At 66.8% G+C, this 81,334-nt stretch carries 61 protein-coding genes; 32 read left to right on the top strand and 29 right to left on the bottom strand.

Going from position 1 to position 81,334, the window contains the following annotated elements; translation table 11 throughout:
- The 5 genes from A5673_RS28285 to A5673_RS09065 all read left to right on the top strand — a co-directional run.
- A partial coding sequence (locus tag A5673_RS28285) for an SDR family NAD(P)-dependent oxidoreductase (protein WP_156748024.1) occupies positions 1-2,484 on the top strand: 2,484 nt, incomplete at its 5' end.
- A 43-nt stretch (positions 2,485-2,527) separates the two neighbouring features.
- On the top strand, positions 2,528-3,847 hold the full coding sequence (locus tag A5673_RS09080) for a hypothetical protein (protein ID WP_231970969.1): 1,320 nt from the start codon (positions 2,528-2,530) through the stop codon (positions 3,845-3,847).
- A gap of 83 nt (positions 3,848-3,930) precedes the next feature.
- Positions 3,931-6,123 carry an acyltransferase family protein gene (locus A5673_RS09075; RefSeq protein ID WP_068230142.1) on the top strand — a complete coding sequence of 731 codons (2,193 nt, stop codon included), beginning with the start codon at positions 3,931-3,933 and terminating at the stop codon, positions 6,121-6,123.
- An 80-nt stretch (positions 6,124-6,203) separates the two neighbouring features.
- The gene (locus A5673_RS09070; protein ID WP_068230139.1) at positions 6,204-8,390 is read left to right on the top strand and encodes an acyltransferase family protein; all 2,187 of its coding nucleotides are present in this window, start codon (positions 6,204-6,206) and stop codon (positions 8,388-8,390) included.
- 92 nt (positions 8,391-8,482) lie between these two features.
- Positions 8,483-9,583, top strand: a complete 1,101-nt coding sequence (locus A5673_RS09065) for an NAD(P)-dependent oxidoreductase (protein WP_068230137.1) — start codon at positions 8,483-8,485, stop codon at positions 9,581-9,583.
- Between the two features lie 12 nt (positions 9,584-9,595).
- Here the strand turns inward: A5673_RS09065 and A5673_RS09060 are convergent, their stop codons facing one another.
- Positions 9,596-10,876, bottom strand: coding sequence for a glycosyltransferase (locus A5673_RS09060; RefSeq protein ID WP_068230134.1), 1,281 nt, complete (start codon positions 10,874-10,876; stop codon positions 9,596-9,598).
- Positions 10,877-11,205: 329 nt separating this feature from the next.
- On the opposite strand from A5673_RS09060, the gene A5673_RS09055 reads away from it, so the two are divergent.
- Entirely contained in the window at positions 11,206-13,386 is a 2,181-nt protein-coding gene (locus tag A5673_RS09055) for an acyltransferase family protein (RefSeq protein ID WP_231970960.1), read from the top strand.
- Between the two features lie 55 nt (positions 13,387-13,441).
- On the opposite strand, the gene A5673_RS09050 is transcribed toward A5673_RS09055, so the two are convergent.
- Both A5673_RS09050 and A5673_RS09045 read right to left on the bottom strand, forming a co-directional pair.
- The gene (locus tag A5673_RS09050; RefSeq protein WP_068230132.1) at positions 13,442-14,437 is read right to left on the bottom strand and encodes an NAD(P)-dependent oxidoreductase; all 996 of its coding nucleotides are present in this window, start codon (positions 14,435-14,437) and stop codon (positions 13,442-13,444) included.
- Positions 14,438-14,471: 34 nt separating this feature from the next.
- Complete coding sequence (locus A5673_RS09045) at positions 14,472-15,854, bottom strand: nucleotide sugar dehydrogenase (protein WP_082958631.1); 1,383 nt, start codon at positions 15,852-15,854, stop codon at positions 14,472-14,474.
- A 216-nt stretch (positions 15,855-16,070) separates the two neighbouring features.
- On the opposite strand from A5673_RS09045, the gene A5673_RS09040 reads away from it, so the two are divergent.
- Positions 16,071-16,847 (top strand): alpha/beta fold hydrolase, encoded by a 777-nt coding sequence (locus A5673_RS09040; protein WP_068230129.1) that lies wholly within the window; start codon positions 16,071-16,073, stop codon positions 16,845-16,847.
- A 441-nt stretch (positions 16,848-17,288) separates the two neighbouring features.
- The gene (locus A5673_RS09035; protein WP_068230127.1) at positions 17,289-18,932 is read left to right on the top strand and encodes a GMC oxidoreductase; all 1,644 of its coding nucleotides are present in this window, start codon (positions 17,289-17,291) and stop codon (positions 18,930-18,932) included.
- On the opposite strand, the gene A5673_RS09030 is transcribed toward A5673_RS09035, so the two are convergent.
- Complete coding sequence (locus tag A5673_RS09030; RefSeq protein ID WP_068230125.1) at positions 18,929-19,921, bottom strand: Gfo/Idh/MocA family protein; 993 nt, start codon at positions 19,919-19,921, stop codon at positions 18,929-18,931. The genes A5673_RS09035 and A5673_RS09030 overlap by 4 nt on opposite strands.
- Before the next feature lie 65 nt (positions 19,922-19,986).
- Here A5673_RS09030 and A5673_RS09025 point away from each other — a divergent pair, with 65 nt between their 5' ends.
- Positions 19,987-21,234 carry a glycosyltransferase family 4 protein gene (locus A5673_RS09025; RefSeq protein WP_082958630.1) on the top strand — a complete coding sequence of 416 codons (1,248 nt, stop codon included), beginning with the start codon at positions 19,987-19,989 and terminating at the stop codon, positions 21,232-21,234.
- 89 nt (positions 21,235-21,323) lie between these two features.
- On the opposite strand, the gene A5673_RS09020 is transcribed toward A5673_RS09025, so the two are convergent.
- Positions 21,324-22,613, bottom strand: coding sequence for a glycosyltransferase (locus A5673_RS09020; RefSeq protein WP_068230118.1), 1,290 nt, complete (start codon positions 22,611-22,613; stop codon positions 21,324-21,326).
- 478 nt (positions 22,614-23,091) lie between these two features.
- On the opposite strand from A5673_RS09020, the gene A5673_RS09015 reads away from it, so the two are divergent.
- Together A5673_RS09015 and A5673_RS09010 are read left to right on the top strand one after the other, a co-directional pair.
- Positions 23,092-23,937 (top strand): putative capsular polysaccharide synthesis family protein, encoded by an 846-nt coding sequence (locus A5673_RS09015; RefSeq protein WP_068230115.1) that lies wholly within the window; start codon positions 23,092-23,094, stop codon positions 23,935-23,937.
- A 606-nt stretch (positions 23,938-24,543) separates the two neighbouring features.
- The gene (locus A5673_RS09010) at positions 24,544-25,299 is read left to right on the top strand and encodes a class I SAM-dependent methyltransferase (protein ID WP_068230167.1); all 756 of its coding nucleotides are present in this window, start codon (positions 24,544-24,546) and stop codon (positions 25,297-25,299) included.
- A 494-nt stretch (positions 25,300-25,793) separates the two neighbouring features.
- On the opposite strand, the gene A5673_RS29020 is transcribed toward A5673_RS09010, so the two are convergent.
- The 6 genes from A5673_RS29020 to A5673_RS30420 form a co-directional block, all read right to left on the bottom strand.
- Positions 25,794-26,537, bottom strand: a complete 744-nt coding sequence (locus A5673_RS29020) for a bifunctional 2-polyprenyl-6-hydroxyphenol methylase/3-demethylubiquinol 3-O-methyltransferase UbiG (protein ID WP_156748022.1) — start codon at positions 26,535-26,537, stop codon at positions 25,794-25,796.
- Positions 26,538-26,825: 288 nt separating this feature from the next.
- Positions 26,826-28,073 (bottom strand): glycosyltransferase, encoded by a 1,248-nt coding sequence (locus A5673_RS09005; protein WP_068230112.1) that lies wholly within the window; start codon positions 28,071-28,073, stop codon positions 26,826-26,828.
- 58 nt (positions 28,074-28,131) lie between these two features.
- Entirely contained in the window at positions 28,132-28,923 is a 792-nt protein-coding gene (locus tag A5673_RS29940; RefSeq protein WP_068230109.1) for an ABC transporter permease, read from the bottom strand.
- A complete protein-coding gene (locus A5673_RS29935) occupies positions 28,920-29,681 on the bottom strand; it encodes an ABC transporter permease (RefSeq protein WP_068230106.1) in 762 nt (253 codons plus the stop codon). Before A5673_RS29935 ends, A5673_RS29940 begins: the two co-directional genes overlap by 4 nt.
- On the bottom strand, positions 29,678-30,610 hold the full coding sequence (locus A5673_RS08990; protein ID WP_068230103.1) for a daunorubicin/doxorubicin resistance ABC transporter ATP-binding protein DrrA: 933 nt from the start codon (positions 30,608-30,610) through the stop codon (positions 29,678-29,680). The genes A5673_RS29935 and A5673_RS08990 overlap by 4 nt, the downstream gene beginning before the upstream one ends.
- 452 nt (positions 30,611-31,062) lie before the next feature.
- Complete coding sequence (locus A5673_RS30420; RefSeq protein WP_082958628.1) at positions 31,063-31,683, bottom strand: PE family protein; 621 nt, start codon at positions 31,681-31,683, stop codon at positions 31,063-31,065.
- A 290-nt stretch (positions 31,684-31,973) separates the two neighbouring features.
- Between A5673_RS30420 and A5673_RS08980 the strand changes: the two genes are divergently transcribed.
- Complete coding sequence (locus tag A5673_RS08980; RefSeq protein WP_068230097.1) at positions 31,974-33,623, top strand: GMC oxidoreductase; 1,650 nt, start codon at positions 31,974-31,976, stop codon at positions 33,621-33,623.
- Between the two features lie 35 nt (positions 33,624-33,658).
- Here A5673_RS08980 and A5673_RS08975 read toward each other — a convergent pair whose 3' ends face one another.
- Complete coding sequence (locus tag A5673_RS08975) at positions 33,659-34,939, bottom strand: glycosyltransferase (RefSeq protein ID WP_068230094.1); 1,281 nt, start codon at positions 34,937-34,939, stop codon at positions 33,659-33,661.
- A 476-nt stretch (positions 34,940-35,415) separates the two neighbouring features.
- Here A5673_RS08975 and A5673_RS08970 point away from each other — a divergent pair, with 476 nt between their 5' ends.
- From A5673_RS08970 to A5673_RS08960, 3 genes are all read left to right on the top strand, one after another.
- A complete protein-coding gene (locus tag A5673_RS08970; protein ID WP_068230164.1) occupies positions 35,416-35,832 on the top strand; it encodes an MmpS family transport accessory protein in 417 nt (138 codons plus the stop codon).
- A complete protein-coding gene (locus A5673_RS08965; protein ID WP_068230091.1) occupies positions 35,829-38,726 on the top strand; it encodes an RND family transporter in 2,898 nt (965 codons plus the stop codon). The genes A5673_RS08970 and A5673_RS08965 overlap by 4 nt, the downstream gene beginning before the upstream one ends.
- 143 nt (positions 38,727-38,869) lie before the next feature.
- The gene (locus A5673_RS08960) at positions 38,870-41,791 is read left to right on the top strand and encodes an RND family transporter (protein ID WP_068230085.1); all 2,922 of its coding nucleotides are present in this window, start codon (positions 38,870-38,872) and stop codon (positions 41,789-41,791) included.
- Positions 41,792-41,857: 66 nt separating this feature from the next.
- On the opposite strand, the gene A5673_RS08955 is transcribed toward A5673_RS08960, so the two are convergent.
- From A5673_RS08955 to A5673_RS08945, 3 genes are all read right to left on the bottom strand, one after another.
- Positions 41,858-42,382, bottom strand: coding sequence for a PE family protein (locus A5673_RS08955; RefSeq protein WP_197518335.1), 525 nt, complete (start codon positions 42,380-42,382; stop codon positions 41,858-41,860).
- Positions 42,383-42,757: 375 nt separating this feature from the next.
- Positions 42,758-43,228, bottom strand: a complete 471-nt coding sequence (locus tag A5673_RS08950; protein WP_068230161.1) for a hypothetical protein — start codon at positions 43,226-43,228, stop codon at positions 42,758-42,760.
- A 109-nt stretch (positions 43,229-43,337) separates the two neighbouring features.
- A complete protein-coding gene (locus A5673_RS08945; RefSeq protein ID WP_068230074.1) occupies positions 43,338-44,642 on the bottom strand; it encodes an adenosylmethionine--8-amino-7-oxononanoate transaminase in 1,305 nt (434 codons plus the stop codon).
- Positions 44,643-44,705: 63 nt separating this feature from the next.
- Between A5673_RS08945 and A5673_RS08940 the strand changes: the two genes are divergently transcribed.
- From A5673_RS08940 to A5673_RS08905, 8 genes are all read left to right on the top strand, one after another.
- Complete coding sequence (locus A5673_RS08940; RefSeq protein ID WP_068230071.1) at positions 44,706-45,128, top strand: hypothetical protein; 423 nt, start codon at positions 44,706-44,708, stop codon at positions 45,126-45,128.
- 297 nt (positions 45,129-45,425) lie between these two features.
- The gene (ripD, locus tag A5673_RS08935; RefSeq protein ID WP_068230068.1) at positions 45,426-46,205 is read left to right on the top strand and encodes an NlpC/P60 family peptidoglycan-binding protein RipD; all 780 of its coding nucleotides are present in this window, start codon (positions 45,426-45,428) and stop codon (positions 46,203-46,205) included.
- A gap of 91 nt (positions 46,206-46,296) precedes the next feature.
- Entirely contained in the window at positions 46,297-48,459 is a 2,163-nt protein-coding gene (locus A5673_RS08930; protein ID WP_068230065.1) for an acyltransferase family protein, read from the top strand.
- A 37-nt stretch (positions 48,460-48,496) separates the two neighbouring features.
- Positions 48,497-50,701, top strand: a complete 2,205-nt coding sequence (gene glgX / locus A5673_RS08925; protein WP_068230062.1) for a glycogen debranching protein GlgX — start codon at positions 48,497-48,499, stop codon at positions 50,699-50,701.
- A gap of 3 nt (positions 50,702-50,704) precedes the next feature.
- Positions 50,705-53,005: a malto-oligosyltrehalose synthase gene (treY, locus tag A5673_RS08920; protein ID WP_068230059.1), complete on the top strand. Its 2,301-nt coding sequence runs from the start codon at positions 50,705-50,707 to the stop codon at positions 53,003-53,005.
- On the top strand, positions 52,998-54,758 hold the full coding sequence (treZ, locus tag A5673_RS08915) for a malto-oligosyltrehalose trehalohydrolase (protein WP_068230056.1): 1,761 nt from the start codon (positions 52,998-53,000) through the stop codon (positions 54,756-54,758). The genes treY and treZ overlap by 8 nt, the downstream gene beginning before the upstream one ends.
- A 135-nt stretch (positions 54,759-54,893) precedes the next feature.
- Entirely contained in the window at positions 54,894-55,796 is a 903-nt protein-coding gene (locus A5673_RS08910) for an SAM-dependent methyltransferase (protein WP_068230053.1), read from the top strand.
- A gap of 16 nt (positions 55,797-55,812) precedes the next feature.
- Entirely contained in the window at positions 55,813-56,394 is a 582-nt protein-coding gene (locus tag A5673_RS08905) for a mismatch-specific DNA-glycosylase (protein ID WP_068230046.1), read from the top strand.
- On the opposite strand, the gene A5673_RS08900 is transcribed toward A5673_RS08905, so the two are convergent.
- Positions 56,372-57,679, bottom strand: coding sequence for an aminotransferase class I/II-fold pyridoxal phosphate-dependent enzyme (locus A5673_RS08900; protein WP_068230158.1), 1,308 nt, complete (start codon positions 57,677-57,679; stop codon positions 56,372-56,374). The two genes, A5673_RS08905 and A5673_RS08900, sit on opposite strands and share 23 nt — an antisense overlap.
- 40 nt (positions 57,680-57,719) lie before the next feature.
- Between A5673_RS08900 and A5673_RS08895 the strand changes: the two genes are divergently transcribed.
- The gene (locus A5673_RS08895; protein WP_197518334.1) at positions 57,720-58,364 is read left to right on the top strand and encodes a pyridoxamine 5'-phosphate oxidase family protein; all 645 of its coding nucleotides are present in this window, start codon (positions 57,720-57,722) and stop codon (positions 58,362-58,364) included.
- On the opposite strand, the gene A5673_RS08890 is transcribed toward A5673_RS08895, so the two are convergent.
- Genes A5673_RS08890 through A5673_RS08860 form a run of 7 tightly spaced genes read right to left on the bottom strand, consistent with a single transcriptional unit; the run spans position 58,356 to position 65,696 of the window.
- Entirely contained in the window at positions 58,356-59,255 is a 900-nt protein-coding gene (locus A5673_RS08890) for a phosphatase PAP2 family protein (protein ID WP_068230040.1), read from the bottom strand. The genes A5673_RS08895 and A5673_RS08890 overlap by 9 nt on opposite strands.
- 12 nt (positions 59,256-59,267) lie before the next feature.
- A complete protein-coding gene (ilvA, locus tag A5673_RS08885) occupies positions 59,268-60,548 on the bottom strand; it encodes a threonine ammonia-lyase (RefSeq protein ID WP_068230038.1) in 1,281 nt (426 codons plus the stop codon).
- 37 nt (positions 60,549-60,585) lie between these two features.
- Entirely contained in the window at positions 60,586-61,017 is a 432-nt protein-coding gene (locus A5673_RS08880) for a nitroreductase family deazaflavin-dependent oxidoreductase (RefSeq protein ID WP_068230035.1), read from the bottom strand.
- 10 nt (positions 61,018-61,027) lie between these two features.
- Positions 61,028-62,950, bottom strand: a complete 1,923-nt coding sequence (locus A5673_RS08875) for a lysophospholipid acyltransferase (RefSeq protein ID WP_068230032.1) — start codon at positions 62,948-62,950, stop codon at positions 61,028-61,030.
- On the bottom strand, positions 62,947-64,773 hold the full coding sequence (gene fadD11, locus A5673_RS08870) for a fatty acid--CoA ligase FadD11 (protein WP_068230029.1): 1,827 nt from the start codon (positions 64,771-64,773) through the stop codon (positions 62,947-62,949). Before fadD11 ends, A5673_RS08875 begins: the two co-directional genes overlap by 4 nt.
- A gap of 39 nt (positions 64,774-64,812) precedes the next feature.
- Positions 64,813-65,292: a VOC family protein gene (locus A5673_RS08865; RefSeq protein ID WP_068230027.1), complete on the bottom strand. Its 480-nt coding sequence runs from the start codon at positions 65,290-65,292 to the stop codon at positions 64,813-64,815.
- Between the two features lie 14 nt (positions 65,293-65,306).
- Positions 65,307-65,696 (bottom strand): MerR family transcriptional regulator, encoded by a 390-nt coding sequence (locus A5673_RS08860; protein WP_068230023.1) that lies wholly within the window; start codon positions 65,694-65,696, stop codon positions 65,307-65,309.
- Positions 65,697-65,756: 60 nt separating this feature from the next.
- Between A5673_RS08860 and A5673_RS08855 the strand changes: the two genes are divergently transcribed.
- Together A5673_RS08855 and A5673_RS08850 are read left to right on the top strand one after the other, a co-directional pair.
- Entirely contained in the window at positions 65,757-66,203 is a 447-nt protein-coding gene (locus tag A5673_RS08855) for a PPOX class F420-dependent oxidoreductase (RefSeq protein ID WP_068230156.1), read from the top strand.
- Positions 66,200-67,189 (top strand): MBL fold metallo-hydrolase, encoded by a 990-nt coding sequence (locus A5673_RS08850; protein WP_068230020.1) that lies wholly within the window; start codon positions 66,200-66,202, stop codon positions 67,187-67,189. Before A5673_RS08855 ends, A5673_RS08850 begins: the two co-directional genes overlap by 4 nt.
- A gap of 44 nt (positions 67,190-67,233) precedes the next feature.
- Here the strand turns inward: A5673_RS08850 and A5673_RS08845 are convergent, their stop codons facing one another.
- Both A5673_RS08845 and A5673_RS08840 read right to left on the bottom strand, forming a co-directional pair.
- Positions 67,234-68,250: a zinc-binding dehydrogenase gene (locus tag A5673_RS08845; protein WP_068230018.1), complete on the bottom strand. Its 1,017-nt coding sequence runs from the start codon at positions 68,248-68,250 to the stop codon at positions 67,234-67,236.
- Complete coding sequence (locus tag A5673_RS08840; RefSeq protein ID WP_068230153.1) at positions 68,247-69,149, bottom strand: amidohydrolase family protein; 903 nt, start codon at positions 69,147-69,149, stop codon at positions 68,247-68,249. The genes A5673_RS08845 and A5673_RS08840 overlap by 4 nt, the downstream gene beginning before the upstream one ends.
- 79 nt (positions 69,150-69,228) lie before the next feature.
- On the opposite strand from A5673_RS08840, the gene A5673_RS08835 reads away from it, so the two are divergent.
- Positions 69,229-69,807 (top strand): TetR/AcrR family transcriptional regulator, encoded by a 579-nt coding sequence (locus A5673_RS08835; protein WP_068230014.1) that lies wholly within the window; start codon positions 69,229-69,231, stop codon positions 69,805-69,807.
- 4 nt (positions 69,808-69,811) lie between these two features.
- Here the strand turns inward: A5673_RS08835 and dnaE are convergent, their stop codons facing one another.
- Positions 69,812-73,351: a DNA polymerase III subunit alpha gene (dnaE, locus tag A5673_RS08830; RefSeq protein ID WP_068230011.1), complete on the bottom strand. Its 3,540-nt coding sequence runs from the start codon at positions 73,349-73,351 to the stop codon at positions 69,812-69,814.
- A 99-nt stretch (positions 73,352-73,450) separates the two neighbouring features.
- Here dnaE and A5673_RS08825 point away from each other — a divergent pair, with 99 nt between their 5' ends.
- The 3 genes from A5673_RS08825 to A5673_RS08815 all read left to right on the top strand — a co-directional run bounded on the left by A5673_RS08825 (position 73,451) and on the right by A5673_RS08815 (position 77,565).
- Positions 73,451-74,059 carry a TetR/AcrR family transcriptional regulator gene (locus A5673_RS08825; protein ID WP_068230008.1) on the top strand — a complete coding sequence of 203 codons (609 nt, stop codon included), beginning with the start codon at positions 73,451-73,453 and terminating at the stop codon, positions 74,057-74,059.
- Between the two features lie 144 nt (positions 74,060-74,203).
- On the top strand, positions 74,204-74,632 hold the full coding sequence (locus A5673_RS08820) for an MmpS family transport accessory protein (protein WP_197518333.1): 429 nt from the start codon (positions 74,204-74,206) through the stop codon (positions 74,630-74,632).
- A complete protein-coding gene (locus A5673_RS08815) occupies positions 74,629-77,565 on the top strand; it encodes an RND family transporter (RefSeq protein WP_068230006.1) in 2,937 nt (978 codons plus the stop codon). The genes A5673_RS08820 and A5673_RS08815 overlap by 4 nt, the downstream gene beginning before the upstream one ends.
- Here the strand turns inward: A5673_RS08815 and A5673_RS08810 are convergent.
- The 3 genes from A5673_RS08810 to A5673_RS08800 all read right to left on the bottom strand — a co-directional run bounded on the left by A5673_RS08810 (position 77,513) and on the right by A5673_RS08800 (position 79,968).
- Positions 77,513-77,944 (bottom strand): SRPBCC family protein, encoded by a 432-nt coding sequence (locus A5673_RS08810; RefSeq protein WP_068230002.1) that lies wholly within the window; start codon positions 77,942-77,944, stop codon positions 77,513-77,515. The genes A5673_RS08815 and A5673_RS08810 overlap by 53 nt on opposite strands.
- Positions 77,945-78,140: 196 nt before the next feature.
- Positions 78,141-78,944, bottom strand: coding sequence for an SDR family oxidoreductase (locus A5673_RS08805; protein WP_068229999.1), 804 nt, complete (start codon positions 78,942-78,944; stop codon positions 78,141-78,143).
- Between the two features lie 4 nt (positions 78,945-78,948).
- Positions 78,949-79,968, bottom strand: coding sequence for an SDR family NAD(P)-dependent oxidoreductase (locus A5673_RS08800; protein WP_068230148.1), 1,020 nt, complete (start codon positions 79,966-79,968; stop codon positions 78,949-78,951).
- Between the two features lie 223 nt (positions 79,969-80,191).
- Between A5673_RS08800 and A5673_RS08795 the strand changes: the two genes are divergently transcribed.
- A complete protein-coding gene (locus A5673_RS08795) occupies positions 80,192-80,590 on the top strand; it encodes a group 1 truncated hemoglobin (protein ID WP_068229996.1) in 399 nt (132 codons plus the stop codon).
- Positions 80,591-80,645: 55 nt separating this feature from the next.
- The coding region (locus A5673_RS29925) for a class I SAM-dependent methyltransferase (protein WP_231970955.1) at positions 80,646-81,334 on the top strand (689 nt) is incomplete at its 3' end.

Raw genomic sequence — 81,334 nt, 5'->3', positions numbered from 1 at the left:
CCGCAACCGGTGCTGGAGCCCGAGGGCACCGCGCTGATCACCGGCGGCACCGGCATGCTGGGCGCGCTGTTCGCCGAGCACCTCGTGACCCGGTACGGCGTCAAGCATCTACTGCTGTTGTCGCGCCGCGGCCCGGCCGCGTCTGGTGCGGCGGAACTTCAGGAGCGCCTGACCCAGCTGGGCGCTCACGTCACCATCACCGCCTGCGACACCGCCAACTCCACCGACCTGAGCGCCGTGCTGGACAGCGTTGCTCCTCAGCATCCCTTGACCGCCGTCGTCCACGCCGCCGGCGTCCTGGACGACGCCGCGGTGAGCGACATGACCGCCGACCAACTCGATGCGGTGTTGATTGCGAAGGCCGACGCCGCCTGGCATCTGGATCGCCTCACCGCCGACCGCGAGCTGGCCGCGTTCGTGGTGTTCTCTTCGGCCGCGGGCACCCTGGGCAGCCCCGGGCAGGCCAATTACGCTGCGGCCAATGCCTTCCTGGACGCGCTGGCCGTCCGCCGCCACCACACCCAACGCGCGGCCACCAGCGTCGCCTGGGGCTACTGGCAGACCCCGTCCGGGATGACCGCCCACCTCACCACCGCCGACCTGACCCGCCTGGCCCGCACCGGCCTGACCCCCATCACCAACGAACACGGACTCGCCCTGTTCGACGCCGCACTCAGCAGTCAACGGCCCAACCTGCTGGCCAGCCCCTTCAACGTCGCCGCGTTGAGCCGCCAAGCACGCAACGGCGCCCTGCCCTCGATCTTGTCGACGCTGACCACCAGCCGCCCCCGCGCCAGCGCAGCCAGCGCCCGCAGCCTGCGGGCTCAGCTGGCCACGCAGACCCCCGAACAGCAACTCCGCGCTCTCACCGCGATGGTCACCACCACCACCGCCACCGTGTTGGCCCACCCGGATCCGGCGGCCCTCGATCCCGATCGCCCGTTCAAGGACCTCGGCATCGACTCGCTGACCGCGCTGGAGCTGCGCAACACCCTCAATCAACACACCGGCCTGGCCCTGCCGGCGACCGCGGCCCTCGACCACCCCACGCCCGCCGCGCTCGCCGCCCATCTGGCCGACCTACTCACCGACACCGCCGCGCCGGCCGTCCCGGCGGCTCAGGTCAGCACGAATGGCGTTGCGCCGGTGGACAACAGGCTCGCGTACGTGGATCAAGCGATATTTCTCGCGATGCGAGCGGTGCACGACACGCTGACCCAGTTCACTTGGCTCTATGACCATCCCGTCGATGTCGATGCGTTACGGCGGTTTCACCGCAACCTCGGATGCGGCTTGCTGGGGCGCAGGATCGAACGGTCTCCGTTGGGGTTCGCGCGGGATCGCTGGGTCCTTGCCCCGGAATCGGTGGACCTCGACATCGCCGTCAGGCCGCGGCCGCGCGCCGACGTGAGCGCCTGGCTCGACGAGCGGGCGCGGCTGCCCATTGATCCCGAGTGGGGCCCCGGCTGGCATCTCGGGGTGCTTCCGCTCGAGGACGGCGGCGCGGCGATCAGCCTGGTGGTTTCGCATACGCTCGTCGACGGGATCGGGCTCGGCCAGGCCATCGCCGATGCCGCGGAGGGCAGGAAGCGCGACTTCGGTTATCTGCCCGCGGGATCGCGTACCCGCAGGCGCGCGGTGCGTGAGGACCTCCGCCAAACCGCCAAGGAACTGCCCGCGATAGGCAGGGCCTTCGCCTCAGCGGCCGGGAAAATCTGGGCCGACCGCAAGCAATTCACGTCGTCGATCACGGCGGCACCACCTCCCCCCCGGACCGTCGACAGCGATGAGGTGGTCGCGGTGCCTGCCCTGACCGCGTTCGTCGACCTGACGGAATGGGACGCTCGCGCGAAAAGTCTTGGAGCGAGCAGCAACTCGCTCGTGGCAGCGGTCGCGGGCAGGCTCGCCGTGCGGGCGGGCCGCGTTCACCACGACGGAACGGTCACCCTACGATTCCCGGTGACCTTGCGGACCGAGAACGACACCCGCGGCAACGCGCTCACCGTGGTCGACGTCGCGGTCGACCCGACCCACGCGGCGACGGACCTCGGGGACACCCACGCCAAGATCACGCGAGCCATCCTCGCGGCGATGAAGAACCCCGACGAGGAGTATCTGTCGACATTCCCACTGGCGCCGCTGGTGCCGAGACGGTTGAACAGACGGCTGGCAGCGCTGGCGGCGGGCGGCGCCAGCCAACCGGTCACCGTCTCCAATGTCGGTGACCTGCCCCCGGCCGTGAACCGCCCCGACGGCACCGACGCCGACTACGCGTACATGAGATCCGTCGAACCCGACATCAAGAAGAGCACCCTCGAGCACATCGGTGGACAACTCTTCGTGGGTTCGGGACGCAGCCGCGGGAAGATCTTCTTCCGAATCTCCGCATATGTTCTCGGCCGGCAAAATACCCAAGATGAGCTGAGGGAAATGGTGTCGCGTACGTTCGCCGAATTCGATCTGATTGCAGAAATCGATTGCTAACCTTGACCTTTCGTGCGGCCAGTCCCTTGTCAAGGGCCGCGGCATGAGTCCTGAAGCAGAATTTGGTAGCGGTCGTCCGGTCGTAACCGAAGAACCACCAGCGGCTCCGCCGTCGGACGAGCCGAGTACCCGGCGCCGACTCGGCTACGCGACCGTCGGACTTCTCGTGCTGCTCTATTTGGCGTGTTGGGTCGTTTTCGCGAGCGTGTACGAACCCAATTTGCAGTTTTTCCCTTACTACGCCGTCGATTACAGCCAGGGCTTCGCCAGGCGGGGGCTCGGCGGCGAGATCCTGAACCTGTTTCCCGCTGACCTCTACTTCACGGGCCTAGTGGTGCTGCGCTGGCTGGTGCCGACGCTGTTCGGAGTCGGCATCGCGGCGGTGGCGTGGACGGTGGCGGTCAGATTCGGCCGCTCCGAACGCCGGCTGATGCTGGCGCTGCTCACCCCGGTGCTGCCGTTGGGCTTTGTGCACGCCCTGGTTTTACCGACGCCCGACCTTCTTGGTGAGGCGGCGCTGGCGGCGTTCGCGGTGGTGCTCGCCTCGGGGAGAAGGGACCGATCGCTGCCAGTCGCGAGCGGCATTTACGGCACGGTGATCGCGGTGCTGACGCTGATCCACGAGGCGGTTCCGTTTCTGCTGGCGCTCGGCGCGATCCTGGCGATCGTGGTGCTGGCGCGCAGTTCCGCCAAAATCCGGCGTATGAGCGCACTACTCGCCGTGGCGCCGGGGTTGGTCGTCGCATCGGCGATAGCGTTGCTGCGACAGCGAGACGTGTCGTCGCAATGCGCTCGGTTGCCGCACGGGGCCATTCGCTGGGCGCCCGGTCCGACCCCCACCGGCGAACACGCCTACGTGGACTACCACGACTGGACTTGTCGCTTTATCACGGTCACGACACGAAAGACTCCGTTCATCGGACCCAACCAGATTGGTTGGGCCCCTTTGATCATGTCGACAATGGCAGGGATCGTGATCCTCGCGGTGACGCTGCTTGCCATCAGGGGCATTTCGGGCGCGCCCCTCGGACGATTTCGCCAAGCCTTGCGGGGATGGCTTCCGTGGATAACCCTGGCGGCGCTGTTGTTGCTTCCGGTTTTCGCAACCTCGGCCGATTGGACCCGATGGTGGATAGCAATCTCGTTCGACGTGGGCGTGGTTTATCTGCTTTACGCGAGCCGCCAACCTGAATCCACCCGATCGGCCACCAGAGGGACCCGGGTCTGGTTCGCAGCCGCGATCGTCTTTTTCGCCCTGTCCCAAATCCTCGCTGCGATCAACACCGAGCAGTCGGTGCGGGGTCTGGTCACCCGCTGCTCGCAGCTGGTGGATGACCCGATGTGGGTGGGGATCTGCCCCTGATCGCCTCGGATTAATCGCTCCGGCCTGTTTGACAGGTGTGTGATAATTCCTCGACCCTACGAGTTCGTCTGCATCTCAGGTAGGTGACCTTGCACCCGGCCGACAGTGTTAGCCCTACCGAAGCAGTAACGGGTCGCCGCTCGGCAAAGACGGGCTTCCGCCCAGACATCGAGGGCCTGCGCGCCGTCGCGGTGCTGGCCGTTGTTCTGTTCCACGCGGACGTGCCGGGGGTCGGTGGCGGGTTCGTCGGAGTGGACGTGTTCTTCGTCATCTCGGGCTTTTTGATCACCGGACTGCTCTGGCGCGAGGCGAACGCCGCCGGCACTGTCCGGCTGCGCCGCTTCTACGGCGCGCGGGCCCGCCGACTGCTGCCGGCGTCCGCCGCGGTCGGCGTGATCACCATGATCGCCTCGGCTGCGCTGCTACCCCCGCTGCAGTCCCCACTGGTCATCGATGACGGCATCGCGTGCGCGCTCTACGTCGGCAACTACTGGTTCATTGCGCAACAGGTCGACTACTTCGCCGCGTCGAGGGCGGCATCGCCTTTCCAGCACTACTGGTCGTTGGGGGTCGAGGAGCAGTTCTACCTGGTGTGGCCGGCGCTGATCATCGGTACGGCCTGGCTCATCCGGCTGGTGCGGCGGCGCACCAGGACCGAGGCGACCTCCTCCAAGCGCCCGTATCTGGTGGTCCTGGCGCTCGTCGCGGCCACGTCGTTCGCGCTGTCGCTGGCGGTCACCTACGTGGCGCCTTTTGTGGCGTTCTTTTCGCTGCCCACCCGCGCCTGGCAGCTGGCCGCCGGCGGTCTGCTGGCCCTGACCGCCGGGCGGTGGCGCCGGCTGGCCCCACGGACCGCCGCGGTGAGCGGCTGGGCGGGGCTGGCCCTGATCTTGCTGGCCTGCACGTGGTTGGGCCCGGCCACGCCGTATCCGGGAGTCGCCGCGCTGTTGCCCGTGCTGGGTGCGGCGCTGGTGATCGCCGCCGGCTGCTCCGCGCCGGCGCAGGGATGCGGCCGCGCCCTGGCAGTGCGGCCGATGCAGGCGATCGGCCGGGTGTCCTACTCCTGGTACCTGTGGCACTGGCCGGTGATGGTGCTCGCGGCGCCGTTGCTGGGCCACCCCCTCGGTCTGACCGGCAGGTTGGCAGCGGTCCTCGTCTCCGGTGGGCTGGCGGTTCTCACCCTGCGGTTCCTCGAGAACCCCCTGCGGTTCGCCGCTCCCATCCGAGGCTCCGCCCTGGCCAGCCTCGCGGTCGGCGGCGCCGCCACCGCGATGGCGGTCGCCGTCGGCGTGGCGCTGCTGGGCTCGATCCCCGTGCCGGTAGGACACGGCCCGGCCGTCGCGGCGCTGTCCATCACCGCAACGCCGCCTGCCCCAGGTTCCCCTCGCAACGCCTACGACGCGGCGGTGCAGCAGACGTTCGCACAGGTGCAGGCCGCGGTCGTGGCGTCGGCCGACCTCCAAGCCGTCCCGTCGAACCTCAGCCCACCGCTCGCCGGCGCGGCCGCCGAATATAAGGCCGAGTTCCAGAACGGCTGCCTGCGCAATCTGACCGACGCTGGACAACCCGAGTGCGCGACGGGCGATACCGCATCGACGACGATGGTGGCCCTGCTCGGCGATTCCCATGCCACGATGTGGAGCCCGGCGTTCCAGCAGATCGCCGCGCAGCGGCACTGGCGGCTGGAGACCCTGGGAAAGGGAGCCTGCACACCGATGGACCTGCCGATCACCGACAGCATCCGTCGCGCGGTGTCCAACGCCATGTGCGAGCAGTGGCGCGCTCAGATCCTCGCGCGGCTGCAGGCCGAGCACCCGAAGCTGGTCGTGGTGAGCATGTACCGGGGCTATGGCTTCGGGCACGGCTACACGCCGGGCTTCAGATCCTTCGACCCGGTGTGGAACGAAGGCCTGGCCCGACTGGTGCAGCAACTTCGCCGCACCGGCGCGCAGGTGCTGGTGCTCGGGCCGACCCCGAACCCGCGCATGGCGGCGCCGATCTGCTTGTCCGCGCACCTCGACGACGCGGCGGCGTGCTCGTCGCCAATATCGACGGCGGTCAGCGCGTCCGGCATCGCAGCGGAATCCGCCGCCACCGAAGCCGCCGGCGGACGATACGCCGACGTCGTCCCGCTGTTCTGCACCGCCGACCGCTGCCCGGACATCGTCGGCAACACCTTGGTGTACTTCGACGGCAATCACATCACTGTCGAATACGCCCGAACGTTGGCCCCGGCAATCGGGGCGCTGGCCGACAGCGCGCTCGCCCACGGCTGACATCGTGCAATCCATCCAGCCCTGTTTGGCAGGTGTGTGATAATGCCTCGACTCGACGGACCCGTCCGCTTCCCAGGTAGGTGACCTTGCACCCGGCCGACAGCGTTAGCCCTACCCAGGCAGTACCGAATCGACGCTCGGAAAAATCGGGATTCCGCCCCGACATCGAGGGCCTGCGCGCCATTGCGGTGGTGGCGGTCGTCCTGTTTCACGCGGAAATTCCCGGCGTGGGTGGCGGCTTCGTCGGCGTGGACGTTTTCTTCGTCATCTCGGGCTTTTTGATCACCGGGCTGCTCTGGCGCGAAGCGAGTCGCACCGGCACCGTCCGGCTGGCGAGCTTCTATGGGGCGCGGGCCCGCCGACTGCTGCCCGCGTCTGCCACGGTCGGCGTGGTGATCATGGTCGGCGCGGCTGCCCTGGTCCCCGCGTTGCTGTCCCGGGGCATCATCGAAGACGGCATCGCCAGCGCGCTGTACGTCAGCAACTACCGGTTCATGCTGCAGGGCGTCGAATACCTCGCCACCAACATGCCGCCGTCGCCATTTCAGCACTACTGGTCGCTGGGCGTCGAGGAGCAGTTTTACCTGGTGTGGCCGGCGCTGATCATCGTGACGGCCTGGCTCATCCGCCGTGCGCGACGTCGCGGCGGGGACCGTGCCGCCTCCTCGGAGCGCCCGTATCTGGTGGTCCTGGCGGTGGTCGCGGTGGCGTCGTTTGCGGTGTCGCTGCTGGCCACTCGCCTGGCACCACCGGTGGCGTTCTTTTCCTTGCCAACCCGGGCCTGGGAGTTGGCGGTCGGCGGCCTGGTGGCCCTCACCGCCGTCCAGTGGCGCCGACTCCCGCCCCTGCCCGCCGCGATCGCCGGGTGGGGGGGTCTGGCCCTGATCCTGCTGGCATGTGTCCGGTTGGGCCGGAGCACGCCCTATCCGGGTACCGCCGCGCTGTTGCCCGTGTTGGGCGCGGCCCTGGTGATCGCCGCCGGCTGCGCCGCACCGTCGCGGGGATGCGGCCGCGCGCTGGCCGTGCGACCCATGCGGGCGATCGGCCGGGTGTCCTACTCGTGGTACCTGTGGCACTGGCCGGTGCTGCTGGTGGCGATGCCCGCCGCGGCGTGGCCGAGACACCCGCTCTGGCCGGGGATTGCCGCGATCCTGATCTCCCTCGGGCTGGCCGCGCTGACCCTGCGTTTCATCGAGAACCCGCTGCGATTCGCCGGTCCCGTGCGCCGGTCGGCCTCGCGCAGTCTCGGACTCGGCGCCGCCGCCACCGCGATAGCGGTGTGTGTGGGCGTGGCGCTGCTGGTCGTGGTGCCCACCCCGGTCGGCCGTGGCGCGGCGGCGCCCGCGCTGACCATCACCACAACGGCTCCCCCCGTGGGCTCCGACATCACCGCGTACGACGCGGCGGTGCGGCAGGCGTTCGCGCAGGTGCAGGCCGCGGTCGCGGCGTCCGTCGACCTCGAAGCCGTCCCCTCGAACCTGAATCCGCCGCTTGCCGACGCCAAGACAAGACCACTCGGCTCCCATGGCTGCCTGCGCGATATTCTCCTGGTCGATCAACCCCTGTGCGCGACGGGCGATACCGCCTCGTCGACGACGGTGGCCCTGGTCGGCGATTCGAATGCCGCGATGTGGGAGCCGGCATTCGAGAAGGTCGCCAACCAGCGGCACTGGCGGCTCGAGACCCTCGCGAAGGGGTACTGCCCGTCGATGGATCTGCCCATCGCGATCCCCCTGTTCGGCCGCGAGTACACGGAGTGTGAGCATTGGCGCGGTCAGCTTCTCGACCGGTTGCGGGCCGAGCACCCGCGACTGGTCGTGCTCAGCATGATGCGGCGATACGGTGCCCGCTACGGCTGGGCGTCAGGTTTCACCTCCTATGATCCGGCGTGGATCGCCAGCCTCACCCGCGAAGTGCAGCAGCTGCGCAGCTTTGGCGCCCAGGTGCTCGTGCTCGGGCCGATACCGGATCCGCAATCGGTGGTGCCCCTCTGCCTGTCCCTCCACCTCGATGACGCGAGCGCCTGCTCACCACCCACGTCGAAGGCCGTGAACGAACCCGGCATCGCGGCCGAGACCGCCGCCACCAAAGCCGGCGGCGGACAATACGCCGACCTCACCGAGCTGTTCTGCGCCGCCGAACGCTGCCCGGCCATCGTCGGCAACACCCTGGCATACCGTGATCAGGACCATGTGACCTTTGAATACAGCCAGCAATTGGCGCCGGTCGTCGGCGCCCTCGTTGACCGCGCACTCGCCAATGGTTGACATGCTGCCCGGAATCGGCGTACGCCAGCAGCACGTGCCGGTCACGTGCTTCCTGCACCAAGGAGCGAGAGGCAGCTAATTTGTCGACATCGGTGCTCATCACCGGCGGGGCAGGATTCATTGGGTCCGCGCTCGCGCGACGTCTTGTCACAGCCGGCTATGACGTCGCTGTGATGGACGTCCTGCACCCTCAGGTCCACGGCGAAAATCCAGTGATCAACCTGCCGCCGTCGGTGCGCTTGTTCACCGGTGACGTCACCCACGCCCCCGACTGCGATGCGGTGCTCCGGGTGTTCCAACCGGCCCAGATCGTGCATTTGGCGGCCGAGACGGGAACCGCGCAGTCGCTGTCGGAGGCGACGCGCCACGGTTCGGTGAACGTGGTGGGCACCACCCAACTGCTCGATGCCCTGAGCCGCTCGGCACAGGTGCCCGACCAGCTCGTGGTGGCATCGTCGCGAGCCGTCTACGGCGAGGGCGCTTGGCAGTGCGGATCCGAGGTCTTCTACCCGTCACCGCGCAGCCACGCCCAGCTGCTGGCCGGTGCCTGGGATCCGCGCGGGCCCATGGACGATCCCGCCGTGCCGCTGCCCAGCTGCGCCGGCCGAACCGAACCGCGGCCCACCAACATCTACGCCGCGACCAAGCTCGCCCAGGAGCACATCTTGGCCGCCTGGGCGGCCGCCCATGACACCCGTCTCAGCGTGCTGCGGCTGCAGAATGTCTACGGGCCGGGTCAGTCGTTGACGAATTCCTACACCGGAATAGTCGCGCTCTTCGCACGACTCGCAGGCGAGCAGCAGGCGCTCGAAGTCTACGAAGACGGACAAATCCTGCGCGACTTCGTCTATATCGACGATGTCGTGGAGGCGTTGTTCGCCGCGATACAAAAACCCGCGGCGCAGCCACGCTGCCTGGATATCGGTTCGGGTGTCCCCTGCACCATCCATCAGCTGGCGCGAACGATCGCCGCCATCTGCGATGCCCCCGAACCGAAGATCGTGGGGAAGTTCCGCGACGGTGACGTACGCGCCGCGAGGTGCGACATCGAGCCGGCGAAAAAGGAACTCGAGTGGCGTCCACGGTGGGCGCTCGACGAAGGTCTGCGCGCCCTACTTGACTGGATAGGCAGCCAGCCCGAATCGCCCTCCGAGGCAAGCAATCACACGCACGCGACAGCCCTCGCGAATTAGCGCGCGACCGGATCAGCCGACGCGCTGGACGCGCGCGAATTCTTCAACCACATCGGCGGTGGTCGCGACGCTCTCAGCGGGTTTTGTCATCCGGGCGGCGAGCTCGCGGGCCCGGGTGAGGCATTGCGGGTCCAGGACGGTGCGCAGGTCCGCGATCAAAGATTTCTCCGTGGTGGCCGAAAAGCGCCGCCCCATACCGACTTTCAATCGTTTGGCCCGCGCCCCCCAAAGTCCCTGATCGGGCAGCGTCCACAGGATCAACGTCGGCAGTCCTGCCCGCAGCCCCGCATTCGTCGTGCCGCAGCCGCCGTGGTGCACGAACGCGCGGCAGGAGGGAAGTGCCGCAGCGTAATTCATCACGCCCACCACCTTGACGTGCTCGGAGTGGCGGATGTTGCTGTAATCGGACCCGGCCGCACATACCAACGCCCGCTCGCCCAGCTGCTCGCACGCCGAGCTGATCATGGCGAGCGTGTCGGCCGCAGACTCGACGCCGACGCTGCCGAACCCGAAGCAGATCGGCGGCGTTCCGGCGGCGATCCACGACGCCACTTCCTCGTCGGCGTCCGTGGGCAACTCCATCGTCAGCGCGCCGACGAACGGCCTTCTGGGTGGCTGCTGCTCGTTCCATTTCGCCCATTCGGCAGCCAGCCCTGGGTAGCACACCTCGTCGTAGGCCTGGATTTCCAGCGATCCGCGTTCGGTGATCCGACGCGGCCATGGGCTTGTCGCCTCCGGTAAACCGAGTTCACGGCGCTGCGCATCCTCGACCTTCTTCCCCCCGCGCCACGCCGCCCAGTCGAGCAGCCGCGTCGCGGAGCGGGCCAACGGCGCCGGCAGGAACGGCAGGAGCTGGCCGTTGGCTCGCAGCGGGAAGATGTGCAGGGTGGCGAACGGTATGCCGCAATACTCCGCGGCGTTGAACGCGTCGTCCTCGAAATTCATGCCGGTGAGCAGCAGGTCGGCCCCGTCGGCCAGCGACGTCAGCGTCTTGCTCACCTCCGCCCGGCACTGGGTGAGGGGCGCCGAATACTCGGCCGACAGCCTGCCCAGCTCCCGGACCCTCCAGGGCGTCGAGAACAAGCCCGCCCAGAAATCGCGGTGCGGATCCAGGATGGCCTTCAGCTCCGGTCCGTAGGCCACCGCCTTGGGACCGGCCGCCTCGACGAAGCTCACCATCTCAGGCGCGACGGCCATGTGCACCTCGTGCCCCCGGCGCACCAGCTCGCGGCCGACGGTGACGTAAGGCTCGACTTCCCCGCGAGTTCCCCAGTTTGCCAGCACGAATTTCATCGGCGAGATCCTAGCCTTTCACTTCCCGTGCGCATCCTGGGAATGGAAGCGGCAGCCCACGTATCCGGCTCAGCCGCCCAGCAGCATAACCCGGTAACGGGCGCGACCGGACTGAAACCCCGAGCGTCGGGCAAACGGCCGACGACACCGACAGTCGACGAAAACCCTCGCCTGTCGTCCAGCCAATGCCGACACCCGTCTTCGTCACTTGCACGCGTCTTCCGTGGGTGGAACAGGCCGCTGGTCAGTAGTGCGGATATCGCCGAGTGGTGTTGAACGTGTGTGTGATAATGCCACGATTCGTACAACGCATCCTCTTATTTAGGTAGGTGACCGTGCCTCAGGCCGACAGCGTCAGCCCTACCGACGAGGTCAAGCACCGGCGCCCGCCGCACAAGGAATTCCGTCCGGACATTGAGGGCTTGCGCGCCATCGCGGTGGTGGCCGTTGTCTTGTTCCACGCCCGCGTGCCCGGCGTGAGTGGCGGACTCGTCGGTGTGGACGTGTTCTTCATCATCTCCGGCTTTTTGATTACGGGCCTGCTTTGGCGCGAGGTGGGCAGCACCGGCACCGTCGGGCTGCGCCGGTTCTATGGGGCACGGGCGCGCCGACTCCTTCCGGCGTCGGCAACGGTCGGCGTCGTCATCATGATTGGCGCTGCCCTCCTGTCACCCGTATTACGGTTGCGAAACGTCTTCGTTGACGGCATTGCCAGCGCGTTGTACGTCAGCAACTACCGGTTCATGCTCCAGGGCGTCGACTATCTCGCCGACGCGCTGCCCTCGCCGTTCCTGCACTACTGGTCGTTGGGCGTCGAGGAGCAGTTCTACCTGGTGTGGCCGGCCCTGATTATCGGGACGGCGTGGCTCGTCCGGCGTGCACGGTGGCGCACCAAAGACCTGGCCGCCCACTCGGAGCGCCCGTATCTGATCGTCCTGGCGCTGGTCGCGGCAATATCGTTTGTGCTCTCGCTAGTGTTCACTCGCACGGTTCCTCCCGTCGCGTTTTTTTCGCTGCCCACCCGGGCCTGGGAGTTAGCCGTCGGGGGCCTGGTGGCCCTCACCGCTGGCCAGTGGCGCCGGCTCCCTGCACTGGTCGCTGCGATCGCAGGATGCGTGGGGTTGGGAATGATTCTCGTCGCATGCGTCCGATTTGGATCGTCCACGCCCTATCCGGGAACCGCCGCGCTATTGCCGGTGCTGGGTGCGGCGCTGGTGATCGGCGCGGGCTGTGCCGTGCCGGCTCAGGGAGTCGGACGTGTCCTGGCGGTGCGACCGATGCGCGCGATTGGCCGGGTGTCGTACTCGTGGTATCTGTGGCACTGGCCATTGCTCCTGGTGGTACCCGCGTCGGCTACCGCCAATTCCCTGGGGCAGAGGCTGACAGCGGTCTTCGTCTCCCTCGGGCTGGCCTTCTTGACTCTCCGTTTCATCGAGAATCCGCTGCGGTTCGCCGGTCCCCTGCGCCGGTCGCCCAACCGCAGTCTCGCCGTTGGCGGCACGGCCACCGCGATCGCGGCTGGTGTCGGCGTGGCACTAATGGTAGGGATGCCCGCCCCGGTCGGTCACGGCCCTGCGGCTTCGGCACTGACCATTACCTCAACGCGTCCGCCCATCGGTTCCAGCATCTACGCCTACGACGCGGCGGTGCAGGACGCGTTCGCGCAGGTCCACTCGGCGGTCGCGGCATCCGTCGCACTAAAAGCCGTCCCTTCTAACCTGACCCCGCCGCTCGCCGGCGTCACCACCGAAGTCAATGCCCTTTACTTGCACGGCTGTCTCCGGAATTTTCTCGAAGTTGGACAGCCGGAGTGCGCGAGCGGCGACACCGCGTCGACCACAACGGTTGCCCTGGTCGGTGACTCCGATGCTGCGATGTGGAATCCCGCGTTCGTAGAGGTCGCCGCACAGCGGCACTGGCGACTGGAGACGCTGACCAAGGCCGCCTGCCCAATGCTCGACCTGCCCACCATCAACCGCTCCGCCGACCGGCCCTACACCGAGTGCGACCAGTGGCGCGGTCAGGTCACGGCACGGCTAAACGCCGAGCGCCCGCGACTCATAGTGCTCGGCATGACGCGTGGGTATGGCAGCGGCAATGTGCAGTCGAGCTTCAAGTCATACGACCCGCAGTGGATCAACAGCCTGAACCGCCTGGTAAAACAGCTACGCGACACCGGTGCACAACTGCTTGTCCTCGGGCCGATCCCGATTCCGCTGTCAGTAGTGCCCGACTGCCTGGCCAGCCACCTCGACGACGCGCCGGCCTGCTCCACGCCGACCTCGAAGGCGGTGAACCAAGTCGGTATTACGACGGAAGCCGCCGCAACCACAGCGGGCGGAGGACAATACGCAGACCTCACCCAACTGTTCTGCACCGCCGATCGCTGCCCGGCCATCGTGGGCAACACCCTGGTCTACCTGGACGAGGCCCACCTCACGCGCGAATACTCCCGGCTGTTGGCACCCGTGATGGGGGCGCTGGCCGACCGCGCGCTCGCCACTGGTTGACACGCCGCGGCGTGCCGGACGCCTGGAGGGGTTGCACACTCGGCAGTCTTATGCCCTATCCTCCCGCGGGCTCTTCGAGGTACCACGGGTTGGCCCGCGCCCACTCGATGGTGCGGCGGATGCCTTCCTCGACGTCGACCTCAAGGCGCCAGCCCAACTCCCGCTGCGCCTTGGTCGAGTCCGGGATACGACGGGGGATGTCCTCGTAGCGACCCCCGTAGCGCGCCGCGGTGTCCACGGTTTCAGCGCTCGACACCGCATCGACGTTCGCGATCTTGATCGCCAGCGCGACGGCGTCACGCATGGTGGTCTCGGTCATGCTGCCGATGTTGAAGGCCTCGCCGATCGCCGCGTCGCTGTCGGCCGCGAGCAGGGTGCCGGCGATCGCGTCGTCGACATAGGTGAAACAGCGCGTCTGGTCGCCCGAGTCGTAGAGCAACGGCTCGCGGCCGTTGAGGATCCGGTGAATGCTCTGGGAAACGACGAAAATCGGATTCTGCCGCGGGCCATACACATTGAAGTAGCGCACCACCGTCACCGGAAGTCCGTAGGCGGAATGCATCGCGAACACCAGGTGCTCGGCCATGGCTTTGCTGGTGCTGTAGCTCCACCGCGCGGTCCTCGTCGAACCGAGGACGCGATCGTCGTCCTCGGCGAAGGGCGGGTTGGGGTTTTTCCCGAACACCTCGGAGGTGCTGGCGAACACCACCCGTGTTCCGTGCCGCTGGCTCAGCTCGAGGACGTTGCGCGTGCCGATCACGTTGACGTCGAGAACACCGAGCGGATCGTCGAGATAGTTTTTGACACCGACGACCGCGGCCAGATGAAAGACGGTGTTGACGCCGGGAGTCAGGGCCTGTTCGAGCGCACTCAGGTCTCTGACATCGCCTTGGACGAACCGAAAGTTGGCATGGCGGTCGAAGTCGATGCTGGTGTCGCGGGTGTTCTTGGCGAAGTCGAACACCGTGACCGAATCTCCGCGGTCCAGCAGTGCCGAGACCAAATGCGACCCGATGAAACCGTAGCCGCCCGTCACGACGACATTCGACATATTTACTCTTTCGCTTCCGTGTAGCGGTCTTCGCCTATCGGCCGATCCCCTTGTAGACGAAGCCTGCCGCGCGCACCGCCGCCGGGTCAAAGCTATTCCGTCCGTCCAGGAACACACACCCGGCCGCCGTCAGTTCCGCAAGGCGCACCAGCGGAATCTGGTGGAACTCCCGGTGCCCCGCCAGCACCACCAAGGCGTCGGCGTCCTTGACCGCCGACTCGATGTCCGGGGTCAACGGGATCGTCGTGACCGTATGGGCCTCCTCGTCCGGCACCCACGGGTCGTGGACCGACAGCTGGCAGCCGGACTCCTCGAGCAGGGCCACGACGTACTTGGTGGGCGTGAGCCGACAGTCGCCGGTGTTGTTCTTGAACGCGATGCCCAGCACCGCGATCTTGCTGGTCTCGATCAGCTTGCCCTGATCGGCGAGCAGCTGGGTGAGCAACCCGTAGGTGTAGGCCGGCATCGTGTCGTTGACCGTCCTCGACGTGCGTGGGATGGCCAGCTCCAACCCGACGGACTCGCCCAAGTGGTTGACGAACCACGGATCCTTGGTCAGGCAGTAGCCGCCGACGCCCATGCTCGGCCGCAAGATGTTCGCGTCGCGGCCTCCTTTGGGCATCGTGTTGGCCGCCTCGATCACCTGTAGGGCGTCCATTCCGAGCCGGTCGCACACCTTGGCCAGCTCGTTCGCCAACGCGACGTTGAGGTCGACCCATAGGTTGTCGGCGAGCTTGACCATCTCGGCGGTGCGCGGATCGTCGACGACGACCGACTCGACTCCCAGGGCGTGTCGCCACAGTGTGGAGCAGGCGCGGGCGCTGCGCTCGTCGACGGCGCCGACCACGACGGGTATCGAGGTCAGCTCGAAAATGGCTTGCCCTTCGGCGAGCCGCTCGGGGCAGAACGCCAACCCGAAGTCGACGCCGGCCCGCAGCCCCGAGGTCTCTTCGAGGATCGGGCGAACGATGTTTTCGGTGGTGTCGGGCGGCACCGTGCTCTTGAGGATGACGAGGTGGCCGGCACGCAGGTGCTCCCCCACGGCCTTCGCCGCCGCCTTGATGTCGTCGACGATGGGCTCGAAGTCGGGGCCCAGCGGCGTTCCCACGGTCACGATGACGAAGTCGTTGTCGGCGAGCGCACCGAAGTCGGTCGTGGCCCGCAGCCGACCAACTCGCGCGCTGTTTGCGACGAGTTCGCCAAGGCCGGGCTCGGGCACCGTCGTCTTGCCCAGATTGATCTCGTCGACAACGGCCTCGCGCACGTCGATCCCTGTCACCGGCCAGCCGCGGTCGGCCAGCACCGCACCGATCACGGTGCCGATGTAACCGAAGCCCACCACCGCGATCCCCGACCGCATGCCACGCACCAGGAGGTCGATCTCAGCGTCGCTGCGTCCGAACACGCCTTCAGCCATCGCGGAACCCAGCCCCTTCGGTCCCCCGTACGCGTTCGTGTGTTGACAGCGGCGACCTCCCGCCCCGCTAACCCGTCCGGCAGTCTAATCCAACACCCGTGCAATAGGACCTCGAACCCGGAATTTTCGGCCGGCACCCGGATTGAGCTGCGGCTCCTTCGACGTGACCGGGCTGATAGGGTCCACCCAGGCTGGGGCTCGACATGGGAGAAGCGCATGGATCTTTTCGTGCGCGAATCTGGTTCGATCCAAGCGCCTGCCGTCGTCTTCCTACACGGCGCGTATACCAGCGGCTGGTGCTGGGAGCCGGTGGTCGAACGCATGCAGCAATATCGCTGCCTTGTCCCCGATCTGCCGCACTTCGGCAAGAGCTTCGAGCTGGGACCGTTCGAGATGGGCCGCGCCGCCGGTGCGGTGGCAGAACTCATCCGCTCGCGCGTGGGGACCGGCCGGGCCCACGTGGTGGGCTGGTCGCTCGGGGCCCAAGTGGGGGTGCAGTTGCTGGCGACCGAACCGGCATTCGTCGACCGGGCGGTGCTGTGCGGGACCTTCCTCAACACGCTGCCGTTTGCCCAGTTGACGCGGCGCCTGCTGGCGCTGCCGGCCCGGAACTCGATGTATCGCTGGATGGTGCGCCGCTACCGCATCGCCTGGCAGCGGAAGGTTCCCCCGGCCCACGTCGACGAGTATCGCGAGGACGTACGCCTCATCACCAGCGGCCAACTCGCCGACGTCACCGTGGCGGCCGCTGGGTTCACGCTCCCCGAGGAACTCGACAAGTCGAATTCGCCGACGTTGTTCCTCACCGGCGGCAAGGAACTGCCCGTCGCACGCCGCTGGGCCGCGGCGCTGGCGCAGCAAATGCCGAACGGAGTCGCCAGGGTCGCGATCGGCATGCCACACGACTGGCCCACGCACTATCCGGAGTTGTTCGTGCGCGCCGTCGACGGATGGCTCACCGGCGGTGCGCTGCCGCCCGAGCTCGCCCGCTGAGCCGGGTTCGCCGACGATCGACGCAGCATATGGCTCGCGTTCAGGACGGCTGACGGCGAAGCACCCAGCATGCCGATCCGCACCGGGCCGCCGCGCCCGGGCATGGCGGCGATGCCAGCAGTAGGCCGGGTCATCCGGAGGACGCGGAAGAACTCAGGCGGAGCGGCTGCACAGTACGCCCCATCGAGTGCACGGGTGGCGAGGGACTGGAAGTGCGACGTCCGGCGAGGAGACCAGTGCGCTCTCAAATCGCTGACGGAAAGGCGGCGTGAAATTTGTTTTGTTCGAAACAGGGAACCTCAACATCGCCGATAACTTCCGCCAACGACTTCCCCGCAGCGTGGGCAATTCTTGCCCATTCCGCCCCTAACAACCGGTGGTACGATCCCGTTTCGCCCAGGCCAGTCGCGTTTTGGGCCCATCATCGGCTGAGGAGCTCGATTGGCTGACCGCGAATTGTCTGCGCGCGAGGCCGAACGCGTGCTCTGGGACGTGATCGTCGTGGGCACCGGCATGGGCGGCGGGATGCTGGGCTATTCGCTGGCGCGCTCGGGCCGGCGAGTGCTTTTCGTCGAAAAAGGACGCTCGACCCTGCCCGGCACGCCGGGCACAATTCGCGCGGCCATGCCCGAACTGGCCGAACCGATGGCAGCCCGTTCCGCAGAGGCGTACTACGACGCCCTGGCCCGCGCCGGGCGCACCACCGACGAGGTCGAAGACATCAGCGGGCGCTTCCCGAAGCGGTTCGTGCCGTTCATCGGCAGCGGCACCGGCGGCTCCTCGGCGCTGTACGGGATGGTCTGTGAACGGTTCTTCGCCCAAGATTTCACCCCCCGCCAAAACTTCCGCGACCCCGGCGAGTCCACCGTCCCCGACGCCTGGCCCATCACCTACGACCAGCTCAGCCCCTGGTACGCGCAAACTGAAAAACTGCTCGGCGTGCGCGGCGCACCGGATCCGCTGCGCCCGGAAGCCGCCGAAGTCGGCCTGCCCCCGGCACCACCGTTTTCGGCGGACAACCAGTCGCTGGTCGACTACCTGTCCGGGCGTGGACTGCACCCCTACCACCTGCCGATGGCCTGCGAATACACCGACGACTGCGCCACCTGCCAGACCTATCTGTGCCCCCGGTCGTGCAAGAACGACGCCGCCCGCAACGGCGTGCTGCCCGCGCTCACCGAGCACGGCGCGCACCTGCTGGCCGAATGCCGGGTGCTGCGCCTCGAAGCCGACCGCACCCAGGTCACCCAGGTGATCGCCCAGCACCACTCCGACATGCTGGCCCTCAAAGCCAAGGTGGTGGTGCTGGCCGCCGGCGCGCTGGCCACCCCGGTGCTGCTGCTCAACTCGCGCTCGGGTGACTGGCCGCGCGGACTGGCCAACGGCTCCGACTGGGTAGGACGCAACCTGATGCGCCACTTGCTGGATACGATCGAAATCTGGCCGCACCCCGGCCACAAGACCGACGCCGCGAACAAAGAGATCGGGCTCAACGACTTCTATTTCTGGGAGGGGCAGAAACACGGCACCGTGCAGTCGTTCGGCGCTATACCGCCCATGCAATGGCTAACCAACCGCCCCGACTGGCGGGGCAGGGCGCTGCGCCTGATGAGCCCGGCGGTGCGCCAGGTCTACACGCGGTTCTTCACCGGCGGACTGGTGTTGGCCGCGATGACAGAAGACCTGCCCTATCTGGACAACCGCGTCCTGCCCTACGACCGGCCCAGCCTGGACGGCCGACAGCGGCTGCGCATTCAATACCGCTTACACGCCAGTGAGGTCGCACGCCGCGCCGCTTTTTTGCGCCAACTGAAAGCGGTGTTGCAGCCGTTTCGCCGGATGACCGTGGGGAGCGGCGAAGCCAACGCGAACCTGGGTCACGTCTGCGGGACATGTCGGTTCGGCAACGATCCGAAGACCAGTGTGCTCGATCCACAAAACCGGGCGCACGAAGTCGACAACCTTTACGTCGTCGACACGTCCTTCTTCCCTTCCAGCGCCGCTTTGAACCCCAGTTTGACGGTCGCGGCCAACGCCCTGCGGGTGGCCGCGCACCTCAACCAGGTGCACTTTTCCACCGTTTAGGCGGGCATACGGATCGAAAGGCCGGCAGCGCGATACATCGCGTCGATGACGGTCATGTTCTCGATCGCTTCTTCCGGTGTCGTCTTCACCGGTTCACCGCGAAGCACGGCCGCGGCGAAAGCGTCAAGCTGATGCGCGTACGTGGTGGGCCGTGGCGGGAAATTCTCGACACGCTTTCCGGTGGAAGATCGGACCGAGAACCGCTGGAACGGTGCCAGCGGGTGGAGCCGCAACTCGCCGCGGTCGCCGACCACCTTTACGGTCAAACGCGGTACATCGATCGACCACATCGAGCAGTGGATCCGGCCGGTGTGCCCGCCGGCAAACCGCAGTTCGGCAGTCATGACCCGGTCGACCTCTGGACCATGCAACTTCGCTTGCGCCGAAACGACTTTCGGGGTCGAACCGCCATACCTGCGCACCATGTCAACCGCATAACATCCCAGGTCCATGAGCGCACCACCGGCCATGGAGTAGTCGTAGCGGTTGGTGGAGAACTTCGGCATCCAGAAACACCAGTGCCCCTCGACCCGCTCCAGCTTGCCCAGCTCCCCCGAGGCGATGACTTGCTCGATGCGCGCAGCACACGGGTGGTAGCGGTAATGGAATGCCTCCATCACCACCCGGTCTGACTTCGCGGCCAGTTCGGCGATCTCGCGGGCCTCGGCGGCATTGGCGGTGAACGGCTTTTCACACAGCACGTGCTTGCCCGCGTCCAGCGCAGCGCGAGTCCACCTGCCGTGCAGGGCGGTTGGCAGCGGGTTGTAGACCGCGTCAATCTCCGGATCGTCGAGCAGCGCCTCGTAACTGTCGTGCACCCGGGCAATGCCCTGTTTGGCGGCAAAGGCTTGAGCGCGCGAAACATCGCGCGCGGCCACCGCGGCCATTACCACTTCGCTGTTTCCCCGAGCCGGCTTGATAAGCGCCGCCGGCGTAATGCCCGCAGCCCCCAAGATGCCGATCCGCACCGGGGCGCCGCTGTCAGACACGGACGGGATGCTAGCACCTGGCCCCGGAGCTTACGGATGCCAGCACGCTTGGGCATACTGTCGCAATGATTGCCGCCGATATCTGGCGCCGCGTCGGGGGCAGGCGGCACGCGACCAAGGGATCACGCACCAGAAACGACCTCCCCCGAGTGTTGCTGATCTCCCATCGATGGGAGTTGGCCGGAGGAGCTGAATTCGGATTCCGTGACATGGCATTGGCGCTTCGGAAAAAGCGGCCAGACCTCGATCTCGTCGGCGTCTATCCGCGCATGGGAAGCCTCGCGACGGAGTGCGCTGAACACGGCATCCGGACCGAGATCAGCTGGGTGCCGTGGTGGGGTTACGTCGAGCAGTGGCGGGAAGGCCTCCGCTCGCGACTCGCGCAGGCGCTGTTGGGCGCGGTTCTGGTGCCACTTGCCGAGGCGATGACCGTCGCGCTGCTCCTGCCGGGCATCGCGCGAGCAGTACTGCTACTTATTCGACTGCGGCCGACGATGGTGCTGACCAACACGATGGGCATTCCTTCGCACGCCGTTGCCGCCAAACTGCTCGGAATCCCGCACTACTGGATGGTCTGCGAGTTCGGAAAGGAAGACCATCAGCTTCGGTTTTTCCTGGGCTACCGCAGGACCGTCCGGGTGATTGGCAGGCTCTCGGAGGCGGTGCTCTGCTGTTCTCAAGCAGTTGAGCAGTCGCTGCTCGCGGCAGATCCGACGATTGAGACGTGCGTGCTCTACCCGGCCATCGACGCCGCACCCGCGACGCCGCCGCAGCGGGATCCGGGCGAGCCCCTGCGCGTTGTGCTGGTCGGTCGTTTCTCCCAATCTAAGGGACAGCACCTCGCGGTCGAGGCTGTTGCCATAGCCCGGGACGCCGGCGTGGACATCGAGTTGGCGTTGGTCGGTGCCGGCGACCAAGAACCACTCCGCGAGCTTGCTCGGCGTCTTGGCGTCTCCGACCTGGTGAACATTCACGGGCCCACAGACGACGTCGACCGCTACTGGTCCGCCGCCCACGTCGGTCTCATGTGCAGCGAGTGCGAGGCGTTCGGCCGCGTTACCGTCGAGGCGATGAGGGCCGGCCTGCCGGTGTGCGGAACGAACGCGGGTGGCACCCCGGAGATCATCGATGCCGGAGTCAACGGGCTGCTGAGCGCCGCCGGGGATGCGAAAGCGCTCGCAGCCAATTTGATGGAGCTCGAGTCGGACGAGGAGCTGCGGCGCAGCCTCGCATTCCGTGCGGTGGAAACGGCGCGGCGCTTCGAACGCAACCGTCACGACAACGAACTCGCCACCATTCTCGGCCTGTGTTGAAGCGCGCGGCGATGGCATCGCGTCAGAGGTAACGATGACATTCAGCCCGGGCCGGTAGGCGTTGCGGCAGAACGGAAGTGGCCTTCAGCTCAACGGGCCGGCCGCACCGATTGCCCGACGCGCCGTACGGAGGCGAAATCTTCGAGGAGAGTGGCAGCGGCTGCGGCACTTTCGGCGGGTCTGGTCATCCGGGCGGCGATCTCACGGGCACGCGTGAGGTACTGCGGGTCCAGGATGGTGCGAAGTTCAGCGACCAACGATTTCCGGGTGACGGACGAAAAGCGCCGGGCGGAGCCAACCTTGAGCCGCTTGAGCTGAGCTCCCCAAAAAATCTGATCGGGCAGCGTCCAGAGGATCAGCGTCGGGACCCCGGCGCGCAAGCCCGCGGCCAAGGTGCCCGCGCCACCGTGGTGCACGACCGCGCGGCAGACGGGAAAGGTCGTCGCGTAATTGACGGTCTTCACCACCTTCACGTGCTCGAAATCGGGGGTATCGCTGAAGTCACTCGACCCGGCGCAGACCAACGCCCGCTCGCCCACCTCCGCGCAGGCCGCTCCGATCATGGCGAGCGTGTCGGCCGGTGATGCGATGGGTATGGTGCCAAAGCCGAAGAAGATCGGCGGGGTGCCCGCGGCGATCCACGACGCAACTTCTTCGTCGGCATCGGTCGGCCACTCCATCGTGAGGGTGCCGACGAAGGGCCGCTGGCCATCGAATTTCGCCCACTCCGCGGCCAGCCCGGGAAACCACACCTCGTCATAGGCCTGGATTTGCAGTGAACCGCGTTCGGTGATCCGTCGCGACGGGGGGCGGGTGGCCTTCGGCAGTCCCAGTTCCCGGCGCTGCGCGTCGTCGGTCTTCTTCATGGCTCGCCAATTCATCCATTCGCCCATCAGCCATGCGCGGCGAATCAACGGCGACGGGAGGAACGGCAGGAGCTGCCCGTTGGCCCGGATCGGGTAGTAATCCAATGTGGCCAACGGAATGTCGTAATACTCGGCGACGTTGGCGGCGGGCTGCTCGAAGGTCAGGCCGGTGAAAAGCAGGTCGGCCCCCTCCGCCAGCGAGACGAGGGTCGTGCCCATCTCCCGCCAGCATTGGTTGCTGATCTCCAGGTTCTCGCGCTGCAATCTGTTCTGCTCTTTGAGATTCCACGGAGTGTGGAAGCGGCACGTCCAATAGTTGCGCTGCGCGTCCAGGAGGGCCTGGGTGTCCAGCCCGTAGGCGACCGCCGTGAGCCCCGCCGCCTCGGTGAAGCTCACCAGGTTGGGTGAAACGGCCATCCGCACGTCGTGCCCTCGGCGCTGCAGCTCGCGCCCGACAGCGACGGAGGGTTCGACGTCACCGCGACTTCCATAACATGCGAGCACAACTTTCATCGCGAGCTCTAGCCTTTCAGTCGCCATAGGCACAGACTCGATCATTATTGATTACCGGTTCTCCGATTATCAGCGGGGGCGTTGAACCACTTCACTTCGCTGAGGTCGTTGTCGGTTCCGACCCCTCGGAATGCGCGGGACCCCCGACGCGCCCCGGCTACGTCACTGCGCCGCGCCCGAGGGGCGCGACATCCGGGATCCGGCCACCGTCCAAAATGGCGTCCCGACGGGTCATCGAGTTAGAGCAACGTAGCGCGGCGAACCTTGCACCACGGGTCGCGGCGGGCGCGTCGAAGTCTCTCGGATGGTCCGCGCAAGGAACCTCCATTACCCCGATGTCCTGCCCGACGGGACCAATAACGCGACTACCTGCACTTCGCCAGCGAGAACCAAATAATTGAGTCGGATATTGGCGTTCCGTTGCGGAAGCAGTGCGCCTGCAGCATACTCCCCAGAGATGTCTCGAACCGCCACCAGAATGAAGTGGACGCTGAATCCCGTGCTCGCTTGGCGGCGCACCCAAGGCCGCTTCCGGGACCCGCTGTTTGTGTTCCAGATGGGGAAGGTGGGGTCCACGACGCACGAGGAAACGCTGGAGGCCCGTTATCGTTACTACCATCTGCACGATCGCGAAGACTTCTATGCGAAATACGAGCCCTATCGTGTGGGTCGACGCGCCAAGCGGGTTGAATATTTCGACATCATCACTGCCACGCGAGATCCGTTAGCCCGGAAGGTCTCGTGCTTTTTCCAAAATCTTGCGGTAACTCGGACGACCCCCGATGCTGCGGTGTACCCGTTTTGCTTCGATTCGGAGGACGCCGCGCGGAACGCGGGTATGGACGAACTGACGGCACGCTTTCATGCATGGGACGAAGGAATAGCGGAAGCAACGGAATGGTTTGACCGCCATTTTGAGCCGGCCACAGGCATTCGCATCTACGACCATGGGTTTGACCCGGAAAAGGGCTGGCAGATTTTCCGGGAAGGGAAGTGGCGGGTCCTAGTGCTCAGGTTCGAAGACATCGAGAAAAACCATCTGGATGCAATAAACGAGTTCGTGGTGGGGCGCTATGGAGAGTCCTCCCGGGTGGAGCGCCTCTGGCCGGCTAACCTTTCTTCTCGGAAATGGTACTTCGATCTCATGAAAGACTTCCTACAAGAAATACAGTTTTCGGCGACCGATATCGAGGCGGCTTACGGTACGCCTTATGCACGCTATTTCTACACCGAGCAAGAGCTGGCGACCATGCGGTCAAGATGGCGGAAATCACCCGCTACCATTGCGGCTGAAGATCGGAATCCCCCAGGGCGGCATCGATAACGGGAAAGCATGCTGCATGACGGTGTCTTCTTCTTCGCCGTCCTGAATAGGGCCGGCAGACTCTGCGGTTTAGCGGTTGACCAGTAGTAGTGGTTCGAAGAGACGCCAGGAATCCGTCGCTGGCGAAACAGCGCGATTAGGACCAGCGCTCGACCGGATGCTCTTGTCGGCCTTTCTCGGCAGGTACCCCGCGCGATCTGCCGACAAAGCCTGAGGCAATAGCCCTTCCTGCGGGTGGGGACACGACGCGGCGCAGCTGGATATCGGTCTTGTTGAGCGCCCGGCGGAGGACGATCCGGGGTGCCGACCGAGATCTGACGCCGTGGCGCCAATAGCAGGCCCGAACATAACCAAGAGCGGTGAACTAGGTAACTAGGTCGCTACCGTATCCCAGTCGCAGGAGATGTAGGTTTCATGCCTTAACGCCCAACCGAGTCGCGGAGCCTGTGCCTGATCTTACCTCGACGGGCTGGGGCAGTAGGATATCCGGCTGTGCCCCCAGAGCAAAAAAATCGCATCCGTAAAAGCCTGTTTGCAACTGAGCTAGTCGTTTCTGCAAGGCGACCATTTGTGAGCCGTCGCTACCGCTACCGCGACCGCGACCGCATGCTCAAGGAACTAGGGCCTGAACTGAGCAAAGAAGTGCGTTGGATCGCCTCTGACGTAAGGCCCCCGAGCAGCGAGTTAGGTGCGATTTTCGCCGACACACCGAACATCCATAAGCTCCTTCATTATTTGCCGGTTTACGAATCGGCGCTGCGCGGGCATCGTTCCGAGCCGATAAGAATGCTCGAGGTCGGCGTGGCGCGCGGTGGATCCCTGCAGATGTGGCGTCGTTACCTCCACCCAGAATCGACGATCGTCGGCATCGATATCGATGTCACCACTCAAAAATTCGACAACCCTTCGAAGCGGGTGCACGTTCGTCTTGGCAGCCAGACCGATACCGCCTTCCTGCAGCGAGTGATAGATGAGTTCGGCCCTTTCGATGTGATCCTGGACGATGGCAGCCACATGAACTCTCACATCATTACGACGTTTCGCTATCTGTTTCCTCGCGGCCTGGCGCCCGGGGGCGTTTACATCGCCGAGGACCTTTGCGCCAATTATTGGACGCCATACCGCGACAGTCGGATGTCGTTCGCTGACTTCACAAAATGGCTGATCGATGCGATGCATGCACACTACCAGACCCCGTTGAAGAGCGAACTCAATTTCCGCGCGGGCGATTCCCACCGAGCGAGTGAACTCCGCGTGCCTCTTGCGACCACGCTTATCGAGAAAGTCGAATTTTACGACTCCATAGCGGCTATCCACCGCGCGCACGGGCCTCGCGAAGTTCCAATTAGTGTTTATCAGTAGATTGCAAATCCAATAACGTCGCTCACCCACTCGTCGCGCATATCAAGATTTGGACTGCAAATTTTGCCTCGAGAGGGTGCGCGTTTACGCGGACTCAAGGCTCGGGACGTCGGAACTTTTTCAATAGGTTGGTGCTGGGCCTTCTGGACCATCGCGGCGGGCAGGATTTGGTGGGCTAGACTCGGCTTAGGCCACTTTATTGATGATCAGCCGCCGCGCAGGCGGTGAGCTGAGGCTTTCGACAATTCTAGTTGACAATATGTGCAGTAAAGAACACTCCAAATACAATACTCGGCAACCAATGCACAACTCGCAGCGCCGACGACCCTAAAGCCGCAAGTCGTATCCCCAGTCAGGCCAGTTCTGCGCGAGGTGCCGAATCCGGTACCGATGGGCCATTGGACAATTAGATAACTCCGCGAGCCCATGGTGGCCACTCTGGTAGCCGCATTATCGCGTCGAAGCTGCGTCAGACCACCCGGATATTGAAGTCTTTACTGGCGCTGGTTTTCGGGATCCAAACTTAGGAGTTTGAGCCAGTATGGCAACACGATCGACTGATAACGAGGTTCCGGAACAAGCTTCGAAAGTACCCGAAGCGGCGCTCGAAATGCTTTGTCTGGAAACGGCATTAAAGACCTCAGGCACTTGACCGCGGCGTCGTCGGGAAGGCGCGCGCCTGCTCGCCCTTCCGCATCGCCAGCTTTAATGCCTGCGAAGTATAAATCGAAGTGGGTGGGCAAGTACCAGAACCGGTAATCGGCGAACATAGAGCGGAGAGGCAGCCTGTCCTCGAAATCGCTCTTCCTTAGATTCCGATAGTAATCCAGGCCCGCCGCCTGAGTACCCGGCGAAGACGCCGTGTCTGTGCGAGCTGTACCATGCTCAGGCCGACCCCGGGATGCGCAACTGAAAGCGACCAGCCCTCCCGGCCGGGTAAGGCGCACCATATTCAAGAATGTCTCGCACCAATGCGGGTCATGTTCGAAGCACTCCCCGGAGACCGTCAGGTCATAACTATTGTCGGGATCGTCAACCTCGTGGCCGAATCGCACAACGTCGACACCGGGGCCTGCAACGAGGTCGACTCCAACGTAGCGTCCCGCAGCCGCGAATACGTTGCGCACACTCCCGTTGACGTCGTACGATCCGATTTCCAGCACGCTCGCACCCTCGACAAACTCGTTATTTGCGTCGGCGACGGCTTTGAAGTATCCGACTTGCTCCGCGTGGCTCATGGCGCTTCACATGCTAACGTAAGAGCCGGCGCTTTTCATAAAATCGCTATCAAAAGCGGAACAGATTGAGTTCAAGGCCACATCTCGAACCGCAGCGTCAGATCCGCTTCCGTGCGACGGCGACCACACGCTGTAGCGCATATCCAACGCTCTCATGAAGGCCCTAGTCCAAGATCCTCCTCGCCGACTGCTGGATCGAAGAGACGATTTCGCGCGACACCCAATCGACATAGCTGTAGCGGACTGCGAGAATCATCCGCCGACCAACCGATGGCCTACCTTCGCCAATTAGCGCAAACAGTTCAAGGGGACGAATTTTTCCAACAGATCCGCAGAGTTGGCGACGCTTTCAGTCGGTTTAGTCAGCTGCCGGGATAACTTGCGGGCTTGTGCGGCGTATTCGGGGGCAAGAATCTGGCCCAGGTCCGCGACCAGCGATTCCTTGGTGGCGGTTGAAAAACGCCGAGCGGCACCCACCTTGAGTCTTGTGACCTGAGTTCCCCAGGCGGCTTGATCAAGCCAGGTCCAGAGAATCAACGTAGGGAGTCCGGCGCGCAGGCTCGCTGCCGTGGTGCCCGCGCCACCATGGTGCACGGCCGCGCGACAGGCCGGAAAAATCGTCGCGTAATTCATAGCTTCCACGACCTTCACATGCTCGAACTGCGGGACGTTGCCGAAATCGGACGTCGCGGCGCAAACCAGTGCCCGCTCACCTAACTGCTCGCACGCCGCGGCGATCATGGCGATCGTTTCGGCCGGAGATTCGACCGGTGTGCCGCCAAACCCGAAGAAAATTGGCGGTGCTCCCGCGGAGATCCATGATGTCACGGCGTCATCGGCCTCCGTCGCCAGTGCCAGCGTCAGCGCGCCGATAAAGGGGCGTTGCCTATCCCACTTCGCCCACTCTGTCGCTAGTCCCGGAAAACACGCCTCGTCGTAAGCCTGAATTTCGAGCGATCCGCGTTCAGCGATGCGTCGCGACGACGGAGTCGTTGCCTTCGGTAAGCCAAGTTCACGGCGCTGCGCGTTGTCGAGCTTCTTAAACATGCCCCAGTAGTGCCGCCACTCGTTTAGCGCTGTGGCGGAGCGGATCTGGTGGTTGGGCCGCCTCGGGGTGACATGCACGGTGGCCAACGGGATCCCGTAATACTCCGCGATGTTGAGCGCGGATTCCTCGAGAAGCTGATAGGTGACCAACAGGTCGGCCCCCTCCACCAGGGGCGTCAGCGTCGCGCTCGTCTGCCTCCAGGTCTGCTCAAGGAGCGCCTCTGCTTCGCGCGATAACCTGATGAGACGCGGGATGTTCAAGAGTATGCGGAAATTGGTCGCGGGCAACAGGTTTCGTTGCGTGTCATTGTAGTACTTGAAATCCGGCCCGAAAGCGACCGCCGCAAGCCCAGCCGCTTCGGCGAAGCCAACCTGGTCAGGAGTGACGGCTATGCGAATGTCGTGTCCCCTGCGCACCAATTCACGGCCGATGGCAACGCAGGGCTCGACATCGCCGCGAGTTCCATAACTTGCCAGCACAACTTTCATTGCGCAACAGCCTTTCCGTTGTCGTACGTGCGTTGGATGACGGCGCGTGGCAAAAGCATCAGCACGGGGATTCGGCTGCCGCGCGATAGCCGCGGACGGCCAGTGGTCCGATCACTGCGCCCAGACCCAGAACCCACACCACGGTCAGCAAGAGCGGCCACCACGCGGCATCGCCATGAGCAAGTGCCCGCATGGACTCAATCGTCGGCCACATCGGCTGGAGGTGCATTTGTAGCCGCACCGCCGAGGGCAGATTTTGAGCGGGAACAACGCCGGAACTGGAAAACACCGAGCCGATGGCTGGGACCGCCAGCCAGGAGAGCACAGCGCCGGTCTTGGACCGTATCGCGATCGCTATGACCGCCAGCGAGAAAACGATGGCTATCAACGCGGGCACGAAGAGGAACGGGATTACGGCAAGCCAGCCGCCTTTGAAACGGAGCCCGAGGCCAACGCCGACTGCGGTGATCAATGCGGTGCTCACCAGTGTGCGGACAACCTCTGCGAGCAACCTGCCAGTCAGTGCGCTGGCCCGGTGGACGGGCAGCACCCACAATCGGCCGATCATTCCGGTGTCGCGTTCAAAGGGAATGGTGCGTGCGGCGATGAGCGATCCGAACATCGCACCCGCCACGGCGCACATCGGCACCAAGCCGTAGAGACTGTCCGTGCCGGTGATCTTCATTATCGATTTACCGACCAGCAGCTTGTAGGTAATCAGTAGAAAGGTCGGAAACACCAGGGCCTGAATCAGCACCGCCGGCTGGCGCCGCCACTCGGTGAGGGCCCGGCCGGCAAACACCAGACTTTCGGTGGCCAGTGAGTTCCGCGACGGTGCGCCGACTGTCATTGCTTCCGCCTCTGTACCCGCATCGCGATCGCACCGAATACCAGGAGCAACGCGAGGCACCATGCCAAGCTGGCCATCAAATTGCCGACCACCACGTGGCCGCCGGCGAACCCACGCAGGGTTTGCGTCAGCTGCGAAACAGGCTGGTCACGCACGAATGAATGCAGCCAGTTGGGGAACGAGTCGACGGGCGCCATTCCGGTGGACAGCATGACCAGCAGCATTTGGGGCACCAGAAGCAACTGCGAGAGCCCTCCGCTACTCCCGGTCCTGCCCCGCTTCGTTTCGGAAAGGACCCCCGCGGCGTCGGCCGCCAGCGATAGTGCCAAGGTCAGCGTGAGGGTGAGGATGGCAAATCCCGCCGCGTAGCCGAATCCGCCGAACAGCCTGAAGCCGAACGCGTACCCGACTGCGATCGCGGCCAGCAGAGCGAGAGTCCCTCGGAAGAGGCAATACACCATGCGGGCCATCATCGGTGTCACCGTGGATATGGGAAGCGTGCGAAGCCGATCTCCGAAGTCGCCGCGCTCGTCGCGGGCGGCCCGGTCGACGGTCGTCAGCGCACCCAGGAATATCACCTGGACGATGACGACCGGCAGCACATACTGCGGGTAGCTCATCCCACCGGTGTCGATGACATTGTTCAGCATGAAGTTGAAGACCACCAAGCTAGCGGCGGGCGACAGAACCGCAAACGGCAAATCGTCGCGCATTGCGACGCGCACCACGCGCTCGGTCAACGCAGCCAGCGCGGTCACGTCGTGGTCACGTCCCCGGTGAGATGCAAAAACGCCTCGTCCAGCGACGGCTTACGAAGCGCTATGTCGGCGAGCTCAACACCAAGCCGGTCCACCCGGCGAAACACCTCACCGAGCGTCGCGACACCATCGGGCGAGCGCACCGAGACGGTGTTCGCGTCGTAATCGGCTTCGGCGCCGTCGAGATCGCCGACCGCGGCCAACACCTTGGGGAGATCGGCCGGATTTACCGGACTCACCGTGCAGTAGCCCAATCCCACGCGTCGCTTGAGATCTTCGGCGGTTCCGCTCGCGACAATTCGACCATTGTTCAGAACGACGATCGAATCGCTGAGCACGTCGGCTTCCTCTAGGTACTGCGTCGTGAGCAGGATTGTGACGCCCTGGCTCGACAACGACGACACCAAGTCCCACACCTCGCGGCGACTACGGGGGTCCAGCCCGGTTGTCGGTTCGTCAAGGAAAAGCACTTTGGGCAGAACGACCAGGCCGGCGGCGATATCGATGCGACGTCGCATGCCACCCGAATACGTTCGCACCGGCCGGTCGGCGGCGTGCGACATATCGAATTGATGGATCAAGGCGTCGGCTCGCAGCCGCGCATGTTTGCGCCGCAATCCCCGCAGCCGGCCAAACAACACCAGATTTTCCCGGCCGGTGAGCTCAAGATCGAGCGCGGCCCACTGGCCGATGCTGCCGATGCTTGCGCGTACCTGCGCCGGCTCGCGGACGACGTCGTGCCCAGCCACGATTGCTTGGCCGGCAGTGGGCTGCAGCAATGTTGACAGGATCTTGATCGCCGTCGTCTTACCGGCGCCGTTATGACCGAGCAAAGCGCAGATCGACCCCGTCGGAACGAAAAAGCTCACCTCGTGCAAGGCCTGTATCGTTCCGTCGAACGTCTTCGCCACGCCATCAAGCTCGATCACGAAACAGACGATACCTGTCAGTCGACACGTGTTGAACAGAAACGGGTTGCTCCGGTATTGCGGTGACCTCTCCGGCTCGAGCGCCCGTCGCCGCTGGCGGTGTAATCATGTCGGTGCTGCTACCCAACTCCTGCACGTATTTCCCGGTGAGGCGAAGTAGAGGGTAACTCCCATGCTGACGTGACAGGCGCAAGGATGGGCTGGAAACGTCAAGACATGCGGCCAACTCGCTGCGCGAGATCGCGGAAAGCTCTGGGACGCAGCAATTCATGAGTATCTGCCACCCGGCAGTACTGCAGGCGCGGTTGGGGCTCGGGTCACACGTATGGCGGTAACGGCGGTAACGGCGGTAACGGTGGGGCGGGCGGCACCGGCGGCAAGCAGGCTTACGGCGGCTTCGGGGGCGCGGGTGCGTCGGCCGGCGCCGGTGCCGGCGCCCGCGGTGTCGCGGGTCATGCGGGAAGCCCTGGCACGCCGGTGCCCCCGTCGCCGTCCCCTTGGCCGTTCCCGCCTGCGACAGTCGCGTTACCGCCGGACCCGCCGTTACCACCTTGGCCCCAGAGGCCGGCAAACCCGCCTCGCCCACCGGCACCGCCGTTGGGCCCATCAGCGCCGTTGCCACCGTTGCCACCGTTGCCGATAAGCCACCCGCCGTTGCCGCCGGCCTCGCCCGCGCCCCCCGGGGTCGTCGCGTTGGCGCCGTTGGCGCCGTTGCCGACCAGCGGACGCCCGGTCAACGCCTGGACTTCCCCATTAATCGTGTCCAACAGGCCCTGCAACGGGTTGGCGTTGGCTGCTTCCGCGGCCGCGTACTGCGCCGCGCCGCCACGCACGGCGTTGATGAATTGCTGATGAAACAGCGCCGCCTGCGCGCTGAGCGCCTGATGTTCCTGCGCGTAGGCGCCGAACAGTCTCGAAACCGCCTGCGAGATTTCATCCTGCGCCGCGGGCACCAGCCCCGTCGTCGCAGGTGCCGCCCCCGCGGCGGCGGCAATGATCGCCTCCCGAATACCGGCCAAGTCGGACGACGCCGCGGCCAAGACCTCCGGCGTTGCGATCACATAGGGAGACATATGCGGCTCCGATTACCAGCACGACCGTTGCCACGACGTAGCGCTTCAGGACTTCGTTTACAGTACACACGTCTAATTGGGATCGGGGAAAATTTTGGGAATTGAACAGGATCCGATACCAATCGGCGAAAACACGCCTTCGGAGCGGGCGATCGGTCTGGCCGGCGACGTGCGGCGGGCTACGCGACAGGTCGGTAATTTCAACCGGTCCGACCGCCATGTCGGATGGTACGATCCCGATTCGCCCAGGCCAGTCGCGTTTTGGGCCCATCATCGGCTGAGGAGCTCGATTGGCTGACCGCGAACTGAGTGCGCGCGAGGCCGAACGCGTGCTCTGGGACGTGATCGTCGTGGGCACCGGCATGGGCGGTGGCATGCTGGGCTACTCGCTGGCCCGCGCGGGCCGGCGGGTGTTGTTCGTCGAAAAAGGACGCTCGACGCTGCCCGGCACACCGGGCACGATCCGCGCGGCCATGCCCGAACTGGCTGAACCGATGGCAGCCCGCTCCGCGAAGACCTACTACGACGTCTTGGCCCGCGCCGGGCGCAGCACCGACGAGATCGAAGACATCAGCGGGCGCTTTCCCAAACGGTTCGTGCCGTACATCGGCGCCGGCACCGGCGGCTCCTCGGCCCTCTACGGCATGGTCTGCGAACGGTTCTTCGCCCAAGACTTCAACCCCCGGCAAAACTTCCGCGACCCCGGCGCCTCCACCGTCCCCGACGCCTGGCCCATCACCTACGACCAGCTCAGCCCCTGGTACGCCCGGGCCGAAAAACTGCTCGGGGTACGCGGCGCGCCCGACCCGCTGCGCCCCGAGGCAGCTCACGTCAACTTGCCCCCGGCACCGCCGTTCTCGGCCGACAACCAACCACTGGTCAACCACCTGGCCCAGCGCGGACTGCACCCCTACCACCTGCCGATGGCCTGCGAATACACCGACGACTGCGCCACCTGCCAGGCCCATCTTTGCCCGCAGTCATGCAAAAACGACGCCGCCCGCAACGGCGTGCAACCCGCCATCGCCGAGCACGGCGCCCACCTGCTGGCCGAATGCCGGGTGCTGCGCCTCGAAGCCGACCGCACCCAGGTCACCCAGGTGATCGCCCAGCACCACTCCGACATGCTGGCCCTCAAAGCCAAGGTGGTGGTGCTGGCCGCCGGCGCGCTGGCCACCCCGGTGCTGCTCCTCAACTCCCGTTCGGGCGACTGGCCACGCGGACTGGCCAACGGCTCGGACTACGTGGGCCGCAACCTGATGCGCCACCTGATGGATTGGGTCGAGGTCTGGACAGAACCCGGCTGCAAGATCACGGCCGAAAACAAGGAGATCGGGCTCAACGACTTCTATTTCTGGGAGGGCCAGAAATACGGCACGTTGCAGTCGGCCGGCGCGATGGCGAATTTGGCGTCCATGGACATGTTCACCAACCAGCCCGGTTGGCAGCCGAAGGTGCTGCGCATGATGAGCCCGGCGGTGCGACCGATCTACGATCGCTTCTTCAACGGTGGGCTGGTGCTGGCCCCGATGATGGAAGACCTGCCGTATCTGGATAACCGCGTCCTGCCCTACGACCGGCCCAGCCTCGACGGCCGCCAACGACTGCGGCTTCACTACCGGCTACGCCCCAACGAGATCGACCGCCGCGCGGTGTTCATCCGGCAGATAAAAGAGGTGTTGAAGCCGTTCCGCACGCTCACACTGCGGACCGGCGCCAACAACTCGACCCTGGGCCATGTGTGCGGGACGTGCCGCTTCGGAACCGATCCCGCAACCAGCGTGCTCGATCCCCAAAACCGGGCCCACGAAGTCGACAACCTCTACGTCGTCGACGCGTCGTTCTTTCCCTCCAGCGCCGGTTTGAACCCCAGCTTGACCGTGGCGGCCAACGCCCTGCGGGTAGCCGAGCACGTCAACCAAGTGCATTTCGCCGCCTGAGCAGCGGCTGGGGCGTTGACAAGTCCGAGCGCGGATCAGCCAACACGCTCGAGGCGCACGAAATCTTCCACAAGATCGGCGGCGGCCGCAACGCTCTCGGCGGGTCTGCCCATCCGAGTGGCGATTTCGCGGGCCCGGGCCGCATATTGCGGGGCCAGGATGCGACGCAGATCTGCGGCCAGCGATTTCTCGGTAGCGCTCGAAAAGCGCCGCGCGGTACCCACTTTCAGCCGTTTGATCGCGATTCCCCAAATCAGCTGAACGTCTGCCATCCACAGGATCAACGTGGGAACGCCGGCACGCAGGCCCGCGGCCGTGGTGCCCGCGCCTCCGTGGTGGACGACGGCCCGGCAGGCGGGAAAGATCGCCGCGTAATTCACCGCGCCCACCACTTTGACGTGGTCGGAGTGGGCGGCATTGCCGAAATCGGTCCAACCGGCGCAGACCAGTGCTCGCTCGCCCAGTTGCGCACAGGCGGCGCTGATCATGGAAAGCGTGTCGGCCGGAGATTCGACCGGTATGCTGCCGAACCCGAAGCAAATTGGCGGCGTGCCCGCGGCGATCCACGAAGCGACGTCGTCGTCGGCGCCCGTCGCCAACTCCATCGTCAGCGTGCCGACGAAGGGCCGCTGCGGCGGCTTCCGACGATTCCATTTCGCCCACTCGGACGCCAGCCCGGGGAAGCACACCTCGTCGTAGGCCTGGATCTCCAGCGCCCCTCGTTCCGCAATGCGGTGGGGGGCAGGACTTTTCACCTCCGGAAGGCCCAGTTGCCAGCGCTGTGCGTCCTGGACCTTCTTCACTCCCCGCCACACCAACCACTCGTAGGCCGCCATCGCCGAGCGGACCAATGGAGCCGGCAGGCCCGGAAACAGCTGGCCGTTCACCCTTATCGGAAACCACAGCAGCGTGGCCAAGGGAATGTCGCGATACTCCGCGACGTTGACCGCGAGCTCCTGGTAACTCATGCCGGTGAGTAATAGGTCGGCCCCCTCCGCCAGCTCGGTCAGCGTGATGCTCATCTGCGCCCAGCGCTGGGTACCGGGCTCCCGCGCTTCGCGCAGCAATTTCTTCGCCTGCTGGATATTCCAGAAGTTGCGGAAGAATCGCGCCCAGAAGTTGCGCGTCGATTCCAACCACGCCTGCATGTCCGGTCCGTAAGCGATCGCCGCGAGCCCAACCGACTCGGCGAAGCTGACCAGGTCGGGCGGGACGGCCATGCACACGTCGTGCCCGCGGCGCATCAACTCACGGCCGACGGCGATGCCAGGCTCCACATCGCCGCGAGTTCCATAGAACGCCAGCACAAATTTCATCAGCGTGGTCCTGGCCCTTCACTTCCGTGCGCGTTCCGCGAAATGAAAGCGGCAGACGGCATTCCCGGCTCAGCCGCCCAGCAGCATAGCCCCAACAGCGGCGACATCCGCAACCATCACCAAGTCAGCCGCTCCGAGGCTGCGCCGCACGGATCGCGAGGTAATGACCGAGCGCCCCTCCGCGCACCACCCTGAGAAGTTCCTTAAATCCTGGTCGGACGCTGTGGGCCACCAGTATGGTGTGGACCCGTAATTAAACTCGTGTCAGCTAGGGTGGTGCGGTGGTCTGGGGCAGTGTGCACGATGTTGAGCCGGCGTGGCCCGATGTCCCCGTCGACAGCGGCCGAGACGCTGAACAACGGCCCAGTCCCCGCCGTATTCGTCTGCGACGCCCCCGCCAACCCCCGACTTCGCCTCGGGCACAAGTTGGATCCGGGACGAACCGCCGAAACTCGGGATCCGTGATTCTTCGGCTTCTGAGGCGGCTGTGGATCCCGGTGGTCGTCCTCGTCGTGATCGCCGTCGGGGGATTGACGGTGTCACGACTGCATGGCCTGTTCGGCTCTGAGAAGACTCTGTCGTACGCCGACACCAGAGTCGACAACAAACCCTACAACCCCCAGCACCTGAGGTACGAGGTCTTCGGGCCGCCCGGAACCGTGGCCTTGATCAGCTATTTCGGCGCCAATGGCGATCCGCAGCATGTCGAGGACGCACGGCTGCCGTGGTCATACGAATTCGCGATCACCGCGGCGACGGGCATGAGAAGTGTCGCGGCGCAGGGCGACAGTGACAGCATCGGCTGCCGCATCATCCTGGACGGCGTGGTCAAAACCGAGAAGACCGCGCACGAAGTAAGCGCCTTTACCACCTGCACGTTCAACGCCGCATGACCGACCAACAGCCACCCGCCAGTCGACCATTGGTGGCGCGGACCATCCGCCGACTTTCGGTGCCCATCATCTTGGCGTGGCTGGGGATCATCGGCTTCCTTATTGTCGGCGTCCCTTCATTGGAACAGGTTGAGGCCGAGCATTCGGCATCCTTGAATCCCACCGATGCGCCGTCCGTCACGGCGGCACAGCGGATGAACGAGGACTTCAAGGGCGCTGACCCGTCCGGCCGGGCCGATGAATCAAATTCCGCCGGCGTGGCGGCGATCGTTTTGGAGGGTCAGCAGCCCCTCGGCGACGATGCCCACAAGTACTACGACCGATTGATTTCTCAATTAAAAGGCGATCAGAAGCACGTGGCATACGTCCAGGATTTCTGGGGCGACGAACTGACCAGACGCGCCGCGCAAAGCGTCGACGGTAAGGCCGCATACGTTCAGGTGCTTCTCGCCGGTAACAAGAGCCAGACCGCGGGCAACGAATCGATCGCGGCCGTTCAGCGCATCGTCGCGCGGACGCCGGCACCGCCGGGGCTCAAGGTGTATGTCACCGGGCCGGCGGCCATCAATGCGGATATGAGCCACAGCGGTGACAGGACGGTCGCGACGATCACCTTGGTGAGCATCGCCGTAATCTTCATTACGTTGCTTCTCGTCTACCGTTCGGCCATGACCGCAATTCTGCTGTTGTTGGTGGTCGGGATCGAATTGCAAGTGGCGCGGGGAATTGTGGCATTTATTGGCCATAACGGGGGCATCGGTCTCACCACCTTCGCCGTCAATCTGCTGGTATCCCTCGTGATCGCGGCCGGAACTGACTACGGGATATTTTTCGTGGGCCGGTATCAGGAGGCGCGTCAGGCCGGCGCGGACAGGGAAACGGCGTACTACACCACCTATCACGGGGTTGCCAAGGTCGTCGTGGCCTCCGGTTTGACTATCGCCGGAGCGCTTTTCTGCCTGATCTTTACGCGGCTGCCCTCTTTCTACGTGCTGGCCGTCCCCTGCGCGGTGGGCGTATTGGTCGCCGTCGCGGTAGCGATCACGCTGATTCCGGCGGTTCTTACCGTCGGGAGCCGTTTCGGCCTTTTCGAGCCCAAGCGGAAAATCAACCCCCGCGCGTGGCGGCGGGTGGGCACGGCGATCGTTCGATGGCCGGCGCCCATTCTCGTCGCCACCTTGGCGGTCACGCTTGTCGGGCTGTTGACGTTGCCTGGCTACAAACCCAGCTACAACGACCAGAAGTACATACCGAAAGATATCCCCGCCAATTTGGGCTATGAGGCCGCGGCGCGACATTTTCCCCCGTCGGCAATGATGACGCCCGAAATCCTCTTGGTCGAAACTGACCACGATCTGCGCAATCCGGCCGATTTTCTGGTGTTGGAGAAACTGGCCAAGGCCGTCCTCGCCGTGCCGGGCATTTCGTCGGTGCAGGCCGTAACCCGGCCCGAAGGGACTCCGATCAAGCACACGACGCTTCCGTACTTGCTCAGCATGCAAGCCGCCGGCCAGCAGCAATTCCTGTTTTTTCAGAAAGCACGTATGAAAGACATGCTCAAGCAGGCCGACATGTTGACCGAAGCGATCAATATCACCCGGCACCTCTATGGCCTGACGCAGCAGATGGTCGCCACGACACACGACATGGTCGTCACCACGCGTGACATACAGGCTCTCACGAACGAACTGCGAGTTCATATTTCGGATTTCGAGGATTTCCTCAGGCCGATCCGCAGTTACTTCTATTGGGAAAAGCATTGCTACGATATTCCCGTTTGCTTTTCGCTGAGAAGCGTATTCGACGCTCTTGACGGTGTTGACGCGGTCACCGATAAGTTGGGCGATGTCGTGACAGACCTCGGTCAGATCGACGTGCTCCTGCCGCAGGTAGTCGCCCAGTTCCCCGAGATGATCGCCATCATGGAGAGCTCGCGGACCATGCTGCTGACCATGCACAGCACCATGTCCGGGGTCCTCGGAAACATGGGCGACGATAACAGTAGTGCGAGCGGCATGGGTAGGGCGTTTGACGCCGCCCAAAACGATGATTCCTTCTACTTGCCGCCGGAAGCTCTGAAGAACAAAGACTTCCAGCGAATCATGAAGATTTTCTTGTCACCGGACGGTAAGGCCGTCCGCATGCTCATTTTGCAGAAAGGCGATCCGGCGTCGCCCGAGGGCATTTCCCGGGTCGATCCGATTAAAAGCGCGGCCGAGGAAGCGCTCAAGGGAACCCCTCTGGAGGCATCGAGGATCTACCTCTCCGGCACCGCGGCGGGTGTGCGGGACGTGGTGCAGGGGTCCACATACGATCTGATGATCGCCGGGGTCGCGGCGCTCTGCCTGATCTTCATCGTGATGCTGATCATGACCCGAAGTTTTGTCGCCGCTCTGGTCATCGTCGGTACGGTATTGCTGTCGCTGGGCGCGTCCTTCGGGCTCTCCGTTTTCGCGTGGCAGGATTTGCTCGGCGTACCAATTCACTGGTCGGTGCTCGTGATGTCAGTGATCGTCCTTTTGGCGGTCGGGTCTGACTACAACCTGCTGCTGGTCGCCCGGATCAAAGAGGAAATAGGCGCCGGCATCAACACCGGCATCATTCGCGCCATGGGCGGCACCGGCAAAGTCGTGACGAACGCGGGGCTGGTGTTCGCTTTCACCATGGCGTCCATGCTGGTCAGCGACCTCCGCGTCATCGGTCAGGTGGGCACGACGATCGGTTTGGGTTTGCTGTTCGACACGCTGGTCGTGCGCGCATTCATGACGCCGTCCATCGCCGCGCTGCTGGGGCGCTGGTTCTGGTGGCCGCAAAAGGTGCGTCCCCGGCCCGCAAGTTCCTTACTTCGGCCCACCGGGCCCCGCCCATTGGTACGCGCCTTGTTGCTGAGATAGCGGCGGCAGTGGCGGATTTCATGTTCAGAACAAAGATCGGCAACCGTGGAGAGCACCGTGGCACCAGGCGTTAGCGCAAGCAGTGGCTGCCGCTTCGAGGTGCACGGCATGGGCGCCGCTGCCGCCTGGCCGTTGAGGGCCCCATGAGCACCGAACCCCCCCGGCCGCCCTTCGTGGCGCGAACGATCCGCAGGCTGTCACCGTTCATCATTCTGGCGTGGGTGGCATTGACGCTCACCGTGACTTTTGCCGTTCCTCCGCTGGAGCAGGTCGGCGAGGAGCACTCCGTACCACTGGCCCCTCAAGACGCGCCGTCGGTGCGGGCCATGACGAGCATGGGCAAGGCGTTCAAGGAATCCGATTCCGACAGCTTTGCCATGATCGTCCTCGAGGGCCAGCAACCCCTCGGGGACGACGCCCACACGTATTACCGGAAATTGGTTCGCGCGTTACGGAATGACCCGCGGCATGTCCAAAACGTGCAGGATTTGTGGGGCGATCGCCTCACGGCGGCGGGCGTGGAAAGCCCCGACGGCAAGGCCGCATACGTCCAACTGAACCTGGCCGGCGACCAGGGCACCACCCTGGCGAAGGACTCCGTCACGGCGGTCCGGAACATCGTCAAGCAGACACCGCCTCCCCCAGGCGTCGAAGTGGATCTGACCGGCCCGGCGGCGCTCATTCCGGACATGCAGCGCAGCGGCGACGCATCACTGCTGAAGATGGCCTTGATAGGCGCCGTAATCATTTTCGTCGTGTTGCTGGTCGTCTACCGGTCGGTCACCACCGCGGTTCTGGTGTCGATCGGGGTCGGGATCGAAGTCGGCGCGGCCAGAGGAATCATCGCGTTTCTCGCCGACAACAACGTTGTCGTGCTCTCGACATTCGCCATTAATTTGCTGGTGACGCTCTCGATGGCGGCCGGAACCGACTACGGGATCTTCTTCTTCGGCCGCTATCAAGAGGCCCGGCAGGCCGGCGAAGACCCCGAAACGGCCTACTACACCACCTACCGCGGGGTCACTCCGGTCGTCTTGGGCTCCGGATTGACGATCGCCGGAGCGATGTTGTGCCTGAGCTTCACCCGAATGCCGATCTTCCAGACCATCGGGGTGCCGTGCGCCGTGGGCATGCTCGTCGCGGTCGCGATCGCCATCACGCTGGTCCCCGGCGTTCTGACCATCGGGAGTCGCTTCGGGCTGTGCGACCCCAAGCGCAGGCTCGCGCAACGCCGGTGGCGAGGGGTCGGCACGGCGATCGTCCGCTGGCCCGCCCCCATTTTCGCCGCGACATTGGCGATCGCACTGATCGGCCTGGTGACGTTGCCCGGCTACAAAACAAGCTACGACGACAAGTCCTATCTTCCCAAAGACCTGCCGGCCAATGTGGGGTATGCGGCTGCAAACCGCCATTTCTCCCAATCGCGCCTGATGCCCGATATCCTGATGATCCAGGCGGATCACGATATGCGCAATCCGGCCGATTTTCTCGTGTTGCACAAACTAGCCAAGGCGATCTTTCGGGTCCCGGGCATTTCTCGGGTTCAGGGCATAACCCGGCCCGAGGGGACACCGATTGAGCACACTTCCATACCCTTTTTGATCAGCATGCAAAATGCGGCCATGCAACAGAACGTAACATTCATCAAAAAAACTATGAACGACCTTCTCAAGCAGGCCGACATCCTGTCCCAACAGATTGCGGTGATGAAGCGCCTGTACAGCTTGCAGGAGCGGCTCACCACGATTGCCCAGCACACGGTGGGCGTCACAAAAGAAATGATTGCCATCATCGATGATACGGAAGTTCATTTTTCGGATTTCGAGGATTTCTTCAGGCCAATTCGAAGTTACTTCTACTGGGAAAAGCACTGCTACGATATTCCTGTTTGCTTTGCCCTGAGAAGCATATTCGATTCGCTCGACGGTCTCGATGCGCTTGCCGAAAAAAGCCACCATATCCTGCATGATGCGGAGAAAATCGTCGAGCTGCTGCCGCAAATACTTGCGGGGATTCCGCCGATGATCGCGATCCTGGAGGGTACGCGTACCGTCCTGCTGACGAACCACAGCACCACGTCGGGGTTCTTGGGCCAGATGGACGACACGAGCCAGAACGCCACCGCCATGGGGCAGGCCTTCGACGACGCCCACAACGATGATTCTTTCTATCTGCCTCAGGAAATCTTCCAGAACGCGGACTTCCAGCGCGCCATGACCTCCTTCGTCTCCCCCGACGGGAAGGCGGCCCGGTTCATCATTTTGCATCACGGCGATCCCGCGACGCCCGAGGGCATCGCGCGGATCGATCGGATCAGATCGGCGGCCGAGGAGGCGCTCAAGACGACCCCCCTGGAGGGCGCCAAGGTCTCTCTCGCCGGCACCGCATCGACCTACAAAGACTTCCGCGACGGCTCGAAATACGACCTATGGGTCGCGCTGGTTGGAGCGCTTTGCCTCATTTTCGTCATCATGCTCGTTCTCACACGAAGTTTTGTGGCCGCCCTCGTTATCGTCGGGACCGTGCTGCTCTCATTGGGCGCATCCTTCGGGCTGTCGGTGCTCATCTGGCAGTACATTCTCGGCATCAAGTTGCACTGGATGGTGCTGCCGATGTCGGTGATCGTCCTTTTGGCCGTCGGGTCCGACTACAACCTGCTTCTCGTATCACGGATGAAAGAGGAAATCGCGGGCGGCATTAACACCGGCATCATCCGCGCGATGGGCGGAACCGGCAAAGTGGTGACGAACGCGGGCCTGGTGTTCGCCTTCACCATGGCCTCGATGATGTTCAGCGATCTGCGCATCATCGGCCAGGTCGGCACCACCATCGGCCTGGGCCTGATGTTCGACACCCTGGTCGTGCGCTCGTTCATGACACCGTCCATCGCCGCCCTGCTCGGACGCTGGTTCTGGTGGCCACAGACGGTGCGCCCGCGCCCGGCCAGTTACATGCTTCGCGATGTGGGGCCGCGTCCGCTGGTGCGGTCCCTGCTGCTGCGGGAGGATCCGCCCGCCAACAACGACGACGCGGTCACGGTCGATTTCCCGAAGTTGTCCGTCTAGGTCGGCGTCCGATTCGACGGCGCCGCGTAGCCGGCGGCCTGGAGCAGGCCTAAATATCGAAACTAATTAGGGAACCGGAATCGATATGCCGAGGAAGCCCTCCAGCAGTTGTATCGCACCGATCAAGAGAGCCAGCGTCAGATACGTCAATACCAATGCCTCATAGGGCACCAGGAAGGCGAGCGTGATTGCGCTCTGAAGTTTTTGCATGAGGTACGTGACCGTACTGACCACGGTGTTGATCTGATTGATGTACGGCGCGGCCAGGCCGTTAACGATGTCGACGATTGATTCCGCACTCGGCATCACCGACGCGGCGTTGACGGCCTCGGCGGCCGAGTAGGAGCCGGCGCCCGCGTGCAGCTGCTGCGCGAACTGCGCACCGAAGGCCGTGGCCTTCCCGAGCAGCCCCTGAAACTCCTGGGCGGCTCCGGAGAACACCTGTGCGATAGCCGCCGATACCTGATCGGCGCCCGGGGGTATCACCCCGACGGTCGAGGCCGCTGCCGTCAGGTGGGCCGCGTTGACCGTCGAACCAATGGCAGCCACGTCAGCGGCCGCCGCGGCCATCATCTCCGGCACCGTGCTCACGTACGACATATCTATCCTCCAGCCGGTCACTGGCGACCCAGCGGCAAAGCGACAAGCACGACTGGGTCATGCCCGTCACGGAGATTACACACAAGTACAACGACGTGGGGCAGCTTCGGCTGAACGCATAAAACAAAAACTGGCGGCAGTGCAAACCGGCTGGAAGTGCCGCTGCCGACGTGCTCGAAAACCCCCCAAAACCGTGCGGTCCTCGGGTTCACTGCGCCCGGAGCGGGTCGCGCGGATGGAGCCGCTCCCGAAACCGTCCAGGTTGGCTTTGATCCGCCTCAACTTCATCATCGACGGTCCGGCTCCGCGGACCCCGCCGGCTGGGCGGGATTAGGCGCGGTCGGGCTCGGCCCTCCCGCCGAAATCTCAGCTCGCGTCGCGCAGCACCGGCTGGGCCGACGAGTCCAACTCGACAACCACGGCCGCCGCAGCAAACAGATCGACGGCCTCCGCGATGGTGCGGTCGACGAACGAAGCGAACCGCTCGAACGGGATGCCTTCCGGCATCCACTGGGATCGGCGGGCCACCAGGCCAATGCGCTCCGAATCCGCGGAACCGCGAACAATCGCCGTTACTCCGCGGTGCCGCCGGTTCCAAGTGTCGGCAAAGCGGGTCAGCCGGGCGCGATCGCGACCGGGGAAGAACCGCCCGGGGTTGACGCCAACGCTCAGCATGTCGCCGAACGACGGGGAAACCTCGAGGTGGACATGGAGCCGCCCGGAATCGGCGTTGACGACACAGAAGTATTCGCCGTCGTGTTCACCCTTCAGGAACTGCAGCCCGGAGGTGGACAGGTAGCGTTCGATCAGGTTCGCGCAGAGCGACTCAGCTGTCATGGGCATAAGTCTGGGGTTTACGGCTTTGTGGATCCTTTGAGCCGAGCTAGCCGCGGTCGAAGAATCTGCTGAGAATTCGCTGAGCCACCGGCGGCGGCGGACGGCCGGCTCAGCCGGCGAGCCGCGCGACCTCGACCATCGCGGAGGTGATCTGCGCGATCTCGTCGCCCGAGCAGATGTACGGCGGCATCGCGTATACGAGGCTGCGAAACGGGCGCAGCCAGACGCCATGGTCCAGCGCGGCGGGCGTGGCGACGGCCAGGTCCACCGGCCGGGCGCATTCGATCACACCGATGGCGCCGCACACCCGCACGTCGGTGACACCGGGCAGCGCGCGCGCCGGCTCGAGCCCGGCGGCCAGCCCCGCCGAAATCCCCGCCACCCGCGCCCGCCAGTCCTGGCCGAGCAGCAGCTCAACGCTGGCCACCGACACCGCGCAGGCCAGCGGGTTGGCCATGAACGTGGGCCCGTGCATCAACGCGCCGGCCTCCCCCGAGCTGATGGCCCTCGCGATGTCCGTCGTGCACAGCGTGGCGGCGAGGCTGAGGTAGCCGCCGGTCAGCGCCTTGCCGACGCACATGATGTCCGGGCTCACCCCGGCGTGGTCGGCGGCGAACAGCTCACCGGTGCGCCCGAAGCCGGTGGCGATCTCGTCGAACACGAGCAGCACGTCGTGCCGGCGGCACACTTCGCGAAGGTCGCGCAGGTACCGGGCGTCGTGAAAGCGCATCCCGCCGGCCCCCTGCACGACGGGCTCGACGATGACGGCCGCCAGCTCGGCGGCGTGTTTTGCCAGTTGCTCCTCGAACGCCGCGGTGTAGGCGGGGTCGTACTCGCGCGGCACCTGGGGGGCGAACACCTGTCGGGCCAGGATGTCGGTCCACAGCGAGTGCATGCCTCCCTCCGGGTCGCACACGCTCATCGGGGTGAAGGTGTCGCCGTGGTACCCGCCCCGCCAGGTCATCAGCCGGTGCTTGCCCGGTCGGTCCCGGGCGCGCCAGTACTGCAGGGCCATCTTCACCGCGACCTCCACCGACACCGATCCGGAGTCGCTGAAGAAAACGGTGTCCAGGCCCGCCGGCGTGATGTCCACCAGCAGCTGCGCCAGCCGGGCCGCGGGCTCGTGCGTCAGCCCGCCGAACATGACATGGTTCATGGTGGCCAGCTGGGCGGCCAGCGCCGCGTCCAGCTCCGGGTGGCCGTGCCCGTGGATCGCGGTCCACCAGGAGCTCATCGCGTCGAGCGCCTCGATCCGCCGGCCGTCACGGATCAGGGTCAGCCGGGTGCCGTGGGCCGCGACGGCCACCACGGGCGCCACCGCCTCGCCGCCGATGGTGCTGTACGGGTGCCACAGGTGTGCCGCGTCGATCGCGCTGATTTGCTCGGGCGTCAACCCGGCCCTCGCCGCAGGCATAGAGACCGAGCGTAAAGCAGACCGGCTCGCACAAATCGCGGCCATCGGGGACCATCTAAGGCCATGGACCCCAATCCAGGTGACCGCATCGTTGCCCCGCCGGCGCCCGACGAGCCCCACCAGGCACCCCGGGTGCTGCGCCTGCGGATCGTCCCCTGGGACGTCGTCTGCACCGTGACGCTGCTGGTGCTCCTGGTCGTCCTCGCGACGGCGACGACGTGGCCGGCGCGCCTTTTCGGCTTCCTCGCGCACGTGTGCGAGGGCGACGACTGCGGGCCGGTGCCCTTCGGGGTCGACTTCTACATCCGCCCGCTGGTGTGGGGCGGCATCGGCGCCGCCATCGCAGCGGCCGGGATCGGCCCGTTCGTGTCGCTCCTGAAGGGCTGGTACATGTCCTTCTGGCCGGTCCTGTCCCTCGCCCTGCTCATGGTCGCCTCGGTGGTCGGTTCGATCCTGACCGCGTTCAGCGCGCGCTACTGGCTCTGAGCGGACTGAGACCCAAATCACAACTGCGCGGGCCGGATTGGGCCGGCCAGTCACCGTCCGGTCACGTTACGACAAATAATCCTTCGTGGACCTCACCAGCTATTTTCCGGCCGCGCCTTCTGTTGTAAAAGTGTCTGTAGTGACTGGTGTGAATCAAGCCGGCTAGCGGCGGGATTCATTCCAAGCGTCATGCAGCGGCGTCGGGCCCCGACGGGGAGGCCCTCACCGCCTGCAATAGCGGCCGATGCGCGAAGTCACCGCGACGGAGGCCCAGGACCCAAGAAGGTGGGGATCCCAATGAAACGCATCTACGCTTTCGCGATCGGTATCGCGATGCTGGTGGCCCCGGTGGTCACCGCCGGCATCGCGACCGCCGACCCCGGCACCAGGTCGATGGACTACCAGCAGGCCACCGACATCGTCGTCATGCGCGGCCTTTCGCAGCGCGGGGTGCCGTTTTCCTGGGCCGGCGGCGGTATCACCGGCCCCTCGCGCGGCAAGGGCACCGGCGCCATGACCGTCGGTTTCGACGCCTCGGGCCTGATGCAGTACGCCTACGCGGGCGCCGGCATCAAGCTGCCACGGTCCTCCGGTGAGATCTACCGCACCGGCCAGAAGGTCCTGCCGCAGCAGGCGCGCCGCGGCGACCTGATCTTCTACGGCCCCGAAGGCACCCAGAGCGTGGCGATGTACCTCGGCAACAACCAGATGCTGGAGGTGGGCGACGTCGTCCAGGTGTCGCCCGTGCGCGCCAACGGCATGACGCCCTACCTGGTCCGGGTGCTCGGCGTCCAACAGGCGCCGTTCCAGCAGGCCCCGATTCAGCAGCTGCCCGCGCAGCAGGCCCCACTCCAGCAGGTGCCCACGCAACAGGCCCCGCTGCAGCAGGCCCCGGTCCAGCAGGTGCCCACGCAACAGGCCCCGGTCCAGCAGGCGCCCGTCCAGCAGGTCCCCGCGCAACAGGCCCCGGTCCAGCAAGTCCCGGCGCAACAGGCGCCCCTGCAGCAGCTGCCGCTCCTGCAGCCGCCGGTGCAGCAGGCCCAGGTGCAGCCGGCTCCGTACGGCATCACCCGGTAACCCCCCGCGCGGGATTCCCCGACCCGCCGAACGGCCGCCACTCGCTCCACTCGGGAGCGGGTGGCGGTTTTCGGTAAATTGGCGGTCGACCATGCAGAGTCTGTCACCGCCCCGCCCACCGGTTGCCCCTGCGGAACCGGTGGCTGCGCGCGCGGCGGGCTTCTATCGCTACGACCTCGACGGCCTGCGCGGCATCGCGATCGCGCTGGTCGCCATGTTCCACATCTGGTTCGGCCGCGTTTCCGGCGGGGTGGACGTCTTCCTGGCGCTGTCGGGCTTCTTTTTCGGCGGGAAAATCCTGCGCGCCGCGCTCAGCCCGGACCTCGCGTTGTCGCCGGTCGCCGAGGTGGTCCGGCTGGTCCGCCGCCTGCTCCCCGCCCTGGTCGTGGTCCTGGCCGGCTGCGGACTGCTGACGATCCTGGTGCAGCCGGAAACCCGCTGGGAAACCTTCGCCGATCAGAGCCTGGCCAGCCTGGGCTACTACCAGAACTGGGAGCTGGCCAACTCCGCATCCGACTATCTGCGGGCCGGTGAAGCCGTCACCCCGCTGCAGCACATCTGGTCCATGTCGGTGCAGGGCCAGTTCTACATCGCGTTCCTGTTGCTGATCGCCGGCTGCGCGTACGCGTTCCGCCGGCTCGGCGAGCGCCGCCGGACCGTGTTTTTGGTGCTGCTCAGCGCGCTCACGGTGGCCTCGTTCGGGTATGCGATCGTCGCCCACCAGGACAACCAGGCGATCGCCTACTACGACAGTTTCGCCCGGGCGTGGGAGTTGCTGCTGGGCGCGCTCGTCGGCGCCGCCGTGCCCTACGTGCGCTGGCCGACGTGGCTGCGCACCGTCGTCGCCACCGCGGCGCTGGCCGCGATCGTGTCGTGCGGGGCGCTGATCGACGGCGTCAAGGAATTCCCCGGACCGTGGGCGCTGGTCCCCGTCGGGGCCACCATGCTGATGATCCTCGCCGGGGCCAACCTGCCTGCCGGCGCAAAAAACCGGATGCCGCTGCCGAATCGGGTGCTGGCCGCCGGGCCCCTGGTGGCGCTGGGCGCGATGGCCTACTCGCTGTACCTGTGGCACTGGCCGCTGCTCATCTTCTGGCTGTCCTACAGCGGCCACAAGCACGCCGGCTTCGTCGACGGCACGGTGCTGCTGCTGGTCTCCGGGGTGCTGGCCTACCTGACCACGCGCCTCATCGAGGACCCGCTGCGCTACCGGGCGCCCACCGGCGCCGCGCCGGCCGGGTCGGTTGCGCAAGCCCCCGTGGTCCCCTGGTGGCTGCGCCTGCGCCGCCCGACGATGGCGCTGGGATCGATGGTGGTGCTGCTCGGTGTCACGCTGACCGCGACGTCGTTTACCTGGCGTCAGCACGTCACGGTGTTGCGCGCGGCGGGTAAGGAACTCAGCGTCCTCAACCCGCAGGACTACCCCGGCGCGCGTGCCCTGACCGAACACGCGCGGGTGCCGGCGCTGCCGATGCGGCCCACCGTCCTGGAGATCAAGGACGACCTTCCGGTCTCGACCCGGGACGGCTGCATCAGCGACTTCGTCAACCCGACCGTCGTCAACTGCTCCTACGGCGACGTGGCCGCGACGCGGACCATCGCCCTGGCCGGCGGGTCGCACGCCGAGCACTGGCTGCCCGCGCTGGACCTGCTCGGCCGCATGCATCACTTCAAGGTGGTCACGTACCTCAAGATGGGCTGCCCGCTGTCCACCGAGGAAGTGCCGCTGATCATGGGCAACAACGCCCCGTACATGCAGTGCCGCGAGTGGGTGCAGCGGACGATGAACAAGCTGGTCGACGACCGGCCGGACTACGTGTTCACCACGACGACCCGACCGTGGAACATCAAGGCCGGCGACGTGATGCCGGCGACCTACATCGGCATCTGGCAAACGTTGTCCGACAACAACATTCCGATCCTCGGCATGCGCGACACCCCGTGGCTGGTCAAGGACGGCAAACCGTTCGACCCCGCGGACTGCCTGGCCAAGAAGGGTGGCAGCCCGCAGTCCTGCGCCGTCAAGCGCTCCGACGTGCTCTCCGATCGCAATCAGACCCTCGACTTCGTCGCGCAGTTCCCGCTGCTCAAGGTCCTGGACATGTCGGACGCGATTTGCCGCGCCGACGTCTGCCGCCCGGTCGAGGGAAACGTGCTCATTTATCACGGCGCTCACCACCTGTCGCCCACCTACGTACGCACCATGACGACCGAGCTGGGCCGTCAGATCGGGTCCAGCACCGGTTGGTGGTAACCGGCGGGCGCACCGCGGGCGCCGATAAGGTCATGTGATGCCGACCGACAAACCCGCTTCAGAAACAGGCGCTGGTAACCAACGGCCCACGCTGGCCACCGTTTGGCCGGGCAACCCCTACCCACTCGGCGCCTCCTATGACGGCGCGGGAACCAACTTTTCGCTGTTCTCCGAGATCGCCGAGCGGGTCGACTTGTGCTTGATCGACGACAACGGCGACGAGTCGCGGATCGCCCTCGACGAGGTCGACGGATACGTCTGGCACGCCTACCTGCCGAACATCACGCCGGGGCAACGCTACGGCTTTCGTGTCCACGGGCCGTGGGATCCGGCCGCCGGCCACCGGTGTGACCCGAGCAAGCTGCTGCTGGACCCGTACGGCAAGGCGTTTCACGGTGACTTCACCTTCGGCCAGGCGCTGTATTCCTACGACCTCGCGGCCGTCACCCCCGACGGCCCCAACGCGGACGGTGCCGACCCCGGCACCCCGCCGATGATCGACTCGCTCGGACACACCATGACCAGCGTGGTGAGCAACCCGTTCTTCGACTGGGGGTCCGACCGCGCGCCGCTCACCCCGTACCACGAGACCGTCATCTACGAGGCCCACGTCAAGGGCATGACGCAAACCCATCCCGGCGTGCCCGAGGAGCTACGGGGCACCTACGCCGGGCTGGGCCACCCCGTGGTGATCGATCACCTCAAGTCGCTCGGCGTCACCGCCATCGAGCTCATGCCGGTCCACCAGTTCATGCACGACTCGCGGCTGCTCGACCTGGGGCTGCGAAACTACTGGGGCTACAACACTTTTGGCTTCTTCGCCCCGCACAACCAGTACGCGGCCAATCGCAAGGCGAGCGTCGCGGAGTTCAAATCCATGGTGCGCAGCTTTCATGAGGCCGGCATCGAGGTGATCCTCGACGTGGTCTACAACCACACCGCCGAAGGAAACCACCTCGGCCCGACGATCAACTTCCGCGGCATCGACAACGCCGCCTACTACCGGCTCGTCGACGAGGATCTGCGGCTGTACAAGGACTACACCGGCACCGGCAACAGCCTCAATCCCCGCCACCCGCACGTGCTGCAGCTGATCATGGACTCGCTGCGCTACTGGGTGACCGAGATGCACGTCGACGGGTTCCGCTTCGACCTGGCCGCGACGCTGGCCCGCGAGCTGCACGACGTCGACCGGCTGAGCGCGTTTTTCGACCTGGTGCAGCAGGATCCGGTGGTCAGCCAGGTCAAATTGATCGCCGAGCCGTGGGACGTCGGCGAGGGCGGCTACCAGGTCGGAAACTTCCCGGGTTTGTGGACCGAGTGGAACGGGAAGTATCGCGATACTGTGCGTGACTACTGGCGGGGCGAGCCCGCAACCCTGGGCGAGTTCGCTTCCCGGCTGACCGGGTCGTCGGACCTCTATGAGGTGACCGGTCGACGGCCCAGCGCCAGCATCAACTTCGTCACCGCTCACGACGGGTTCACGCTGGCCGACCTGGTGTCCTACAACGAGAAGCACAACCTGGCCAACGGCGAGGACAACCGGGACGGCGAAAGCCACAACCGATCGTGGAACTGCGGCGTCGAAGGCCCCACCGACGACCCCGACATCATCGAGCTGCGGAACCGCCAGATGCGCAACTTCTGGGCGACCCTGATGCTCAGCCAGGGCACGCCGATGATCGCGCACGGCGACGAGTTTGGGCGCACCCAGAACGGCAACAACAACGTCTACTGCCAGGACTCCGAATTGTCTTGGATGGACTGGTCATTGGTCGACAAGAACGCGGACCTGCTGGCGTTTGCGCGCAAGGTGACCACCCTGCGCAAGCACCACCCGGTGTTCCGCCGGCGCCGCTTCTTCGAGGGCGAGCCGATCCGCACCGGCGACGAGGTCCGCGATATTGCCTGGCTCAACCCGAGCAGCCGCGAGATGACGCATGAGGACTGGGGTGAAAGCATCCACAAGTGCGTCGCGGTGTTCCTCAACGGCGAGGCGATCACCGCGCCGAACGCCCGCGGTGAGCGGGTGGTCGACGACTCGTTTTTGTTGTGCTTCAACGCCGGCGACGAACCGATCGAGTTCGTCATGCCGCCCGACGACTACGCCCGGGAGTGGACCGTGGAGCTGGATACCAACGAGCCGGCCGGCTTCAAGGACGGGGCCGACCAGGTGATGACCGCCCAGGAGAAGGTGTCGCTTCCCTCGCGCTCGCTACTGGTCCTTCGTAAGACCTTGTGACGCATGGCCTTACCAGTTCTGTCCACCTACCGGCTCCAGCTGCGGGGTGATTCCAGCGGATTCGCGTTCACGTTCGCCGACGCCGAAAACCTGCTGGACTACCTCGCCGACCTCGGGGTGACCCACCTGTACCTGTCCCCGATATTGACCGCGGCGCGCGGGTCCAACCACGGGTATGACGTCACCGACCCGACCACCGTCTCCGAGGAGCTCGGCGGACCCGACGGCCTGGCGCGGTTGTCCGCCGCGGCCCGGGCGCGCGGCATGGGACTGATCATCGACGTCGTGCCCAACCACGTCGGCATCGACGACCCGCAGCAGAATGCGTGGTGGTGGGACGTGTTGCGGCACGGCCGGGACTCGCGGTACGCGGCGTTCTTCGACATCGACTGGGACCTCGACGAGGGCGGCCGAATCGTATTGCCGATCTTGGGTTCTGACGACGACGCCGCCGAGGCGAAGGTCGACGGGGACCTGCTGCGGCTGGGCGACCTGGCGCTGCCCATCGCGCCTGGCACCGGCGAGGGCAGCGGCCTTGAAGTTCATGACCGCCAGCACTACCGGATGGTGGGCTGGCGCAACGGGGTCTGCGGCTACCGGCGCTTCTTCTCGATCACCTCGCTGGCCGGCCTGCGGCAGGAGGATCGCGACGTGTTCGACGCCAGCCACGCCGAGGTCGCCCGCTGGTTCGGCGAGGGACTCGTCGACGGCGTCCGCATCGATCACCCCGACGGATTGTCCGACCCGGGCGGCTATCTGGCGCGGCTGCGGCAGCTGGTCGGCCCGGACGCCTGGATCGTCATCGAGAAGATCCTGGCCGTCGACGAGGCGCTCGAGCCCACCCTGCCGGTGGCGGGAACCACCGGCTACGACGTGCTGCGCCAGGTCGGTGGGGTCTTCGTCGACCCGGCCGGCGAGGAGGCGCTCACCGCGCTGGTCGCGTCGGCGGGAGTGGACTACCACGCGATGCCGAAGCTGCTCGCCGAGCTCAAGATCCGCGCGGCCACCGTGACGCTGGCCAGCGAGCTGGCCCGCCTGCGCCGGGCCATCGCGGCCGCGGCGGGCACCGACCACCCGCTGCTGCCCGAGGCGGTCGCCGCCCTGCTGACCCACATCGGCGTCTACCGCAGCGATTACCCCGGCCTGGTCGCGTTGCTGCCCACCGCGCTGGCCGAAACCCAGGCGGAAGCACCGCAATTGGGGCCCGCACTGGAGGTGCTCGCGGCGGCGCTGGCCCGCGCCGTCGAGCCGGCCACCCGGCTGCAGCAACTCTGCGGCGCGGTCACCGCCAAGGCCGTCGAGGACTGCCTGTTCTACCGCGACGCCCGGCTGGTGTCGCTCAACGAGGTGGGCGGCGAACCGCATCGGTTCGGCGTCGGGCTGGCCGAGTTTCACCACAGCGCCGCGACCCGCGCCCGGTTGTGGCCGCACACGATGACGACGCTGACCACCCACGACACCAAGCGCGGCGAGGACGTGCGCGCCCGGATCGGCGTGCTGTCCCAGGTGCCGTCGCTGTGGACCGAGTTCCTGGCCCGCTGGGAGGTCGCGGCCCCCTCCCCGGATCCGGCGACCGGACAGTTCCTGTGGCAGAACATCTTCGGCGTCTGGCCGGTGGACGGCCGGGTGACGCAGGGGCTGCGCGACCGGCTGCACGCGTACGCCGAGAAAGCCATCCGCGAGGCGGCCTGGCACACGTCGTGGAACGACCCGGACGCCGACTTCGAGGGAGCGGTGCACCGCTGGCTGGACACCGTCCTCGACGGCCCGGTGGCGGGTCAGCTGACCGAGCTGGTGACGCAACTCAATTCGCACGCGGCCAGCGACGCGCTGGGCCAGAAGATGCTCGCGCTGACGGTGCCGGGGATTCCGGACGTCTACCAGGGCACCGAGCTGTGGGACGACAGCCTGGTCGATCCCGACAACCGTCGCGCCGTCGACTACGCCGTCCGGCGCGGCGCCCTGAAAGACCTGCACCACCCCAAGATGCGCGTCGTCACCACGGCGCTTCGGGTGCGGCGCTCGCGCCCGGAAACGTTCCTGCACGGCTCCTACGTCCCGGTGCTCGCCGACGGCGAGGCCAGCGACCACGTCGTGGCGTTTCGCCGCGGCGACGACGTGCTGGTCGCGGTGACCCGCTGGACCGTGCGGCTGGCCGAAAACGGCTGGGGCAACACCGTGTTGCCGCTGCCCGAGGGCACCTGGACCGACGCTCTCAACGGCGCGGTGGCCAGCGGGGCGACGTCAGCCGCCCAGTTGTTCTCGGACCTGCCCGTGGTGCTGCTGGAACGCCGGCATGACTGAGTTCCGGGTGTGGGCACCCCGGCCGTCGCTGGTGCGCCTTGACGTCGACGGCGCGGCGCACCCGATGACCCGCTCCGACGACGGCTGGTGGCACGCCACCGTGGACGCGGCCCCCGACGCCCGGTACGGATACCTGCTCGACGACGACCCGACCGTGCTGCCCGACCCCCGCTCGGCCCGCCAGCCCGACGGCGTGCACGCCCGGTCGCAGCTGTGGGACCCGGCCGGCGCGCGCTGGACCGACGGCGACTGGACGGGCCGGTCCCTGGACGGCGGCGCGGTGATCTACGAGCTGCACGTCGGAACCTTCACGCCGGCGGGCACGTTCGACGCCGCCGTCGAAAAACTCGACCACCTGGTCGATCTCGGCATCGACTTCGTCGAGCTGATGCCGGTCAATTCCTTCGCCGGCACCCACGGCTGGGGATACGACGGCGTGCTGTGGTACAGCGTGCACGAACCCTACGGCGGCCCCGACGGCCTGGTCCGGCTCGTCGACGCCTGCCACGCGCGCGGCCTCGGCGTGCTGATCGACGCGGTGTTCAACCACCTCGGCCCGTCGGGGAACTACCTGCCGCGCTTCGGGCCCTACCTGTCGTCGGCCAGCAACCCGTGGGGCGAGGGCATCAACATCGCCGACGCCGACTCCGACGAGGTGCGGCGCTACATCATCGGCTGCGCGCTGCGCTGGATGCGCGACTTCCACGCCGACGGACTGCGCCTGGACGCCGTGCACGCGCTGGTGGACACCACGGCGATCCACATCCTCGAGGAGCTCGCCACCGAAACCGATTGGCTGGCAAGCCAGCTGGGCCGGCCGCTGTCGCTGGTCGCCGAAAGCGATCTCAACGACCCGCGGCTGATCACCCCGCGCAAGCGGGGCGGCTACGGGCTGACCGCCCAGTGGGCCGACGACATCCACCACGCCATTCACACCGCGGTGTCCGGCGAGCGCCAGGGCTACTACGCGGACTTCGGGTCGCTCGCCACCCTCGCGGAGACGCTGCGGCACGGCTACTTCCACGCCGGCACCTATTCGTCGTTCCGCCACCGCCGGCACGGGCGGCCGCTGGACACGGGTTCCGTCCCGGCCACCCGGCTGGTCGCCTACACCTGCACCCACGATCAGGTCGGCAACCGGGCGCTCGGTGATCGCCCGTCGCAGAACCTGACCGGCGGCCAGCTGGCGGTCAAGGCGGCGCTGGCGCTCGGGTCGCCCTACACCGCAATGCTTTTCATGGGCGAGGAATGGGCGGCATCGACGCCCTTCCAGTTTTTCAGCTCGCATCCCGAGCCGGAGCTGGCGCGGGCAACCGCCGAGGGGCGCAAGGCCGAATTCGCCGAACACGGCTGGGACGCCGACGAGATCCCCGATCCCCAGGATCCGCAGACGTTTTTGCGCTCCAAGCTCGACTGGGAGGAGGTCGACTCCGGCGAACACGCCCGCCTGCTGCGCGTGTACCGGGATCTGATCGCCCTGCGGCACCACGACGCCGACCTGGCCGACCCGTGGCTGGAGCACCTCACGGTCGACTACGACGAGGAGCGACGCTGGATCAGCATCGGTCGCGGCGGGTTGCGCATCGCGTGCAACCTGGGCACCGAGCCGGCGACGGTGCCCGTGGCGGGAGAGGTGGTCCTCGCGTGGGGCGAGCCGAAGGTCGGCACCGATTCCACCGTGCTGGAAGGCCATTCGTTCGCCATCCTGTCAGTGCGCGAGCTGGGGGCGTCTCCCGCTTGCGGGGGAACGTAAATCCTCCAAAAGCGCGCGGTTGCGTGCGATTTTGTGTCGGCTCGCCGTGGCCGGGGAGTGACCACCCCGTGCGCGTACAGTGGACCACGACACTTATATGACCTAAGTAACGCAGCGTGGACAAGGAGCTCGCGGATGACCCGCACCGAGAACGACACCTGGGACCTGGCGTCCAGCGTCGGCGCGACCGCCACGGCGGTCGCCGCGTCGCGCGCGATGGCGTCCCAGGGCCCCGATCCCCTGCTGGCCGACCCGTGGGCGGACCCGCTCGTGCGGGCGGTGGGCATCGACACCTTCGTCAAGCTGATCGACGGCGAGATCGGGCCCGCCGACGACGATCCGGTGGTGAACCGCCGGACCATGAAGGAGCAGATCGCCGTGCGCACCCGCTTCTTCGACGATTTCTTCACCCAGGCGACCGGCTCGGGCATCGGGCAGGCCGTCATCCTGGCGTCCGGCCTGGACACCCGGGCCTACCGGCTGGCGTGGCCGGCCGGCACGGTGGTGTACGAGATCGATCAGCCGGCGGTCATCGACTTCAAGACGCGCACGCTGGCGGACCTGGGCGCCGAGCCGAGCGCGCAGCGCCGCACGGTCGCGATCGACCTGCGCGACGACTGGCCGTCGGCGCTGGTGGCGGCCGGCTTCGACACCGCAGCGCCGACGGCCTGGAGTGCCGAAGGCCTCCTCCCGTATCTGCCGCCCGACGCCCAGGACCGCCTGTTCGACAACGTCGTCGCGCTCTCGGCGCCCGGCAGCCGGGTCGCGACCGAACACCTGGACATGCGCAACGTCCCCGCGGACTGGGCGCAGCGGCTCACCGAGCGGTCCCGGCGCATCGGCTCCAACATCAACCTGGCCGAGTTGTTCTACACCGGCGAGCGCAACACGGCCGCCGAGTACCTCACCGGCCACGGTTGGCGGGTGAGCATCCGAACGACCGAGCAGTGCTACGCCGCCAACGGCTTCGCGTTGCCCGACGACCAGCTGGCCCCCTTCGGCCGCGGCTCCGGCTACCTGACGGCGACCCTGGCCTAGGGAACCGGCGGATGCGGTGCGGTTCACACGCGAGCAGCTGAAGCGGTTCAGCGGTCAGACCCTGCCCGACCTGATCTCCGACGACGTTCGGCTGCTGTTCGTGGGCATCAACCCCGGGTTGAGAACCGTTGCGGTGCAGGCGCATTTCGCCCCCCGCGGCAATCGGTTCTGGCCGGCGCTCTACCGCGCCGGCATCACCGACCATCTCATCGACGCCTCGTCCGGTTTCGACCCGGCCGACCGGGATTACTTGTTACGCCGCGGAATCGGCATCACCAACCTGGTTGACAGGGCGAGTGCGGGTGCCGACGAACTCACGGTCGCCGAGCTGGTCGAGGGCCGACGGAAGCTGGACCGGACCGTTCGCAAGTACTCCCCCGAGGTGGTAGCCGTCCTGGGGATCACCGCCTTCCGAGACGCCTTCGGCGAGCGCCGCGCGAACGCGGGCAAACAGGTATCGCCTTATCCCGCAACAAAGCTGTGGGTGGTCCCCAATCCCAGTGGCCGCAACGCCCACGCGTCGCTGTCCGGCCTCGCCGCCGCCTACGCCGAAGTTGCCCGCGCCGCGGGCATCCCTACACGCTTGGCCGGCCGTTAGCCAGCACGGCGCCCGCGATCGCGTCGGCGAGCGGATCGATCTCGTCGGCGCTCAGATCGGCCACGGTGACGCGGATTCCGGGCGCCGTGCGGATGCGGAACCTCGTGCCCGGCGCCGCGGCCCAACCCGACGCGAGCAGCCGGGTGATCGCCACCGTCTCGTCCGGCACCGGCACCCACACGTTGAGCCCGGACCGGCCATGCGCGCGCACGCCGCGTCGAACCAGCGCCTCGCACAGCCCGGCGCGGTTGCGGGCGTATTGCTTTTCGGCCCGCGCGATCAGCCGCGACGCCCCGGCGTCGGCCCACAACCGGACCGCGAGGTCCTGCAGGAGGTGGCTCACCCACCCGGGCCCCAGCCGGAGCCGGCCATGCACCCGCTCGACGGTGCGCCGGTCCCCGGCGAGCACGGCGACGCGCAGGTCGGGGCCGTAGGCCTTGGACGCCGACCGCACGAAGGCCCACTGGCCAGTCGAACCGGCCAGGGTGTGCAGCGCCGCGCCCGAGATCCCCGCGCAATGATCGTCCTCGACGACCAGCAGATCAGTACCGGAAACGAGGCCACGAAGCTCGTCGGCGCGGGTCGCGGATAGCGTTGCGCCGGTGGGGTTTTGTGCCCGCCCGGTGATGACGAGCGCGCGCACGCCGCGGGCCAGGGCGCGCTGCACGTCGGGGACCAGCGGCCCGTCGTCGTCGACGCGCACCGGTTCGGCCGAGAGCCCCAGCGCCGCAACAAGATCCAGCAAATTCGCCCAGCCCGGGTCCTCGACGGCCACCCGGTCGCCGGGGCGCAGGTGCGCGGCCAGCGCCCTCTCGATGCCGTCGAGCGCCCCGCTGGTGACCGCCAGATGATCCGCCGGGACGCCGTCCGTGGCCAGCGCCGCGCGCGCCCGTTCCAGCAGTTCGGCCGACATGGCCGGCTCACCGTAGAGCAGCGGCCTGGCCGTCGGCGTCTCGACGGATCCGATGGGCAGCAGGGCGGGGTCCGGGTTGCCGGTCGACAGGTCGCGCACGCCGGCGGGGACGTCCAGCCCCAGCAGCGAGCGGGGCGTGGTCGCGGGGCGGTGCCGCACCCGGGTGCCGCGCCGCCCGGCCGCCTCGACGGCCCCGCGATCGCGCAGCAGGCGATAGGCCGCGGACACGGTGTTCGGGTTGACGCCGAGCCGCCCGGCGAGTTCGCGGATCGGTGGCAGCGCCGCCCCGGGGGCCAGCGCCCCGCGGGAGATGGCCTCCTCGACGCTGGCCGCTATGGACTGCGCTCCCGTCCCCGTATATTGTACTGGCACGAGAATCATTATGTACTAGGACATAAGCAAAGGCAATCGGTTGAGCTACCTCCCCACCCACCGCACCACGCCCACCCGCTACCGCGAACGCGCCGACTACGACCGCGCGGTCGTGCACCAGATCCTCGACGAGGCCCTGGTCTGTCACCTGGGCTACCTGACCGCCGGCGGGCCGGTGGTCCTCCCGACGACGCACGCCCGCCTCGGCGAGACGCTCTACCTGCACGGCTCGACCGGCAGCGGCCCGATGCTGGCGGCCAAGTCAGCGCCATCGGGCCTGCCGGTCTGCGTCACCGTCACCTTGGTGGACGGGCTGGTGCTGGCCCGCGCGGCCATGCACCACTCCGTGAACTTCCGCTCGGTCGTCGTGCTGGGCGACGCGCGCGTGGTCGAGGATCCCGCGGAGAAGCTGCGCGCGCTGCGCTGCCTGCTCGACCACATCCGGCCCGGGCGTGCGGACGACTGCCGGACGCCCAACGCGCGCGAACTCGCCGCGACCGGGGTGCTCGCCCTCGACCTCGTCGAGGTCTCGGCCAAGCTGCGCACCGGCGGCCCGGTCGACGATCCGGAAGACGCGGCGCTGCCGCACTGGGCCGGCGTCGTGCCGCTTCGCCTGACGGCCGGGGCACCGGTGCCGGCCGGCGACCTCGATTCCCGCACTCCGGTGCCGGCGTACCTACGGTGACGTGGCGCGGGGCCGGATCTCGGTCCACCACGATCCGACCAGCATGACGACGCCGGCCCAGGCCAGGCCCAGCAGCCAGCCGGCCAGCACGTCGCTCACGTAGTGAACCCCCAGATAAACACGTGAATAGCCGATCACGAGCGCCGAGCCGAGCGCCGTTGTCCACACGCTCACCCGCCCCACCCACGGGGTGATGAGCCAGCGGGTCACCATCCAGGCGGACAACACGAGGATGGCCGCGGTGCCGGTGGCGTGGCCGGAGGGAAATGAATAACCGTCGGCGGCGACCGCGGCGAACGGCAGGGGCGGGCGTTGCCTACCCACCAAGGCTTTGGTGGTGAACAGCATCAGGGCAATCCCGCCACCGGCGGCCAGGGCCAGCACGACGGGCCGCCATGACCTGCACCGCCAGCCGGCGACGAGAGAAACCGGAAAGGCCAGTGCGGCCAGGAACCTGGGATCGCCGCCGATCGTGACCGCCCGCAGCGCCGTGGTCAGCCACAGGTCGCGGTGGGCGGCAAGCCATCGGGCCACCGGTCGATCGATTCCGGAGATGCCGTCGCCCTCGAGCACATCGTCCAGCACTTCGGTGAAGCCGACCGCCAGGGCCACGACCACGGCCAGCCCGAGAAGCAGCGCGACGGCGGCGACCTCGTCCGCGGGCAACCGGCCGGCCCACGCCCATCCTTTTGCCTTGATCCGTTCGCGGGCCCAGGTCAGCACGCGACCGCCGATGACTGCGGCGTCCGACGCCAGTGCCCAGAGCCGTCCCAGCACGCGCCCGCGTCGAGCGACCCAGATTGCCGCCCACGCCAGCAGCGCCAGGAAGACCAGGGTGCCGGCGCTGACTAGGCCAAAGCCGGCGGTACCGGATCCATACGGCTCCCCCATGCCTCAAGGCGCCTAGAGCAGGTAGCGGTAGGCCGGCGAGCCGGGCTCGAGGGCCTCGACGTGGATCTCGGTCGCCCGCATGCGCGCCATCAGGCCGTCCAGGCCGGCCGCCGAGCCCAGCTCGACGCCGACCAGCGCCTCACCCGTTTCCCGGTTGTTGCGCTTGACGTACTCGAACAGGGTGATGTCGTCGTTGGGCCCGAGCACCTCGTCGAGGAACCGGCGCAGTGCGCCCGGCTCCTGCGGAAAGTCGACCAGGAAGTAGTGCTTGAGCCCGAGATGCACCAGCGAGCGCTCCAGGACCTCGCCGTAGCGCGACACGTCGTTGTTGCCGCCCGAGATCAGGCACACCACGGTGGACCCGGGCTCGACGTCGGCCTCCAGCAGGCCCGCGACGGACAACGCGCCCGCCGGCTCGGCGATGATGCCCTCGTTCTGATACAGGTCCAGCATGGCGGTGCACACCGCTCCCTCGTCGACCGTGGTGATCGACACCATGTCGCCGGCGGCGGCCAGCGCGGCGTAGGTCAGCGTTCCCGCCCTTTTCACCGCGGCGCCGTCGACGAACTGGTCGACGTGGTCCAGCGTGACGGGCTCGACGGCGGCCAGCGCGGCCATCATCGCCGCGGCGCCCGCCGGCTCGATGCCCAGCACCGCGGTGTTGGTCGTCCGTTCGGCCAGGTAGGTGGTGATGCCGGCGATGCAGCCGCCGCCGCCCACCGGGACCACGACCAGGTCGGGCTCGGCATCCAGTTCGTCGAGCAGCTCGACGGCGATGGTGCCCTGGCCGGCCATGGTGCGCGGGTCGTCGTACGGCGGGACCAGCGTGGCGCCGGTGCGTTCGACGTCGGCGAGCGCGGCCTCGGCGGCGAGGTCGTAGGTCGATCCGCCCACGATCAGCTCGATGAACTCGCCGCCGTGGTAGCGGATCCGGTCGCGCTTCTGTTTGGGCGTCTTGGCCGGCACATAGACCCGGCCATGCACCCCCAGCGCCCGGCAGGCGAAGGCGAAGCCCTGCGCGTGGTTGCCCGCCGACGAGCACACCACGCCCGCGGCAAGCTCCTCCCCGGACAGCTGCACCAGCAGGTTGTAGGCGCCCCGCAGCTTGTAGGAGCGCACGACCTGCAGGTCTTCGCGCTTGAGGTATACCTGCGCGCCGGTGATCGCCGACAGCCGATCGCTCAGCTGCAACGGGGTGGGCGCGACCACCGGGGCGATCCGCTGCGCCGCGGCATCGATGTCAGCCGCGCACAGCGGTGACCTGCTCGGGCTCTGGCTGAATTCAGCGGACACCGATCAATGGTGCCATGCCGCCCAGCTGGGAATTAGTTCACCGGGTCAGAACGAACACCGGAATCTGGCGGTCGGTCTTTTTCTGGTAGTCGGCGTAGTCGGGCCAGGCTTCGACGGCGCGCTCCCACCAGGTGGCCTTCTCGTCCCCGAACACCTCGCGCGCCTCGTAGTCGCGCGTGACGGGGCCGTCCTGCAGCTCGACGCGCGGGTTCTTCTTCACGTTGTGGTACCAGACCGGGTGCTTGGGCGCGCCGCCGAGCGACGCGACGATCGCGTACTGGCCGTCGTGCTCGACGCGCATCAGCGGGGTCTTGCGGAGCTTGCCCGTCTTGGCGCCGACGGTGGTCAGCAGGATGACCGGCTTCCCCTTGAGCTCGGTGCCCTCGGTTCCGCCGGATTCGGCGTACTTGTCGGCCTGCTCGCGCGACCAATCGAACGGGCTGGGTGCGTATTCACCTGAAAGCGGCATGCTCCCCACCTTAGGGCGCGCCGCGCGGCACCGAAGGGTGACAGCTGGACATCACCGCGCGCCGGGCCAGCTCCGCGATGGTGTTGACACGCCTGATGGCCGTGGCGATCTCGTCGGCGAAGTCGCGCCGTCGCTGCGCGATGTCGGGGCTCTCGAACGCGTCCACCAGCTCGCGGTGTCGCGCCAGCCGCAGCGCGGTCTTGAACAGTTCCATCGACCGCGACTCGGCGTTGGCGATCCGGCGCTGCAGCTCCCACTGCTTGCCCACCTCGAGGCACTCGGCGAGGAACTCGCTTTCGTCGAACGATTCGTCCTCGAGGGCGGCCAGCCGATCGGCGACGATGTGGTAGGCGTCGAGGAACGGCCGCAGCACCAGGTGCGCCAGCAGCAGGTCGGCCTTTTCCAGGAGCCCGCGCACGTCGGCCGCGGGCGCGGCCCGGCTGGTGTCCTCCACCCGGCCGATCAGGCGCACCTCGTCGGCGAGCTCCTTCTCGAACTGCGCGCGGGCCGAGAACAAGAACTCGAACTTCAGCAGCTCGCGCAGCCGCAGCGCCTCGTCGCGCACGGCCGTCGGCAACACCAGGCGGTCCACGGAATTCTCGGCGCCCTCGATGGCCGCCAGCAGCGCCGTCTCGGCGATGGCCCGGTCCACCAGGATGTGGATCGCGGTGTTGCGGTAGAACGCCGCAACGAGGTGGTGATCGGTCCCGATCCCCCACACCGGTTCGGTGCCGGCGTCGTACACGTCGACCACGCCTGAGGCGACGAGCTGGTGCAGCGTCCAGCGGATCGTCGAGCGGTTGGTCAGGTCCGCGGCGCCGGCCACCGTCCAGTTGCGCGCCGCGATGTAGCTCGCCAGCGGCCGCACGGTGGCCAGCACCTCGCTGACGGACAGCGAGCGGTCGGCGCCCAGCAACGCGAGGCTCACCACCGCGGTCGGGGTGACGGGCGTCGCGCGGTTGATCCGGTGCTCGACGTCCAGCGCGATGCGCTCGATTTCGGTGCCGACACCCGATTCTTCGGCGCGCAGCTCCTCGAGGCGCTTGCGCAGCGGCAGCGGTTCCCCGAAATCCAGGTAGGCGCGGCCCAGCCGCTCCCCCTGCTGTCGCGCCAGCCGGACCAGGAAGCGGAAGTCTTCGGGCCGCTTCGTCGCGCCGTAGGCCTCGGTGGTCATGGCCTCCACCTCGTGCAGCTGGTCGTACACGATGGAGGTCGGCACCAAATACACCTCCGGGCCGTCGATTTCGTCGACGGCGTCGCTGATGTAGCGCAGGATCCCGTACACCGGGGGCCGCAGCTTGCCGGTGCGGGTTCGGCCCCCCTCGATCGACCAGGTGAGGTTGGCGTGGTTTTGCACCAGCTGGGCGGCGTACGCCCGCAGCACGAAGCGGTAGACGGGAATGTCCTTGGTCTGGCGCCGGATGAAGATCGTGCCGGTGCGCCTGGCCCAGGCGCCCATCGGGAAGAAGTTGAGGTTGGCGCCGCCGAAGGTGAGCGCGGGCGAGAGCCGGTTGGCCTGGATCGACTCGGGCAGCAGCAGCCCGTCCAGATAGGAGCGGTGCGAAAACGCAAACGCCAGCGTCGCTTTGCGATCCAGCCTGCGCAGCTGGGCGATCTGATCTTCGTCGACCAGGATGTCGTAGGCCCGCATCAGCCAGTTGCTGAAGCTGCGCCAGGCCTTCACCGCCCGCTCGTCCAGCGACGGCGCCATCTCGCGCAGGTACGACGCGGCCTCGGCGCGCACGCCGTCGTGGTCGCGCCCGAGCTCCTCGGCCAGTTTGCCCAGCCGCTCGTCATACCACGGCGCCGCCAAGAGCTGGACGACCTCGTCGGGGTCGGTCGGCAGCGGCGCCGTGGACTCGTCGACGATCCCGGTGCGCTGCAGCAACTTCCGCACTCCGGCGCGCGCCGTCACCCCCGGGCCCCCGCTCATGCCGGCTGCACCGTGGCCGCTTCGGCGGGCTCGTGGACCTCGGGGTGCCGATCGGCGGCGTAGAGTTCCTCGATCTCGCTCGCGTACTTCGTCATGATCGGCTTGCGCTTGAGCTTCATCGTCAGCGTGATCTCGTCACCGCCCGGTTCCCAGACCGTCGGCAGTATCCGGAAGCGCTTGATCTGTTCCACCCGGGACAGTTTCGCGTTCCCCTCGGCCACGCCGGCGGCAATCCGCGCGATGACCTCCGGGTGGGACGCCAGCGCCGCGGGCGACTCGTCGGCGAGGCCGTGCTGGGCCGCGTACGGGCCGACCGATTCGGCGTCGAAGACCATCAGCGCCGCGTTGTAAGGCCGTCCGTCGCCGATCGCCATCAGCACGCCCACCATCGGGCAGGCCGCCAGGATGGTGTTCTCGATGTTGGCCGGCGACATGTTCTTTCCGGCCGCGTTGATGATCAGCTCCTTCTTGCGATCGACCACCTTCAGATAGCCCTCGTCGTCGACCTCGAGGATGTCGCCGGTGTGCAACCAGCCGTCGGCGTCGATCGCTTCCGCGGTCTTGGCCGGTTCCCTGCGGTAGCCCTTCATCACCAGCGGGCCGCGCACCAGAAACTCGCCGTCGTCGGCGATCCTGCCCTCCAGCCCGGGCAGCAGCTTGCCGACGGTGCCCAGGCGCGCGTCGCTCGGATGGCTCACGCTGGCAACGCAACTCAGCTCCGACATGCCCCACACCTCGGCGATGGGGATGCCGATGCCGAGGAAGAACGCCAACGTCTCCTTGGGGATCGGCGCCGCCCCCGACACGGCCCAGCGCAGCTCGCCGAACCCGAGCCGCTCCCGCAGCTTTGACAGCACCAGCTCGTCAGCCTGGGCCCACTCGGCGGCCAGTTGCTCCGGCATCCGCTCGCCGGCCACCAGGGCGTCGGCGCGCCGGGCGGCCACCGACATCGCCCACTGCAACGCCTGCCGCTTGGTCTCGTCCGCCTCGTGGCCGACGGCGAATTCGATTCCGGCCTTGAGCTTTTCCCACACCCGCGGCACCGCGCCCCACACCGTGGGGCGAACGTCGGGCAGGGCGGCCGCGATGGCGCGCGCCTCGGAGACGACGGTGACCTGGCTGCCGAACACCTCGAGGCCGTACAACCCCATCACCCGATCGGCGATGTGGGCCGTCGGCAAGAAGGACGTCACGCGGTCGCCGAACTTCATCGGCAGGACGGCGTCGAGCGCGAAACCCTCGAACAGCAGGTTGGCGTGGGTCATCTCCACGCCCTTGGGGTTGCCGGTGGTCCCGGAGGTGTAGATGAGCGTGACGATGTCGTCGGGTTGCACCGCGCGCCAGGTGGACTCGAAATCGAAATCCCGCCGTGCGGCGGCATGCAGGTCGTCCAGCGAGATGGTGCCGGGCGGCGAACCGTCAATGCAGACGATGTGCTCGATCGGCGCACCGCTGGCGCGGATCCGGTCCACGTACTGCTCCTCGCAGATCGCGACCTTGGTGCCGGCGTTGTCGAACAGGTAGGTCAGCTGCTCGGCGGGCAGCGTGTTGTAGACCGAAAACGAAGTGGCGCCCAGGTGTTGGGCGCCGATCTCCACCGGGTAGAACTCGATCCGGTTGGCCATCATCAGCGACACGGTGTCGCCCCGCCCGACGCCCAGGCCCGCCAGGCCGGCGGCGGCCTGGCGCACCCGCCCCGCAAGCTCCCGCCACGTCACCGTCTGGGTGTCGCCGGGCGTTCGGAGCGCGACGGCGTCCGGGGCGATCGCCGCGGTGCGCTGAAACGCCTCGCACAAGGTTGTCGGACGTTCGGGTGTCGTCATTGCCGTAGCGTACGTCCGCGCTCAGGGGCACGGAATACGTCACCCTCCATCGGGGCGCCAAAGCTGCACGGTGGTGGACGCGCCGCCGGGCAGCTCGAGAAGTTCGATCGGGGTGCCGTCGGGGTCGTGGATGAAGAACATTCGGACTCCGCCGATGTCGACCGGCGGCTCGGCGCGGACGCTGGGGTGGTCGCGGCAAACGGTGTCGTAGGCGGCGTCGAGATCGTCGACGCGGAACGACATGTTGGTGTAGCCCAGGTGCGGCCCGCTCGCGGTTTCGGGCACCGCGCCGAGCGACAGCAGCTCCACCATGACGCCGCCGATCAGCCCGCCGATCATCCGGCCCTGCTGCGCGGCGCCGCCGGTCACCGATTCCAGGCCGGCCCCCGCCAGCTCGACGTCGAACACGACGTCCATGCCCAGCACCGCGGTGTAGAACGTGCGCGACGCCTCGATGTCGGAGACGCCGACGCAGACGTGGGAGAAGTTCTGCACGGCAACGGAATGCGGTTGGCTCACTGCTGCTCCTTTGCTCAGGCGGGCACGGCGGTGTGAATTCCACAGGTGCAGGCGTCAATTGAGGGACACGTGCAGCGCATTCCCCACTCGATGACGGCGCGGGCCCGGGCCAGCGACTCGATCTGGGCGTCGATCTCGGCGAGTTTGGCCTCGGCCAGGGCGCGGCTGGCCGGCCTTCCCGGCGCGTCGTCGGCGAACAGCACCTGGATCTCCTCCAGCGCGAAGCCCGCGGATTTGCAGAGCCGGATCACCTCGAGCCGGGCAAGCACCGAATCGTCGTAGCGGCGCTGGCCGCCGAGGCGCGCCGGCGCCGAAACCAGCCCGATCTGCTCGTAGTAGCGCAGCGTGGTGGCCGCGACCCCGGCCTGGCGTGCCACCTCCCCGATCGTCAACCGTGCAGCCATCGGGCCTCCCGAACATTCGATGCTTGACTTAGAGCTAACTCTAAGTCGTTGACTGTGTCCATGCACAAACAATCACTCGACGAGCTGGGCCGCGCCCGATACGCGCGGCTTCGCTCCTTCCGCCGGGACGGCACCCCGGTCGACACCCCCATCTGGTTCGGTCTGGACGGTGACGCGTTGCTGTTCCGCACCAAGGTGGGCCCCAAGACCAGGCGGCTGGCGGCGCGGCGCGACGTCGAAGTCACCGCCTGCGACTACCGGGGCCGCGTCCCCGCCGGCGCCACGACGGTGGCCGGCCGCGCCACGATCCTGTCCGGCGCCGACGCCGAGCGGGCCAACCGCATGCTGCACCGGCGGTACGGCTGGCAGTGGAACGTCGTGCCGCTGATCAAGGTCCCGGGCGTGACGAACGTCCACCAGGACCTGTGCGTCCGCGAGAAGCTGCGGCGCGCCCGCGACCGCCGCGTCTGGCCGGACAGCGTGATCGTGCGGGTGGAGCTGCCATGACCCAGACCGCGCCCGCGCCCGATCCGGTCCGCTCCCCCACCATTCTCCAATGCTGCACCGCCGCGGCCGGATTCGTCCGCGGCCTGGTGCGGCCGAGACGGCCCGATCGGCGGTTCCTCCGCAGCATCGTCGACGCTGGACTGCCGGATCCGCGCCACACCGTCGCGGTGACCGCGCTGCCCCAGGTGCCGCGCCCGGTGCCGACCGCGGCGATCGTCGAGGGCACGTTCGCGCCCGCCCGCGTCGAGAATTCGCTGACGTCGTTCGTCGTCCGGCATCCGGAGGCCACGTTCATCGTCGACCCCGCGGTGTGCACGGACGTCGAGCGGCGGGCCATCGCGCAGCTGCCCGCGGTGCTGCGCGTCGTGGTGCGCCCGCCGGCCTCGACCATCCCGACGATCACGGCGCTGGCCGGGCTGCCCGAGGCCCCGCGGCTGGATTTCGCCCTGCCCACCCACGCGCACTGGGATCACGTGTCGGGCCTGCTGGACATGCCCGGTCTTCCGGTACACCTGCACCGCACGGAACACGAGTGGATCGGCACCGCAGGCGTGGCGCCCGTCGGCGGCGTCCGCGATTCGCTGCAGGGGCGGACCGTCGTCGACTACGAGCTGGACGGGCCGCCGGTGTTGACCTTCACTCGCAGCCACGACCTCTTCGGCGACGGCTCCGTCGTCCTGGTGGACCTGGCCGGGCACACGCCGGGCAGCGTCGGGGTGCTGCTCCACACGGCGCGGGGCTGGATCCTGATCGCCGGCGACGCGGCCTGGCACGCGCTGCAGATCGAGAAGATCCGGCAAAAGTCAAGCTACCCAGGCGCTTTGGTGGACGAGGACCGCGACGAAACCTTCCGAGCGCTGCACCGCCTGCATGCGGCGCGGCGAGCGGTCGCGATCGTCCCCACCCACGACCCCTCCCCCCTTTCCCGCGAGCTGGGGGCACCTCCCGCTTGCGGGGGAGCGTGTTTGTACGGCGACACGCCGTAAATCCTGTACATCTGCGCACGCTCGCGGCGGCGGCGGGCAACCCCCTAGTCCAAAACGAAAATGGGTTTGTGGCCGGGGATGCTCGAGGTCAGGACGGCGGGCAGGTCGTCCCAGCCGTAGATGCCGCTGGTGACCAGTTCGGGGTGCAGCGTCCCGGCGGCGACGGCCGCCAGCGTCGGGGTCATGCTGGGCCGGGCCTGGCCCTTGCCGTTGTGGAAGTGCACGCCGCGGATGTAGAGCTGCAGCATCGGCAGCGCCACGTCCTGAAAATAAATGCCCACGCTGTTGACGTGGCCCTCGGGGACGACGGAGAGCAGGGCTTTGCGCAGGCGCTCGGGCCCGGCGCTGGCGTCCACGGCGAGGTGAAAGTCCTTCTCGTGCTTGTCGTTCACGTCGTGTACCTCCGCCCCGAGTTTTTCGGCGACCGTCATGCGGGTCGGGTCGTCGTCGTAGTACACGGTGCGCGCGTGCGCGCAGTGGACGGCGACGTCGACGCAATACAAGCCGATCGACCCGGTTCCGCCGAACACCGCGACCTGGGGGTCGGCGATGCCGTCGATGGTCGGCATCACCGTTTCCCAGCCCAGCGCGAGGTTGTCACCGATCGAGGCCAGGTGGACCGGATCGATCCCGGCGGGCAGCGGGGCGAGGTTGTAGTCGGCGTAGGGCACGCGGATGAGCTCGGAAAACGTTCCGCCCCAGGCCCCGTTGACGGGAAGGCCGTATTGGGCGTCGCCGTGGCGCAGGCAGCGGGCGGGATGTCCGAGCCGGCATTGCGCGCAGGTGCCGCAGGCGATGTGCCAGGCCACGCCGACGACGTCCCCGACGCTGACGCTGGTGCATTCGGGGCCGACCTCGACGACGGTGCCGACGCATTCGTGCCCCAGTGGAAAGGGTCCCAGGCCGGAGAAGGGCGTCTTGTCGGCGACGACGTGATGATCGAGATCGCACGTCGTCGCCGCCAACGGGCGCACCAGCGCGTCGGAGGCCGCGACGATCGACGGGTCATCGGCGTCGTCGAACCGAAGTTGCCCCGGGGCGACGAACATCAGGCTTCTCATGGACTCTCCTCGCTGAACAGCGCTACGGCGTTGGAATGCAGGACCTTTCGGCACCACTCGTCGCCCAGGCCGAGGCGCGTGATCGACTCGATCGCGTGGCGATACGAATAGGGGATGTTCGGATAGTCGCTGCCGAACAGCACCTTGTCGGCCAGCCCGCGCAGCGCGCCGCGCAATTGCGGCGGGAAGGGATGGTCCTCTTCGGTGAACTCGGTGAAGACCATGGTGGTGTCCAGGTAGACCCCGGGATAGCGGTCGGCCAGGTCGAGAAAGTCGCGGTACTCGGGCATGCCCATGTGCGCGACGATGAGCTTGAGCGCCGGATGGCGGCGCAGGATTTCGGCCACCGGTGCCGGACCGGTAAACCTGCCCGGCGTGGGGCCGGATCCGGCGTGAATCACCGTAGGGATCCCCGCTTCCTCCAACACGGCCCAGACACGGTGCAATTGGGGATCCGTCGGCGAGTAATCGCCGACTTGGATGTGGGCCTTGAACAGTCGAGCTCCGTCGGCGATGGCGCGCCCCACGTAGTCCGGGGCCGTCGGCTCGGGAAAGAACGTCGCGGTGTGGATGCATTCCGGCGTGGCCGCGGCGAACTGCGCCGCCCAGGCGTTGAGCCACTCGGCCATGTCGCGCTTGTGCGGATAGACCAACGAGGTGAACGCGGCGACCCCGAAATCGCGCAGCTGCCGCACCCGCGCGCCCTCGTCGAGCCGATACGCGATCGGCCAGGTGCGCCCGATCAGCGGCCCGGCGCGATCGAAGTAGGCCCACACCTTGTCCATCACGCGTTTCGGCATGAAGTGGGTGTGCACGTCGACGATGGAATCGAGGCCGAGCTCCCGGATCGACCGCCGGACGGCCGGCGCCTCGGCGCCACCTCCCGCGGACTCGGTCATCGGCATCAACAACTCCCTATAGCGATCGTTATAACCGGCAGGGTATGTTATAACAGTCGTCATAGCAAGGGAGGTCGCCATGGCCGAGGACGCCGGGAACTCCCGCCAGCGCATGGTGGCCGGCGCGGCCGACATGATTCGCCGCCGCGGGCTCAACGCCACCAGCGTGCGCGAACTCGCCAAGCACACGCGGGCCCCGCTGGGCTCGACGTACCACTACTTCCCGGGCGGAAAGTCCGACCTGGCCGCCGAGGCGGTGCGGTGGGCCGACGACCTCACCGTCCGCATCCTGACCAAGGAGTTGCGCGCGGGGCCGATCGCCGGCCTGCAGGCGTTCCTGGCGATGTGGCGAAATGTGGTGCTGGACAGCGACTTCCACGCGGGGTGCCCCGTCCTGGCGGTGTCGGTGGAGGATCTGCCCGACGGACAGGGCGCACCGCGCGAGGCGGCGGCCGCCGCTTTCGGCAACTGGACCGCGCTCTTGGCGGAATCGCTGCGCGACCACGGCGCGGCCGCGCCCCAGGCCGAACGCGTCGCGACCCTGATCGTCGCCGCCGTCGAGGGCACCGTCGCCATGTGCCGCGCCCAGCGCAGCATCGCGCCCCTGGACCGGGTGGCCGCGGAGCTCACCCGGCTCGTCGGCCAGGTCCTGGGCTGACGGGCTAACCGCCCAGGCACCCGGGGCCGAGCAGCTCCTTGAGGTCGCCCATCAGCGCGGGCGAGGGTGTCACCCGCAGGGAGGCGTCCAGCTCGAGGGTGGTGATGCGGTCCCCGCTGATCAGCCGCAGGTGCACCTGCGAGGTGCCGGGATGGCGGGCCAGCACCTGCTTGAGCGCGCTGACCTTGTCGAGGGTGCACTGCCGCGTCGGCAGGCTGACGGCGATCGGCCGGTCCGCCTGGGCGCTGGAAAAGTCCGGCACCACAAGCTCGTTGGCGATCAGCGCGATCCGGTCGTCGCGGATCGCCACCTTGGCGTTGATCAGCACCACCGCGTCGTCGACGATGTCGGCACCGAACGTCGAGTACGCGTGCGGGAAGAACATCACCTCGATGCCACCGGTGAGGTCTTCCAATTGCGCGGACGCCCAAGGCATCCCGTTCTTATTGACCCGCCGGTTCACCGAGGCCAGGATGCCGCCCACCCGCACCTGCGTGTCGTTGGGGACGTCGCCGTCCAGGATCGCCGGGATCGCGGTGTCGACCTGGGCGGTCAGCAAGTGCGCCACCCGGTTGAGCGGATGCCCGGACACGTACAGTCCCAGCATCTCTCGCTCCAGGGCCAGCTTGTGCTTGTCCTCCCACTCGTCCTCGGGCACCTTGATGGTGAACACGGAGTCACCGGCCCCGTCCCCCTCGGAGCCGCCGAAGAGGTCGAACTGCCCCATCGCCTCGGCCTTCTTGGTGCCCAAGACCGAGTCGACGGCGTCGGTGTGGACCAGGAACAGGCCCTTGCGTGCGTGCCCGAGCGAATCGAAGGCACCCGCCTTGATCAGCGACTCGGTGACCTTCTTGTTGCAGGCCGAGATGTCGATCTTGTTCAGGTAGTCCGAGAAGTCGGTGAACTTGCCCTTCTCGCCGCGGGTCCCGATCAACGAGCTCACCACGTTGGCGCCGACGTTGCGCACCGCGCCCAGCCCGTAGCGGATGTCGGCCCCGACCGAGGCGAAGTTCAGTCCGGACTCGTTGACGTCCGGTGGCAGCACCGTGATGCCCAGCTTGCGGCAATCGGCGAGGTAGACGGCGGCCTTGTCCTTGTCGTCGCCCACCGAGGTCAACAGGCCGGCCATGTACTCGGCCGCGTAGTTGGCCTTGAGGTAGGCGGTCCAGTAGGACACCAGGCCGTAGCCCGCGGCGTGCGACTTGTTGAACGCGTAGTCGGCGAACGGAAGGATGGTGTCCCACAACGCCTTGATGGCGCCGGCCGAGAACCCGTTGGCCTTCATGCCGTCCGAGAAGCCCTCGAACTCCTTTTCCAGCACTTCCCGTTTCTTCTTGCCCATCGCCTTGCGCAGGATGTCGGCTCGGGCCAGCGAGTAGCTGGCCACCTTCTGCGCGATGCGCATGATCTGCTCTTGGTAGACGATCAACCCGTAGGTCTCGGCGAGGATCTCGCGCAGCGGTTCCTCGAGCTCGGGGTGGATCGGCTTGATCGCCTGCCGCCCGTTCTTGCGGTCGGCGTAGTCGTTGTGTGCGTTCATGCCCATCGGACCGGGCCGGTACAGCGCGAGCACCGCGACGATGTCCTCGAACCCGGTCGGCTGCATGCGGCGCAGCAGGTCGCGCATGGGGCCGCCGTCGAGCTGGAATACCCCGAGCGTGTCACCGCGCCCGAGCAGTTCGTAGGTGGGCTTGTCGTCCAGCGGCACGGACTCCAGATCGAGGTCAATTCCCTTGTTGGCCTTGATGTTCTCGATCGCGTCGCCGATGATCGTGAGGTTGCGCAGGCCCAGGAAGTCCATCTTCAGCAGGCCGATGGCCTCGCACGACGGGTAATCCCAGCCGGTGATGATGGCCCCGTCCTGCGGGCGCTTCCACAGCGGGATCGCCTCGGTGAGCGCCTCGCTGCTCATGATCACCGCGCAGGCGTGGACGCCCGCGTTGCGGATCAGGCCCTCCAGGCCGCGCGCGGTTTGGTAGATGGTGCGCACGTCCGGGTCGGTCTCGATCAGGCCGCGGACCTCGGCGGCCTCCTTGTACCGCTCGTGGTTCGGGTCGGTGATGCCCGACAGCGGGATGTCCTTGGCCATGATCGGCGGTGGCAACGCCTTGGTGATCCGATCGGCGATCGCGAAGCCGGGCTGGCCGTAGTGGATGCGCGCCGAGTCCTTCAGCGCCGCTTTGGTTTTGATGGTGCCGAAGGTGATGACCTGGGCCACCCGGTCCGAGCCCCACTTGTCGGCGGCGTAGCGCACCATCTCGCCGCGGCGGCGGTCGTCGAAGTCGATGTCGATGTCGGGCATCGACGTGCGCTCGGGGTTGAGGAACCGCTCGAACAGCAGGCCGTGCGGAATCGGGTCGATGTCGGTGATGCCCAGCGCGTAGGCGACCAGCGACCCGGCGGCCGATCCGCGGCCGGGGCCCACCCGGATGCCCACCGAGCGGGCGTAATTGATCAGGTCGGCGACGATCAGGAAGTAGGAGGGGAAGCCCTTGCCGCAGATGACGTCGATCTCGTACTCCGCGCGCGCGGCGTAACCGTCCGGCGCGCCGTCGGGAAACCGCCGGCGCAGCCCGGCGTCCACCTCGTGCCGCAGCCACGACGCCTGGTCGTGCCCCTCGGGGACCGGGAAGATCGGCATCCGGTCGCGGGGCGCCCACACCTCGTCGTAGGGCTGGACGCGCTCGGCGATCAGCAGCGTCGAGTCGCAGGCGCCGGGCACCTCGTTGTCCCAGATCTGGCGCATTTCGGCGGCGGACTTCAGGTAGTAGCCGTCGCCGTCGAACTTGAACCGGTTGGGATCCGACAGCGTCTTGCCGGTCTGCACGCACAGCAGCGCCTCGTGGTTGTGGGCGGCATCGCGCGTGACGTAGTGGCAGTCGTTGGTCGCCAGCGGCGGAATCCCGAGCTTGCGGCCGATCTCGAGCAACCCCTCGCGGACCCGCCGTTCGATGGACAAGCCGTGATCCATCAACTCGAGGAAGTAGTTGTCCGGCCCGACGATCTCGCGCCACCTGGCGGCCGATTCCAGCGCCTCCCGGTCGTGGCCCAGGCGCAGCCGGGTCTGGACCTCCCCGGACGGGCAGCCGGTGGTGATGATGATGCCTTCGGCGTGCTCGGCGATGAGCTCGGCGTCCATCCGTGACCACTTGCTCAGCTGGCCCTCGAAGGACGCCAGCGAGGACAGCTTGAACAGGTTGCGCAGGCCGGTGGCGTTCTCGGCCACCATCGTCAGGTGCGTGTAGGAACCGCTGCCGGATACGTCGTCGGCCTTCTGGCTGGGATCCCCCCAGGTGACGCGCCGGGTGTCGAAGCGCGAGCCAGGGGCGATGTACGCCTCCACCCCGATGATCGGCTTGATCCCCGCCTTGGTGGCCGTGTTGTAGAACTCGCTGGCGCCGAACATGTTCCCGTGGTCGGTCATCCCGACCGCGGGCATTCCCAGCCGTGCCACCTCGTCGAGCATCGGCGTGATCTTCGCGGCCCCGTCCAGCATCGAGTACTCGGTGTGGTTATGCAGGTGCACGAAGGACGACTGGTTCATAGGGACGCCAGTCTATGACCGACCACCGACGAACCCCCGGCGTGTCGCGAGTGTGTCTTTAACTCACGCAGTCACGCCCCGCGGATCTATGGTGGGCGCATGACCCAGACTGCCGACCGGTACGCGGGGTCGTCGCCGTGGTCGCCGCGCGAGGCCGAGCTGCTCGCGGTGACGTTGCGGCTGTTGGCCGACCACGGCTACGACGGGTTGACGGTGGACGCCGTGGCCAGCGAGGCCCGGGCCAGCAAGGCCACCGTGTACCGGCGCTGGCCCTCGAAAGCCGAATTGGTGCTGGCCGCCTTCATCGAGGGCATCTGCCAGATCGCGGTCCCGCCGGAAACCGGCACGTTGCGGGGCGATTTGCTGCACATCGGGGACAAGATCTGTCAGCAGGGCTCCCAGCTCGCCAGCACCATCCGCGCGGTGCTCGTCGAGGCGTCGCGTCACCCCGCCCTCGGTGACGCACTGCAGCACCAGTTCCTCGATCAGCGCAAGGCCATGCTCCAACACGTCCTGCGCCAGGCGGTTGACCGCGGCGAGATCCCCGAGGACGCCATCGCCGACGAGTTGTGGGACCTGCTGCCCGGGTATCTGATCTTTCGCTCCATCATCCCCGGGCAACCGCCCACCCGCCGCACCGTGCAAGCCCTCGTCGACGACTTCATCATGCCCGGACTCACCCGGACCAGCGGATATCAGGCCAGTTGATAGATGGCGCCCGAAGTGTACGGTCGCGTCTCTTGTGCAGTACTGGTCAGTACCGTATGGTCATACCCAACGATGGCGCTCGCAGGGCCGCGTGACAGTGGCACCTGAGCATCGAATGGCCAACGGGTGAAGGGGATTCCGAGTATGTCCCTCGTCAGGCGGGGATGGATACCGTTGGTCGCGGTGCTCGTCGTCGCGCTGGCGGGGTTCGCGATCTATCGCCTGCACGGCATCTTCGGCTCGCATTCCAATGTCTCGGCCAACAGCGGCCTTGCCAACGAGATCGTGCCGTTCAACCCCAAACAGGTGGTGCTCGAGGTCTTCGGCACGCCGGGCGCCGTGGCGACCATCAACTACCTGGACGTCAACGCCCAGCCGCAACAAGTCAAAAACGCACCCCTGCCCTGGTCGTACACCATCACCACCACGCAGCCCGCGGTCGTCGGCAACGTGGTGGCGCAGGGCACCGGCAGCACCCTCGGCTGCCGGATCACCGTCAACGGCGAGGTCAAGGACGAACGCACCGTGAACGAAGTCGACGCCTACACCTTCTGTCTGGATAAGTCGGGATGAGCAACGATCAACTGACGCGGCCCCGCCTGCCGCACACCATCCGCCGGCTCTCGCTGCCGATCCTGCTGTTCTGGATCGGGCTGGCCGCCATCACGAACATCGCGGTGCCGCAGCTGGAAGAGGTCGGGAAAACCCACAACGTGGCGCTGAACTCGCCCGACGCACCATCGCTGAAGGCGATCAAGCGCATCGGCCACAAGTTTCAGGAGTTCGACACCGACAGCCAAGCGATGATCGTCCTGGAAGGTGACAAGCCGCTCGGCGCGGACGCGCACAAGTTCTACGACACGATGATCCGCAAGCTCGAGCAGGACAAAAAGCACGTCGAGCACGTTCAGGACTTCTGGGGCGACACCCTGACCGCGGCGGGATCGCAGAGCAGCGACGGCAAGGCGGCCTACGTCCAGCTGTTCCTCGCGGGCAATCAGGGCTCCGCGCTGGCCAACGAGGGCGTCGGCGCCGTCCGCGACATCGTTGACCACATGCAACCCCCGCCGGGCGTCAAGGTCTATGTGACCGGCGCGGCACCGCTGATCTCCGATCAGTTCGACGTCGGCAGCAAGGGCACCGCGAAGGTCACGGCGATCACCGTCGGGGTGATCGCGGTGATGTTGCTGTTCGTCTACCGCTCGTTCTTCACCATGCTGCTCGTGCTCATCACGGTCCTCATCGAAATGTCTGCCGCCCGAGGCATCGTCGCCTTCCTGGGCAACGCCGGCATCATCGGGTTGTCGACGTACGCGACGAACCTCCTCACGTTGCTGGTGATCGCCGCCGGAACGGACTACGCGATCTTTTTCGTCGGCCGCTACCAGGAGTCGCGCGGGGCCGGCGAGGACAAGGAAACCGCCTACTACACCATGTATCGCGGCACGGCCCACATCGTGCTGGGTTCGGGCCTGACCGTGGCCGGCGCCGTGGCCTGTCTGGCCTTCACCCGGCTGCCCTACTTCCAAAGCCTCGGCATCCCAGCCGCTCTCGGCATCCTGGTGGCGCTGTTCGCCTCGCTCACCCTGGGCCCGGCTGTGCTCACCCTGGGCGCCGCCCTGGGCGTGTTCGACCCGAAACGCGCGATGCGAACCCGCGGTTGGCGGCGGATCGGCACGGCGATCGTCCGGTGGCCCGCGCCCGTGCTCACGGCGGCGTGCGCCCTGGCCCTGATCGGTCTGCTGGCGTTGCCCGGGTACAAGACGAGCTACGACACCCGCCCCTACATGCCCGCCAGCGCGCCGGCCAACATCGGCTACACGGCCGCCGAGAAGCACTTCTCGCGTGCCCGGCTGGAGCCCGAATTGCTCATGGTGGAAACGGATCACGACATGCGCAACCCGGCCGACATGCTCATCCTGGACCGGGTGGCCAAGGCGGTGTTCCATGTGCGCGGCGTCGCTCAGGTGCAGACCATCACCCGGCCGCTGGGAACCCCGCTCGACCACAGCTCGCTCGCCTTCGTGATCAGCAATCAGAGCGCCGCCCAGCAGGAAAACCTGACGTACCAACGGGATCGGGCCGACGACCTGCTGAAGCAGGCCGGCGAATTGGCGAAGACCATCAACATCCTCAAGCAGCAGTACGCCCTGCAGCAGCAGCTCGCCGCGGCCACCCACGCCGAAACCCAGAGCTTTCACGACACCGTCGACACGATCAGGGACCTGCGGGACAAGATCGCGAATTTCGACGACTTCTTCCGGCCGATCCGTAGCTACTTCTATTGGGAGAAACACTGCTTCGACATCCCGGCCTGCTTCGCGATCCGGTCGGTCCTCGACGCCCTCGACGGGGTCGATCAGCTCACCGAGAAATTCGAAAACCTCACGGCCACCCTGGACAAGCTCGACGCGCTGCAGCCCAAACTCGTCGCGCTGATCCCGCCCCAGATCGACAGCCAGGAGACCAACCGCCAGCTGGCGCTGGCGAGCCACGCCACCCAGGCCGGCATCAACGCCCAGACGCAGGCCGCGATCGACAACGCGACGGCGCTGGGGCGGGCCTTCGACACCGCGAAGAACGACGACAGCTTCTATTTGCCCCCCGAGGTGTTCAACAACCCCGACTTCAAGCGCGGGCTGAAACTGTTCCTCTCGCCCGACGGCGAGGCGGCCCGGATGATCGTCACCCATGACGGCGATCCCGCCACGCCGCAAGGCATCTCGCATATCGACCCGATCGTCAACGCCGCGCACGAGGCCCTGAAGGGCACGCCGATGGCCGACGCCCACATCTACATCGGCGGCACCGCAGCCACGTACAAGGACATCCAGGACGGCGCCAAATACGACCTGCTGATCGTCGGGCTCGCCGCGCTCAGCCTCATCCTGCTCATCATGCTGATCATCACGCGGAGCCTGGTCGCCGCCCTCGTCATCGTGGGCACGGTGGCCCTTTCGCTCGGCGCCTCCTTCGGGCTGTCGGTGCTGGTGTGGCAGTACATGTTCGGCATCAAGCTGTATTGGGTCGTGCTGGCTCTGGCGGTGATCCTGCTGTTGGCGGTGGGTTCCGACTACAACCTGTTGCTGATCTCGCGATTCAAAGAGGAAATCCATGCCGGACTGAAGACCGGCATCATCCGCTCGATGGCAGGCTCCGGCTCGGTGGTGACCTCCGCAGGCCTGGTCTTCGCGATCACCATGTGCGCGTTCGTGTTCAGCGGTTTCCAGGTGCTGGGCCAGATCGGGACCACCATCGGCCTGGGGCTGCTGTTCGACACGCTGATCGTGCGGTCGTTCATGACGCCTTCCGTCGCAACGCTTCTGGGGCGCTGGTTCTGGTGGCCGCAGCGGGTGCGCCCGCGCCCGGCCAGCACGATGCTCCGGCCCTACGGGCCGCGCTCGGCGGTGCGGCAACTGCTGCTGTGGGAGGACGACGATACGGCGGTGATGCCTACCCGTACAGCTCCACAAACTGCTTCAGCGACTTCTGCACGTCTCCCCTGACCGCGCGCGCCGCGGCCGAGCCCACCGGGCCGAACAACGCGCGTCCCCCCAGCTCGAGGCGCAGGCCCAGGGTGGACCCGCCCGCGGCGGGCCGCACGGTGAGCGTGACGGCGTATTTCGCCCCGCCCTTGCCCGCCCCCGACATCGCGACCTCGTGCGGCGGGTCCCACGTGGTCACCGTCCACGTCACCCGGTTGCGCAGGCCCTTGGACCGCGCCACGCCCACGATCTCGGTGCCCTCGGTGATCTCGTCGGGCAGCTCGCTGCGCCAGCCCTCGTGCAGCACCAGCCAGTCGCCCAGATCCGACAAGTCCGACACGCGGTCCCACATCTCCTGCGGGGTCATCGGCATGTCGGCGGTCAGGTCAACGGCGGCCATCAGACCAACGTAGCCGCCGGACCGTTGCGAGCCCACAGCTTCGCGTGTGAACGCAGGGCTTCGCGTGTGAGCTCAGGGCTTCGCGTGTGAGCCGAGGGCGCGGATCCCGCAATTTTGTCGCCGTGGACTCACAGTCAAAGCCAACAACTCACCCTCGCCGCCAGCGCACCTTGCCGCAGCGGGCGCACGGCGGCCATCAGCGGCTGGGCCCGCCGCGGAATCGGTTGCCGATCCGCAGCCCCGGCAGCAGCAAGGTGCGCGGCACGAACCTGCCGCCGGTGCTGACGACCTTGGGCACGATGCCCGGAACCACGCTGCGCTTGCCGGCCAGCATCCCGCCGATGGCCGCCTCGGCCACGTCGCGCGGCGAAACCTGCGCCACCGGGATGCTGAACCGTTCGGCGTTGGCGATCTCGGCCCATTCGGTGGGGACCGGGCCCGGGCACAGGACCGTGACCGACACCCCGGTCCCGTGCAGTTCCTCGTGGATGGCCTCGGAGAACGTCTGCACGAACGCCTTGGTCGCCGAATACACGGCCATGTAGGGCAGCGGCTGGAACCCGGCGATCGAGGCGATGTTCATCACCGCGCCGGCGCCGCGCTCGACCATGCCGGGCAACACCGCGTGGGTGAGTTCCATCAACGCCAGCGCGTTGAGCGTGACCTCCTCGCTTTCGCGTTCGAGCGGCAGCTCGTGGAAGACCCCGCTGGTGCCGAAGCCTGCGCTGTTGCACAGCCCGGCGATCGGTTCGGTGCGCAGCCGGTCCGCCAGCTTGGCGCGGCTCTTGGCATCGCTGAGGTCCAGCGGCAGCACCTCGACCGCCACCGAGTATTCCTGGCCCACCTCGTTGGCGAGTTCGTCGAGGCGCTCGCGGCGCCGCGCGACCAGCAGCAGCGGGAACCCACGGCGGGCCAGGCCGCGAGCCAGTTCGGCGCCGATGCCGGACGAGGCGCCGGTGATGACGACGGTGGTGTCGGTGTCAGGTTTCGGAAGACTCATCGTGTCACCAATGTATCCCGCGGGTCGCGCGGACAAACGTCTCGCTCCGCTTGTCGAAAGGCTCTGCATCACTGGACGATTCGCCGCCCTTGGCCGCGTCGGAGTCTCTGAACATGGCGAATGCGCGGTTGCGCACGCGGTCCATCACCGCCGGGTTGACGGCGTCGGCGACGGCGGCGAACTGCCCGAACGGCGAACTCGCCCGCCGGGGCCGGTGCACGATCGCATCGGTGATCACGCCGGCGGCCTGGTCCGGTGTCAGCGCGGGGAACTTGTCGTACATCGTGGTCGGGCTGATCATCGGCGTGCGCACCAGCGCCATGTGCACGGTGGTGAACTTGACGTCGTCGTTGACGACCTCGGCCTGCAGCGCGTCGCACAGGCTGTCCAGGGCGGCCTTGCTGGCGATGTAGGCGCCGAAGCGCGGCGCGCGGGTCTGCACGCCGACCGAGGAGACGTTGATGATCTGGCCGAAGCCGCGTTCGCGCATCCCGGGGATGAACTTGAGGATGAGCTGGACGGCGCCGAGGTAGTTCAGTTGCATGGTCCGCTGGTAGTCGTGGATGCGGTCGTAGGACAGCTTCAGCGAGCGCCGAATCGACCGCCCGGCGTTGTTGATCAGGATGTCGACGCCGCCGAGGTCGTCGATCACCTGGTCGGCCATCGCGGCGATGGCGTCCACGTCGGTCAGGTCGCACGGGTAGACGTGGGCGGTCCCGCCGTTGCCGCGGATCTCGTCGGCGACCTTTTCGAGGTTCTCCCGGGTGCGGGCGACCAGGACCACCACCCCGCCCGCCTCCGCGATCTTCTTGGCGGCGGCCTCGCCGATACCCGACGAGCCGCCGGTGATCAGGACGATCCTGCCCTGCACGGCATCCTCGAGCGTGCGGCCCTGCACCGCGTCCAGCACGTTGCGCAGATAGAACGGCCGGTATCGCCCGGCCGAGTTGGGGGTGTTGATGATGTTGGACATCGCCGCGAAAGGCTTTTCCACCAGGTTGGTCAAGTCTCCAAGGAGATTCATCGGCATGTGCTCCTGACGGGCAATGTGACGTGGGTCATAGCACCAACCTAGGGCATCCGTCGGCCGTCGGAGGCAAGATTGCCGCCATGTGAACGGCGAGTCGGCGGCTCACACGGCGGCCCGGGTCGGGGCCATTCGCGGGCAATCCCCTTGTTACAGAGGGTAATCCGGGTGTGATAGCGCACTAACGGGTGGGCAACGCCGCGATGTTCTGATCGGATTTATGAGAATTCTGGCGCGCTTCCGCAACCCCGCCACGATCTACGAGCGGATCGGCGGGCACGAGGCCCTCGAGGCCGTCGTCGCGGACTTCTACGTTCGCGTGCTTGCCGACGACCACCTGTCGGGCTTTTTCACCGGCACGAACATGAACCGCCTCAAGGGCAAGCAGGTCGAGTTCTTCGCGGCCGCGCTCGGGGGGCCCGAGCCCTACACGGGCGCGCCGATGAAGCAGGTGCACCAGGGGCGCGGCATCACCATGCACCACTTCAGCCTGGTCGCCGGGCATTTGGCGGACGCGCTCGCCGCCGCCGGCGTGCCCTCGGCGACCGTCACCGACATCCTCAGCGCCATCGCGCCGCTGGCCCCCGAGATCGCGTCGACCGAACCCAGCACGGTCTGAGCCCGCCGGCCGCGACCATGGCGGCGATCTCGGTGCTTCGGTGACAATGCAATGCATGTCGCGCACATTCGAAGACCTGGTCGCCGAAGCCGATTCCGTATCCGTCGACGGCTGGGACTTCTCCTGGCTCGACGGCCGCGCGACCGAGGAGCGGCCGTCCTGGGGCTTCCAGCGGCAGCTGAGCGGTCGCTTGGCGAAGGTGTCGGCCGCGCTGGACATTCACACCGGGGGCGGCGAGGTGCTGGCGGGCGCGGGGCCGTTCCCGCCGACGATGGCGGCCATCGAGACGTGGCCCCCGAATGCGGCGCTGGCGACCAAACGCCTGCATCCGCTCGGCGTCGTGCTGGTGGCCACCCGGGACGAACCACCGCTGCCGTTCGCCGACGAGGCGTTCGACCTGGTGACCACCCGCCATCCGATCTCCGTGTGGTGGACCGAGATCCGTCGGGTGCTGCGGCCGGGCGGCACCTACTTTGCGCAGGAAGTAGACGACGGCCCCGATGTCGAAGAACTCGGCCCGCAGCCGCTCCGCGCGCAGATCCACCACCTGCAGGCCCGCGGCGTCCACCTGCGCGCGCACGGCGTCCGGGTGAAATTCGGCCCATTTCTCGGGCTGCGGTCCGATGAAGTACTCGACCAGCTCGCCCATCGTGGCCGGCCCGATGTGCTGCGCAAAGTAGGTGCCGCCCGGCCGCAGCACCCGACGGATCTCGGTCCACCACACGGAGATCGGATGGCGGGTGG

The sequence above is a fragment of the Mycobacterium sp. E3198 genome (assembly GCF_001667015.1).
Taxonomy (GTDB): domain Bacteria; phylum Actinomycetota; class Actinomycetes; order Mycobacteriales; family Mycobacteriaceae; genus Mycobacterium.
The sequence above is the reverse complement of the archived record's forward strand: the minus strand, read 5'-3'. Positions and strand labels throughout refer to the sequence as shown.

Bases quoted from the DNA above. Each gene is read 5' to 3' on its own strand.
- A5673_RS08950 (WP_068230161.1), bottom strand. From the start codon at position 43,228: ATGACAGCTGAGTCGCTCTGCGCGAACCTGATCGAACGCTACCTGTCC.
- A5673_RS09040 (WP_068230129.1), top strand. From the start codon at position 16,071: ATGGATCTTTTCGTGCGCGAATCTGGTTCGATCCAAGCGCCTGCCGTC.
- A5673_RS09010 (WP_068230167.1), top strand. From the start codon at position 24,544: ATGCTCAAGGAACTAGGGCCTGAACTGAGCAAAGAAGTGCGTTGGATC.
- A5673_RS09050 (WP_068230132.1), bottom strand. From the start codon at position 14,437: ATGTCGAATGTCGTCGTGACGGGCGGCTACGGTTTCATCGGGTCGCAT.
- A5673_RS08890 (WP_068230040.1), bottom strand. From the start codon at position 59,255: ATGGGGGAGCCGTATGGATCCGGTACCGCCGGCTTTGGCCTAGTCAGC.
- A5673_RS09060 (WP_068230134.1), bottom strand. From the start codon at position 10,876: ATGAAATTCGTGCTGGCAAACTGGGGAACTCGCGGGGAAGTCGAGCCT.
- A5673_RS08850 (WP_068230020.1), top strand. From the start codon at position 66,200: ATGACCCAGACCGCGCCCGCGCCCGATCCGGTCCGCTCCCCCACCATT.
- treY (WP_068230059.1), top strand. From the start codon at position 50,705: ATGGCCTTACCAGTTCTGTCCACCTACCGGCTCCAGCTGCGGGGTGAT.
- A5673_RS29940 (WP_068230109.1), bottom strand. From the start codon at position 28,923: ATGACAGTCGGCGCACCGTCGCGGAACTCACTGGCCACCGAAAGTCTG.
- A5673_RS08960 (WP_068230085.1), top strand. From the start codon at position 38,870: ATGAGCACCGAACCCCCCCGGCCGCCCTTCGTGGCGCGAACGATCCGC.
- A5673_RS30420 (WP_082958628.1), bottom strand. From the start codon at position 31,683: ATGTCTCCCTATGTGATCGCAACGCCGGAGGTCTTGGCCGCGGCGTCG.
- A5673_RS08835 (WP_068230014.1), top strand. From the start codon at position 69,229: ATGGCCGAGGACGCCGGGAACTCCCGCCAGCGCATGGTGGCCGGCGCG.
- A5673_RS08975 (WP_068230094.1), bottom strand. From the start codon at position 34,939: ATGAAATTTGTGCTGGCGTTCTATGGAACTCGCGGCGATGTGGAGCCT.
- A5673_RS08840 (WP_068230153.1), bottom strand. From the start codon at position 69,149: ATGACCGAGTCCGCGGGAGGTGGCGCCGAGGCGCCGGCCGTCCGGCGG.
- A5673_RS08940 (WP_068230071.1), top strand. From the start codon at position 44,706: ATGGACCCCAATCCAGGTGACCGCATCGTTGCCCCGCCGGCGCCCGAC.
- A5673_RS09005 (WP_068230112.1), bottom strand. From the start codon at position 28,073: ATGAAAGTTGTGCTGGCAAGTTATGGAACTCGCGGCGATGTCGAGCCC.
- A5673_RS08965 (WP_068230091.1), top strand. From the start codon at position 35,829: ATGACCGACCAACAGCCACCCGCCAGTCGACCATTGGTGGCGCGGACC.
- A5673_RS08860 (WP_068230023.1), bottom strand. From the start codon at position 65,696: ATGGCTGCACGGTTGACGATCGGGGAGGTGGCACGCCAGGCCGGGGTC.
- A5673_RS08820 (WP_197518333.1), top strand. From the start codon at position 74,204: ATGTCCCTCGTCAGGCGGGGATGGATACCGTTGGTCGCGGTGCTCGTC.
- A5673_RS08930 (WP_068230065.1), top strand. From the start codon at position 46,297: ATGCAGAGTCTGTCACCGCCCCGCCCACCGGTTGCCCCTGCGGAACCG.
- A5673_RS08880 (WP_068230035.1), bottom strand. From the start codon at position 61,017: ATGCCGCTTTCAGGTGAATACGCACCCAGCCCGTTCGATTGGTCGCGC.
- A5673_RS08910 (WP_068230053.1), top strand. From the start codon at position 54,894: ATGACCCGCACCGAGAACGACACCTGGGACCTGGCGTCCAGCGTCGGC.
- A5673_RS08815 (WP_068230006.1), top strand. From the start codon at position 74,629: ATGAGCAACGATCAACTGACGCGGCCCCGCCTGCCGCACACCATCCGC.
- ripD (WP_068230068.1), top strand. From the start codon at position 45,426: ATGAAACGCATCTACGCTTTCGCGATCGGTATCGCGATGCTGGTGGCC.
- A5673_RS08800 (WP_068230148.1), bottom strand. From the start codon at position 79,968: ATGAATCTCCTTGGAGACTTGACCAACCTGGTGGAAAAGCCTTTCGCG.
- A5673_RS08795 (WP_068229996.1), top strand. From the start codon at position 80,192: ATGAGAATTCTGGCGCGCTTCCGCAACCCCGCCACGATCTACGAGCGG.
- A5673_RS08945 (WP_068230074.1), bottom strand. From the start codon at position 44,642: ATGCCTGCGGCGAGGGCCGGGTTGACGCCCGAGCAAATCAGCGCGATC.
- glgX (WP_068230062.1), top strand. From the start codon at position 48,497: ATGCCGACCGACAAACCCGCTTCAGAAACAGGCGCTGGTAACCAACGG.
- A5673_RS29020 (WP_156748022.1), bottom strand. From the start codon at position 26,537: ATGAGCCACGCGGAGCAAGTCGGATACTTCAAAGCCGTCGCCGACGCA.
- A5673_RS09015 (WP_068230115.1), top strand. From the start codon at position 23,092: ATGAAGTGGACGCTGAATCCCGTGCTCGCTTGGCGGCGCACCCAAGGC.
- dnaE (WP_068230011.1), bottom strand. From the start codon at position 73,351: ATGAACCAGTCGTCCTTCGTGCACCTGCATAACCACACCGAGTACTCG.
- A5673_RS09080 (WP_231970969.1), top strand. From the start codon at position 2,528: ATGAGTCCTGAAGCAGAATTTGGTAGCGGTCGTCCGGTCGTAACCGAA.
- A5673_RS09020 (WP_068230118.1), bottom strand. From the start codon at position 22,613: ATGAAAGTTGTGCTCGCATGTTATGGAAGTCGCGGTGACGTCGAACCC.
- A5673_RS08855 (WP_068230156.1), top strand. From the start codon at position 65,757: ATGCACAAACAATCACTCGACGAGCTGGGCCGCGCCCGATACGCGCGG.
- A5673_RS09045 (WP_082958631.1), bottom strand. From the start codon at position 15,854: ATGGCTGAAGGCGTGTTCGGACGCAGCGACGCTGAGATCGACCTCCTG.
- A5673_RS09025 (WP_082958630.1), top strand. From the start codon at position 19,987: ATGATTGCCGCCGATATCTGGCGCCGCGTCGGGGGCAGGCGGCACGCG.
- A5673_RS08810 (WP_068230002.1), bottom strand. From the start codon at position 77,944: ATGGCCGCCGTTGACCTGACCGCCGACATGCCGATGACCCCGCAGGAG.
- A5673_RS08805 (WP_068229999.1), bottom strand. From the start codon at position 78,944: ATGAGTCTTCCGAAACCTGACACCGACACCACCGTCGTCATCACCGGC.
- A5673_RS08845 (WP_068230018.1), bottom strand. From the start codon at position 68,250: ATGAGAAGCCTGATGTTCGTCGCCCCGGGGCAACTTCGGTTCGACGAC.
- fadD11 (WP_068230029.1), bottom strand. From the start codon at position 64,773: ATGACGACACCCGAACGTCCGACAACCTTGTGCGAGGCGTTTCAGCGC.
- A5673_RS08825 (WP_068230008.1), top strand. From the start codon at position 73,451: ATGACCCAGACTGCCGACCGGTACGCGGGGTCGTCGCCGTGGTCGCCG.
- treZ (WP_068230056.1), top strand. From the start codon at position 52,998: ATGACTGAGTTCCGGGTGTGGGCACCCCGGCCGTCGCTGGTGCGCCTT.
- A5673_RS08875 (WP_068230032.1), bottom strand. From the start codon at position 62,950: ATGAGCGGGGGCCCGGGGGTGACGGCGCGCGCCGGAGTGCGGAAGTTG.